Here is a 115,343-nt window from a genome sequence, read left to right as displayed (position 1 = left end):
TCCACAAACTTTTTTTCAAACTATGAGACCGTAAAAGACTTTGCTGTTATGGCAAGTGATATAGCAAGTAGCTACAAAAAAAGTGAGTCCTTAATCAATGACAGTTTTATCAAGATGTATAATTACGAAGTTTTCAAATTATTTCTTTATAAATTTGATAGGCTTAAGAAAAATGATGTATCCAAGCTGGTGATGGAAAGCTTTGATCAAATCCAGGAGAATGTCCATAACAGGCTTAGAATCTCTTTCTATGATGTAAAAAAAGACCATCATTCCGGACCGTGTGTTCCAGGAGTACAACGATTGTTTGTGAATGCTGACGGTGCTCTGTATCCCTGTGAAAGAGTTAGTGAAGCATCTAGTGTAATGAGGATTGGGCATATAGATACAGGCTTTGAATTGGATAATATCCGGAACATACTAAACATTGGAACAATAACGGAGAAAGAATGCAAAGAGTGCTGGGCCTTTAGATATTGCACTTCTTGTGCAATGGCCGCCGATGATATCAGTGAGTTTTCTGCTGCCAAAAAATTAAGTATCTGCAATAAAGTTAAAGAAAACACTGAGAGTTTGTTTAAAGATTATTGCGTACTAAGAGAGTTAGGCTACGACTTTGATAAAGAAAAAGTGTAATGGGGGAGACAATGGTGAAAAAAAGAGCAATTGTTTATCCATATCATGCAGATTTCGGTCCGGTCGTCAGATTCTCCAATTTACTGGGCAACTATGAGCTTGTTTCATTAATGGCACCTTTAGGTTTTGGACTGAATGAAAAAGATGCAGCGTACAGCTATTATGGTGAGGATGTGGGTATAAAAGTTAAAGATTCTTTTTCAGATGATGAATTTGATGTGTTAATGATTTGTGAATTTGAATGCAGTTTTGAAAAAGTGGTGTTCCCGACAATTATCAAAGCCGCAGAGATGGGGAAAGATATTGTTCTGCTTAACAGATGTGCTGATCATGAAGTTGAAATGGTAAAGAAGGTATGCCTGAAAAATAATGTGGAACTCACAAGTTTTTTTGGAATTGACATTGACAGAACGAAAGTAGAACTCGTTGAGAAAATACTGCTGGATATTAATGTTCCGATAATCTGCGTGGCGAGTCTTATGGAAAAATCCAATAAATTTGATGTTCAGCTTAGCCTAAGGGATTATTTCTTGAAAGAAGGGTACAAAGTAAGTCAAATTGGGACAAAATCTTATTGTGAGATTATGGGATTTCATTCTTTTCCTGATTTTATGTTTAATCATAAAGAAGCGGAGATAGATAAAATATTTCTTTTTAATCACTTCTGTAAATATATTGAATTGAACGAACGACCTGATGTAATGATTATCGGAATTCCAGGCGGGACAATGGTATATAATAATCTGTTTACCAATAGATTTGGTATTACTGCATTCGAGGCGGCTAGTGCAATCCATCCGGATGTCGGTATTATGAACTTGACCTATGATGATTTTAATGGAGAGTTTCTCGATAAGATATGTGTGTCAACAAAGCATAAATTAGGTTTTGATATTGATTGTTTTAATATGTCAAATCATAAATTTGATACGGGCAGAAGCAAACAGGATAAAGAATTGAAGTTTTTTACGGTTGATTCTAAGTTGGTTGATGAAAAAATTGCACAAATATCGCTAGAGTCAAAGGTTCCTCTGTTTAATTCGTTAAATGGGACAGACACTTTGAAATTAGCAGAATGCTGTGAAGCTCTATTGTTACAGGAAAATATGCAAATCGTATAAAAGAAGGGTGATATTTATGGATCTGGATCAAGTGCGTGAACAGATAAACGAAATATTATTCGACGTAATGGGAATGGACAAGATCAAGCTTAATGAAAACTACTTCTATGAAGATTTATTGGGCGAGGCGATGCAGTTCTCACCACGGGATTTGTTGGTTCTATTTGTACATATTGAGGAAAAACTAAAAATACAAATTCCGGAAACCGATATATTAAATGGATGCTTCAACAGCCTAGATCGAATTAATAATACAGTTTGCCGCATTCTACAGGAAAAAAGAATAAGGGAGTTGGTTTAAGTTGTTGAATGTAGCTTCACTCAGTAGCCTGAATCGTGCGGGGGCTGCAATGGTAATCCAGAAAAATAAGAGTTCAGAGATTTCATTTCAAGACGCGCTATCGACATCGAGTTCGGAAGCGGTTTTGACGGAATTGGAAAAAAAATTCGACATTAAAATCAACGTTCAAGCCATACCAAAGAACAATGAAGCAGTGAAAAGTGTATACTCTGGTAGTGTTGGCAAAGGGAATGTAACCATTGCTCCAAATATACTGAATCAGTCGGCAACAGATCCACAAATGCAAAAAAGGGTAGAAGCAATTATTCAGGATCATTTTGCTTCCAGCGCTAATGATAAACCCGGTGATGCCAGTGGCGTCATTATACATCCGGATGGAACAGCTACTTTTTGGGTGATTGGTGATTATTTAACACCTGCCGAGCGGGAGAAGATTAATAAAGAAGTAGAGGCAGAAAAAAAAAGAAAGGCGGAGCAGTTAGACTCGTTGAGTAAATTAAGTAGCAGCTCTAGCCTATCACAATTCGGGTTATTTATTGACAACTCCAATAATGGTGAAGAAGATAGCATGTATTTAAATAGTGTGCTACAAGCTAGTCTGGATTCGATGCTGCGGAAAAAGAACCTGTTTAATTAAATGATTAATCACTTTTTTAATCATGACTACCGCCTGGGTCAATGGATTTGTGACCAATGAGGCGGTTTTATTTTTGTCGATCTGTAAAAGGAGATGATGAACATCGAAGCTAAAGTGAAAATTGCCGTGATTGATGATGGTATCAACGAATATTTGCTAGGTGAACCGGTTGTTCAACAGTTGATCTTCAATGAAGATTTCACAATAGACGCTTATACAATAGACAGTCCCGAAAGAATAACTCACGGCACCATCTGCGCAGGCATAATTAAGCACTATTATCCGGAAATCTATATGTATAGCTTGAAGATATTGTCTGATACCTTAAGGGGAAATATCCAGAAGTTGTATAGTGCACTAGAATGGTGCGTTCAAAATGATATCCAAGTTGTAAATATCAGCTTGGGAAGCCATTGCTCAGCGGATTTATTAGAAACGCAGAGAGTTATAAACAAGGTTGCTGGTCAAGGCTTAGTTATTGTAAGTGCCGCAAGTAATCATGATTATATTACATATCCAGCTTCTTTTTCAAACGTTATAGGCGTTAAGAGAGAGGTAAGCAACACGCTGCACGAAGGGGAGTTTTATCTCAATGATAATATCATCGACGGTATAGAATTTACGGCTTTTGCTAGACATCATTTGAATGGTAAAGAGTGCAGCAACTCGAACAGCTTTGCCGCGCCCATGATTACAGCCAAAGTATGTGAACTCATTGGTAAATCTCACCTAACTAACTTGCAGCAAATAAAACTCATGTTGTCGAAAATGGCAAATAACTATAGGGACGATAAACACTTGTTTATTTGCTATGCTGACCCTGATTGGATAAGTGATATATTAGTATGCTATGTGAACGGAAAATGCAAATTGGACAATCGGAATCTTTGCGTTAACATACACGGTGAAATTGTCGTTCCCGCTGAGTCGGCTTATGATGCTGTTGATGCAGCCCTATTGGCTTACAATGAAAATATTGAGACTCTCGTTGTGATCAGCAGAGATCTTTACCCTGATGCTTATGTTGAATTACAGTGGATTGCTTCGAAATACAATAAAAATGTAGTGTTTATTGACAATTACCAAGGAAAAGATATGAACAAGATAGTTAACAATCAGTGTACTAACATTAAGTTATGGCATAGCTTATTCAAAATACACAACATTTACACACTTAACAGCACCCCGTTGCTGATCGAAGAGCCAATGGTTTCTATTTACATCCCTGCTGACACTGACTTTGAAGTTATTCTCTGGTTAAAAGGGCAATTTAAAAATAATAACTATAACAGTTATTTTGCATCGAATCACCCTATCGGAGTTTTATACGGAATAGACTATGTTCCTGAGACAAACTCAGCGCAGACATCTTCCTATTTTTCCTTAATTCTGAATAAGAAATCTTACGATATCGCGATATATGTCTTATATGGCTATGATATTTCGGATAAAATAGAAACGGATATTGAAATAGACATTGAACCATTAAACGGTTACTTTCAAGCAACTTTTGCTGTAAATGGCTTATGCCAGGAACGTATTATCAATATTAAACAGATTGATGAAACCTTTATCGGAGAACTTTATAATTCTATAGTTTATTTACTCTCTTAATGGGGGACAAAAATCATCAAACACTTAGAATACCCTGCATTAATAACTTCTTTGCTAGCCCCTCGTTAGTCGACTTCCGGATTCATCGTATTTACACTACAGTGATATCATCAGCCTTGTATTTACATGAGGATTCGATACACACACTACTCATAGCGAAATTATTATTCCAATGATAGATCCTATTTAAGTTTGACTTACTAAACATCTGGGTAAATGACGGAGTAGCGTTCTTGCTAGTTTTCGACAATTTCCTACTTGTGATTGCGGATAAGCGGAGTGACAAGATTTACAAATAGATTAACGAAGGTATTTTAGGGTAGAATTGTCATCAAGTAGGGTTACATTCTGGGTGGATTTCGACATTCCAGAGAAGCCCCTATTTTTTTGTGTTCTGACACGGCTTCATATCTTGGTGCTCAACAGATATCATACATTGTCGAAATTTTGTCGAATAATATCATATAATGTAGAAAAATAATTGACAGGAAATGAATAGAACTTTAGAATTAGGTAGTAGCGTAATCATTACTATCATATAGAAGCGTACATAGCTTTTAGCAAGAATGATTATAAATGTGACTTCAAGGGAGGATGTACGATGATGAAAGCAACAGGCATAGTAAGAAAAGTGGATGAATTGGGACGTATCGTAATTCCTATTGAACTGCGTAGAACAATGGGAATCGACATAAAAGACCCGCTCGAAATTTTTGTAGACGCTGAAAAGATTATCCTTAGAAAATATGAGCCAACTTGTATCTTCTCCGGAAGCTCAGAAAACCTGATCAATTTCAAAGGTAAAATGGTAAGCAAAGATGTTCTTGATGAACTTATTGCAAGCTTTGATAGAGCATAATCCATATACCACATATGATTCCAAAAAAAAGAACCGGTATTACAAGCACAAGATGTGCCTGTAATACCGGTTCTTTTTTTTATGGTGTACTTTCGAAAGCGGGTTTTATTTAGACTCTAGCACACTTTGGATTTTTTTGATAAAAGCATCATATTGTACGAGGCCTAGCTCCATGCACAACTTCTGGTAGGAAGATAACTTGTAATCTAGCTGGTTCAACTTCTGTTCCAGATCGTCGTACATTGCCTGCTTTTCTATCAATGCTTGCCGAAGCAGATTATCTATGTTCTCTTTGTCCGTCTTTTCCCCAAAATACAGGTGCATAAAAAAGTCAGAACGCAGAACATCTTTTTCGGCTGGTGATTGTAGATAAGCGTGGAACTGATCCAAGCCGGCAGAGGTAATGGTGAATACATTTTTGTCGGGTTTGCCTTCCTGTCGCACAGATTCTTTAGTGATCAGATTCAGCTTTTCCAACTTGCTTAGGGTAGGATAGATCGTGCCATAGCTGGCATCGAAGAAAAATGAGAAGTATTCCTCGAAATGTCGTTTTATCTCGTAACCAGAATGAGGTTTTTCGCTTAAAATCCCCAGAATAACATCTTGTATGTTCATAAATCATTGCCGCTCCTTTCTTTCACTTCCTACCATATCACAACTGCATATCGCTCTCAATTTGAAATGGCATAGCCGGAGTGGCAAACTGTATAATTACGCATTTACTGACACGGGCTCTTGTTCTCGTGAGATCCGAGTTTCTTTACGAAGGAAAGTGACAAGTACGCTTAATACAGCAATTGTTGCCCCAATACAGAGTAAATAGAACATATCTTTCCATACCCCGTTACCCCCGATAACCAGGTCGAGCATACCATTAACTGCATAGTAAGCGGGCGAAAAGGGACCGATCCAGTTATAAAAAGGTGAAAGCACATCGCGTGGAATAGTTGCTCCGGACGCTAACATTTGCATGGAGAGAAGGGCAATATTTAGCCAGCCGCCAGCATCCCCGAGGAGCAGCAGACTAAACTGAGCAAGGATCATACAGGAGAGAATTACCGTGAACTCGAACAGCCACATAAGCAGAAAGCCACGATTAGAGTGGATACCGAGTGAGTTAACCATGATAGTTCCCACTAGTGAGATAAGCACAGCCGTTCCACCCATTATGACAAATCGGGCTGCAAAGCGATTCCATTTACTAAATTGTCCAGACAAGTTGGAGGAAGCTTTATGGAGATTCATCGCGAGTAACATAGCACCGGTAAATGAGGCGGTAACGATCATTAAGGGAACCATAGTTTGTGCAAAATTAGTTGTAGGGTTAATGATTTCGACGTTGGCGGAAATGCGGCTGCTTGCAGCACTTTTGATGATCTCCGCTTGTGCCTGCGGCAGATTCATAGCATCCAAGGTGTGGCTTAGTGCTGAATTACTGCTTTGAGTGTTCATTGCAGCCGTGACTTTAAGTGCTACCGTCTGCATGACATTGCTGACCATCTGCGGATTAGATTCATTTAAGAAGTAGTGGAGTTCAGTCTTTGCAGATGGATTACTGATCTGTCCAGTGAACCCTTGGGGAATATTGATAATCATGCGGATTTCTCTATGCTCAAGTGCTTCTTTTGCATTTTCTAGTTGGAGATCCTGTCTGGTTACGAACTGAAGTGATCCTGCAATCCCATCGACTATAGGCTGGGCATTTGTACCATCCTCATTAACAATAGCAATGGGCAACTGATCTACCCGATCCGTTACATGATCGTACCCTGTAATCCAAATTAAGCTGAAAAAAACTTGGAACAACAGTGCAGTTATAATTCCAATGATGGTAGCAGGCTGCTTGAGGAAGCGTATGATTAATGGATTTGACATGGTTATTTCTCCTTTATATTTCAAGTTGTAATATTACAGATTGAAATATAGCACAACGAAATATAAACTGCAACAGAAAAAGTTAAGAGCATGGACATTACAAAGCGATTTCATATATCATAGGGCTTGTACTGGAAATATCGCACAGATGAATGTCTTACCTGAAGTAGAACAGAATGGGGAGGAACAACAGATGAGTAACGAAGTACAAGGAACGGAACAAAACGTGGTTCATGCGAAACTGAACAAGCCAGAAGCGATTGTATTTGATATGGATGGAACATTGTTCCAGACTGAAAGTCTTTTATTGCCTGCATATCATAAAATGTTCGATATTTTGCGGGAAGAGGGACTATACGTAGGACCTACACCACCAGAAGAACGTATTCTAGGCTGCTTAGGAATGTTGCTGGCAGACATTTGGAAGAATGTTATGCCTGAAGCAGATGAAGCCGTGCACCGCCGGGCGGATGAATTGCTCCTGCAGCTGGAGATTGAAGGGCTTGAAGCCGGAGGCACACTACTGTATCCACAGGTGGTTGAGACACTGACAGCGCTTAAAGAGCGCGGAGTGAAGCTGTTTGTGGCTAGCAACGGGCTGGAGGATTATATTCACAGCATCGTTGTGGTGCATGAGCTTAAGGCGTTGTTCGAAGGCTTGTATAGTGCGGGAGGTCAAGGCACTGCGACTAAGACCGAGCTGCTACGTATTCTTTTGGATAATCATGGTATCAGCAGTGCCTGGATGGTTGGGGATCGTTCTTCTGATGTTCAGGCAGGTAAAGGAAATGGCCAGACCGTAATCGGCTGCGCCTATGCAGGCTTCGGACGTCAGGATGAGCTGAAGGGCTCTGATGTCATTATTACCTCCTTCGACGAATTGGTTGACTTATACGATAACGCAACGATTAGTGAATAAGAACTTACGATGGGGAGTTTGCTTAGCTTACAAGCAAGCGCTTGATCACATAAAAGACAACCTTCTTGAAGAAGGTTGTCTTTTTATTGAAGTCAAAAAGATGGTGCTTCAGTTGAAAGAAATCGGTATCGTCGTCAGGCAGTAAAGATATATACATAAATAAAGGAAGTAATCCGATAAAAAATGGAGAGGGTCTATATATGTTTTGCATGCCTAATATGTAAACCCTTTATGTTAAACTATCGTTCTCTGTGGGTTAAATTACCAATCGGATTCATTTACTTTAAAAGAAGTGACTCAATAAATGGCTCTATGTCAAAAGGTTTAGTCGTTGTTTCGTATCTACCGTATACATGACCGTTTCTATCGATTAAAAACTTCGAAAAATTCCACTTAACCCCATCGCCGGCATATATGTCCGGATACTTTTCCTGCAGAAAATCCTGCATCCATTTACCGCCTGATGTCTCAGTATCGAATCCTTGAAATGGTGCTTGCTGTGTTAGATATTGAAATAAAGGATGGGCAGACGGTCCCCTAACCTCAACTTTCTCAAATAAAGGAAACTTAACTCCAAAGTTGCTCTCACAATATTCATGTACTTCCGAGTTGCTTTCTGGCTCCTTCTCGTTGAATTGGTTACAAGGAAAACCAAGTATTTCAAACCCTTGCTCATGGTGAATTTCGTAAATTTTTTGGAGATCAGGTAATTGGCGAGAATAGCTGCACCTACTGGCAGTGTTCAGAATAAGCAGAACTTTTCCTCGATAAATGGACAATTCAACAGGCTCACCATGAATTGACTTTGCTTGAAAATCATAAATAGACATCAGACTATCCCTCCACGTTATTATTATAAATAACATAATAGCGCTATAGGCGTTTATTGGTCTAATATATAATAGAAATAATATTTATAGTATTAACCTATAACGGGCAACACTCGATCATTAATTACAATAAAAGTATTCCTCCAATATTCCCTTAGTTGTTACCGGTTAGTTTAATAGAAAAGAAGAGCTACCTTATAGGAAGCTCCCCCACTATCGTTTTCCGTTAGTGTAGTCTCTAAAATACAAATTCTTTCTCGTTGTTTTCCCCATCAAGATATCTAACCCTACAGTAATCTTTCCAATTATCCCAATTTGTTATACTGTCAACTTCCACGCGAAATAATTCATTATATGGCATATTCATCGGATTAGAAAAATCATAAAAAACAAGTTCATAAGGACATGCCCAATAGCATCCATCAATCACTATTAATTTTTTTTGTTGAAAATATATTATTTCCCCCCAGCAAAATCCATGACCTTTATATGCCTCTTCAGGAACATAATGTTTGGTTTGTTTATTTGATAAATTAACAATTGAATACCCTTGATAATCTAACCCACCTAAAAGATATTCTATGCCATTTATCTCTAACCAACTGAATAGAAATGTGCCGAAGTTTCTATATATTATGTCGATGGTTTTATGCTCACTATCCGTAATAATTCCTTTTGTATAATTATATCTAATAATACCTTCTACATGGTTATAGTGATGGATTTCAAGTTTAAACTTCCCTGATGGTGAATAAAAAATTTCAGTTTTCTCAGGATTGTAAAATTCATCTTGAAAATAGTACATCATCGTAGCTCTTTCACTGAGAAACTGAGTATCATTAACAATATTCCTCAAAGTTTTTCACCCCGCCTTAGTATTACAAATTGTACCATAATATCGGACATGCTATTACGCTTTTCTGCCTGTTAGCTACGTCGTTCGGTGACGCCAAAAGAAGCGTGTCTCCATTAAGGAGCACGCTTCTTTGTTGACCGGTATGATAATTGCCGCGGCGGTGCTTACTGCTGCTTAGCGTACCATTCGGAAAATTGTTTCTGGTATTCAGCGATATATTTGTCTATTCCCGCTGCTTTTAGTCTGTCCAGCGCTTTGGGGAAGGCGGTGTCATAATCGCTGAAGCCGCTGCCGATCGGAGCGAGGTATTCAGTGAATACGCCGTTCAGCTTCGTTTCTTCATTCTTGACGGGTGTATTGTCAAAGTTGAAGCCGGCACCTTTGGAAATGATAGCTCCATCGTCCCAAGCTTTATATTCTGCAATGAATTCGTCCGGTACCGTGTTATCGAAACGCATGAAGTTTTTGTTCATCAGCAGCCAGTCAGGGATCAGCGAATCAGTGGTTATTTTGGTCAAACGCCCGTTTTCATCCAGCGTATAGTCTGTTCCTTCTATCCCGTAGGCGAACAAGTCGTACAGCTCCTGGTTTTTTTGCAGCAGATTGAAGAACATGACGTAACGTTCAGGGTCTTTAGCTGCGGTGGAGACGAAAAAGGCGGTGCTGTAAGTGCCGCGGCTGATTTTTGGACGGCCGCTGCCGAGGAAATAGTTGACCAGTTTGGCATCAGGCACTGCTTGTGAGATGGTTGCCGCACCTTCGAATGGGCGTGCCGCTGTGCCGGCCCAGAACATCGCTTTACCGGAGTTCCAGTCAGACTGCAGCTGCGGAACATTGGTGGCGGCATATTTCGGAATGATTCCTTTTTCATACCAGCCGTGCATAAGGTTCGCATAACTCTTGAACTCTTCGGTTTCAAACCAGCTAATAATTTTATCATCCTTCACAGACTCATCCAGGGCAATAAAATCATTTTGCCAATAGAGGTTTTTGTCCGTGTAATCATATTGTAGGAGTCTGCGTGCATCGGTGTTGGCGTACCCGATCAGTTCGGGATGAATGGCATGGACCTTATCATAGAACTGCTCTAGTTCCCCCAGTGAAGTGACCTGTGTCATCCCGGCTTCTTCAAGCAAATCCTGTCTGACTAGCGCACTGTAGAATTCCGCAGAATTCGGTTTGTTGCCGACGGGGATCGCATACTGCTTGCCTTCCAGCTGAAAGGCTTTGAAGGAGGCCTCGTCCACATTTTTACTCAAATCAGCTGCTGCATCGGCATACGGAGTGAGGTCGGCATAAAGCCCCTTTGCCACAGATTTTACCATGTAATTGGCATCTGTATAGGTTGCGAAGTCTTCTCCCGTAGACAGCATTAAGTCAGTTTTGCCGCCGCCATATTCGGTCCAAGGAAGAAACTGAAATTCAACCTCAGCATTGATTTCTTTCTTAATAGTGTCGTAGAACGATGTCTTCGCTAGTTCCTTCATCCGGTTGGACTCATCCCCGTACAGCACAATTTTCAATTTGGCAGGAGTCAAGGCGCTGCCGTCATTACTACCGCTATCCGTAGAGGAAGAGGTACCTTCATTTCCAGTCCCAGAACTAGGGGGAGCGCTTTCATTGTTGCCCTGAGCACAGCCACTTACCAAGAACACCGCAGCTAGGAGCAAACTTAACCAACCTTTTTTCTTTTTCATGATGAACCCTCCTGTAATAGAATCATAATGTTTGAGGCATCTATTGCAAAGGCCGTGCTCCCTTAAGTCCCATTGTACATCAAGAAGTAGGGGAGCATAAACCCGGTGCAACCGAACATAATTTGGTATCTTTGCTGGAATTATCCTTTGACCGAACCTACAATAATACCTTTGACAAAAAAACGCTGGAGAAAAGGATATAATATGGCGATTGGCAAAACGGTCAGACAGGTCATTGCCATTTTGGCTGTCTCCAGTGGCGGTGCGATGATAGCTCCACCAACTTGAGCAGCATTGCCGGAAGCCAGGAACTGAATGTTCGCCATCATGTTATACATCAAATATTGGATCGTATAGAGATCCTGATCGGATACCAGCATTAGTGGCAAATAGAAGTCATTCCAGAATTGCAGTGCGTAAAAGAGCGAGATGGTGACCAGTCCGACGCGGCCCAGCGGAATCATAATGCTGAAGAAGATGCGCAGATGTCCGGCACCATCGATTTGCGCAGATTCCACGATTTCATGCGGGATGCTACGGAAATAGTTAGCCATGAGAAACATCAGAAAGACGCTTAGCACATAAGGGATGAACAGACCGATGAGCGTATCGCCCAAATGATAATATTTGGTGCTAAGCAGATACCATGGCAGCGTTCCTCCGCTGAACAGCATTGTAAAATAGGCGAAGAAGGCGAAGAAATTTTTGAGCCGGAAGCTTTTAACGGAAATAACATAAGCGTAAGCGGTGGTCACCAATACGGCCGACACGGTACCCAGCACCGTAACGATCACCGACATGGAATACGCCCGCAGAATCTGCTGTGCCTTCGAGCCAAACAGGAATTCATAGGTTTCAAAGGTAAAGCCTCTGGGCCAGAACGAATAGCCTTCCGCGGCGATTCTGGATTCGGTAGATAATGAGCCGGATACTGCCAGAATAAACGGCGCTAGACAGATTACTGAAAATACGGCAATACAGATGTAAAAGAAAATGAGCAGGCCTTTGTTTTCGGTAGTTTGCATCTTATCAGTCTCCTAAAATAGTTTGCTGTCTTTGTCATACCAGCCGGCTAATTTGTTGGCCACCAGCACCAGGATGAAACCAAAGACGGATTGATAGAGCGTGATGGCTGAAGCAAAGCCGAATTCTCCGGAACGGATGGCTGTGCGGTATACATACACATCGATAATGTCGGTAGTCGGCAGAAGCAACGGATTCAGGAACGTTACCCCCATAATCATACTGAGATCGCCTTTTAGCATGCCCCCGATGCCCAGCAGCGTCATCAGAATGATCGACGGAATCAGCATTGGCACCGTAATTTTGGTGATAATCTGCCATCTGGAGGCACCATCGATTCTTGCAGCTTCATAATAGGAAGTGTCGATGCCTTGCAGCACCGCATAATAGATAATGGCGCCGTAACCAGCGCTTTTCCAGATATTCGCTAGCACGAGAATGATTACGAACAGCCAAGGGCTGGAATACCAGTCAACCTGAGAGAAGCCGAATGTCTGGAGCAACTGGTTCATAATGCCTTTGTCGTAATCCAGCAGGGAGAACAGAATGGCTCCGATAATAATCCAGGAAATAAAATACGGGAAAAACATGACGCTCTGCGTGATTTTGATAAACCATTTGCTGCGCAGCTCATTTAGAATAATGGCGATGGCCACTGAAAAAAACGTGCCGGTTAGCATATACAGCGCATTTAACATCACCGTGTTGCGTGTAGCCCTAAGAGAATCTTCCATACTAGAGAAGAAAAACTCGAAATTAGAGAAGCCGGCCCACGGGCTGCCGAAGATTCCGTCGTTGAAGTTGTAATTTTTAAAGACGAGAATCAGACCACTCATCGGCAGATAAGCAAAAAGAATTAGAATGACGATTCCCGGAAGAGCGAGCAAATAAAGCGAGCTGTCCTTCCTTAGGGATTTACGGAAGCTCTTGGCTTTAGCCGTCCTGATTCCCGGACTTGGCATTCCTTGTGTCTCCGATGTAGCCTCTTGCATCATTAACAGTCCACTCCTTTATACTAGCGTTGTCATTTCCGTCCCTTGTTTAGGAGAACGCTTTACATGAAAATCATAAATCCACCCGGAATGTAAACGCTATCATAATAAACGGAAAAAAGTTAAAAAAAGCGGAAAAGGACGGCTTAAAAAAACGAAAAAAACAGAACTTTTTTGTTTTTTAGGTGCTAAAAAGCCTGATTTAAAGGGAAATCTCATAGTATATGCGACGCGAGGGATTATTCATAGAAAGTCAAAAAGGGGATGTCTCCGGCTATGAAAATGCTGCCGGGACATCCCCTAGTTTCTTACTTTTAGCGGGTCAATCAGGAAGATTCTGTTTCTGCAGAATATGATTCATTCTCCATTTGGAAGGTGTAACCCCATAACGCTTTTTGAACTGGGTTGTAAAATAGGTGCTGCTGTTGTAGCCCACTTTCTCGGCAATTTCCCGGATATCCAAGCCAAGCTCAGTGACTAATAACATCTGCGCCTGCTCCAGACGCAGCAGGTTAACGAAATCGGGAAAGCTGCAGTTTACTTCGTCGGCAATAAGTCTACTGAGATAAGCGGGACTTAGCGATAGCTTGTCAGCAAGGGCATTAAGGGAGAGCCTGGAGTCATCATAATGATCTCTGATATAACAAATGGCTTCACCAGCAATGCTCTTGGTCTGTACAGCACTCATGCTGGCAATGCGCTCGTGGGCGGTATAACAGCTGTCTACAATCCAATTCCATAGCTTGTCATAGCTTTGGATCTGCCAGATATGCTGGTAATTATCTAGAAAGCCGGAATGCTGGACGTCTGCATTAAGCTCAGCCGTGCGACTGAGCTCAAAGACCAGTCTCGATAAAGCGATGGTGGCAGGCTCGACGCGGTAACTGCAGGCTACTGCCAGCAATCTCTCCACTGCCTGCGGAATATGGTTCGAGAGTTCCGTCTGCTTAACGGCTTGCAGTACCGGTTCAAGGGCACTGTCGGGCATTGGGCTGCTGTTCAGATGGATCGTATCATCGGCAAAGATGATATTCTGCTGCACATGAAATTTAATATATTGCAGACTGTCTGCAGCCTCATTGTATTTAGCCCTTAGTAGGTTTAAATCATCCGTCAGCCCGCTGATTCCGAGGACGCAGCAGGATCCGGAAAGCTGCAGCTGAGCCGCGAATTCTTCCCATTTACCGCGGTACAAAGCGTAATCGCCGAAGCTGCCGCTGTGAAGCTCGCTCAGAATCAGCACAGCAGTGCCCTGATGCGGGCGGAAGGATTGAATGGCTGCAAGTTCACAGAAGGCATGTTCAATCTGCTGTATGTTTTCTTCAAAGGTATGCCGGAAGTCGGAGTCTTCAGGTTGATCGGGCTCCAGAGCGGTCAGCACGCATACACAATATGCTCCCCCAGCAGCGGCTATACTCATCAGGGGTGTCCTGCTGTTCTCCGGTGTTCTCTGCGGGGAAAGCAGCCACCGCATCAAGGCGCTATCATCGCTTTCTTTTTTTAGCTGCTCCAGCTTAACGCCAATCTGTTCGAGCTCCTGGCTTACGGTATCGAAATCGCCACCGGTTTTCAGCGCTTCTTCATTGCCAGATAGATGAGCGATATTGCCGAACAGCCGGCCGATTGGCTTATACATCCGCCGCGAGATCAGGTTGGCGGTTATAGATGCGGCGGCAATCAAGGCCAAGCATAGGCCAGTCATCAGATTGCGGGCATTGGAGATATCACGGATGCTATCCTTGTAGGAAGTCTCCGACACAAACCACAGCTTGTCCGCTGCAGAATATACATAGGTAATCAGCTGTGGCTCTGCACCTCCCCTATAGACAAAAGAGCCTCTTTCAGAGGTGGATGACACCACCTGCTTTAACATGCCCTCTTCCAGAGGGATGTCAGATAATGCACTGTGCATGAGCACCGATGCTTTTCCGTCAAGCACAGCGTAACGGGTGGTTTCGCCTTCTTTTTGCGTAAACAGATTATTCTGCAGCTTTCCCAGATTGACGGTCAGCGCTACCGCACCATTATATTCGCTATCCGCAAATGCCCGGTCATTATAGAACACGGTGAGCAGGGTAATGGGGGCACCGTTATTCAAGGTTGCTTCCCACAGAAACGGTGATTCAACAATAATGTTATCCCGCATTCTCGAGAACAGCTCCAGCTTGGATTCAGGGCTTAGCGGAAGGTTTTCGAACATGGCAACAGGCTCATCCACTCCCATGATGTAGGCATTCTCCATATATTGGTTCACAACCAATGCTCCGCGGATTTGGCTTAGGGCACTGTACAACTGGTCGCTCCAGCTGGTATCGCCATTCATCATGAGCGCGTTGATGTTTGGATTCATATAGAAGTCCATAGCGTAATTCTGGACGATCTCTTCATAGTTTGTAAAAACGGTTTCAGTATTCACCAGTACATTTTGGTTCGCCTTGTTGACATTATCTATCGTAATATTCCGGTACCAATAAAAGATCACTACAGCCAGTACTAGAATACAGCAAACTGAAATCGCGGTTAGGCTCATAAAAAAGCGGGAGTACAATTTCTTTCTTTTTCCCAAGCTGCTCACCCCTTCAGGTAAATCCTATTACACCCATTCTAGAGGGAAAGGCTATTCGCTGACAAGGAGTGAAATATGGGCAATATAGCATGAAAGTATAAAAATGAAGAAATAGAACATAGAAAATACAAGAAAGTTAAACTTATACGAACTATAATTGGTGGTGCTTACATTTGAATTGTTTTGAGGAGGATTACTTTTAATGAGAACATTCCGCAATCCAGTGCTGCCGGGATTTTATCCTGACCCTTCCGCTATCCGTGTTGGTGAAGATTATTATCTTGTGACTTCAAGCTTTGAATTTTTCCCAGGCGTTCCTATCTTCCACAGCAAGGATCTGGTCAATTGGCGCCAGCTTGGCCATGTACTGGACCGCCCGTCCCAGCTCAATCTGGATCACTCGATTCCCTCCATGGGCATTTGGGCACCGACGCTCCGCTATCATGAGGGAGTTTTCTATATGATTACTACTTTTATTGACAATGACAAGAACCAGCATAATTTCTATGTAACAACAACCGATCCGGCCGGAGACTGGTCTGACCCTGTATGGCTGGAGGATGCACCCGGCATTGACTCCTCTTTGTTCTTCGATGAAGACGGCAAGGTGTATTATACCGGCAATCGTGTTCCGCCGGAAGGGCAGGATTATCCAAAGCATATGGATATCTGGCTGCAGGAGATTGATCTCAGCCAAGGGAAGCTAATCGGTCCGAAGCATAGTATTTGGCAAGGCGCACTCAAGGTAGCTCATGCGCAAGAGGGACCGCATATTTATAAGATCGGCGCTTGGTATTACGTGCTGATTGCCGAGGGCGGCACCGGGCATACTCATGCGATTACGATTGCCAGAAGCAAGAGTGTGACCGGTCCTTATGAGGGCCATAAAGCCAATCCGATTCTGACGCATCGCCATCTTGGCAGAGCGTATCCTATTGTTAATGTGGGTCATGGAGAGCTAGTGGAGACTCAACATGGTGACTGGTGGATGTTCTGCTTGGCTTCACGAACCAGCGGTGGTTATTACCGCAATCTGGGACGTGAAACCTTCCTGACACCGGTAATCTGGGAGAATGAATGGCCTGTGGTCAATCCCGGCAAAGGAGTGCTGGAATTTGAGACGGAGGCTCCGGATTTGCCGGAGACAAAGTGGCCGGAATTGCCTGCACGCGATGAGTTTATAGGTTATGAGCTGGCACCGATCTGGAATTTCCTGCGGACACCGCGGGGTGAATTCTGGAGTCTCACCGACAAGCCTGGAGTTCTGCGGCTTCGCCTGAAGCCAGAACGGCTCTCGGAGATTGCCAATCCATCTTATATCGGTAGACGCCAGCAGCATTTGAGCTTCAGGGCGGCGACTGATATGACGTTTAGTCCCGCTGCAGAAGGGGAAGTGGCTGGTCTTGTTCTCCTCCAAAATGCGGATCACCACTTCCGTTATGAACTGGGGCTGGAGGCAGGCGAACGTGTATTACAGCTGATTCAGCGGATGGGTGGCAGCGAGCAGCTGCTGGCGTCAGTGCCATATCCACAGGATCAGATACAGCTTAAGGTGGAAGCCAGAGGACAAGAGTATAGCTTCTATTACAGACCTTCTGAAGCCGCCAAGTGGACAGCCTTCTGCGAACGGACGGATGGCAGAGTGCTCAGCACCGATCTGGCCGGAGGATTCACAGGAGCATACCTCGGGATGTACACAAGCTCTCAAGGCGCAAAGAGCGAAAGCTATGCTGATTTCGACTGGTTTAGCTATGAAGGACTTGAGTAATAGGAGGAGGTGAAATTCAATGAGCAGCAATCTTGTAACTAACACGTATCCGATTCCCGAGCTTCCTCAGATTCCCGAACGGACTTTTGCAATCACGGATTATGGGGCAGAAGAGGGGGGATTAACGCTATGTACCTCTGCTATTCAGGCTGCACTGGATGCCTGCGCTGCGGCGGGAGGCGGAAAAGTTGTTATTCCAGCTGGCATCTGGCGCACGGGACCCCTTACTTTGCATAGTCGAATTAATCTGTATGTAGACAAGGGAGCATTGGTGCAGTTTGACCCTGATCATACCTTGTATCCGTTACTTTCTTCCCATTATGAGGGGAATGCCGGCTGGCGCTGTCAGGCTCCGCTCGATGGAGAAGGTTTAAGCGATGTGGCAATAACCGGTGAGGGGATATTCGACGGCAGTGGCGAAGGCTGGCGCCCAGTGAAGCGGTTTAAGATGACCGAGAAGCAATGGGAGCGTTTGATCGAATCTGGAGGAGTGCTTGATCCGCAAGGCGAAGTATGGTGGCCTTCACGGGAAGCTATGGAAGGTGAGGACTTCTGCCGGAAGCTGTGGGACAAGGGAGAAACTAGTATGGAGGCTTATCTGCCTGCTCGTACGTATCTGCGTCCGACGTTGCTAAGCCTGCGCAATTGCCGGCGGGTGCTGCTGGAAGGGCCGACCTTCCAGAATTCACCTGCTTGGTGTCTTCATCCCATTGGTTGCGAACAGATTACCGTACGAAATGTTCAGGTACGTAATCCTTGGTATTCGCAGAACGGGGATGGCCTTGATTTGGAATCCTGCACGCATGCTCTAGTTGAGCACAGCAGCTTTGATGTGGGTGATGACGCCATCTGTCTCAAGTCAGGCAAGGATGAGGAAGGCCGTAGGTTGGGAATGCCCTGCCAATATATTACCATCCGGAATTGCACGGTATATCACGGACATGGAGGCGTTGTAATCGGCAGCGAGATGTCCGGAGGTGTACATGCAGTTCGAGTTAGTGACTGCTTGTTCATCGGCACGGACATCGGCCTGCGGTTCAAAAGCACCCGGGGAAGAGGCGGTGTGGTGGAGGATATTGTAATGGAGAATATCAACATGACCGGCATCATCCACGAGGCTGTATCCTTTCATATGTTCTATGCAGGGGTTGAAGGATCGGAAGGGTATGACGAGCAGTTATTTTCGGTTACAGAGGAAACTCCGCAATTTCGGAAGATTACCCTGAAGAACATTGTGTGCCATGGTGCGGCAACCGCTCTACTGGTTAACGGGCTGCCGGAGATGCCGCTTGCTGATCTAACCATTGAAAAATTCCACGCAGTGAGTGACCGGGGAATTGTGCTGCGGCATGCTACGGGGCTTAAGCTGGATCGTATCCGGTTGCAGACTTCGGAAATGCCGAAGATAACAGCGCATAGATGCAGTCACGTCACGCTCACTAATTCCGAAGATTTGACGATCACAGAGAGATAAAAAAATTCTATGGATGATGGAAATCCGTCTTGAACTTCCGTGGGTGTGACCTTGCTTCTTTTCGGTATTGGAGCGGGGTCAGACCGGTTGATTTTTTGAATGTTTTATTGAAATGGGAAAGATGTTCAAATCCGACAGCGGAGGCGATCTCCTGGATTTTGCCTGTAGATCCGACAAGCAGGCGTTCGGCTTCCCTTACACGGACATGAACGATGTATTCCCGAAAGTGAAAACCCGTCAATCGGTGAAATACCCGGCTCAAGTATGAAGGACTAATGTAAAAATTACTTGCAGTCTCTTCCAGAGTAAGGGTCTCACGGTAGTGATCGCGGATATAGGTGGCTACATCAGTTACTAGATGATGGAGCGGATGTTTCGTCCCTCCAGCTTGTGAGATACTCTCTGAACGCTGAAGGAGAATCATCAGCTCGGCGAATAAAGCGATTACGCTGGTTTCGTAATACGGCCGCTGCAACCGGCATTCTTCCAGCATCCGGTTCATTAGGATTTCCGCTTCGTCCTGCTCGCGCAGGGTCAGCTTGAACAAGCGGTACCCGCGGTCATGAAACCAGATGGCTTCATTCTGCAGGGAAGGCGGTAGAAGAGCAGGATCATAGTTGATCAGAATCCGCTCGAACTCGGCTACTTCCGAGCTTGCTGTGGAATGAAGCTCCCGGCCGGAGATAAGAATAAGCTCACCCTTATGAACCGTAATGACTCGGTCGTCCACAAAGTATACCCGCTCCCCTTGTATCAGATAGTACAGCTCGGCTAAGTCATGGCTGTGGGGACGTGGCATAGCAGTGATGCCTTTACGTTTCATATGTTGGATGCTGTAGCGGTCTTCTTCAATATGATATTTGTGATTGGGGCTAATCAGGCTAGTCATAATTCTCCTCTTCTCTTACGAAGCGTTACGGTTATTATAGAATAAACTCAGGTTGATAGGAAAGGAGCCGCAGATGTTAATTACAGTCTCTAAGAGTGTCGACGAAGGATTCAGTAGTCTACAGGCAGCGTTGGATTCAATTCCACAGGAACACAAGGAAGAAGTGACGATTCGTATCAAACCCGGCATTTACGAGGAAAAAATTACAGTGAAACAGGGAACGCCTCCGGTTCTGCTATTGGGGGAAGACACGAATTCCACCATCATTACCTGGTCAGACAACGCCCATACTTTAGGACCGGACGGAGAGCCGCTTGGCACGTTCAAATCCGGCACCTTGAATGTATTCGCTGAGCATTTCACGGCTGAAAATCTGACCATTCGAAATGCATCAGGTCCCGGCACTGGCCAGGCGGTGGCTGCTTTTGTTGATGCTGGTCATGCTGTATTCCGGCGTGTACGCCTGCTGGGTGATCAGGATACTTTGTATACAGGGCAAGGGAAGCAATATTATAACGAATGCTACATTGAAGGCGATGTGGATTATATTTTTGGCGCGGCTACGGCTTTGTTTGAACGTTGCCGGCTGCATAACAAACGTTCCAGAGGATATATTACAGCCGCATCAACGCCTGAAGACGCATCGTTTGGTTATGTATTCCTCGATTGTGAAATTACTGGCGGTCAAGGTGTAAGTGAAGTGTATCTTGGCAGACCTTGGCGCCCTTATGCACATGTTGCTTTTATCCGCACGGTCATGGACAGTTCGATTATCGGCGAAGGCTGGCATAATTGGGGGCAGCCGGACAGGGAGGAAACTAGCCGCTATGAAGAATATGGCAGCAGTGGACCGGGAGCTAATCCCGAAGCCAGAGCTGCATGGTCGCGGCAGCTGATTCCACAGGAAGCTGCGGAGTATAGGGTGCTGTCCGTGCTTGATGGCTGGCATCCTGAAGGATATTAAGGGAAGGAGCACTTCGGATGGAGCCTCTGGAACAATACATGAAAGAACTATCTGGTTCAGCTCAACGCAACTCGGCTTTCAGCAAAGATATACCCTTTCAGCAATGGCGCGATGAGCTTACCGCAGCATTTACGGAGCGATTAGGTGGCTTTCCAGAAATAGCTGAGGAGCTGCAACCGGTTCTGCTGGAACGTACCGTCTGCTCCGGGTATACCCGTGAACGTATAGAGATAACTACCTATGAAGGGTTGCGCATGCCGCTGTATCTTTTGATCCCGGATCAGCCGTTCTCTACCCCTGCCCCTGCCGTTCTTGCCATTCATGGACATGGCTATGGAAGCCGGGAGATCGTAGGCTTGAATCCGGACGGATCGGATCGGCAGGGAGATCCCGGGCTGCACAAGGACTTCGCTGTTTCACTGGTAAAACAGGGTTTTGTAGTGGCGGCTCCGGAGCTGTTCGGCTTTGGCGACAGACGACTGGAAGAAGACCTAACAAGCGGGGAGCCTGGACGTAATTCCTGCTTCCGCCTGTCATCAGCATTGTTGATGGTTGGGAAGACGATGGCCGGCTACCGTATCTACGAAACCATGCGGGCACTGGATTATTTGCAGACAAGAAAAGAGGTTGAAAGCGAACGGATTGGAATTATGGGTATTTCCGGTGGAGGACTGGTAGCTGGCTTCACAGCTGCACTTGACGAACGAATCGCTTGTGCGGTCGTAAGCGGGTATGCCAATACTTTCGTGGACAGTATTCTGACACGCAATCATTGCCTTGACAATTATATTCCAGGGATTTTGCTGGAAGCGGAGATGCCTGATCTACTGGGCCTCATTGCCCCACGTGGCCTGTTCCTCGAATCGGGAGATGCCGATCATCTGTTTGGCCCGCGCGGAACAAAATCTGCTTTAACCCAGTTGCAGACGATTTACAGGTCGGCGAATCATATCGGACAGGTAGAAGCGGACTTCTTCACCGGAGGTCATGAGATTCATGGTGAACCAGCCTTTGCCTGGCTGCGCAAGCAGCTCACCTGAGCATAAGATTAGACTTCATATGGATGACAAACGAAGGAGGAATAAGGATGTCTATAACTGAAGCAACAACCGTTCGCTTGTCCAGTAAAATTGCGAATACGATTCTTGGAGGGTGCAACAAGCAGGGAGAGCATGAATATGTGCTGGAAAGATGGGCGTATGTTCCGGGCATGTTGCTGATGGCAATGGCCCGGGCGGGTGTTCAGCTCGACCAGCCTGAGTATATCTCCTTTATGGAGCGGCATATGGACACATTTATTGGAGAAGATGGTTCCATCCGTACCTACAGGCTGGAAGAATATAATCTGGACCAGATTAACGAGGGGAAAAACCTGTTCCTGCTATACCAGAAAACCGGAGAAAAACGGTATGCTGAAGCAGCCCATTTGCTGGCCGCACAGCTTATTGGACATCCCCGCACCTCCGAAGGGGGATTCTGGCATAAGAAGGTATACCCTTTCCAGATGTGGCTGGACGGGCTGTACATGGCATCGCCATTCTTAGCGGAATATGGCAAGGTCTTTCAACGACCTGAACTGATTGACGAAGCGGCGCATCAGCTGCTGCTGGTTGAGCGACGGACCCGTGATCCACGGACCGGCCTGCTCTATCATGGCTGGGATGAATCCAAAGAGCAGGAATGGGCTGACTCGTCTACCGGATTGTCCTCTCATTTCTGGAGCCGGGCGATGGGATGGTATGCGATGGCTGTGGTTGATTGCCTGGAGCATTTTCCGCTCACTCATCCGCAGCGGGGGACGATCATTGGCATTTTCCAGCGGATGTGCGGCGCGCTTCTGGAGGTTCAAGACAAGGAGACTGGCCTCTGGTACCAGGTGTTAGATCAAGCGGGGAGAAAAGGCAATTATCTTGAAGCTTCCGGCTCGTGCATGTTTGTTTATGCGATGGCTAAGGGACTAAGATTAGGTTATCTGGAACCCTCTTTTATAGAGGCGATGTTGCAAGGATATGAAGGCATTCTGACGCATTTGACTGAAGAGGATGAACAAGGTGTTCACTTGCACCAGATTTGTCATGGAGCGGGTCTGAGCAAAGACCGTAATGGCTCATACGATTACTATATCTCTGAGGACGTACTGTCGGATGTGCCTATGGGCGTCGCTCCATTGTTATTAGCATCACTTGAAGTGGAACGGTACCAAGCTGAAAAATAACAGAAGCCCAATCATTCCCTAAGAAATGGAATGATTGGGCCTTTTTTTGCTGCCAGATATATATTTATTAGCGTTTCAGCAGATCCTCGCGGATTGGTGTAAAGACATCGAGCAGCGCGGAGTCTGCTTCCAATGCGGTTACACCGTGCTTTGCATCTGGCGGTATGGCAATACTTTGCCCCGCGGTTACCTTATGCTTCTCGCCGTCAATACGAAATTCAAAGCTTCCACGCAGACAGTAGCTCATCTGCTCGTGAGGATGGCTATGCTCATAGCCCTCGGCTCCCTTTTCGAAATGAACCTCCATCATCATCAGACTGGCTGCAGCATTCAAGATACAGCGTTTAACTCCCGGTTCTGCTGGTTCCCATACTCCAAGATTGCTCATGTTCTAATCTTCCTCCTTCTATATAGTTATCGGGGCATGGCGATGTGAATTTTGCCTGCCTCAATTCTTAATTGGGTTGGTTCAGGTTGCCCGGACGTTGACTCAGGTTCTCCGAGAAGCCTAAGCGGTCCGAGACCCGGAACAGTAACAAGGCGTTCCTCCTTGGTGCCGTTGATGGCGGCGATAAACCATTTTCCATCCGTACGGGATATCCTGTACAAGCGTACTCCTTCGACAGCCTCTTCATAATCAAGCTGTTCAAGCTGTAGTGAAGGAGCATCTTCTGTCCGGGGATGAAGCAGAATGACGTAGTCGCTTGTACCACCATAAACACGGAAATGTTGCTGCTCTGCCAGCGGATAATTCCCGGCTACAGCGCCTTCTCCCATTGTAATCACTGGAAGTTCTGGCTCGGCGATATAAGCGCTTAGGTGCTTGCCGTTCAGGCAAGCTGCATCAATGGATTGCTCCATTATACTTGCATCAGTACTGAGTGTATGCAGATTCCAGACGCTGTTCGATGCTCCCTCGATTCGATCCCATATCAAGTAGACGTTAAAGCCTGCTTTAATGAATAAGAAATTCCGCTCATATTCCCTGGCGTTAGCATCTGGAATAAGACTGCTGGCATGATCTAACTCTTCTGAGAAGCGTACTTCCTTGCAAGTGCTTTGCAGTGGCCCATTGGCAAAATTTCCGAATGAATCGGTAAATTGGACAACATTATGAGCTGCGCTGGATACATACCAATGCCGATCCCCGTTATAATAACCTCCCGTTCCAGAATCAAGGGTTACTGGAACACCATCTGCCCAGATGGAGAAGTGCCCTTCATCGTGATGAGCGTGATAAGTCAGCGGTGAAGCCTCGTAGATTGCATAATGCTGAAGGTTCTGTTCTCCGTTGCGGAAGATGACATAACCGATATCGGGATAATGTACGGAGTCGAGTGCAGGCCTTTGTTCTGCTAAATCGGGCTGTGGATATAACAGCGCGACCAGAGGCAGAGGAAATGCGCCACTATCCTCAATCGGTTCTCCGCCGTGCTTCCACGTCCAGAGCATTTCCCCGGCAAGCTGGGGGTCTTCGTCCATATAGAATGGGGCAGCGTATCCAAGCAGGCGAAACCATTGTTCCTGCACATTGGCATCGCCGACCGCTGGTGTAAGCAGGATGGGGGAGCCAGAAGAGCCTCCTTGAATAATATCGGGTACAGTCACTGTGCCGATTAGGAAACGGTACATGCCCTTAACCTTTTTATGCTTGAAATAATCAATGCCCTTCAAACGCTTTAATAGGACGAAGAAGAGAAAATAGCGATGCAATACTGCGCCATGGTAGCGAATATTTTCTGGCCATGCGCCGTCTGAATCCACCACTTCTGCCAGCTGCCAGTTGATGACAGAGAGGGCATGATCAAGATATGCCTCACTTTGTTTTTCATTGGGAAAGAGGAGGGCATATACACCCAGTCCGGTTGCCCGGTCGGCATTCCAATTACTGCGTTTTCCTCCCTTTTCATCTGGGAAGGTCTCCAGATCAAACCGGTAGTAGTGGGTATCCATCATCATGTCTGCGATATACCGGAAATGAGCGAGAAGTTCGGTTTCTTCTCCAGTGAGGAATACACTGCTGCCAGCAATCTGATCGTAGATTACCGAAGCAGCAGCGAGCCCCCTCCCGATATGCACCGCGCCGTAAGTATCATCGTCATGCCAGCCGTCTCTACGGAAAATATCCATGCCTACCCGCATATCGGCAAGCATGTACTGGAGCTTTTGCTTGGCTCGAACCGCAAATTCACTTTCACCCGTGATCATATACATATTGGCGTCCGTTCCCGTAGCCTCCAGCAGGTAGGCCCAATTGGTAAGCGTCGGCCGATTAAAAAGCGGGGAGAGCTGCTCGGTTCCCAACGGCTGCCCCGCAGCATTTAGAAAATGGACCCCGATGCAGATTCCTTCGTCTAGAGGAGCTTCCAGACTGAGTGCTGTCTGCACGCTGTAATGATCACCTTCGTATACAGGTATGGTCTCTCCATAATGAAGGATTGTCAATCCCTTCACTTCCTCATTACTGATGCAGATACATTGCAAATCGTCTGCCAGACTAGCGCCAGATGGAGTCACACCAGATGGCTGAAGACCCTGCTGCCAGCTGGCCAATTTCTCTAGATATACTTTGCTTCCGTTTTCTCGGTCCTGACTCCACCCCAGCATCCCAGATTCTAGACCGCCATTCGCTAGTTCAACCGGCAAGCCAAGCTGCGAATGAGTCAGACGCAAGCCCCCGATGCGTGCCGTGCCCTTTCCCCGAATCTGTACAGAAAGCTTCAGGAAGGCCGTACTGGGAGGGGTTTTAAAAACAAAGGGTTCTACCCGGAACACGCCGAGTTTATGGAGTGGCGCAGCAGCTTCTCGGCTGGCAAATTGTTCAGATAGCTGCCGTTGTCTTTCGTACTCTTGCCGGACCTTGGGAAGCTGTTCGATTCTAAGGCGTATGCCCTCCAGCTCTCCTTCGGTATAACATCCGAAGGGGCGTGTACCGCCACCATATGCTGAAATCATCGGTAGTTCTAACCTCCTTGTAAAGTAGTCATGGTTCGTTTGTGAGCTTTCTCTTAATTTAGTATAAATGTGGCTTTACGAAGGACGGGATAGATAAACAAATGAAGGAAAGGGGACAAAGCAACTGAAAAAGTGAAATTCTCCCCCAAGCGCAGTCGCTTTCTCCCTAACCGTTACGAACGGATAGAATTATCATTAAGGACATAAGCTTAGTCCAATGGACAGGAGGAACAATAAATGAATTTATCAAAACGTCAAATTAACGCCTGGACCTTCGTTGCTCCCAGTTTGATTCTGACGCTGGTTTTTGGAGTATATCCGATCTTTTGGGCTCTGAAGTACATGTTCTATGATTACCAGGGCTTCGGCGAACCCCTGTTTATCGGACTGGAGAATTTCGAGCGCTTATTAAGGGATAAGGAATTCTGGAAGTCAGTGGTCAACACCTTTATCTACGCTGGAGGCAAGCTGCTCATCACCTTGCCATTATCATTTTTACTGGCGGTTGTCCTTAACCGTGCACTAAAAGGGCGGCAGCTGCTAAGAGCGATTTACTTTATGCCGACCGTAATCAGTGCTTCGGTTATGGCCATCGTATTCTACGTTATCTTTAATTCATACAATGGGATGGTTAACCAGCTATTGGTCGGCTCTGGAATTATTTCCGCTCCGATAGATTGGCTAGGGCCGAAATATGCCTTACTAACAGCTATTATGATTGCGATATGGGGGGCTATCGGTAACTATATGCTGCTCTTTATCGCTGGTTTACAGAACATTCCTGAGGATCTCTATGAGGCGGCATCTATAGATGGAGCTGGACCCTTCAGAAAAATGTGGAACATCACCGTTCCCATGCTCGGACCTGTATTGCAAATGATCATTATGCTCGCTATTACCGCCTCCCTAAAAGGCTATGAGAGTATTATGGTGCTTACCGAAGGCGGTCCTTATGGCAAGACGGAAGTTATGTACCTGTACCTGTATAAGCTGTTCTTCCCTGTATCCAGTGGAGGTACAAGCATTCAGCAATTTGGCTACGGTAGTGCGGTTGGTTTTGCCACAGCAGTTATTGTAGGTCTGATTACCTTGGTCTACTTTTATGTATCTAAAAAGCTAAATGATATCTATTAAAAGAGAGGAGAATGAACAGTGAGTACATTACATGCGGAGACGAAGAACACTTCGGTCCAGCCTGTCCGATCCTTCAAGACCCGAGCGGTGCTGTCCCGGACCTTGCTGTGGATTTTTCTACTTATAGTGGCGGCTTTTGCGTTGTTTCCGATTATTCTGGCTTTTTTCGGATCCCTTAAGACCAATCTGGAGTTGACGACAGGAACCACCTTGCTGCCTAAGTCATGGCAGATTGGAAACTACGCGCAGGCTTGGAATTCGGCTAACTTTGCCCGCTTTACATGGAACAGTGTGTTTATCAGTATCTTTACCACCTTAGGCACTCTATTAATTGGAACGATGGCCGCATATGCGGTAGCGAGAGTCGATTTTTATGGGAAACGCATATATGTTGTAATTCAGTCCTGCACGCTGTTCATCTCGATCGGTGCTGTGGTGCTTCGGCCACAATTTGACCTTATGGTAGCGCTTAATCTACAGAAATCGTTATGGGGTGTCATTATTATTCTGATTAGTGCGCATGCCACGGCATTTTTTATGTTGATTGGTTTTGTACGAGCGATTCCGAAGGATCTGGATGAGGCTGCTTTTATTGACGGCTGTAATTTCTATAGCGTATACTTTCGAGTTATCTTACCTCTTCTGACGCCCGCCCTTGGAGTCACGGCGCTCTGGACCTTCCGCGGAGCATGGAACGAATATATTCTGCCGCTGGTTTTTACTATGACACAGCCAAAATTACAGACACTCACCGTAGGATTGGCGGGGCTAAAATATGGTATCGGCGATGCGGCGCAACCTCAATTGATGCTCGCGGGTGCATGTCTGTCCATGTTGCCAATGATTGTTGTCTATATTTTCGCTAATAAATCGTTCATGCAGATGACAGCTGGCTCTGTAAAGGGCTAAATTCGGGGCGGGCTTCGGACAGCTATTCAAGAAGGATGTGAATACATGCTGAAGGCCTGGGTTTATCGTACCTCTTTGAAGAAAAGAATATGGCTATCTTTTACCGCACTGACGGTATTCTGTATTTCAGTCACCGGTTTATTGGCTTACTCCATTGCTTCTCGGGCGATGGAGCGTAACTCTGTCGAGTTAAATCAAAATGTGCTGAATCAGTCAATCAATGTCCTAGACCAGAAGTTAAAGCAAATCATTGTGGCTTCCTCCACGATGATGTTGAGCGAAGCTTATCAGCAGACCATCCGGGATATTAAAGCTCATAATATGGAACGTTTTTTTGCCAATTTTTCTATGCTGCAAGCGCCCTTCACGCAGGTAGAGTTGACGGAAAACTCTATTGAATCTATCTTGATCAGTACGCCAGACGGGGATTTCTACTCTACCAGCAATCAGCGCAGAACCTTGACCCCATTTCTAGAATCTTCGCTGTACCAACGGGTTAAGGAGAAACCTGAATCCAATTGGGTGGAGAGCCATCGGGACGAGCTATTTGCCGGGAAACATCATGTTATTTCTCTAGTCTTGCAGCCGCTTACAGACAATTATGTCCCTGATCTATTTTTGATCGTTAATGTAAAAGAGGACATTCTTGAAGATACTGTAAGTGGAGGCGGGAGTCTTGGCTCCGCGCGTTTTTTACTGATCAATAAAGAGGGAACAAGCGTCTTCGGAGACGGGGAACGCCCGGAATGGTCTCGGGACTCTGTGTTTTTAGACAAACTGAGGGAGGCGGACCGGGGTAATTTTGAATATTCCGCTGGTGACGGGACAATGCTGCTCAGCTATGCCAGTTCAGGGTATGCAAAAGACTGGGTGTTGGTCAGCTACCTGTCCAAAAAGGAACTGCTGCAACCTGTTCGGAGTATTCAATGGCTGGTGTTGATGATCATGGCGGCATGTATCGTCATCGCGCTTTTTCTTGCAAGGTATCTGTCCGCTTTGCTACTGGGACCGCTGCTGAAACTGCAACGGACGATGTCTCGTGTAGAGCAGGAGGATCTCAGTGCTCGCTTCCAGAGTCCTTTCCAGGATGAGATTGGGGAGGCAGGACGCAAATTTAACCAGATGTTAGACCGGATCGGCGAGTTGATTGTTGAAGTCAAGGATACAGAAAAAGAAAAGAGAAAAGCGGAGATCAAGGCGCTTCAGGCGCAGATCGAGCCTCATTTTTTATATAACACATTAAACACGATTTTCTGGAAATGTGAGATGGATGAATATGAGGACGTGAAACAGATGGTCATTTCGCTGTCTGCGCTGTTTCAGCTGGGACTGAACAACGGGCAGGAAATTACGACCTTAGGCAAGGAACTGGAACATGTCCGCCAGTATCTAAACCTTCAGCAGCAATGTTATGAAGGGTTGTTTGACTATACAATTGATGCCGGAGTGGAACTGCTGGAGCTTCCTGTGTTGAAAATTATTATTCAGCCCTTGGTAGAGAACTCTATCCTGCACGGTCTTAAGGAATTAAGGGGAGGGGGAGTGATCCGGATCTCCGTAGAAGTAGCCAAAAATACACTGCTCATCCGGGTTACCGATAACGGAACCGGCATGAATGCGGAGAAACTCAATGCCTGGCTGAAGGAGCCGAACGGCAGTGGAGGGTACGCTCTGTCTAATATATGTAGCCGACTGCAGCTGTACTACGGCAAAGAAGCCGGATTGGTCTTTCGAAGCAGTCCGCGTGTTGAAACCGAAGCTGTTCTATCCATTCCTGTGGAAGGGGGAATAAATCCTGAGCGCCCATTCAATTAAAATATGTATTGTTGATGATATTCCTGCAGTGGTCCGCGGATTGTCGCAGCGGATTCCTTGGGAGGAACATGGGATTGTGATCGCGGCCACCGCGGCAGACGGGGAAGAAGGTCTGGAGCAGATCCGCAAGCATCGTCCTGACATCGTATTGACGGATATCCGAATGCCTTTTAAGGATGGTTTAGAGATGATGCGGAGCCTTCAAGCGGAGCAGCCAGGCATCAAACTGATTTTTTTGACGGGTTATTCTGATTTCACTTATGCCCAGGAAGCTGTTAAGCTGGGTGCCTTTGATCTGATTGTAAAACCGTACACCAAGGTTCAAGTGCTTGAATCCGTGTTGAAGGCCAAGGAAGTGTTGGAACGGGAACGCAGTCAAGCTGAGCAGATGATGGGCATGGAACAAAAGCTGCGCGAGAGCTTACCCTATTTGCGTCAGGAATATATGCGTCTGCTCATCCGTTACGGAACTAGACAGCAGCATTTGAGCCAGCAGTGGGATTTTTACAATATCGAGATGAATAACCATAACTTTTGCGTGATGGTAGCGGAAGTGGATTTTTTTGTGGAACGTACATCAGAACTTACGGTTTCCGAGGTGGAGTTAATCCGCTTTGCCGTACAGAATATTTTGGAAAATACAATATCTGAATACACTCGGGGAATTGTGTTCCGGGAAAATGTGAATCAATTCGTTATTGTGATGAACCCTCTGGCGGAGCCGAATATGGAGCAACTTGCAGAGAAATGCCGGGAAAATGTACATCGGTATACGTACCAGACGGTGTCCATTGGACTGGGTGGAGAGGTAGAAGAGGTAGGGCAGCTTTCTGCTTCCTATGCGCAGGCACTGTCTGCACTTGCAAACACCTTTCTAAATGGTGGGAACAGCGTGTACACCTATGTTGAAGATGCAGTCGTGAATGCCGTGCTACCCAGATACTCATATGACAAGGAGAAAGAATTGCTTTATTGTCTGCGTTCGGCAAATTTGTCCAAAGCAGAGGAGCAGCTGGATAACATTTGGCATGATTGGATTACTGCACCGGCAACGCCTAACCCGTCCATCGTTAAGACACTCTGTCTTGAACTGGCTCATTCTATCCATCGGATTTTTTCGGAAAAAGCAACAGATTCGGAAGTTAAAACTCTGGAAAACAAACTTGCAGACATGAGCAGTGCAGTCTCTTTTGAAGATCTTAGCCGCCAGATTCGGGAATTTTGCCGTTTGGGCTGTACGTATTTGCAACAACGCCAATGCAGTGACGCGCGTATGCTTGTGGATCGGGCCATCACTCATATCAATGGCAATCTGCATCGAAATCTATCCGTCGCCGACTGTGCACGGGAGGTGCATCTTAGTCCTAGCTACTTCTCCAATCTTTTTAAAAAGGAGACGGGGATGACACTCGCCCAATATATTATCGGGAGACGAATGGACAAAGCCAAGGAGCTAGTGCTGGAAGGCATACAGGTTCAGGATATTGCCATCTCTTTGGGCTATGAGGATCGTCCCTATTTTACAGAGCAGTTCAAAAAATACACCGGAATGACGCCGACGGACTTTCGTGCAAAATATACCTTGCCCAAAGTAGAGGGAAACAGTGATTTCGTCTCCCATTGACAGTTGTTTTCTCCTTCACTGATAAAAGGGCAGCGGAATTATAATTTTCTTAAGAAATGAATGCGATTTCAAAAGAAAAGGGAGGCATTTTAGATGAAAAGAAACAAATGGATATTAGCTGGAGTTTCGCTGATGCTGGCTGGCTCGTTGGCCGCCTGTTCATCATCCGAATCTAATACGGAGGTAAGCAGCAGCAATACAAACTCCGAAAAAACAAAATTGGTCTACTGGACCATTGATCGTCACGATTCTGATTTTATTGAACAAAAAATCAGCGAGTATGAAGGTCTTAATCCCAATATTGAGATTGAAATGAAGGTTATGGCAGAGAACTATACCCAGTCGGTGGATATTGCCTTCTCCAGCATGCAGGCGCCTGATATTCTCCGGGTGGATACTTATAACGTGCCAACGTGGGTCAAAAGAGGGTATCTGGAATCTTTTGATAGCTACATTTCACCAGAGATGAAGAGCCGGTTCGAGAACGTACTTATCAACGAGAAAAATACCGTTGACGGCAAAATATATAGCCTTCCCAATATCGGTCAGTTCTGGCGCCTCATCTATAACGTAGATTTGTTCGAGAAGGCTGGCATTACAGAGCCGCCTACCACACTCGCAGAGATGGTCGAGGATGCCAAGAAAATTACGGAAGCGGGAAAAGATATAGGCGCTTACGGCTTCGCGGGTAATTTCAAAAGTACCAGCGGATTTGAGCGTATCGCTTATCCAATAACAACACTTAGCAAGACTAAGGGCACAGAGGGCTTCGACTTCCAGACCGGGCAATTTGATTTTAGCGTATATAAAGAGGTTGCTGAGGCGCTGCGGCAGATTAAAGTGGATGGAAGCATGATGCCAGGATCGGAATCGCTTGATATCGACCCGCTGCGTGCGCAATTTGCTCAAGGCAAGATCGGTATGTATTTCAACCATTCCGTTGAGCCGACGGTCTACAAAACCCAATTCCCAACTGAAATTCGCTGGGCAGCTGCGATTCCTCCAACCATTGACGGGGAGCAGAAGGGTGTCAGCCAAGTTATTGCAGGAAGTTATTTGGCTATGAGCAAGGATTCGAAGCATAAGGAAGAAGCTTGGAAGTTTATTGAATGGATGTACAGTGATGATGTACAGATTGCTTACCAGGAAGCAGGGTATGGGGTTTCGGTTATTCCATCGGTCGCTACTGTTGCTAAGGCACCAGACATTGCAGGGATTGAAGATTTTCTGCCTACAAAGTTAGACGGGATTTATCCAGCGACTCCGATGGTCATTAGTGAAGGACGTCTGGAAGGACTAAAGAAGGTTGATGTCTTCAATAGATATATTTTTGGTGGTGGAGATTTAGATAAAGAGCTTCAGGACTTGAATACTCGCTATAATGCGGCACTTGAAAAAGCCAAAGCCGCAGGTGACACCGATATCGAAGCACAGCCGGACTTCGATGCAGGTTCCCTGCAGGGATCACTGGCCAAATAAATCAAAAAGACGCCCCTTCGGCTTCGTATTAATACGAGCTAGGGGCGTCTTTTTTTGATGACTATTAAGATAACTTTTATTCCTCAGTCGTTTTAGCTGTGCTGGGGGTTCCTTTGTTATTGTAGAGCCACAGCGCGTATTCCAGAGGGCGAATAAGGGCTTTGCGGTATGTGGTTCCGTCACCTGATCTTGCGAACACTTCACGGGCGGGCTTTGGATTAACCTCCAGCACGTAAATTTTCCCTTCGCGATCAATGGCGAGGTCCAATGCAAGCTCACATAAGGCTCCGTAACTTTCTTCCAGGAAGGCTGCGGCATCAAGACCTAACCTCTCGGCAGTCTTCATGACCTTATCGGTTTTATCCTGACTACCCAGCCATTCCTTCAGCAGCGTTTCTGCTCGAACGGCATGACCACCGCCATGAAGATTGGAGGTTACACTCCGCGCTGCACCAACCCGTGCTGCCATACCTGTGAGTTCCCAGACACCTTGCCCATTCTTTTGAACGAGCATCCGGTAATCATGGAAACGTCCGCCCGGCAGACGTAATGGAATCCCCTGTTGGATAAGGAAACGTCCGCCGATGCACCATTGCCGTACGATGGAATCCAGCCGAGTAGAAGAGACTTTACGTGTGGGAATGATTCGGCGATCCTGGCGACGGCCTTGAATATCATATACCCCACGCCCATTCTTCATTCTCTCAATTCTGAGGATGCCACGTCCACCTGTGCCGTTTGCCGGCTTGATATAGACTACTGAATTGGTTTTCAGCATCCGGCGCAGGTCGGCAGAGGACTGATAGAGTAAAGTTTCTGGCATATGTTGCCGGAAACGGCTTTTTTGTGAGAAGGTTTGGTGAATGGTCCATTTGTTGCGCAGTGGACGATTCAGAAATAACAGATGATTGTAGCGTTCTCGGAAACGAAGCAGTTGCTGAAAGCGTGAGCTGCGCTGAATACGGCAACGGTCATAAATCATGTTCGGAAAAGAACGCCATTTGCGTGACCATTTTCCGCTCTTGGGATCAAAGACAAGGGCATGGATCTGCTCTTTACTGGGATGAACATCCATGGGAGTGAATACAAAGACATCCAAGCCAATTCGTTTGCCCTCGACGATCATTCTCCGGTACACGGCCTTTTCTTCAAGCTGCTTGGCTTCGTTAATATATAAAGTAAGAATGCCTAAGACGGGCTCTGGCACAGGAGTTCACCTTCTTGTGGAGAATTAGTAGTGCTGCCGGTATGATGGGGTGACCGGAGCAGTAATGTTGGCTTGCCGGTAGGACCAGTGGTAAGTGTGTCGGCAGCAAGGCCGATATTGAAGCACATCTTTAGGCTAGCTGTATTGTCACAGGCAACACTGCATTGAAGATGCCCGAGGCGTTTCAGCTGGGCAGCCATTAAGGCAGTGCCGGTATGTCTATTCCGGTAGAAGGGGTGCACAGCGACAAGACAGGCTTCTGCACCGAAACCGGATACGAAGCTGACTCCTGCGAGCTGGCGCCCATTCTGACCGCGTACGGTGGCGACAAGCAGCGAGATACCCGGCTCTGACAACTGATCCGGTGTTAAACGGGCCAGTACTTTGCAAGCTTGGTTTGTGATTCGCTTCTCCCCATGCGCTCTTATAAACTCAAGCAGTCCAGCCAGCCGTGATTTCCACTGTTTGGCATTTGTGTCATAGATGGAGGATATCTGCATGCTGTGTCACATCCTTTTAATGATTTCTATTTAAACTGGCGCGCTAAGTGCTGGCCGTAGTGAAAGATTCGCTCTAGGGACAGCTTGCGGATCGCGGGTTCATCAAATTTCATCGGCCGGGAGTTGGCCTCAAAGAACCAGAGTCCCCCGTTCTCATCTACACCCAGATCCATCGACATCTCTCCGAGCATAGAGTCAGAAGCTCTTTCGATTTGTCTAGCGATAAGAAGGGCGGTTGTAGGCACGCTCTTCAGGATCATGGCTGCTCTTTCGGTTCCAAATGTACTTTCCAGCATGCTGGCAGGCTCTTCAATACTACCGCCGCGTGGTACATGTGTCGTTATACTTCGGGCACCGGCGAGGCGTGCGCCTATGCCGGTCACTCCCCAGCCGCCTCTGCTGTTTTTTTGCAGCAGCACCCGCAGATCAAACGGTCTTCCCCGATGAGTCGCCAGTTCAATAGCCTGCTGCACAATATAACGAGAGATTCCTTTTTCTTTTCCGATTCTTGCCCAGAGCCGGTCCATGGAAGCTGCTTTGTACGTCACATTTTTTTTGCCGCTTTGAATTTGAAGCCGGTAAGGCAAAGCGGTATCTGCACGATATTTCAGGCGCATAATTCCTTTTCCTGCTTTGCCGTTCTCTGGTTTAAGGTAGAGGCTGGTATGCTGGTTCAGCATGGCAGTAAGGGTGTTTGCACTGCGTAATCGTCTCGTTTTTGGAACATGCTTTGAGGTGGAGTGCGAACCCCTTAACCATTCGAATAGACTCCATTTATTGAAAAAATATGGATTATATAGCTTAATGCCTGGATGTTCCAGGCATTGAGCTATTTTACGTACCACAGCAGGTTTTTCCTCATCCTCACGGGTGGGAATTCGGTTATAAATGATTTGTGGAAGAGGTACAGGAATGCTGTACCAGATTTTACCGCTGGACGATGGGACATATCCGTTCACCATCCGTTCCTCAAGCTTGAGGTCACGGACAGTGACGACGTAGACAAGAAATCCCATTTCTTTGCCTGTGCGAATAATGTCCCGGAAGTTGCTGCGGTTGCCATTAAATTGCCGTACTTTATCGCTGGTTGTCAGTATGGCAATAACAGGTTTTGTATCTTCCGGATTATGGGTGCTCACATCTCATCCCTCCTGCGGAATTTGCTGAGGTATAGACAATGCTCCAGAATGTGCTCGATGGAAGCTTTGCCCTCAGCGCGCAGGGAAGGGTGACGGAAGATGGAACGACCTGGTTTGGCGTTGGCCTCGAACATCCAGATGTCTTCATCCTGATCAATTCCGAGATCAAAGCCAATTTCACCGAGCAAATGACGATGCTGGACTTCTAGTGATTCTGCCAGCTTGATGGCTGTAGTCTTTGCACGCTGCAGTACTTCGTCAGCTCTTGCGCCGAATACACGTCCGAGTGCTTGCTGAGGTGTAAGCAATGCTCCTCCATTTTTAAGGTGAGTGGTGACACTGCCACGGCCGGCTTTTTTAGCGCCTATGCCGACTACAATCCACTGATTACTGCCGTTTTTATGCATATGGAACCGGAAATCAATCGGGCAGCCATCTATTTCAATGAGACGTATTCCCTGCTGAACTATATAATTTTGCAGATTTTGACCGTGACGCGAACGAAGCATACGCATAAGGGCTTCAAAGGTGGTAAAGCGTAAAAGAACGTTTTTTCCACCGCGGCGGTAGCGGGCAAAATACCCCTTTTTCGGGAGATAGGTAAGCCGATAAATGCCGTGCCCCAGACTTCCCGCAGAAGGTTTATAGTATACAAAATGATGGTGATCCAGCATTTCTCTCATTTTTTCCGTGGACGGATTGCTGTGGGTTTCAGGAACATAACGATTTGCCGCCCCATCATTTTCTAAAAGCTTATAGATATCGGATTTATTGAAAAAGCTCCAGTTAAAGTATGGAATTCTTTTCCGCATAAATCGTTCGCGAAGTTGGTTGATATAGGGTGAGGTCTCAGCTCTCCGACTGGGCAAGCGATTATAGACAACATCAGGCAGAGGGACCATTTTTCGTTCAAACTTACCGCTTGAAGTCAAAAAATATCCATAGACCTGTTCCTGTTGCCAGTTGATGTCACGCGGCATAAAGGCAAATATATAACATTTGTTGCTGCCTTCCCGCAGTAATTGCTTGATGAACCCTGTGCGAGAACCGAAAGGCTGAGACGAGGAAGCAGGACCATCGGACAATATGCCAACTAAAGGTCCTAGCTGCACCTCGTCATTCTGTAGATTGCGTAAATAGACACCGCCTGATTTCGGAACCTTGATAGCGCTTTTTACGCCTGAGGCGAGATATAGGTGATTTCCGGCGCGCTTGATGGGCTTGATCATGGTCGGGGTGGCATCTTTACCGAGCCTTAAGCGTATATTTTTTTTCCCGGTTAACTTCAAGCTTTTCATCAGTGCACCTGATACATATACAACTCTTTGGGGCTGCTTAGTGAAATGCACATTGCAAAAAGTGAGACTCATTTATGAATCCTCCTTAGGAACCATTGTTATCATTCTCCCGTTTGTAACGGAGCTGTCCGTAGATAGGGATGGTATCCGTCGTTGTGTGAGCAGTAGATGGCGCGCATAAGACAGTGGATTCTCGGCGGCGAGCTTAGCAGCCCGGCGGTCGCCCGTCAGCCGGAATACCGTGCGCCCTGGCTTGGAATTTGCTTCTAGTAAATGAATCCGACCGCTCGAATCAATACCGAAATCAAGGCCGAGTTCTCCAAGCCTGCCGCATGCAGCCTCCAGTAGGGGAGGCAAGTATGCAGCTTCTGCAGCAAGCTCACGCATGATGTCTTTTCCACCCTGACCATATTCTGCAAGCAAAAAAGGCAGGGGAGAAACAGCTGTTCCGCCGCCATGCAGGTTCGAAGTCAGCGAACCTTGGTTACCCAGCCGTACGGCCATGCCGGTAAGAGTCCAGCGGCCAAGGCCATTCTTTTGCATCAATACACGCACATCGAACGGTTGCCCCTTACTATTAGTTAGGTGCAGGAAAGGCTGTATAATATAGCGGCGTGAGCCGATAAATTCATGAATCCAGTTCAGTCCTTCAGCCTGTGAGTCGAAAACATATTGAAAGGGTGTATTTGTTCCGTCACGCCCTCGTACTCTCATGCCTCTGTTCTGCAGTATGGCATGTAATGTACGTTTGCCATGGGTGCCGGCCTTGGGCTTTAGAAAGACTCCATATTCTCTTTCAGCAAGCATTGTACTTAACCTGCGGTTACCGGTATAGAGTACAGTTTCCGGCAGTATTGCCGCTGCTCTCCGGTCGCGCTTCAATATCTCATGTACACCCCATTTATCTGGTAAACCTCGAGACCAAGGCAGGGAACGATGAAGAGTAGAGAGAGCAGCGGAAGCTTCTTTTCTTTCTTTCGGACCTTCGTAAAAGCAGCGATTATAGATAATATCTGGCGGAGAAGAAGTGGTATTCCGCCAGCTTCCATCTTTCCAGGTATAACCGGTAATGGAGGACCCGTCTGCCGCTACTCCGTCTGGATGAAATACGAGGACTTTTAGGCTGTATAGAGGAGCTGCCCGGCATAAATGACTGCAAAACTCTGGCTCGGCGATCGGTGGATTCCCGTTGCGGCGGCCTGTCATAATGCCGAGGAACCCCACTTCTGTTTCAGTCATCGTGTCCTCCTTATAAACCGGCCAAGTAGCGGCAATATAAAATCATTTGCTTGACGGACGGTCTTATTTTTTGATCGTTTAACGGTGTATTATCGTTCTTGGAGGGCTTGGAGTTAACCTCTAAGAGCCATATTCGTCCTGATTGATCCAGTGCCAGATCGATTCCGAGCTCTCCGAAATGAGCGGGGATAAAGGTTTCGACCCCTCTTGCAATGGCAAGTGCTGCTCTGGGCAGCTGAAGCTGAACGTTTTCTTTTGCGCCCGGAGGAAGACTGCTCTTGCTAACTGCTTCTTTTACAGTGCTGAGACTGCCACCTCTAGCTAAATTAGACACGAAGTGATTGCTGCCGGCGGTGCGGGCGACAATGGAGGTAACCCCCCATTTTCCGCTGCCATTCTTCTGAACAAGTGCCCGGAAATCTACAGGTCGCCTTCCTAGCTCCATCAAAGGCAATCCCTGCTGAATCTGGTATCGAGTGGTCTTCATTTTGGGAGCGATGGACTGGTACAATTTAGCGAGAGTGGTGTAGCTTTGCTTGCGTGTACCTATGGAGGTAGTAGACAATAGACGGTAACCTCCGCCTTCTTCTTTAGAGATACGAAGTATGCCTTTGCCGAGACTGCCTCGTACAGGTTTCAAAAATACACTTGGGTAATGGCTGCACATCTTCTTCATTACGGCAAAGCCGTTCAACGCATGCGATTCAGGTAAATACCGCTGCAGGGAAGGGTCTTGCGCTAAAGCTTCAAATACCTCTGTCTTGTCAAGAAATTTTTCGTTGAAGAAATGCGTTCCATATCGCGATTTTACATCCGCCAAAAAATGCTGTACGCTAGGTTTATTCTCCACCTTTCGCGTCGTTAACCGATTGTTGATTACATCGGCAATGGGCAGACTCATTTTTCTCCAACCCTCGTTGTATACCCAGCCCTGAATGGAAGAACTGCGTGTTTCCAGCGCTTCCGGGGTAAAGAAATATACATAGGCGCCTTGTGTGTGGCAGGCATTTGTCAATTCCCGGCAGAACATGGTAATGGGTCCAAACAACCTGTCGAGATTATCTGGATGGTCACGACTGACGAGCACGCCGATCAACGGTCCAAGCCGCAAGGTACGGCTTACAGAGCTGTAAGAAACGTTGAGGGTTTGTCGGTGTTTCCATCCGGTCCGCCGCGCCAGTCCTTCGCTTACACGCAGGATGTCGGATTTGGGAGCCGAGATAATGGTAACCTCCTGCCGGAAAGAGCCGAATGCCAGCTGGAGTGTTCCGTGAGACGGGATTTTGAGTCTTTTCATGGATTTTTCGCCAAGCATTATAGCGTTTTCCTGCAGGATGCCCGAGTTGACCGTATGGACCGGGATCTTGAATTGGGACATCGTGGATCTCCTTCCGGTAGGCAGCATGATGCCGGCAATTTGGTAGCTAAGGGTTACATATCATTCATCATATGGAGACAGATGACCCTTGGTGATTGACCTAACCGCTAAAAACCTTGCCCAGTCATTTCATAAGCTCGGCCCAAGAAGCGAAACAAGTATGGAATGAGCGAATATTGGAAACTAAAGCAGCGTGGATTCAGGAAGCAGCTGCTAACAAAACTTAAGCGTAAGTTTCCGAAGTGAGTTTTTAGAGCAGAGTAGATTCAGGAAGCAGCTGTTACAAAACCTAAGCGTAAGCTTCCGAAGTGAGTTTTGCACGAAGACGATAGGAAGTGTACGCTAACAAAACTTTTAGGAGGAATCATAATGAGCATTCACGACAAAGCACATGAACTGGCGAAAGCCATTAAAGAGAGCAGCGAGGTATCGGACATCAGAAATGCCATGAAGGTCGTAGAAACGGATCCTGAAGCGAAAGCGATGCTGGACAATTTCCGCCAAGGTCAGATGGAGCTGCAACAACGGATGATGAGCGGAGAAATGCCTCCACAGGAAGAAATGGAAAAGATGGAGAAGCTGTTCGAGGTGCTTAATTTGAATCTTGGCATTCGTCGTCTGTTCGATGCGGAACGCCGTCTGAGCGTTGTAATCGAGGATGTAAATAAAATTATCACCGAGAGTTTGTCCCAATTGTACGGTGAATAAATTTCAGCAATGAAAATCAAAAGAGGGTGTTCCCGAAGCCGATGGCTCTGGAAGCACCCTCTTTCTTGTGGCTGTGACTATATGGCTAGCCTAAGCTCGACCTCAACCTCAACCTCAACCTCAACCTCAACTAATCTTGTTTACCTTCGACTGCGCAGAGAAGAATACCAGCTGCCAAACCTAAGCGGCGATCAAGCTTGCCTTTTCGATCCTCCGAGAAGTCAGCCATAATTTTGGTGACAAATGGATTGAAATTTTGCTTGAAGGCAGGGATCGTAGTATCATCCATCTCGATATTATATTTCTGCGGAATAATAGCGATGAAGCGGTGCAGTAAAGCCATCGCGGTGCTGTCTTCCTTGATTTTTCCGATTTCCTGATCATGACGGTCAAGAATAATCCATTCATCCTTCAAAATAGATTTGAGACCCTTACGGCGAAAAGCACCAATATGCTCACCGGACTCTGTATCGTGTACATCATAAGTAGCGCTAAAATCGACGACGCTACGGGCTTTTATGCGCAGAAGCTCCTTCTGCATAGATTCATCCGTATAAAGTGCAATGTCTTCTTTAAGCTTGAACGCTTTCATTTGTGAATAGAGCACAAGCTGCTCAGAGCTGTCAAAAATATGAAGTTTCGCACCCATGATCGAAAATACCTTTTTGCGAATTATGTATTCGGTATGATTATAAGCTGCATTCAATTCAAAAACGCCTCCCCTAAATGAAATCATCATCTCATATATAAGCGTCTCTTGCTATATAAATGCTAACCTTTTATACATAATTTTGAAAAGGTTATATTTTTAATGGACTTGTCTCATATTACGGGCCTCATGTTCATAGAGTAGAGATATAGATTCAATCGAATATCCTGTCTACGAAGGAGCTGTTATTAATGAGAAAAAGAAACAAGTTCAAACACGGTGTCTATCTCTTGCTGGCGTTGGCCATGCTTTTGTATGCACTGCCGAAGCTTTCGCTTGCGAATGGACCGAGTTGGGTGTTTGGTTTTGGAGTCGTCTGGTCACTTTTTGCGTTTATGGTCATTGCGGCACATCTGCATTTTATTATCGGGGTTGATGAGGAAAAGACCAAACGTTTGGAAGCTGTGCGAAAAGCAAAGCTGGAGCAATGGCAGACAAAGTGGAATGAAGAAACTAGAGTTTCGCAAAGATAATAGAGTTGGGGTCGATTACTAAAAAAGCTAGATTAGCTTCAGGTCTCTCGAAAAGCACGGCAGTCGTGCAAAGAGAGGCAAAAATGCCTTAGAATGCCGCGCAAATCGTAAAAGTAGCCAAAAGAGAAGTATAAATACCGTAGAATGCCGCGGAAAGCGTAGAAGTAGCTAAAAGAGAAGTATAAATGCCTTAGAATGCCGCGCAAAACACCAAAGTAGCCAAAAGAAAGGTATAAATACCGTAGAATGCCGGGCAAAACGCAAAAGTCGTGAAAAGAGAAGTATAAATACCGTAGAATGCCGGGCAAAACACCAAAGTAGCCAAAAGAAAGGTATAAATACCGTAGAATGCCGGGCAAAACGCAAAAGACGTGAAAAGAGAAGTATAAATACCGTAGAATGCCGCGCAAATCGTAAAAGTAGCCAAAAGAGAGGTATAAATACCGTAGAATGCCGCGCAAAGCGTAAAAGTCACACAAAGAGGCATACAAAAAAGACACACTCATACGAAAAAGCCCACTAGCCTAAGCCAGTGGGCTTTAATATGCCCCCTGTATTGCTTGCAGGGGGTTAAATGTTATTTTCTCATTGGTGAGATCTCTTCCAGCCTTCTTTTCTTCGGCAGATATCCGTTTACCAAGAGCCGCGTAATACCACACTGCAGGAACGAGGACCGCGAGTATAAAAAGAAATTGCATAAGCTCAGCTCCTTTCACGTCGATAGTATAAACTTTTTTCCTGATCGTAGAGAGGATGGACATAATCCTACCATCCTACCATCCTACCATCCTACCATCCTACCATCATCCGACCATCATCCGACCATCCCATCCACGTGTTAAGCAAAAACAATCCGATTACTTTTTACTGACCGAGCATTGAACTTCAAATACATAACTGGCGCTTCCCTGAGGCCATCTTGCATGGATGATATATAGGTGTCTGCCGCTACCTGCTGCGAGTTTTGTCCACGGAAAGGGCTTCGTCTGGTCGTTCCCCACCAGGAAATGAAGCCATAACCTCCATCTCCTTGGGTGCATATGAGAATTCGAGTTCTACCTGATCACCGCTGATGGCTTTGGGATGTACCTTCTGTTTGGAAACCAGCTCATCGTAAGAAGCCATATCCACACATACGCCTTTGCCATTGTCGGTCCAGCAATAAGAGCCTTGAATAGCCTCGAACTGCTCACCGCCAACAGTAACTTGAACGCTTGGGGGCTGTGGGTTAACAGTGTCTTCTGATGAATTCTTATCTTCATTAAAAGTTGATTGAAACAAGTCCAATAGATCCTTTTTGCTGGTATCTGACAGGCGATAGTGGCCCATTTGTCCTGATTTAATGAGTAACCCATTGTTACTTCCGACGATCCAAAAAGAGAATTCATAACTTATGCCATCCTTCATGTTCACAGTGGTTCTGTAATCGCTGGGAGCAATATCTAGTTGTCCTCTATCATATTCAGCAGTAGTTATGGCTTGAACGAAACGTTCAAAGGAGGATGTATCAGAAATAGTCGTCGTTGGCTGTTTTCTTTCAATTAAGTTGATAGAAACTATATTATTTGCATCCAGCTCTATCTGGTCTGCTTGTTTTATTTCGTTTCCCGTATTTCCACAGCTGACCAGTCCTATGAAAAGCAAAGTAAGGGTAAGTAGTAATAAAGCGGTCTTGTTCATATCTTCAATGCTCCTTTACACATTCATTAATTCTCAGACTATAAAAAAGAGGAAAAGGTTGCTAAATAAAGGCAGCGAATTTTTAAGGTCAGCTTAAAACGCATCAGAGATATTCAGTTTCAAAAAATTCGATTTTAAGGTGGTTTTCAAACTTGCTATGTGGCAATACCTACCTTAATCGTAGATTGTGTAAGGAGAGTGAAATTCGAATCCGAAGCTTATGAATCGGTTGTACTGAGCCATTCTATCGTTGTATAATAGGTACAGTATAGTACAGATCGGAGCATGGGGGTGTAACAGTTGGAAGGTCAAGGCGATGCGATTACTAAACACGAGCAACTGCTGCAGCATATTGAAAGTCTTAAGGTAGGTACCAAAATATCTGTTCGCAAGCTCGCCAAAGAAATGTTAGTCAGCGAAGGGACTGCTTACCGTGCAGTGAAGGAAGCTGAGAATCTCGGGATAGTCATCACGAAGGAACGGATTGGTACAGTTCGTGTAGAAAAGAAACCTCGGAACATTTCAGAGCAGCTGACGTTTGGCGATGTAGTTGATATTGTTGAAGGGCATGTGCTTGGCGGGGCAAGTGGACTAAATAAACATCTGCATAAATACGTGATCGGGGCGATGAAGGTCGATGCGATGATCCGTTATATAGACGCTGACAGTCTGTTGATTGTGGGTAACCGTGATGATGTTCACTCTCTGGCGCTGGAGCAGGGTGCAGGGGTTCTGGTGACAGGGGGCTTCGGGACGAGCCGTGAAGTGAAGGCATTGGCAGACGAGCTGGATCTTCCCATTATTTCTTCGAGACATGACACGTTTACCGTCGCTTCAATGATTAACCGTGCTATTTTTGATAGATTGATAAAGAAAAAAATTATGCTGGTAGAGGATATTATCGACAGCAAACCGCGCCTGAATACGTTAAAAATCTCTAGCACCGTCGGCGAGCTACGACAGGTTTCTGAGGAAACTGGAGAGCAGCGCTTTCCCGTTACGGATGAATGGAACCGAGTCATTGGCATTATCGGTCGCCGTGATGTAGAGGAATTGACGGAAGGGCAGATCATTGAAAAAGCGATGATTCGCAGTCCGGTTACGGCTGCACTGCAAACCTCACTAGCCTCCGCGGCCCAGATCATGATGTGGGAAGGCGTGGATTTTCTGCCCATAGTGGACCGTAACCGCAAACTGGTAGGCTCCCTAACCCGTAAAGAAGTGCTGCAAAGCTTACGCGATGTTCGGAACCAACCTCAGCTGGGAGAGACTTTTGATCATCTCATTTGGAATGGTTTTGCGGATGAGCGGGACGAAGAGGGACGATTGTTCTTCCATGGCTTTATTACGCCGCAGATGGCCACGGATCTTGGGACGATTTCTGAAGGAATATTGTCTACGCTTATGACGCTTTCGGCATTTAAAGCAGCTAAGGATATCACAGGAAATGATTATGTACTAGATAATATGTCCACTTATTTTATCCGACCGGTACAGATCGAACACGCGATCATTGTAATGCCGAGACTGCTCGAAATCAGCCGCCGTACCTGTAAGCTTGAGATTGAGATCAGCCACTCGGATACTCTGGTAGCCAAAGCTGTTCTGATGCTGCAATCCATTGATCATGGCTAAAGAATGGTTTGCTAGCTGGATAGCATCCGGTAAATAGGATCGTATACATGCTAAATAGACTGCCCTCATCATTGATTGAGAGGGGAGTCTATTTTATTCTTTTCCTATTCCGTCAGAGCAGCAGCTAGGCTTTTGACTGGTGTTGTTCCTGGCTGCGGCTACGGCTGTAAAAACTATAGCTGCGTAGACCCGAGAAGATGTTGAACGCACCAATCAGCAGAAAGGCAGCTTCAACAATAATATTAACGGTAGAGCCGCGAAACAAAAACATGGATATCAAGGATAGCGTTACGAGCATAGCACCGAGCATCACATTCATGACGGAGCGTTTCAGCCCTTTATCTTGGGGATTTAAGGCACGGCGGGAGGATATGCTGAACACAGCGGCACCGATTACAAAGATCACCAGCAGGATAAACAATAAATACTTGATAAATAAAACCATGGACAGCCAGCTCCTTTATCGTGTCTTGCAGTAGCCAAGAAGTAATTTCCACGTCTGTCCATTATTGTATCACACGATGGCTGTCAGCTGCGCTTAAAAGGACTGATTTCTACCCAGATTTGCAGGACGCCTTCCATGACGAGCATGGTTCGGATTTTGACAGAGTATTCCTTGTCACGCACAATGTATAGCTTGCCATCCAACAGCAGTCTAACCAGTTTACTGTCTGTATCAATATCGAACATGCTGCGGCCGCGCATCGGTTCCAGATCTGAGCCCATTTGGCTTATGATTAATTTTACAGTTACGGGGTCAAGTGGGGTATCTTCTTTGGATTTGCTTTCCTCCGATCGAATTTTGATTTCTCTGATTACGGTTGAGGTATTATTGTATTTTTTGAGTGTCTGAATATCTTTTTGATATTGCTCGATCTGTACACGCAGATCTTGATTATGCAGCCATAATACGTTATATCCTACATGGTAAATAGCATTGTATATGACAGCTCCTACGACGATCCCTAGCATGAATATAGCGGAGATCTGGGTGAATCTGCGAAAACGACTGAATGGTGGAACTCTCACTGGCGTTACCCCCTGCCGCACACCCATTTTACTAGCTCACTGCCCATATGGGCTCCTAGAAAAGCGAAGGCAAGATACATGATTTGTTTGATGGCGGGGGAGAGGTTGCCTCCAATCATGTTGCTTTCAATGACCCGTAAGGGGTCCATAGTACCTCCTACAGCGGCTGCTAGTGCCCATATTTTAATCCGATCTGCCACATCCAGCATCGTTTGCGTCGGCGGTTGCAGGGATACAACGGCGCCGATTCCGCCGAGCATAGCTCCGCCAAGCACGATGCCGAAGGCGATAAAGAAGTCGAGGATAGCTTTGCTCATAAAAATGCTCATACAGGCCCCTTCCCGGACGAGGCATTTACAAGCTTTGCCTGTCCTTATGCTCTTAATCCATTGTATGGGCGGGTCCCCCTTTAATATGATAAAATAGTTTCATCTTATGTTTGATTTTTGCAGTAGAGAGGAAGTGGGGTTATGAGCCCTTTCGTGCATTTGCATGTGCACAGCGAATACAGTTTACTGGACGGGGCGGCGCGCATTACCGATCTCGTGCGCCGGGCCGGCGAATACGGCATGAAGTCGCTGGCGCTTACGGATCATGGAGTGATGTACGGGGCCATCCCCTTTTATAAAGCGTGTAAAGAGAATGGAATCAAGCCGATTATTGGCTGTGAAGCTTATTTAACCGCGGGTTCACGCCGTGAGCGGGGCAGTCGAAAAGATCAACCGATCTACCACTTGATTCTGCTCGTCAAGAATGAAACCGGCTACAAGAACCTGATGAAGCTGATCTCTATCGGCCATCTGGAAGGCCATCATTATAAACCCCGGATCGATATGGAAGTGTTGGCAGCTCATTCAGAGGGGATTATCTGCCTTAGTGCTTGTCTGGGCGGAGAAGTGCCGCAGCATCTGCTGCATGGTCGTGATGAGGAGGCGCGAAAGGCTGCGCTGCGATATAAGGCGATTTTTGGCGAAGATTTCTATCTGGAGCTCCAAGACCACGGGATCTCCGAGCAAAAGAGAGTGAATCCCAAGCTGATCGCCCTTGCCGGGGAATGTGAAATTCCACTTGTGGTGACGAATGATGTCCATTATTTGGCGAAGGAAGATGCTGAGGTTCAGGATGTGCTGATCTGCATCGGAACAGGCAAAACGGTGGATGATGAGGAACGTCTCAAGATCGGAACAGATCAGCTGTTTCTAAAAAGCAGCGAGCAAATGGCGGCATTGTTTCCGCATGTGCCGCAGGCTATCGCCAATACCTTATTGATCGCAGAAAAATGTAATTTGGAGCTTACCTTCGGCAATCATATTCTGCCTGCCTATTCTCCGCTCCCTGAAGGCATGGATTCCGCTGCTTATTTGCGTGAGCTGTGCTGGAAGGGGATGGAGGAACGATATATAGATACACCGCAATGGGCTACACCTGAGCAAAGAGAGACGGCTGAGAAGCGTCTCACCTATGAGCTGGGCGTTATCGAGAGTATGGGCTTCAGCGATTATTTTCTAATTGTGTGGGATTTTATTGCTTATTGTCATCGTCAGGGAATTGCTACGGGACCCGGACGGGGATCTTCCGCGGGTAGTCTCACCGCATACGCTTTGCGAATAACTGACGTGGACCCATTGAAATATAACTTGCTCTTTGAACGTTTTCTAAATCCAGAACGGATCACCATGCCGGATATTGATATCGATTTTAGCGATGAACGGCGTGATGAGGTTATTGGTTATGTAGTGGAGAAATACGGCAAAGAACATGTGGCGCAAATTATTACTTTCGGAACTATGGCTGCACGGGCTGCCGTTCGTGATGTAGGCAGGGTGCTGAACTTGCCTTATAACGAGGTAGACAAAGCTGCCAAGCTTATACCTGGTCAACTAGGGATCAGCCTTGCCAGGGCGCTGGAGAGTACACCAGATCTTAAAGCACTGTATGATAGCAATCCAAAGATTAAAGGGTTGCTGGATATGGCAATGAAGGTGGAGGGCATGCCCCGCCATGCTTCGACACATGCTGCTGGGGTTGTTATCTCGAAGGGTCCGTTGACCGATGCAGTCCCACTTCAGGAAGGTAATGAAAGTACGGCGTTAACCCAATACTCTATGGAGCATTTGGAGAGCGTCGGGCTGTTGAAAATGGATTTTCTGGGTTTGCGCACGTTGTCGATTATCGAACGCTGTATGAATTCGATTAAAGAAATGAGCGGAAGTGTTCCGGATTTCCGTGTCATCCCAGATCATGATCCAGCTACGTATGAAATGCTTGGGGCTGGTGAGACAACAGGGGTCTTCCAGCTGGAGTCGGCGGGCGTTAGACGAGTACTTAAAGATCTGAAGCCTAACGGCTTTGAAGATATTGTATCGGTTCTAGCGCTGTATCGTCCGGGTCCGATGGAATTTATCCCGAAATATATAGCAGGCAAACACGGTGAGATTGAAGTAGAGTATCCACATTCTGATTTGAAGGCTATTTTAGCGGACACCTATGGGATCATTGTGTATCAGGAACAGATCATGCAGATTGCTTCTCTGATGGCGGGCTTCTCGTTAGGAGAAGCGGATCTGCTCCGTCGAGCGGTCTCTAAGAAAAAACGTGAGACTCTGGATAAGGAACGGAGCCATTTTGTTCAAGGCAGCTTGCAGCAGGGGTATAATGAAACGGATGCGAATGCTGTTTATGATATGATCGTGCGCTTTGCCGATTACGGCTTCCCGCGTGCTCATGCCGCGGCTTACGGAGTGTTGGCTTTCCAGACAGCTTATCTCAAGGCACATTATCCGGTGCAGTTTATGGCGTCTATGTTGACCGCTGTAATGGGCACTCACCGCAAGGTAGCGGAGTATGTGCTGGACTGCCGCCGCACGGGCATCGGCGTGTTGCCGCCGGATGTGAACGAGAGCGGCGTATTGTTTACTCCGGTTCCAGGCGAAGGAACCGGAACGGGGCATATCCGCTTTGGACTCGCAGCCATTAAGAACGTCGGCACGCTGGCAGTGGAGAACATTATGGCAGTCCGCAAGGAGCGGCCGTTCGACAGTCTGCTAGATTTCTGTCGACGTGTGGACCTGCGGGTCTGCAATAAGCGGGTAGTGGAATCTTTGCTGCAGGCGGGAGCTTTTGACTGTCTGCCGGGTCACCGCGCCCAGCTGCTGGCTATGCTGGACGAGACGGTTGACGCTGCGCTGAAATGGCGCAAGGAGCGGGATGAACTGCAAATCCAACTGTTCGACGATTTGGTGGAGACACCGAACTGGGAAATCCGCTATCCGGATATCCCTAAGTTCACCATTGGCCAGCAGCTGGAGATGGAACGTGAGCTGCTGGGGTTATATCTTTCGGGCCATCCGCTTGATGATAGCGCGGAACTGCTTGAGGAGCCCGGCATGCAGCGGCTGATGGATCTTGGTGAAGCCGCGGATGAGAGCCAGACGGTTACGGCCGGAATGGTAGTATCCGTTAAGGAAATTACGACGAAGCAAGGAAAATCGATGGCCTTCGTCGAATGGGAAGATCAGATCGAGCGCTGCGAGGTCGTGCTCTTCCCTGAGGTGTGGAAGCGAAGCCGCAGCTTGATTGCCAAGGGCGCGCTGTTGGCCTTGCGCGCTAAGGTGCAGCAGGAAGACGAAGGCTTCAAGCTGCTGGCCGAGGAAGTGGCGCTGCTGTCTGCGGAGGCTCTCCGCGGGCTGTTGCAGCGCCGTAGTGCCGCCACGTCCCGCTCGTACAGCGCGGGACGCTCGGCCTCGGCAGGAGCGCCGCCACGCGGCGCAGCTCCTGCTTCCCGGACCAGCGGTGCCGCCACTGGTCCGGCTGCCAGGCCAGCAGGCGGCACAACGCCGCCTGCAACACCTGCACAGGCCGCGCCAACAACAGCGGCGACCTCAGGCCAGCGTGTCTTTATCAAGATCACGCCGGCCTCAGAGAATGCAGCGTTGCTGTCGCGCCTGAAAGAGCTGCTGCAGAATCATCCCGGTCCAGCTGCGACGCTTCTGTTCTATGAACAGGATCAGAAGCTCCTAGCTCTTAGCGATAATTATCGAATTAAGCCGTCCGAGGAACTTTTCGCGGCGATCGAGGTTATGCTGGGTGCAGGTACGGTAAGAATAAAATAAGAACAATTCTCCCCTTTTCCGCATACATTAGGAAACCACAGGGCACATCCCTGTACGGAAAGGGGAGTCGCAGCATGTCCTATCAAATGGCAGTAGATCTGTTGGAACGCAGAGGTGTATCACTTTCCTCCATTGCTGAAATCGTATATATTTTACAATCGGTTTATTATCCTGGTTTAACCAAGGATGAATGTCTGTCCAGCGTCAAGTCTGTTTTGGGCAAAAGAGAAGTGCAGTATACTTTAATGACAGGTGTTGCTCTTGATGAATTAGCCGAGAAAAAACTGCTTCCACAGCCGCTGCAGGCGGTAATGGAGGCTGATGAATCCCTCTACGGAGCGGACGAGACTCTGGCGCTTGGTATTACGGGGGTATATGGGATGATCGGACTGACAGGTTTTGGGTATTTGGACAAAATAAAGCTTGGAATCATTGGTGAACTGAACGATGATAAAGGTAGGATTCATGTATTCTTGGATGACCTTGTTGCCGGCATTGCTGCCGCCGCTTCCGCCAGAATTGCTCATCGGCATGAAGGGGCAAAAGTATATCCTTTAGGCACGGACAAGGAATAATTGAGCCCCTTTATTTCGTTTGAACAAGTTCCTCAGTCTTGCTTCCTATGCCCTACTCCTGTTGCGGGAAAAAAGAAAACTGTGTTATCATAATTCCATTATACGGGATACGGCTGGGAATTAAGATTGGGGAGGCCTTGCAGGGCATGTGGACGGTAATATATATCGCGCCGACCGCCAGAGTGGCGGATATGATTAAGAGTAAGCTGACAGAAGAAGGTTTTTTGGTAGAATGCCGTCCAATCAATATGTCCAAGCAGCAGTTTGAGATATTGGTTCCTTCAGGTGAGCTGGAGGAAGTACAGGAAGTCCTTAATCTTATTCTGCATCCCTGAGTTTCTTACAAGACAAAAGTCATGACAGCGGCAAGCTGCATAACGCAAATAAACGGCTGAAGAGGTGCGGGTGTGTTCAAAGATTTATTTCAGAAGAAACGGAAGTACGCGACTATTCCTTCAGAACGTCTGGAGCGGAGCGGCGGGCCTGCGGAAGGCGAACGCCCCAAACGTGAAATCCCTGAAGGATTAATGAGCAAATGTAATAAATGCGGAACGATCCAGTATAGTAAGGAATTAGAGAAGAACCTAAAGGTATGTCCTACTTGTGGTCACCACATGCGCCTAAATGCTGTGGAGCGCATTGCGATGACATTAGACCCTGAGGGCTTTATTGAGTTTGACAGTGAAATGTATTCTATCGACCCGCTGAAATTTCCGGGTTACGCTTCCAAAGTGGAGCAACAGCAGCTGAAATCTGGACAAACTGAAGCCGTAATTACGGGTCAGGGTTCCATTGGTGGCCATCCAGTCATCGTAGCTGTGATGAATTTTGAATTTTTCTCAGGCAGTATGGGCTCTGTAGTAGGTGAGAAGATCACCCGTGCGATAGAAGAGGCCACGGAGCAACAGCTTCCACTCCTTATTTTCTCTACTTCAGGTGGAGCGAGAATGCAGGAGAGTATTCTTAGTCTAATGCAAATGGCGAAGACCAGCGCTGCGCTGGCTCGTTTTAACGAGGTTGGAGGTCTTTACATCTCGATAATTACGGATCCTACTACCGGTGGAGTATCTGCGAGTTTTGCCAGCCTTGGTGATATAATTATTGCAGAGCCTGGAGCGGTATTTGGTTTCGCAGGACGTATAGTCATTGAGCAGACCATTCGCCAGAAGCTTCCGGATGATTTCCAGACTGCTGAATTTAATCTTCAGCATGGGTTGCTTGATATGGTCGTGCACCGCAAAGAAATGCGCGCTACATTGACTAAAATTTTGGAGCTGCATGACGTGAAAGGGGGATTTTAGGTTGGCAGGAGAGTTGCCTTTTGAAATGCCTCTGGTAGAAATGCGCAAGAAGATTGCTGAACTGAAACAGTTTGGCGAAGAGAAGGGTATTGATTTTACGGACGAGGTAGCTAGGCTGGAAGAGCGATACCGTGTGCTGGAGGAAGAAATATATTCTAATATCTCTCCTTCGCAAAAAATGCATTTGGCTAGACATCAAGGACGTCCGACTTCCCTTGATCTTATGGGGCAGATCTTCACAGATTTTATTGAGCTCCACGGTGATCGGATGTTTGGGGATGATCTTGCTATTGTAGGCGGCATCGGTAAACTAAATGGGTTGCCGGTTACAGTTATTGGCCAGCAGCGCGGTAAAGACACCAAAGAGAATATTTTACGATTCTTCGGCAGTGCACACCCTGAGGGCTTCCGTAAAGCGCTGCGTCTGATGCAGCAAGCGGACAAGTTCAAACGTCCCATTATTACCTTCGTGGATACGAAAGGTGCATACCCAGGCAACACAGCCGAGGAAAGAGGTCAATCCGAAGCGATTGCCCGTAATTTACGCGAGATGTCTCAGTTTGGTGTCCCTGTAATCTGTGTGGTCATCGGTGAAGGCGGAAGCGGTGGCGCCTTGGCATTGGCGGTTGGCAATAGAGTGCTCATGCTGGAACATGCCATTTATTCGGCGATATCTCCTAACGGAGCGGCCTCTATTCTGTGGAAGGATGCTTCGAAGGCTGATCAAGCGGCAGAAGCCATGAAGATAACGGCTGCTGATCTGCTTGAGATGGAAGTTATAGAAGAGATCGTACCAGAGCCTAAAGGCGGCGCTCATCGGGATTACGAAGCAACGGCAGCGGCGATTAAGGATGCATTATGGCGGCATCTGCAGGAGCTAACCCAGATGAACTCAGTGGAATTGAAGGATGATCGATATCGTAAATTCCGTAAAATTGGTGAGTTTGCAGAGGCTCAGCAGGAACAAATTTTTATTGAAGAAGAAGTGAAGTCAGAAGTGTAAAAGTGCAAAATCATTTGCACTTTAAGACATATAGCTATACTTAGTGGGTCTTTTGGATATAGTGTAAAATATACAATTTATTGGAATTAAAATAATCTCGATCCACTAACGGGATTATTTTAATTTTTTTTATGTTTACAGAAAATTCGACTTAAAGTTACACCTAAAAGTGCCTACAACATTGATTTTGTGTCCGGTTTGCAGTAATATTCATAAGGGCGTACTTAAAGGCACATGTGACAAAGTTCCTATTTTATTAGTTAGCCTTGTAGTAGATTTTGTAGTTGGAAAAAGTGAGACAGAGAGAACGAAAAAACGGAGGAAAACCTAATGCGGAAAAGTAAAATTGTATGTACGATCGGACCTGCGAGTGAATCGTTGGAGAATATCAAAAAATTGATTTTGGCTGGTATGAATGTGGCCCGTCTGAATTTCTCCCACGGCGATTTCGAAGAGCACGGTGCTCGGATCAATACGATCCGTCAAGCATCTAAGGAACTGAACAAAACAGTTGCTATCCTGCTCGATACTAAAGGACCGGAGATTCGCACAGGCAAGCTGGAAGTAGAACCGATTGAACTTGTTCAGGACGAGTACCTGACACTGACTACGGAAGAGATCCTTGGTAATCAAGATCGTATTTCCATCACGTACAGCGAACTTCCTAACGATGTTCAAGTAGGATCCACAATCCTTATTGATGACGGTCTGATTGGTTTGACAGTTGTCGACATTCAAGGTACAGAAATCAAGACCCGTATTGTAAACGGTGGTACGATTAAGAGCAAAAAAGGCGTTAACGTACCAGGGGTAAACATCTCCTTGCCGGGTATTACGGAAAAAGACACCAACGATATTCTTTTTGGTATCGAACAGGACATCGATTTTATCGCCGCTTCCTTCGTTCGCAAAGCTAGCGACGTTCAGGAAATTCGTGAGCTGCTTGAGAAAAACAACGCTTCTCACATCCAAATTATTTCCAAAATCGAAAACCAACAAGGTGTTGACAACCTTGATGAAATTTTAGAAGCTTCTGACGGCCTGATGGTTGCTCGTGGTGACCTTGGTGTTGAAATCCCAGCTGAAGATGTACCTTTGGCTCAAAAATTGATGATTCAAAAATGTAACGTTGCTGGTAAACCAGTTATCACAGCTACACAAATGTTGGATTCCATGCAACGCAACCCACGTCCTACTCGCGCTGAAGCAAGTGACGTAGCAAACGCTATTTTAGATGGAACAGATGCAATCATGCTTTCCGGAGAAACTGCTGCTGGTAAATATCCAGTAGAATCCGTACTTACAATGTCCCGCATTGCTGAGAAAGCGGAATCCGCTCTGAACCACCATGAAATCTTCATGAAACAACAAACTGCACAAGAAACTACAGTTACAGAAGCAATCAGCCAATCCGTTGCAATTTCTGCTTTGGATCTGAACGCTAAGGCTATCATTTCTTCGACAGTAACAGGTCATACTGCACGCGTTGTTTCCAAATACCGTCCTAAAGCACCAATCATTGCCGTTACAACACAAGAAAGAACTATGCGTCAATTGTCCCTCGTTTGGGGCGTAACGCCAGTGTTCGGACAAGTTGCATCTTCCACAGATGAGCTGCTGGAAACAGCAATCAAAGGTGGTAAGGATTCCGGTCTGGTTCAAACTGGTGACCTAGTTGTGATTACTGCAGGAATTCCACTTGGACGTTCTGGTTCCACTAACTTGGTAAAAGTAAGCACAATCGAGTAGTTTTCGACTGGCTTCACCTGTTTAACAGGTTCCATAGAGCTTAATTAAAGGGTTGTCTCAACTGTAGTGTAAATCTACAAGCGAGGCAGCCCTTTTTTCGTGTTTATCAACATATTCGATTGAAGATTATGTTAAATCCATTTATGCTGTTAGTAACAAATCTTGAATGACAGGTTCGAGAATTTTTATTTGGGGTATGTTCGTTTGACAGTAAAAGAATCCCCACGATGGTTTGGACAAGAAGGAACGGCGATAGTAGCGTTATTTTGCACCATGATTCCTCCCATATTTAGGGTAAGCCTCGGACTTTTGCCATTAATTCGACAGCAATAGAAGCAAGTAGGGGAGACGCGCGCCAGCTTTGCGATCGAGCCGTCTACCTCGGGAGCCTCCATAATCCATTCACCAGAGGTTTGTGGTCCGTTGTATCGCTGCAATGTTCGAAAAATCCAATTTCGGCTCAAATTGCGGAGCGTAATCGTCCATTTGTTGCGGCCTACCTTCGTGATGTTAGCTTTTATATGGTCTCCAGGGCTCACTGGAAGGGGAATTACCGTTTCAACATCAGGTAGGATTTCCCACCAAGCGTAATACCGGGCACGACCATTTACGAATTCATGGCCTGTTCCCGTTTGGATCAGGCTGCTGTTCTTGAAACCGTCGATTCCAATCCAAGCAGAGGAATAGGAAGGTTTAGAGGTTGGTTTTACGGAGGGAACGATCCATTCGCCGGCAATGCGGTTAAAGGTCCCCTTTTTTCCAGTGATTGTATACCCGCTCCAGTTTGTTGAAGACCAGCCGAAGCCGGAGCTTTGAAATTTGTTCGCATTAGATTTGTCTTTTAGACATGGATGATTGACCCGAATAGAATTTTGTTTATCATTCAACTTGTCCACCGCCTTTATAGTACTGCTATATTAAATGCGGTGATTACATAGGAAGTACGGGTGTTCTGCTAAAATATAAGAGAGTGCAATGCTTGATTAAGAAGCTGGAGAGGATTTGTAGCTTAAAATGGAAAAATTATCGAAGCTGCGTGGCTTTTATCTGTTTTTAGGATTGGCCGGTGGTTCATTTGGCTCATATCTAACGCTGCTGCTTGTACACAATGGACTTGATAGCGGGCAAATAGGTATACTAATGGCAACAGGCACGCTAATTGCGATCACGATTCAGCCAATATGGGGAATTGTCTCGGATCGGTATAATCAGACACGTTTGGTACTAATCCTAAGTGTGGCGATACCGGCTTTATTAGCGGTCTTTTACCGTTCGGAATATTTTATAGTGTTACTGCTGGTGTATACCCTCTCAACAATCTTTTCCTCAACACAGGCGCCTATAGCCGATTCTTACGCGATTTCAGCGGCGAAGAGGGCTGGGGCTACTTATGGTAGTATAAGGCTTATGATGAGCATTGGAGCGGCAGTGGGAGCCTATTTAGGCGGATTGTATGTATCGTCCTTCTCTGTATCCACGATATGGCTGCCCTTTCTTATGTTTAATCTAATAGCGGTTCTTATTGCATTGACGCTGCCGAAGCAGGCAGAAGAGAATCATATGATGCGGCAATCGTTTTCTCAGGGGGTTAAAAAGCTGCTGGGGAATCGGGTGTTCCTAGCGTTTTTGGGTGGCAGTTTTCTTGTGAACCAGACGATGACTGCTTTTGGAACCTACTTCGTTATCGCGTTTCAGTCGGTTGGAGGTTCAACTCGTTATGCAGGAATTGCGCTTTTTCTCGCATCTGTAACGAACGTGCCCTCCATGCTGTTTGCTTCCAAGGTAATCAAAAAGCTGGGTCGCGAGCGGACGCTGCTCCTTGGTGCACTTATTTATGTCTTGCGGTGGGGCATTCAGGTGGCATTCCCTTATCCATCCGTAATGATTGGAGTGCAGGTACTGCATGGTCTGTCATTCGGGTTCTTTTATATTGCTGCCGTTGAATATGTATCTCAGATCACCTCTAACGAGATGCAGGCGACTGGGCAAAGTGTTTTTAATATGGTGTTCTCGGGTTTTGCCGGTGTTGTTGGCAATTTATTAAATGGATTCTTGCTCAATCAAGGCGGTGTAGAAGTGATGAACCTGTCTTGTATGTTGAGTTCAATCGCAGGAGCGATGCTGCTATTTTATGTCGCCAGAAGCTCCCGAAGCAAACTATCAACGACAAAGCTATCTTCAGACGGGGCCAGGGCATAAAGCTCTCCCTGCTGCCTATGCCGAAAGGAGTATTTATAAATGGAATTACAGCAAGACGGTTTGCGAAGCCGGTGGTATGAATCGACCCTGCGTGTTCGATACCAGGAAAGTGATCAGATGGGCGTTGTGTATCATGCGAATTATTTGAACTGGTTTGAGTCTGGCCGTACGGAGTTGTTACGTCAGCTTGGCTTTACTTATCGTGAGCTTGAGAATCAGGGAGTGCTGCTTCCTGTTACCTCAGCCGATTTGCAATTTAAAAGTCCGGCGCGATATGATGATCTTATCTCCGTGTATGCGCGAATGACTACCTTTTCGGCGTTAAGAGTCGCATTTGAGTATCAGGTGCGGAGGCTCTCGGAAGCAGAAGGTAGGAATTTAGAGGGTTCAGCGGCTACTTTGGGACAATTGCGGTCGATGGACCTCCCCGGGGAACTGCTGGTTACCGGCTCGACAAATCATGTTTGGGTGAATCGAGAATGGAAGCCTGCCAGGCTGGATAGAGCCCTTCCGGAGCTGTTTCACGCGATTAAAGGAGCGCTGCGGGAAGAAAGGGGTTCTGTATGATTAGAAGCAAATGGTTGTGGGCTGCATTATTTATCATTCCTGCCGTGGAATTATTCGGCTTTATCTTTGTAGCAGATCAGCTTGGAGCATTCAAAACGCTGCTGCTTATGTTGACGACCTCGGTTATCGGTTTATTGATGATGCGTTTCGAAGGGAATAAAGTGCTGCAAGACAGCAGAACACATATGCAGGAGGGACGCGTTCCTGGCCGGACGATGCTGGATGGCCTATGCATTTTTTTCGGGGGCTTACTGCTGATCTTACCTGGTTTCGTAACGGATATTGTAGGTTTCTCCTTGGTGTTTCCGTTGACTCGGCCTTTGTATCGTATATTTTTGCTGAAGTGGATTGAGAAAAAGATGAAAAACGGCACCTTCACTTTTTACCGCCGCTAGTCATAATCAAAACAAAAACAGAGCGGATCCCAGTCATTGATAGGGATCCGCTCTGTTTTGCTATTCTAGGAATTGTAGGGTATTGTTTATTATCTTAGTCTTCCGCTGACAATATAGCTGTGTAACGCGTGAAATACACCTGCTCGGTTAAAGGCTACAAGGATAACTAGAATAACGGGACCGATGATCAGCCCAAGCATGCCGAACAGCTGCAAACCTGCAAACATACCGACCAGCATAGCAAGGGGATCAAGCCCAATGCTGCTGGCGAGCACTTTCGGCTCAAGCACTTGGCGGGTTACAAGGATAACGGCATATAGGATAGTAAGTCCGATCCCCAGTGCCAGATTGTCTGTCATGTAAGAGTATAACGCCCAAGGAATCATTACGATTCCAACCCCTAAATAAGGCAGCAAATCTACAAAACCAATCATTAAGCCAATAGCGAAAGCCGATTTTACACCCAAGAGCAGCAACCCGATCACGACAATGACCGCTGTAATGGAGATGAGGATTAGCTGAGCCCGGAGGTAGCCGAAGAGAGCTTTTCGCAGATCCCGCCAGATATCCGATACAGGCTTTAAGAATGGGGCTGGCAGCCAGCTTGTGAGTTTGGCATTATGTCTTTCCCAGCTAGTACTAATAAAAAAGGCAGCGAGAACGACCACGATAAGAATTGTACCCATACTGGGCAGAGCAGAGATCAGCTTTAAGATCACATTCAAAAATCCAGTCACCACTTGCGTAACTGCGTAACCAACTGTTTCTGTTGTTCTGCTGATATTGCTGTCAATGGTGGCGTGATAGTCAGGATTGTCGCGGTAGAACTGATTTATCTGGTTAATGATATTCTGTATGCTTGCATTCTGGCTCAAGGACAGCAGCAGCTCTCTCCATTGGTCCGTATGAAGATTAAAGGTCTGCAGCAGCACGATCAATTCTTTCACTAGCCTTGTAATCATCGCGGTCAGTACTAGCGCGGTTCCGCCTATGTAAAATAGCAGCGAGAGCGACACGGCCAGCCACGCTGGGAGCTTAAGACCTTTAAGAATCAACACTAGTGGATGCATGATATAAGCGAGCAACCAAGCGAGCAGGAGGGGGTATAACAGCGGAAGCAATACATAGATTGCCAGCAGGAGGATAGAGGTAGCCAGAACGACCCACAGGCCGCGCAGCAGTCTTTTTAATGCTAATCGGTCCATACGAAGATCTACACCTCCTTCATTCCTGCGGATGCAGGGGAATAAAAGCTCGTCTTCATATATATTCATAGAACCTATTTAAAGACTAGGAAACGGGATAAATATTGGGCTGAACCGAATGCTATAAACTAAAATCTCAACTGTGAATCAAGGGTTTAGAAGTTTTTTTCTATCTCTGTGATAAAATCATTTGATGCGCTGCAAAGCTTCCACATTGTTCACATAACCGACAAAATCCAGTATGATGAATAAAGATTCGATTACGAAAGTCAGACAACATCCTCGCCGGATATGTCCTTGAACTGCACTCATTAGATTTTTCAATGCTTTAAATTGGAAATGTTTTCATGAAACCGAGAATGCTTTTTATACCTTGTTGGCAAAGGAGAGATATGCTATGACAGCTACCAAAGGCTTGGAAGGTATCGTTGCAACAACTTCATCCATTAGCTCTATTGTGGATGGGGTACTCACTTACCGTGGTTATGATATTGATGATCTCGCAGAAAATGCTACCTTCGAAGAAACCGCTTATTTATTGTGGTTTGGCAGTCTACCAACAACACCAGAGCTGGAAGCGCTCAAACGGGATTTCAGTGCTTTCGCACGGATTCCTGAGCCAGTTATCGAGCAAATGAAGCTCTACCCGAAAGACACCAACACCATGGCAGCATTGCGGACTGCTGTATCAAGCCTTGCTCTCTATGATGAAGCGGCTGACGATATGAGTAGAGAAGCTAACGAGATTAAAGCAGTAAAACTACAGGCACAGCTCCCGACGGTTGTGGCAGCCCTATCGCGTATTCGCAAAGGTCTGGAACCTGTGGCTCCTAAAGAAGGCGTCTCGATTGCCGAGAACTTCCTGTATATGCTATGGGGAAAAGAGCCTGACAGTGTATCTGTTAAAGCGCTTGATACCGCACTTGTGCTTCATGCGGACCATGAGCTGAATGCTTCAACCTTTGCAGGCCGGGTTACGGTTGCAACCTTGTCCGATATTTATTCCGGCGTAACCTCTGCTATCGGTGCACTCAAGGGTCCACTTCACGGTGGGGCGAATGAAGCCGTTATGAAGATGCTTGAAGAGATCGGAAGTTTGGAAGCGGTTGAACCTTATATTCGTAAGAAGCTGGATAACCGTGAGAAGATCATGGGCTTCGGCCATAGAGTATACAAGAATGGTGATCCACGTGCTAAACATCTGATGAAAATGTCACTTGAACTTGGCACAATGAAGAATGATACTACGCTGTATGATATGTCCGTAAATATCGAGGAATTGATTACCGGACAAAAGGGACTTAAACCAAATGTTGATTTCTATTCGGCATCAGTTTATACACAGCTGGGTATTGAACGTGAGCTGTTCACTCCTATCTTTGCAATTAGCCGGACTTCAGGCTGGACTGCGCATATTCTGGAGCAATATACAGATAACCGTATTATCCGGCCACGTGCAGAATACACAGGTATGATTGAACAGAAATACGTTCCAGTAGACGAAAGATAGAAGGGCAGCCTTGCAGGCTGCTCCTAAAGTTTAGTAGAATGAACCCTAGAATATATGCAATAATGCATATTCATACGTAGAGAGTTTTGTTCGAGGCTTGTCCATGAGAAATTAAATCCCACAAAACTTTAGGAGGAATACACTCAAATGTTGAAACTAGAAAAATTCGATCTGCCAACAGAAGGCGAACAAATCACAATTAAAGATGGTAAACTGCAGGTTCCTAATCATCCAATCATTCCTTTTATCGAGGGTGACGGCACAGGCCGTGATATTTGGAAGGCTTCCAAACGCGTACTTGATGCAGCAGTAACTAAAGCTTATGGCGGCACAAAGCAAATCGCTTGGTACGAAGTTTTTGCTGGCGAAAAAGCCTTCAATACATATGGCGAATGGCTGCCAAATGATACATTGGAGGCAATCCGTGAATATTTTGTAGCTATTAAAGGTCCGCTTACGACTCCAATCGGAGGCGGTATTCGTTCATTGAACGTAGCTTTGCGTCAAGAGTTGGATTTGTACGTATGTCTGCGTCCAGTTCGTTATTTCGAAGGGGTTCCTTCTCCTGTTAAACGTCCTGAGCTGGTGGATATGGTTATTTTCCGTGAGAATACGGAGGATATTTATGCAGGGATTGAATATCAAGAAGGTTCTGCTGAAGTGAAGAAAGTCATCGAATTCCTGCAAAAAGAGATGGGAGTTAACAAAATCCGTTTCCCTGAAACTTCTGGTATTGGTATCAAACCAGTATCCTCCGAAGGTTCGAAACGTTTGGTGCGCGCTGCGATTGAATATGCGATCAAACACGGACGCAAGAGCGTAACGCTTGTGCACAAAGGAAACATCATGAAGTTCACTGAAGGTGCCTTCAAAAACTGGGGTTATGAAGTTGCTGAGCAAGAGTTCGGAGATAAGGTCTTCACTTGGAATCAATATGATGTGATTAAAGAACGTGAAGGTGAAGCTGCTGCCAATGCTGCTCAGAAGGATGCTGAAGCTGCAGGCAAAATCATCATCAAGGATGCCATTGCGGATATCGCATTGCAACAAGTTCTGACTCGTCCGACTGATTTTGATGTTATTGCTACCTTGAACCTGAACGGGGACTACCTGTCTGACGCGCTTGCTGCGCAAATCGGCGGTATCGGTATCGCTCCTGGAGCGAACATTAACTATATTTCTGGACATGCGATTTTTGAAGCCACTCATGGCACCGCACCTAAATATGCGGACAAAGATGTTGTGAACCCTGGTTCCGTGATTCTGTCCGGTGTAATGTTGCTGGAGCATCTGGGCTGGCAGGAAGCAGCAGATCTGATTTATAAAGGTATGGAAACAGCTATTAATAACAAGACCGTGACTTATGACTTTGCCCGCCTGATGGAAGGCGCAACTGAACTGAAATGCTCTGCATTTGCCGACGAGATTATTAATCACCTCTAAGAGACTGGCTCAACCAACTGAATATATTGAAGTTTAGCTAATACAAGCTATACCGACACCGTTCTAGGAGGAGAATCCTTGGCAATCAAACGTTATAAAATTACAGTTGTAGGTGCCGGTTTTACTGGTGCTACTACAGCTCTTATGCTTGCTCAAAAGGAGCTTGGTGACGTTGTGCTGCTTGATATCCCACAAATGGAGAACACTACCAAGGGGAAGGCACTAGATATGCTGGAAGCAGGTCCTGTACAGAAATTTGACAGTCAAATTACAGGAACCTCAAGCTATGAAGATGCTGCGGATTCAGATATTGTAATCATCACTGCAGGGATTGCCCGTAAACCTGGAATGAGTCGCGATGATCTCGTGAACACCAATGCAGGTATTGTGAAGTCGGTATGCGAGAACATAAAACGTGTAGCACCAGATTCCATTGTAATCATTCTGAGCAATCCAGTTGACGCTATGACCTATGCAGCATTTAATGCGCTGGGTTTTCCGAAGAGTCGCGTAATTGGACAATCCGGAGTGCTGGATACAGCCCGCTATAACACGTTTATTGCACAAGAGCTGAAGGTATCCGTTGAAGATGTACGTGGTTTCGTATTAGGCGGACATGGCGACGATATGGTACCCCTTGTAAGGTATTCCAGTGTCGGTGGCATTCCAATTGATACATTGATATCTGCGGAGCGTATTGATGAGATTGTGCAACGTACACGTGTGGGTGGCGGAGAGATTGTTAACCTCTTAGGAAATGGTAGTGCTTATTATGCACCAGCGGCTTCTTTAGTTCAGATGGCGGAAGCTATCTTGAAGGACAAAAAACGGATCATTCCGGTTATCGCCTTGCTCGAAGGAGAATATGGCTATGATAACCTGTTCATGGGTGTTCCGGCGTTACTTGGTGCCAATGGTATCGAGAAGATTTTTGAACTGGAGCTTACAGCTGAGGAAAAAGCGGCTTTAGATAAGTCTGCTGAATCCGTGCGTAGCGTAACAGCTGTGCTAACTGTATAGATTGTGACAGAGGTATGAAGAACCCCCCATTTTGTTCACTTAAAATGGGGGTTTCCTTTTCTTCTCAAGCAATAATGGGTATAATTAAATGTAACTATTATCACAGTTAAAATGGAGGAGATATGTTATGGATTGGAACGTTTTGTTTTTCTTACATATGATCGGAACCTTGGCACTTGGCTTCTACCTTGTGCTACCCTTCATCCTAGGACGTGCAGAGAAACTGTCGTCTGGGGCTAAAGAAGGAACGTTAAGTGCAGTAACCGGATTTAATCGTTTTGCGCAGTATGGATTGGTGATCCAACTCCTTACAGGCGGTTACATGATGACCAAAGGTGATTATTCAGTAGCGTGGATGATTATTGTTGTTGTGTTACTGCTAGCGATGTTTGCGCTTGGCGGTATTATGAGCAAGCCTTTGCGTCTTGCAGCAGCTGGAATTCGTGAGAACCGCGACGTTAGCGCAGAGACTGGCAAATTGCGCACACTTAGTGCACTGCTTACGGTGTCATTGCTATTGATGGTATTCTTCATGGTGTTTAACGACATAGTTTAATTTACAGCGAATTATACCCGCCTCCTTAATGGAGAGCGGGTTTTTCGTATGTACCGGTAATTTATCTTCATAAACGTTAATCCCTGATAGGATTAGTATAAGATTTCGGCCGGTAGTTTAAGGGAGAAACACCCGTCCATCGCTTGAATTGTCGGCTGAAGTGGCTCTGGGAAGCAAACCCGAGTTGTTCAGAAATCATCTGTATTTTTAAATCGGTATGAAGCAGTAAATGTTTTGACTTCTTTAATCTTAGGTTAGTTATGTACTGCCTAGGAGATATCTTATACACCTTTGTAAACAACTTATGGCACTGCACCCGACTTAAGCAAAGCTGCTCAGCAATCAAATTAACCGTGAGCTCCGGTAAATGAATATTGGCTGCAATATATTTTTCGATCTGATGAGCAGTTTCCACCTCGTACAAAGAGTTTGCTTGTCTCGCTGTGTTGGAATTCTCTGAATTCGAGAGCTGTACATCAATGAGTTCAGTCAAAATCATCAGAATGATCGCTTGCAAACGAAGCCTTTCTTTTACAAGGATCATTTCTTCAATTTCCTCGGGAAATCCAGTGGATGCCGTCGTGGCGAGAATATTGTTCTTAATAAATTCATCCAAATGTTCCAACTGGTGATTTAATCCCGAACGCTGCATTTGTTGGTTATTCCATTTCTGTACAGCCTGAGATTGAAACCATTCACGAAACTTTAAATCGTCAATATCGAAATGAAAGGAGAGGTAAATATAGTTGCTCAGGCCTGAATTAACTACATAATGACGTAAGCCAGGCGGAATGATTAACCAATCTCCTTTACCAAAGGCGATGGAGCTACCTTCTACATATTGATGGGAGTTGCCATCGTAGCAATACAATAGTTCGAAGATTTTGTGATGATGATCAGGGTATGCCCACCCAGGTTCTGCTACACGATAATGAACACCGATCAGCTGCAGTGTACTTATAATGTTCGGAAAGCTGACTTTGTAAGCGATAGGAGTTCTCCTCCTTAGGATCAATAGGGATGTTCTTAATTATATCAAGGATACCTATACATATGACCGTTTTGCAGTGTGAGCCGTTGATCAATTCCAAGTTTTACGTTACAAAAGGTCAAAAAAAAGAATGAAATCATCATTTGAATCACTTTAGAGAAAAGGGATAATGGAGGAACCTAGGGAAGTACTTCGAGAAACGGAAGGAAGTGTAATGAAGTGAGAAAGCTGTGTAGGGATATACTAATCTTATCTTCTTTACTTATGGCTTCATTGACTCTTACTCACGGTATAACAGAGGCAGCCCTTATTAAAGATGGGGTAGAGGGGCAACCTCCAATCCGAATTGCAAACGCATACAAGCTCAATTTTACAAACCAAGTTAAAACAGGGTATCAATCCGTTAGGTATGATCCTAATCGCGGTGCGCAATTGTATGACTCATCATTAGGTTATGGTTTTGTCCAAGAGACCAACGCTTTACCCGCTAGAGAAGTGCATACCGATTCAATTACATCCGATGGAACAGGTTTTTTCATCACAGAATCTTATTTTTTTGCTGAACCTAAATCTGAAAAGGATAATTATAATAACTACGGCATGGCGTTTCGAATGGATGCTTCTCCTGGAACCTACAACGTATATGTAAAAACGACTTCTGACGCAGAGGATGGGATCGTGTCAGTATCAGGGATGCAGACCAGCCGCTTGTTGAAAAGTGGACATTGGGACGCGGCAAAGCTTGTACCCGTCAAGCATACGGCTGTAGCCAAAGGGAAAGAGTGGACTTATACGTATGTAAACGGCCGTGACCATATAGATATTGAGATTGAACCGAACAAAGTGAACACAGCTGTAGGGATTGAGGAGATCATACTGGAACCGATTTTGCCACAGCATAGAGCAGCTGGAGCTCTTCCGAATTTATTTATACTTGGAGATTCCACGGTCAAGTCCTACACCTTCGACGAAGCGCCAATGAGTGGTTGGGGCCAGATTATTGGCAGTATGTTTAATCAACATAAAGTGAGTGTAACTAACTATTCCATGGGAGGACGCTCGTTTAAAAATGCCTATACAGAAGGTCGACTTAACGACATTTTACTGAGTGGCAGCATTGGGGATTATGTGTTTATTCAATTCGGACACAATGATGAGAGTGCAGATGAGTTCAGACGTTACGGCAGAGGTTCGACTGAGGCAATGTATGAAAACTACCTTAAAGAAGTTTATCTCCCTGCGATCCAAGCCCGGGGCATGATACCAGTACTGGTAACGCCAATGTCCAGAATTAAAGGGAATGCAAGTCCGGGATATATCTATGAGAATTCTTTTAAATCAAGAAAGTTTGTAGATATTCTTAAACGGGTTGCAGATGAATCTGGAGTTACACTTATTGACCTTAACTCGGAAAGTCTGAAATATTATAACGAGATCGGAGGAGAAGCGATAACAGCCCTCTTCATGTCAATTGAAGCCGGAGAAACGCCAGGCAAAACAAATGACGGAAGTTACGCTAACGGGCATCCTTCAAAGAAAATCGATGGGACTCATTTTAAAGAAGCGCTCGCCAAACAATTTTCGCGGATGATTGTTACGGAGCTTGTAGAGAAAGGTGCTACTGGCGATTCTACTGCTGCTTCCATTACTGCTTATCTTAAAGGGAACGTTAAGCATGCGGCACTAACAGGCAACTGGGATAAGGTTTTTCCGGAAATAACTAATGATACGACGACCGGGGAAGCTGCTTATTACCGCAATCAAATTGAAAAATTAATCCAGCTGGGAGTAATGGGCAAAGACCGTCAAGGGAATTTTAAGCCAGATACGGAGATGACAGTTGCTGAATTCACACGCAGTATTTCTAAGTTAATGAAAGTGGAAAGATCAGATCTTGCCTATTATCCGAAAGGTAAGCTGTCACGTGAAACGATGGGTGCTATTCTCTATGATGTTTACCAAGTAAAGTTTGCTAATAAACCTAAGTACATGACTGATTATAACGGCACAGCAGTAGTGCCAGGAGATCCTGGTTATGATTTCAATCTGGATCCAGGAGCTAGAGGAGCGATGTACTATCCACTTGTATCCTGGCAGCAGCTGGTTGATACGGCGGACATTTCTCCTTTTTTAATTTCAAAAGTGAAAAGTGCTTATGAATTAGGGCTTATTAGATCTGAAGTGGGGATTGCTAGAGGCCAAATGGTCAATGGGACAGAACTAGAACCTAAAGCCATAGTGACCCGGGAGAAAGCAGCTAAAGCTCTTTATTTTATGTGGGTACTGGAACATGGAGTGAATGCAGAAAATCATGTTTCTTCTTTGAAATAGTTAGGGTGAACAATTCAAGGCACAGCAGCGATGCTGTGCCTTTTTGTATGCAGTGAAGTCCTCTCCACTTACAGCAGTTTACATCCACGGTTGTTTATTTCTACTTGCATTGTGGTAAGTAAGATTCGTAAAGCGATTTAAGAAAATGACAAACCCAGCGTATAAACGTGCATTGTTGTGCCATCCTAAGATGATCAGTTAACTATCAATTTGCTTAACGAGAGGAGATAGGGAAGATGTCAGGCAATAATAAACAAGCTACAAAAACCTTACCCCCACAGGAGCAGCATCATCAGCCAGGGATTGAGAGTGAAATGACGCCGCTGCCCAAATACGAGCCGGCAAATTATAAAGCAGCAGGTAAACTGCAAGACAAGGCGGCGTTGATTACCGGTGGAGACAGCGGAATTGGGCGTGCAGTTGCTGTGCTTTTTGCTAAAGAAGGTGCTGATGTGGTCATTTCATATCTTAATGAACACTCAGATGCAGAGGAAACTAAACGTCAGGTCGAGCAGGAAGGCCGCAAATGTATCCTAATTCCAGGTGATATCGGTGACGAGAAATTCTGTAAGGATCTTATTAAACAGACGGTAGAGGGCTTAGGAAAGCTTGATATTCTCATCAATAACGCGGCGGAGCAACATCCGCAAGCTAAGATCGAGGATATTACTTCCGAGCAGCTAGAGCGTACTTTCCGTACGAATATATTTGCGATGTTCTATTTAACAAAAGCAGCTATGCCTCATTTAAAAGCAGGATCTACAATTATAAATACAACTTCAATTACCGCTTATCGCGGAAGCCCGCAGCTGCTGGACTATTCATCAACTAAAGGAGCTATCCTGAGTTTCACACGATCTTTGTCCACGAATCTGGCGGAGAAGGGCATACGGGTAAACGGTGTAGCACCAGGTCCAATCTGGACACCGCTAATTCCCTCTACCTTTGATGCGAAGCAGGTTAGCGAGTTTGGAGGCACGCAGCCTATGAAACGGCCTGGACAACCAGAGGAGCTGGCGCCAGCCTATGTATATCTTGCCTCTGACGATTCCAGTTATGTGACTGGACAGGTTATTCATGTAAATGGTGGCGAGGTAGTAAACGGTTAGATTAGTACAGCTAATGTGAATAAATGGGTGTATTTCAATAAAAAAATATGTTACTATAAACCACGTTAGCATTTTAAAATTGTATATTTATGTCACTAGGGGTGCCGATTGGCTGAGACGGAATGGATTTCCGGACCCTTTGAACCTGATCTGGTTAAGACCAGCGTAGGGAAGTGGAGAACGAATTTCTGTTGTCGGGCTATTTGTAGTACCGTCTATATACAGATTCTGACTGCCTTCCTTACGGGGGCAGTTTTTTTGTTTTTTACTGGCCTACAGGGAAGTGAGAGAGAGGAGATCGCGAGTGGTACAAGCTGAGATCCATCTAATATCAGACGGCAAGCAGCTGTTGAGACAATTTGTTGAACTGGCTGTCACGGTGCAGACATGGGTCGATTATATTCACTTAAGAGAGAAGCAATGTCCAGCACGCGAACTGCTCTCTGCGGCACAGGAGCTGTTGGCTGCCGGTATACCCGCTACCAAACTGATAATCAATGACCGGATCGATGTAGCATTGGCAGCTGGTGCCGCGGGTGTTCAGTTGGCTGGGCACAGTGTGAGCCCGCTTACAGCCCGGCGAATTGCACCTCAGCTTTGGCTGGGGAGATCGGTTCATTCTCCGGAAGAAGCGGCGAATGCTTCAGAGCAGGGAGCTGATTATTGCTTGTTTGGCCATGTATTTCCCTCGGCGAGCAAGCTAGGGCTGCCCGCACGTGGGTTAGAGCTGCTTGCAGAAACGGTGAAGACTAGCTCTATTCCTGTAATTGCGATTGGCGGAATTGGTCCCGCTAATGCGGCGCAGATCATTAGGCAAGGCGCGGCAGGAATTGCTGTGATGTCCGGAATTTGCGGAGCGGATGATCCTTATGAGGCCGCCAAAGCTATTCATAAGGCGGTTCATTCATAGCCGGGAGGTAAAAGCATAGGCGAAGGGGGTGATTCAGAATGAGACTGTTGATTAACGGGAAATCCGCAGAGTGTTCTGGTGGTATTCAAACTATAGCTGATTTGATCAGTCTTCCTGAGTGGTCGGGTCGTCTGATGATCATTGAGCTGAATGGAGAAATTGTCAGTAAGGAGAATTATGAAAGTACTGCTCTGAGCGAGGATGATCGTTTGGAACTGGTGCACTTTGTTGGTGGGGGTTGAGATGGAGCGGTATAGAATTTTGAGAAATTTATAAGAACCAAAGGGAGGTAATTTCATGCATGACCCGTTACATATTGGAGGCATCGAATTAACTAGTAGATTATTTATCGGAACCGGAAAATATAGCCGGAATGCTCTGATCCCCGAAGTGATCGCAAGCTCTGGTTCTCAGGTGATTACTGTAGCGCTTCGCCGAGTGGACCCGGAAGGTGGAGCAGAAAATATCATGAACCACATTCCCGGCCACATGACTCTTCTGCCTAATACCTCAGGAGCGCGTACAGCGGAGGAGGCAGTCCGTATTGCGAGATTAGCAAGAGCTGCGGGACTGGGGAACTGGGTGAAGATCGAAGTGATCAATGATCAGAAATACCTGCTTCCAGATAATCTGGAGACCATACGAGCTACAGAGATTCTAGCGGCGGAGGGTTTTGTAGTACTGCCATATATGAGTCCGGACCTTTCGGCTGCTTTACGTCTGAGAGATGCCGGTGCTGCTGCTGTGATGCCGCTTGGTGCGCCGATCGGGACGAATCGCGGCCTGCGCACCAAGGAGCTTGTGCGTATTCTTATTGAAGAAGTGAATTTGCCGATTATTGTAGATGCCGGAATTGGCAAGCCCTCGGAAGCGGCGGAAGCAATGGAGATGGGGGCCGCTGCTGTTCTGCTTAATACGGCTGTCGCAACGGCACGTAATCCGCTCGTCATGGCGGAAGCGTTCCGCGAGGCGATATCCGCTGGCCGCAAAGCTTATTTGGCAGGACTCGGTCCTGTAGAAGAAGTTGCTTTTGCTTCGTCACCGTTGACTGGATTTCTGAACTGAATTTGATAGGTTCACCAAAGGAGGGAGGATTAGCATGAGCTTTTTTGACACACTGGCCCGCTTGGAGCAGTATCCATATGAGCAGCTGTGGAAGGAGTTCCGGGAGGATGACGTTAAGCGGGCGCTTGGAAAAGACAAGCTGAACGAAAATGATTTGCTGGCATTGCTCTCTCCGGCAGCAACGCCGCTGCTAGAGGAGATGGCGCAAGCTGCTCAGCGACTGACCCGTGCACATTTTGGTTATTCGATGCAGCTGTTCACACCGATGTATCTTGCCGATTTTTGTGTGAATCATTGTACCTACTGCAGCTTCAGCTCCATTTATGATTTTCCGCGTAAAAAGCTGTCCTTGGAGGAGGTTCGCAGGGAGGCTGAGAAGATTGCAGCTACAGGTCTGCGGCATATCCTCATTTTGACTGGTGAATCGCGCCGGGAGAATCCTGTCTCATATATTAAGGATTGTGTAGATGTACTCAGGGAATTTTTTTCCTCCGTCAGTATTGAGATAAATCCTCTATCGACTGCAGAATATAAAGAGCTTCTTCAAGCAGGGGTGGATGGACTAACACTATACCAAGAGGTTTACCACCAGGAGACTTACAAAAAGCTGCATGTTAAAGGGCCTAAAAGAAACTACCGGAATCGCCTGGATGCACCTGAACGCGGCTGTCAGGCAGGTTTTCGTTCTGTGAATATTGGTACGTTGCTCGGGATGTACGATTGGCGGCAAGAGGCATTCCAAAGTGCCATGCATGCCCGCTATCTACAGGATCGGTATCCAGATTGCGAGATCAGCCTGTCACCCCCACGGTTTCGGCCTTATTTAGGGGAATTTAACCCAGAGTGCGATGTTACCGATCGATCACTAGTGCAGATTATTTTGGCATACCGGTTATTTTTACCCCGTTCGGGCATTACTTTATCTACAAGAGAGCCTGCCTCTCTACGCGATCATTTAATTCATCTAGGAATAACTAAGATGTCAGCCGGGGTCACTACTGAGGTGGGCGGTCACACTAATGCAGGGGGAACTCCGCAATTCGAAATATCCGATAGCCGCAGTGTGCAGGAGATTACGGAAATGCTATATACGAAGGGTTTGCAGCCGATTTTTAAAGACTGGGATATCCTGACTGAATCAGTAACGTAACGCTTGTATTTTTATTATTAATCACTAAAGGGACCCCTGCGAGATTCATGCGGAGGTCCTTTTTTCTATTGTGTAGATGGTGTTTAGTTTCCGGCAGAGAGCTCATCGAGAGACATTTCGAAGCTCGGTGCCATATGAGTCAGAAAATAATCCACTTCCTGCAGGCCAAGCCCACGAAGTTTTGCTGCTGTCTGCTCCTTCGCGGCGGCAAATTCTCGGTTGCCTGCAGCAACCTCCCATACGCATTTCAAATAAGCATCCAGCCGATCAGCGGCTTTCACATAGCTGTGCAGCAGAATGTCCTCCGAATCGGGAGGGCTGTCTTCCGGTCGTATGAGCTGAGTGTAGATGCTTTTTAGCTCTGATGGAATCATTCCAGTTAAGCGATCAGCCGCAACTTTTTCCATTTCGCGGAAGCTGGTGAGCAAGCGAGGATTGTTGTATTTTACCGGCGTGGCAATGTCGCCTGTGAATACTTCGCTGGCATCATGGAAAAGAGCTATGGTTGCTGCTCGTTCCGCGTTTAATGAACGCCCGAAATGTACATTACCAATGGAACAGAGCATATGTGTGAGCAATGCAACATGAAAAGAATGCTCAGCGACGTTCTCCGGTGCGGTGCTGCGCATCAAGCTCCAGCGCTGAATATACTGAAGACGATATAGATAGGCAGAAAAATGGTAGCTCAATTTTAAAGTAACCCCTTTCATGCGGTGCTAGGTATGATATTATTATACTAATTGTATCAAACTTTAGATAACCTGGAACTGCCGAGAGGAGCTTGAATGAAGATGCAGCATTTTGAAGACAGTATTTATAACCTTATCGTAGAAACTTCCACGAATTTGCCGGGAGATGTACGCCGGGCAGTTGCAAAAGGTCGCGCGCTGGAAGACAGGGCTACCCGGTCCGGTCTTGCTTTAACCACGATTGCACAAAATATCGGAATGGCTGAGCAGCAAGTGTCTCCGATCTGTCAGGATACGGGAATGCCTACATTTATCATTCACACCCCTGTGGGAATCAATCAGATTGAGATGAAAAAAGATATTCATAATGCCATTGTACGAGCGACCAAGAATGGTAAACTTCGTCCCAATTCTGTAGATTCATTAACAGGTGAGAATAGCGGAGATAACTTGGGTGCAGGCACACCAGTCATTCATTTCGAACAATGGGAAGAGGATAAAATAGACGTTAGACTTATTCTGAAGGGTGGAGGCTGCGAGAATAAAAATATTCAATACAGTCTCCCGGCAGAATTAGAAGGACTCGGCAAAGCGGGTCGGGATCTGGACGGAATCCGTAAATGTATTTTACACGCGGTATATCAGGCGCAGGGACAAGGCTGTAGTGCCGGTTTTATTGGCGTGGGTATCGGCGGTGACCGTACGACTGGCTACGAGCTGGCTAAGAAGCAGTTGTTCCGAAAAGTGGAGGATGTTAATCCGATAGAAGACCTTAGCAAGCTGGAAGACTATATTATGGAGAATGCTAACAAGCTTGGAATTGGCACGATGGGTTTTGGTGGTGAGGTATCGCTGCTGGGCTGTAAGATTGGCGTTATGAATCGTCTGCCAGCTAGCTTTTTCGTATCCGTTGCTTATAACTGTTGGGCCTTCCGCCGCCAAGGGGTGCTGGTTGATCCATCAACAGGCAATATAGAGGATTGGTTGTATGAGAGTGGTACAGGGATATCTGTAGATGATGAAGGGGCACATGAATCTGAAGCGGTAATTGCTGAGGGAGCTAACAGCCCAGCCTCTGAGTCGCGGGAAGTACGTCTTACAACGCCGATAAGTGAAGAGGATATCCGTAGTCTGCGTGTTGGAGACGTGGTTATTTTATCCGGTGAAATGCATACAGGCCGTGATGCTTTGCACAAATATTTAATGGATCATGAGTCTCCGGTAGATCTGGAAGGGGCTGTGATTTATCATTGTGGTCCTGTGATGATGAAAGATGAGGAAGGCTGGCATGTAAAAGCTGCGGGCCCAACTACGAGCATTCGTGAAGAGCCTTATCAAGGCGATATCATCAAAAAATTTGGAATCCGTGCAGTCATCGGAAAAGGTGGTATGGGTCCAAAAACGTTAAAAGCCTTACAGGAGCACGGCGGGGTATACCTCAATGCGATTGGTGGAGCCGCCCAGTATTATGCAGAGTGCATCAAGAAGGTCAACGCTGTTGATTTTATGGAATTTGGTATTCCTGAGGCGATGTGGCATCTCGATGTGGAGGGTTTTGCAGCGATTGTGACGATGGATGCTCACGGCAACAGTCTGCATGCGGATGTGGAAAAAGATTCTGCAGCTAAATTGACTCAATTCAAGGAGCCAGTGTTTAAATAAATGGGGTTACAACCGGTGGATAAGTCATGAGGAGGGCAGATTATTCTCTGAATGGCTTTTCCATGGGTTTTAATCAAATTATAAGGATTTATATGTCCAGACTATAAATTATCCTTAAGGAACGCCGAAGGCGTTTTTGCCTGTCTAAAGGAGGACAACGAATGGCACCACATTATATTAGAAATGGGTTTCTTAACGTTACGCCGTATTTTATTGCGGAAGATGCAGACCAATTGATAGATTTTGTTGTGCACTGCTTTGATGCCAAAATTATTGATATGCTGCGAAACGATGAGGGTAGGATTAGGCATGCCGAGGTCAGAATCGGTGATTCCATCATTGAGGTTTCCGAAGCGAATGAAAAGTATTTACCGGTACAGCTTGCCATTCATCTTTATGTAAGAAATGTTGATGAGACCTACCGCAAGTGCCTGAATGCCGGGGCCTCTATTATTGAAGAACCACTGGATAAGTCCTATGGAGAAAGAGGAGCAGGGGTTAGAGACCGTCAGGGTAATCAGTGGTTTCTTGCCACCCGTACAGAATAAACTCATGTGTTTTTACAAAAGTAATACAAAGTAACAGTCCAGAGTTAATCAACTCGGGCTGTTATTTTTATATAATCTACTCTGGGGGGCTTATGTCACGGTCATAGTCGTACTGGTATTTTGGAGAAAATGAAGTTAGGATAAAAGATACAATGATAAAGGGAGAGGCAAATCTCAGATGAAACCGTTTCGCGCTCGTCTTACGTTTATACTTATGGCCTTAATCGGTATTTCCATGATTGGTACTGGATTTACGATGGCGCATCTGTTTAAGAGCTCCCATATAACTGCTCTGGAAGAGAATATGTCCCGGGAAATAAGCTTGCTCTCAGGCACACTGGAATTTGTAGATATGAATTCTTCGAATGCGATCCCGTATTACACTGAACAGGCGGAGCATATTTCTAAACTTTTAGATTCTCGGATAACGTTTATTACAAAGTCGGGTAAAGTAATTGGCGATTCTGAGAAAAACCCCTTGGAAATGGACAACCACTCTAATCGTGAAGAAGAGATAGGGGCTGCGAAAGAGGGAACTGGACGGGCAATCCGTTACAGCGAAACTCTAAAGCATGAGATGTTATATGTGGCTGGAAAGGTAACTTCAGATCAGGGATTTGACGGCTATATTCGGGTCTCAATGGGACTTGATGCTGTAACGCAAGGTCTTAAGCATGCATGGATGATTATGGCTGCAGGTCTAATTATCTTGTTCTTGTCAGCAACGATTGTGAGCTATAAAGTAGCTTCAAGCATGACTTCCCCACTGGAGCAAATCACAAGAGTCGCCCGGCGGATTACCGATCTGGATTATGATGCCAGAGTTCATTTGAAGCGTAAAGATGAAGTTGGACAGCTGGCTACAGCGATTAATGCGATGGCAGACAGTCTTCAAGACCAGCTCAAGACGATTCGTGATAATGAGGATCTGCTGCAAAGCGTGCTGGATAATATGACTGGCGGCATCATAATGATCAATGCTGAAGAAGAGATTGCGCTGCTCAATCGGGCTTCAGAGCGAATGCTTGATGTCAGCAACAGTGAAATGGCGGGTCATTCGTACAAAGAGTTAAAACGGCATTATGAGCTAACCCGTCTGCTTGAAGAAGGGGTATTAAGCCGGGAGCCGATTCATGAAGAGCGAAGTATTTATAACCCAAGAGAGCGAATTGTACGGATGGACGCGGTTCCGATGATCCAGGATGGTACGTACAGAGGTATGCTTTTCCTATTGCAAGAGGTTACGGAAATTCGCCGTTTGGAGCGGATGCGCAGTGAATTTGTCGCTAACGTATCGCATGAACTAAAGACTCCGGTTGCAGCGGTCAAAGGGTTTGCCGAGACCTTACTGGGAGGCGGAGTTAAAGATGAGAAGACGGCGAGATCCTTCCTGCAAATTATATATGATGAGAATGAGCGTTTAAATCGCTTGATTGGAGATATTCTGGAATTATCTAAAATCGAATCTAAACGGGTGCAGCTCGATTGCTCACCGGTTCATATCATTGAATTCTTTGATTCCGTGCTGGGAACCATCAGTAAAGTCGCTGAGAAGAAAAACATTAGTCTTAATGTAGAGGTTCCTGAGGAGCTGTTCATTGAGGCGGATGAGGATAAGCTGCGTCAAATCTTTATGAATCTTTTCTCTAATGCGATTAATTACACACATGAAGGCGGAAACGTAAAGGTCTACGTTAAGAGTCTACTGAAACCAGACGGCTCCGAAAATGTTCAATTTACTGTTAGCGATACGGGTATGGGGATTCCTAAAAAAGATCTGCCGCGTATTTTTGAACGTTTTTACCGTGTGGATAAGGCAAGATCCAGAAGCTCCGGTGGAACGGGATTGGGGCTGTCTATTGTGAAGCATTTGGTAGATATGCACCATGGAGTGATTTCAGTTGAAAGTGATCTGGGAATCGGCAGTTCCTTTGTGATTGAATTGCCTTTGCTGCAGGAAGAAAAGACCGATTAGATTTTTGTAAATTCACTTTTTCAATTTTACACTAAGTTAACATTACGGTGATATGATGGTTTTGTTGCTGTTTTGTAAAAAATCAAACTATATGGAAGACGGGGGAACCTATGGCTCAACGATTGCTTGTCATTGAAGACGAACCGACACTAGCCCGGCTGCTGTCCTATAACTTAACGCAGGAAGGTTACGAGGTGACGGTAGAGGATCATGGAACGGCAGGATATGATCGTGCGACGAGGGAACCTTTTGACTTGATCGTATTGGATCTGATGCTGCCAGGAATGAATGGCATTGACATCCTTGATAAATTGCGTGGACAAGGTATCCGCACACCTATTATCGTATTGACTGCTAAAAATGCTGAAGAAGATGTGGTTAGAGGGCTGAAATCCGGTGCTGATGATTATATAACCAAACCTTTTGGAGTATCCGAATTGCTTGCAAGAGTGAGCGCTGTATTACGGCGGATTTCCGGCCTTGCTGAGGAGGCTCCACAAGAGACACCTATATCTGCTTCAACGATCATTCTGGGACAACTAGAAATCTATCCTGAGCGGTATGAAGTTTCCTTAGGAGGACATAGCATCAACCTTCGACCTAAAGAGTTCGAGGTATTGTTATATTTGGCCCGTAAACCCGGGGTAGTGCTGACAAGAGATGATCTTATGAACGCTGTTTGGGGCTTTGATTATATTGGTGGACAGCGTACAGTTGATGTGCATGTAAGTTCACTCCGTAAAAAGCTTGAGCTAGATCCAGAATCCGTTCATATCGATTCCATTCGAGGTGTAGGTTATAAATTAGTTGTTAACAAAAAGAGAGCTCCGGTCATTTAGCATGACAGGAGTTTTCTTCTTTATCCCGTTCATAAACAAGATTCAGGTGAGATTACACGCCGAATTGTAGGGAATACTATCACGTGGACTAATTCATCTTCACCAATTTTACATTGCGTTAACATTTCTCTCCAACTGTATTTACATTAAAAGCTTATTATGGAGAACGAAGATGATGAGAAGGAGACGTAAATACTAATGAAATCCATCATTGACATAGAGAAACTTGATCTCTACTATGAGTCATTTCACGCACTGAAGAATGTGAATCTGCAAATTCCGGAGAAACAGGTTACTGCTTTTATCGGACCTTCCGGTTGCGGAAAATCCACTCTGTTGCGCACGCTGAATCGTATGAATGATATGATTCCTGGTACACGTATTGAAGGAACTGTAAACATCGGTGGCAAAAATATTTATAGTGACGAGGTAGAGGTAGAAAGCCTGCGTAAACAGGTCGGCATGGTATTCCAACAGCCAAATCCTTTTCCAAAGTCGATTTACGACAATGTAGCTTACGGTCCTCGCCTGCATGGCATTCGTTCAAAGAGCGAACTGGATGAGATTGTAGAGCAAAGTCTGCGTCATTCCGCGCTGTGGGAGGAAGTTAAAGATTTTCTGAAAAAATCTGCCCTTAGCTTGTCCGGCGGACAGCAGCAACGGCTGTGTATTGCCCGAGCTTTGGCAGTTCAGCCGGATATCCTGCTCATGGATGAAGCAACGTCTGCACTGGATCCTGTGTCTACGCTCAAGATAGAGGAGCTTGTACAGGAATTAAGAAGTAAGTATACAATCGTTATGGTTACTCATAACATGCATCAGGCGGCACGTGTATCTGGTCGAACCGTGTTTTTCTTGAATGGTGTAATTGTAGAGGCGGCGGATACAGAGGTGTTGTTCTCGACTCCTAAGGATTCCCGCACCGAAGATTATATTTCTGGACGTTTCGGCTGATACGGGCTACAAGGGCGCTCGTCCTTGGAAATGGCAAGCTGACCATACATTAATGAGGAGGATCGCTCTTACTATGATTCGCAGAAAAGAATTTGATAAAGATTTGGAAGAGCTGCGCAGTCTGCTGCAGCAGATGGGTGAACATGTAATAGATGCTCTTGGTGGAGCAATTGTTGCTTTACAGAATCTTGATACTGTGCGCGCTCAGGAAATCATTAAAGCAGATTTGCAGCTGAATGCCATGGAAGATAAAATCATGGAAATTGGCTCACGGCTAATTATTACGCAGCAGCCTGTAGCAAAAGATTTGCGCCGCATTATCGTTGCTTTCAAAATATCTAGCGATTTGGAACGTATGGGTGACTTGGCTATTGATGTTGCGAAAGCAACTATGCGCATCCATGGACAGCAGCTGATCAAGCCGCTTGTAGACATTCCACGTATGGCGGAAATTGTGACGACCATGATTGATGAGGCTATCCAGTCTTATCTGGATGAGAACACTGATCTGGCTTATAGAATGGCACAAGATGATGATCAGGTCGATCAATTATATGGTTCGATGATCAATGAGCTATATAGTTATATGGTGGCAAAACCGGATTCTGTGTCCCAAGCTATGTTATTAACGCTGGTAGGCCGTTATATTGAACGGATTGCCGATCATGCGACTAACATTGGTGAGAGTGTTGTTTATCTGGTCACAGGCAGCCGTCCGGACTTGAATCAGTAATTTGTACTTACACATCTTTTGTTATATCTTTAGTTAAACTAAGTAGCCGCCCTTTTAAAAGGGCGGCTACTTGTTGTATATCCTTAACATATCAGCTTATCCCACTGTTTAGGTTGGTAAAGCCGTTTCTACTTGTAGAGGGCATATGGTAAGATGTAAGGAGTAAGCATGAAAAGGCGAGGTGCACTATGGACAAGTTGATACTTATAGATGGAAACAATATTATTTACCGTGCTTTTTTTGCGATGCCCCCGCTGACGAATACAGCAGGGCAACAGACAAATGCGGTGTACGGATTTACAACGATGCTGCTTCGATTAATTGAAGAACATAAACCGACACATATGATTGTCGCTTTCGATGCAGGGAAAGTTACTTTTCGGCATGAAGGTTATCAGGATTATAAGGGCGGCCGGCAAAAAACACCGCCCGAGCTCTCCGAGCAGTTCCCATTGCTGAAGGAATTGCTGACTAATTTAGGTGTACCGCAGTTTGAAATTGGCAATTATGAGGCTGATGATATTATTGGCACCATTTCGCGCCAGGCGGATGAAGCGGGACGGCAGGTTATGATCGTGTCGGGAGACAAGGATATGTTGCAGCTGGCCTCTGAGCATACGACCGTTGCTTTAATCCGCAAAGGGGTCACTGAAGTTGAGCTTTATGGGCCGGAACAAATCCGGGAGAAATATGACCTAACCCCAGAGCAGATCATTGATCTTAAAGGGCTGATGGGCGATGCGAGTGACAACATCCCGGGAGTACCCGGCGTAGGTGAGAAGACAGCTTTGAAGCTGCTGCATCAATTTGGATCGGTGGAAGGTGTCTTAGCTGGAACCGGTGAGCTAAAGGGTAAAATGAAAGAAAAACTGGAAACCCATGCGGAAGATGCGGTAATGAGTAAAAAATTAGCGACCATCTATCGCGAAGTGCCGCTTGAGCATTCGTGGGAAGACATGGTCTTTAATGGAATTTTAGCGGATACAGCCGGCCCAGCGCTTGCCAAGCTGGAATTTAAATCACTGTTGGAACGTTTGTCTCTTAGTGCTTATGCTCCTGTTGCCGAGGGAGAGGAAAGTGCTGCTGAAGTAGAAGCAGCTGCACTTGATATTACGATCGTAAGTGAAGAAGAACTTAAGGGGCTAAGTGAAGCCCTGGCTGGCATTTCGGCGCTGCATGTGGAATCGAATGGAGATAATCCGCATCGTGCCGAGGTAATCGGAATAGGATTGTCCTCTCTGGAGCGGCATTACTATGTGCCGTTTGAATTACTGCATAAACCGGCTGCTGCGAAGCTGCGTGATTGGCTAGGAGATGAAAAGGCTCCGAAAAGTGGATATGATCTTCACCGCGCTGATTTGGCTCTACACTGGCAGGGAATTGCTTTTGCAGGTGCAGCCCATGATGTGCAGCTGGCGGCTTATTTGCTTGATCCTACGGAGGCTAATCAGAATCTAAACGATCTCACTGCTAAATACGGCTTGCCGCGGCTCTCTCCTGATGAAGAGGTATTTGGTAAAGGTGCCAAATACAAAATCCCTGAGCTTGAAGTCTTAGGAAATCACGTTGCACGAAAGAGTGCAACGGTTCTTGGAATCGCACAGAAGCAACAGCAGGAGCTGGTGGAGACCGCGATGACAGGGCTATTCGAGGATCTGGAAATGCCTTTGTCACGGATTTTGGCGGATATGGAGAAACAGGGGATTGCAGTCAATGCTGGTGATCTTAAAGAGCTTGGAAAAGAATTCGAGGCGCAAATTTCCAAATTGGTCAGTGAAATATACGAGATTTGTGGCACTGAGTTTAATTTGAACTCACCAAAGCAGCTGGGTGAAATCTTGTTTGTAAAGCTAGGTCTGCCTGTCGTCAAGAAGACGAAGACGGGTTATTCCACGGATGCCGAAGTGCTTGAGAAACTTGCGCCATACCACGATGTGGTGCGTTTGATTTTGCAATATCGCACAATTGCGAAGCTTCAATCTACCTACGTAGAGGGGCTGCTTAAAGAAATTTCCCCGAACACAGGGAAGGTGCATACATTCTACCGGCAGACGATTGCCGCTACAGGACGGCTTAGCAGCCAATTCCCGAACTTGCAGAATATCCCGATTCGTCTAGAGGAAGGACGCAAAATCCGCAAGGTATTCGTTCCGTCCGAACCGGGCTGGTCCATCCTGGCAGCCGACTATTCGCAGATCGAACTGCGTGTGCTTGCGCATATTTCAGGTGATGAGCGGATGAAGGAAGCTTTTCTGCATGATATGGATATTCACACGAAGACAGCGATGGATGTGTTCGGTGTGACCGCGGAACAGGTGGACAGCAATATGCGCCGTGCCGCAAAAGCCGTAAACTTCGGGATCGTCTACGGGATCAGTGATTACGGCCTCTCGCAGAATTTGAATATTCCGCGTAAGGAAGCCGCTCAATTTATTGAGCAGTATTTCGAGGTATATCAGGGTGTGCGCCGCTATATGGACGATATCGTAGTGGAGGCACGGAAGTATGGTTATGTGACCACATTGCTTGAACGTCGCCGTTATCTGCCGGAGATTAATGCGAAGAACTTTAATCTGCGCTCTTTTGCGGAGCGGACAGCAATGAATACACCTATACAGGGAACAGCAGCGGATATTATCAAGCTGGCGATGGTGCATATGGACAAGGCATTATTTGATCGTGGGCTTAAGAGCCGTATGCTGCTTCAAGTACACGATGAGCTTGTATTCGAGGTGCCAGAGGATGAAATGGAGCTTATGAAGACGCTTTTGCCGGAAGTAATGGGTGGAGCACTGAAGTTATCTGTGCCACTTAAGGCAGAGGTCAGCTTTGGAAGTAACTGGTACGAGGCGAAATAGACTCCCTTTAAGGTGTGCATATCAGCTATAATGTAGTTGAGGTGAAGACATCATGCCGGAATTACCGGAAGTAGAGACAGTCAAGAGAACACTTAATGAGTTAGTTAATGGAAAGCAGATAGAGAATGTAACCGTCCGGTTGGCGCGGATTATTCAGCGTCCGGATGATATTCAGGCTTTTGCCCACCTGCTGGCAGGTCATAGCATTGTTAAAGTTGAACGAAGAGGAAAGTTTTTGCGTATTGTTCTGGATGGTCTGGTGCTTGTGTCACACTTGCGGATGGAAGGCCGTTACGGACTTTTTTTAAATGATGACCCACTGGACAAGCATACACATGTGATTTTTCATTTTACGGATGGAACTGAGCTGCGTTACACGGATGTTCGCCAGTTCGGTACGATGCATCTTTTTCAGATGGGAGAAGATCTTCAGCTGCCGCCTTTAAACAAGCTGGGGCAGGAGCCGCTGGAGCCTTCTTTTACACCGGAGAGGTTTAAGCAGATCGTGTCAGGTAAAAGCACCAAAATTAAATCGCTGCTGCTTAATCAGGAATATATCGTCGGCATCGGCAATATTTATGTAGATGAGTCGTTGCACCGTGCGGGCATCCATCCTGAAGACAGCGCCAAATCGCTCACGGACAATCAATTGGACAAGCTGCATCATGCCATTGTAAGCACGCTGGCCGAAGCGGTTAACGCCGGAGGTTCATCTGTTAAGTCATATGTTAATGGCCAAGGTGAGAGCGGTACGTATCAGCAGCAGCTATTGATTTACGGTCGTAAGGATCAGCCGTGTAGTAACTGTGGAACGATGATTGAGAAGACGGTTGTAGGCGGTCGTGGCACGCATTATTGTCCAAATTGCCAGCGCCCGACTGTTAACTGAATTTGTTGAAATAATAAGGTTGGCACCCACTACTTGTCCCGCCCATATACTGTGTGAAGAATGCTTAATAGAGAACGGAAGCTGAAACGATAAACTTTTCAGTTTGCCGGTTCTTCACAGGAGGGATTGCGGGTGCTCAGCCCATTATTTTCACTGCTATTGCTAGCGTTTGCCTTGAGTTTGGACGGTTTTGGTGTAGGAATTACATATGGGCTGCGTAAAATGAAAATACCACTGCTCTCCGTTCTGATTATCTCGCTCTGTTCGGGGGTAGTTATCTGTGTATCGATGCAGGTTGGGGTTTTGCTTGCCAAGGTAGTGTCTCCGAATGCAGCTTCTATGGTTGGTGCGGTTATACTTGTGCTAATGGGGTGCTGGTCACTTGTTCAGATGCTGATGCAAAAAGAGAAAGATGCAGATGGCGGACGTAAAGCTGAAACGGTAGATGAGGGCTCATTTTCCGAGCAGGCTTGGGCAGAGGTAGCTGCTGATTCTGAAGCGGGTACAGAACCTGTTATGAATGATGAACCGTTGAAATCAGCTGTTTTTTCGCTTGAGCTACGCCGTTTGGGGATTGTAGTGCAGATCTTGCGTACCCCGTCTTCTGCGGATATGGATGCCTCAGGAAGCATCTCTTCGATGGAGGCGATGATACTTGGGATTGCGCTCTCTCTGGATGCTTTTGGGGCTGGACTTGGCGCAGCGCTGCTTGGCTTCAATCCGATATGGACATCACTTACAATAGCTTTATTTAGTGGTACATTTCTATTACTGGGTATGAAGACTGGACTTAGATTTGCCGGGAACTACTGGATGAAGCATGCTGCCGCATTACCAGCGTTATTATTAATTGCAATGGGAATACTGAAGCTATTATGAGGTGAGTACATGATTATAGGCTTAACCGGAGGAATCGCATCCGGAAAAAGCACAGTGTCTGCACTGCTTGTGAACAAGGGAGCGAGGCTGGTTGATGCCGATGTGATCGCCAGAGAAGTTATGCTTCCCGGGCATGAAGTGTTGGCTGCTGCTGCTAAGCAATTTGGAAAAGAGATCCTTTTTTCGGATGGAACACTGAATAGGGCCAAATTAGGTGAAATCGTCTTTCAAGATCCGGTGGCCCTGCAAACCTTGAACAATTTGACGCATCCTGCCATCCGGCAGGAAATCAAAAATCGTATGTACAGCATGGAGCAGGAAGAGCCGAAGCGGCTTATTATTGTGGATATTCCGCTTCTTTTTGAATCAGGGCTTGAATCCCTGTTCCATGAGATTGTAGTAGTCTACGTTCCCCGTGAAGTGCAAATTGCTCGATTAATGGAACGTAATAGGCTCTCTTTAGAAGAAGCAGAAGCGCGATTGAATGCACAGATGGATATTGAACAGAAACGTAATAAAGCGGACTACATCATCGACAACAGTGGCGATCTTGCGTACACTGAGCAACAGGTTGCTGTTTTTTGGGACAGGCTGGGTTTATCATGAAATGGTTACGTAAAAAAAGAGTACTGCTTCTGCTATTTGTTGGTTTTACGGCAATATTGTTTCTGAGTACAAACTGGATGTCGTGGTTTTATCCCATCCATTTTAAAGACGAGATTCGCAAGCACAGCATCACTTATGAGATAGACCCGTTTCTTGTAACCGCGATTATTCGTGTAGAAACGAACTTTAAAACTGGACGAGAATCCAAAAAAGGCGCACTAGGGCTGATGCAGCTTATGCCGGATACCGCGAAGTGGGCGCTGGAAAAGGCCAAGCTTCCAAACGTATCTATGGAAGAACTCAAGCATGAGCCTTCGGCTAATATTGAACTGGGTACATGGTATCTTTCAACTTTATCCCGTCAGTTCGAAGGTAAACGTACAGCAATTATCGCAGCTTATAATGCTGGGCCCGGAAAAGTTCAACGCTGGTTGGATGAAGGGATCTGGGATGGGACAGATGCAACCATTAAAGATATTCCCATTGGTGAAACCAGGCATTATGTACAGCGCGTTAATTATTACTATGATCAGTACACGGACATTTACAAAGAATTTTAATTTCTGCCGTGTTATGTATAAAAAGAAGTATTAAACGACTTGTAGGTCGTTTAATACTTCTTCAAAAAGCTTATGTTGGTCAGGTTATTTGTATTGACCTGCCAGTTGTTGTTCTGCCAGGGTTACAAGACGTTTAGTGATGTAACCACCGATCGAACCATTTTCATAAGAAGTTTTATTGCCTTGGTAACCATCTGGGGAAAGCGTGATTCCTAGTTCTTGGGCAACTTCGTATTTAAGTTGTTCCAAGGCACCGCGGGAATTTGGAGCTACAAGGTTATTGGAGTTGTTGCTTTGGCTCATTGCTGTTCACCTCCTCTGTTGGTAACTGTATTATGTGCCGGACTTGCCATTATCATTACAAGAAAAAAACGGTGATTTCTGGAAATAATAAAAAAGCCGTTCAAAAGCCGGATTTATAACATTCCGGGACCAATACCATTATGTAATAGGAAGTGATGAAGCTTATGAAATGCCCTTACTGCGATCACACAAATACTAAAGTGCTGGACTCGCGACCAGCGAATGAAAATAAGTCAATCCGTCGTAGGCGTGAATGTGAGCGTTGCAGCAAACGTTTCACTACTTTTGAAATGATTGAAGAGACGCCACTGATTGTAATTAAAAAAGACGGCAGCCGTGAGGAATTCAGTCGTGATAAAATACTCCGCGGTCTTATCCGTGCTTGTGAGAAACGGCCGGTTTCTGTGGAACGTCTAGAAAAGATCGTGTCCGAGGTTGAGAAATCTTTGCGCGGCATCGCCGTTGCGGAAGTGGAAAGCCAACAGATTGGTGAATTCGTGATGGAGCAGCTCTACCCAGTTGATGAAGTGGCTTACGTTCGTTTTGCGTCCGTATATCGCCAGTTCAAGGATATTAACATGTTCATGAAGGAACTCAAGGGGCTGCTGTCCAAGAGTACGGGAGAATTAGAGGGATTATAGGGTTTTGCCCAGTTAGGGCGTTACAGCCAGTCCTAGGGTCTGCTAGGAGTGCTTCTACTGGTTTGTTTCCTCTAAGTTCTCAGCGGGGAATTTGAGTGGAAAAATGAATTTAAAAAAGTGTTGACATAGAGGGCGATTTTTTATATTATATAGAAGTCGCCTACGACGCTTGAGTTTATCGGAACAACTCAATTACGACCAAACTAAAATTTAAAAATGTGTGATTACATACATCTGAAATTTCAGTTTGGGGCCATAGCTCAGCTGGGAGAGCGCATCGCTGGCAGCGCTATCGGCAAAATCCCGCAAATTACTCCGTTATTTGTACGGTGACTGTAACGTTGACTATGCGGTGACATACGCAGATATGCGCTCCAAGAAAACGATGATATGCGTTATACAATCGGCTCTTTTCCGTAATAATACGGGAGGGGTTTTTTAGTTTGAGCGGAGATAAAAGTAAAGGTCGCGCGAGGAAAAGCGATAGGACATCCGATCGCCTACGCTACTCACTCGACTACTTATTTGATTACTATTACCAGGCGAAGAAGTCGGAGGGGCGCGCAGTTAATACGCTCAAGACTTACGAGCAAAACTACGCGAGCTTTTGCGAATTCTTGGACATGCGTAAGATCGTTCGCGATATTCGTAATGTTACGGTAGAGACAGGGCGCGAGTATATTATATGGTTGCGCGATGAAAAGACGCGATTTAGCGATAATTGTAACGTACCGGATTCCGTTCGGACGGTCGGATTATTGCCGAAAGCTATAAACACGCGCGTTAAGAATTTAAAAACGATGTTTAAGTTTCTCCACGAAGAGGACGTTATCGACTCCGATCCTTTTATGTATTTAAAGAACGTGCAGGATATCGGACGTGAAATTGACGTTCTTGCAGCGGATGAATTGCGCGCACTATTGAATGCGCCGAACCAACGCAAGTATAGTGACTTCCGCGATTATGTTGTGCTTAACCTGTTAATCGACGGAATGCTGCGCATAGATGAAGCGTTGAGTTTACGTAAAGAAGACGTTGATTTAACAGCATGTTACGCGTCATTACGTAGAGAGGTAACGAAGACACGCAAGCCGCGCATCGTTCCTATTACGAAGCGGACGGCGAAGTTGATCGCGGAGTTGATACGTGAGACTACGGAGTTTGATAGCGAGCATATCTTTCTTACGAACTATGGTGAGCGGATGCAGCCGAACCATTTCCGACATCAATTGAAGAAATACGCCGATCGTGCGGGCATAAAGAAACGGGTATATCCGCATTTACTTCGGCACTCTGGCGCTACGCTATTCCTTGAGGAAGGCGGATCAGAGCGTCATCTGCAGGTTATACTTGGACATGCTGACGGACGAATGACGAATCACTATACGCATTTATCGGATAAGAACGTTAAAAAGAATCACGATGAATTTTCGCCAATTAACGCCGTTATCGGTAAGTCCGAGCGGCCTCGTAAAATAATACGCTAGACATAACGTCGATCTCTTCGAAGGTCGGCGTTTTTTTTTATTTTACGGAGATGGTGCGGGAGCCTTAAGTCATTGCGGATATCTACGTATAAGGCACACGGGAATTATTTTACGCAAAAGTGTGCGGTATTAATTCGGGTGTCGGCTTTATTAGTGTAAGCGGAAGAGAGCGTACAAATGGCGCGAAGTAAACGGTTATTTTTTGTACTATTTCACACAAACTCTAACCCTAGCACACCTCACATCCGCATCCTTCACGATCAAATAACGCTGCAAATCGCCGCCTTACGTATCACCGTTAAATCACCGTGAAATTAGCGGTTGAGATATGCGGGAGTGATAAGTCTACCCTCACGCTATCAAAACGCCTAAATCAACGGTGATTCTACGGAAGATTGACGGAGGGCGAGCGGAGGGTACGGATAGGATCGCGGCGGCGGGGCGCATCGGACGTGTTTTATCTTTTATATTTTAAGATCGGCGCAGTTAACTATGTGTAATACAAGGCTTAATCCGCGCTATTCCTGATATATCGGGACGGATTGCCTTTTATCCGGTCCGAATTACTTATGAACGTAAGTGAATAAGTAATTTAAAAGCTTTTAAGATCTTAAAGTCTTTAAAAGATTTAATAAAATAACACAAGCTACCCGCGATGTCAATAACTTATTTATTCGCCGTACGCTTAACACTCAATCCGCGCATAAAATTTGTACTATTTCACACACGGAGGTATCAACGCTCATGAACGCTAGATTTCCCGATAACCCGTTACTCGGTCCGCTATCACGCGCCGACTTCATTACCGATAATTTGCCGCTAGTCGATACGGTCGTCAATCGCCATTTTCGCTCGCAGTGCGCCACTACACGAACGCCACTAGCGGACGCAATCAGCGAAGGTTCAATCGGTCTCATTAACGCTTACGACCGCTATAACGATTCGGCTGTACCGTTCGGCGCATTCGCTTTTCCGCACATATACGGTGAGATCGCAAACGCGCTATCCCGGCGGCCGACTACCGGCATTAAGATACCGGAGTGGTTATATCCGCTTATTAAACAGATAAACGCCGCAGGTTTAACGGACGAGCAGCCGGAGGTTGTAGCGCAGGAACTCAGCATTACCGCAGATAAAGCGCGCCAGGCTCTCCGTTGTATACGGATTAAGTCTACGGATGCGCTGCCGGAAAAGGATACACGGGGCCATTCGGACGACTATACGTACCTTGACGCGGACACTTTCCTCGCGAGGTTAAAGCCGCAGCCTAAGCAGATCATCCGCATGTTGATGGCGGACTATTCGCAATCAGAAGTCGGTCGTGCGCTAGGCATGTCGCGCCAATCCGTTCGAGCAACGGTATTACGTGTCCGCGAGAATTACGAACGCTACGAAAAAATAAGCGCCTAGGCGCGCAGTATAACGAAGGAGATGCCGCTATGAAATTCCGCAAGAAACCCGTACTCGTCGACGCAGTCCAGTATACGCCGGGCCTCGAAGACGGCTACGCATGTTACGCGATTGACGGAGGCTTACGCGACAGCCGATTCGTCGGCTATCACGATAAATCAACGCACATACCGTTACCATTCCGCAAAGTTCCCGCGATTAAGACGCTCGAAGGATTCCACGAAATCAGCGCGGATGATTGGATTATTACCGGAGTTGCCGGCGAGCGCTACCCGTGTAAGGCAGAGATATTTGCGCAGACATACGAAGCAGCTGACGGACCGCCACACGAAGACGAAGCGCACGAAAAGATACGCGAGGCTTACGAGAGTAGCGCGGGCTTAGCGGACGACCCGTTTGATTCTTACGCGGGGTTTATTAACGGAGTGGATTACGTATTAGAAGCGCTCGGCATAAAAATCGAAGGAGTGAACGCTAATGAGCGAAGTTAAACCGGTAACAATTCCGCGTGAGGTGGCGGACGCAATTGAAGGGCTACGCTTGCGCATGTACACAAACGATATGTTAGCGTTGCTTGCTTTCCGCGAAAACGGAAGGATAGGGCGTTGGACGGACGACGCGCAGGCAATTCGGGATTATGCACAAGTAAACGTAGACGACTTCATGACTGCACTCGTATTCGGATATGAGCGTGAGCTTGAGCCGGAGGAAGCGGTCGTCGTCCTTTACGAAGGTTTGCGTGAGTCCGAACGTATCGCGAACGGAATGTATGGTGGAGACCCGTACCAGTACGCTTTCGCTGCCCGGACTGTACAGCGAGTGCTTAACGCGCTCCGTATCGTAATCCCCGGAATTAACGACGAAAAAGGAGGCGCAGCCTAATGTTAAACGCACAGCTCACGCCAGATTACGCAATCCAATCGGACGCCACCGCTCAGAACTTCGTCATCAAACGTCGCCGCATCGTAGACCCTACGCAGGCTCCCGGATATAAACCCGTTGAAGGCGCGGAACCGCCAGCTAAACGCGAGGTATGGGACGACGTGGCGTATTATCCGGTTAACGCCGGAGGTCTACGTGCGGCGCTCGATTACGTACGCTTCAAGGCGGCAGTCAGCGCAGACACGGCGTCGCTTGCGGAGTTTATGGCGGCGCTACGTACGGAGACATTTGCGATAGAGGCGACGTTAGCTTCGCAGATTCCGTACTGGCCGGACGTTACTGTTACGAAAGGAGGTGCAGCGTAATGAAATTTACGTGCGATAAGTGCGGAGAGGTGTTCGCGTATGAAGATGAGGTGAGCCGCTACGATATTAACGGGAACCCATCCGGGGATATCGAGCTGAACGCGCAGAATCCGAATAATTGGGTTACGACATTGTGCGGAGAATGTGACGTGTAAATAGCGATTCTAGCCGTGAAATTAGCGCGGATACAGCTGCGTGAGTGTTAGCGGAAGGGCAGCGTTTAAATCGCTTTATTTCCGCCGTAAATCAGCCGTAGAGTCGGCGCTGATCGGCGGAGAGGGCGTTAATATAACGATAAGGGAGCGGATAAGATGACGCAACAAACGATTGACGCGGCGCTATTCGAGATTCAGCGCAGCGTATCCGAAAGCAGCGGCGGAGGTAAATTCGACGTTCACTATAAAGCCGGCAAGGGAGCGCTAGTCGTTCCGGCTGGGGCCGCGCTGGTTCCGGACAACGCCGTACTCGAGGTGCCGGACGCCCACGTTCAAATGTACGCGGCAATGGCGGAGTTCGCACGGGGAGGTGTAGCGTAATGAATCGCGATGAGATTATCGCAAAGTGGGCGGGGATGACTGCGCGGGAAAGAGACGCATGGATTGCGGAGGTTGTGTTCGGATGGGAATGGCGGGAGCCTGACGGCGAGGACGTGGGCTGGTATGAACGCCTGAACAACGCACCATTCTATGACCGTGTATTTACGGGAAGGAGGCGCGGTTGGTCGCCGAGTACGTATATCTCCGCGGCGTGGGCGGTGTTTGAACTCCTGCGGAAAGACTGGCTGCCGGGAATTCAGGATTGCGCTATGTTCGGATACCGCGTCGACTTACAAAGTGATTATGAGTACCGAGAGGACATCGGAGGTGTGGTCGCAAAAACAGCGCCGGAGGCGATATGTCTCGCGGCTCTAATCGCAAAATTAACGGAGGTGTCCGCTGATGTGGCCGTTTAAGCACAAGCCCGCGCACGAACACGAGTGGCGGCTGGACGATATGTTTATGAAACCGGGAAGAATTGACCCGCGTCTTCACGCCTTCTTCGTGATACAATGCACAACTTGCGATAAACAGCGCACGCTCACCGAGGATGACTTCACGAATTTCCGCCAGTATTTCAACGTTAAGTTACCGGAGGTGTCCGCCGATGAGTCTGCGTAAATTTCCCGTAACTGCGCCGGACGGGACGGAGTATCGCGTTAAGATCGAAGACATATACGGAGACGGCGATATCCGCGCGCTTCTACACGTTAAGCGTAAACATTTCGGATTCCGTAAGATTACTGGTTACTGGTTTGAGCGGGGTAAGCTGGCGGACATAACGGAGGACGGAGTTATTGACTACGTGGCGCTCGCCCAACGATTCATAGGCGAGTACTACGCGGGGCTTGCGTACGGTGCAGAACGTGCCCATTTGCGCGCTGATAAAGAGCTGCGTAAACAGGCAGCAGTCGAACGGTTTAACGCGTGGGACGGGAAGCTGTGATTATAGAGATCACGCTATTTCTATTTTACCTAGTAGCTTCGTTGGTTTGTTATTTTGTTGGTGGAATTGTAATGATGGACGCGCTATCTAAACTGAAATTTACTATTGCGATTGTCGGTTTGGGCGTTATGTTGACGCCTACGCTAATACTCGCGTCGATCGGAGGATAATGCTATGAGGAAAGCCGAGTTACTCGCGGAACAATCCCGCCTACTAACGATAGCTAACGAACTATCACGTAAACATTGGGGCGTGGATTATACGGGAACGCTGACGTTGGTAACGTACAACTGGCGCAGTCAATGGGCGGCGTTCCACTACCGCAAGTCGGATAAGACCATGCAGGAAATACGTATGTCTACGGTAGTTAACGCAGAGCGACCGTTTGAGGACGTGCTAGGATCGCTATTACACGAGTTAGTACATTGGCGTTTGTATACGCTAGGGCTTCCGTGTTCCGATACAGACGACGAGTTTATCGCGGAATGTCTACGTGTAGGAGCGCCAATATCCGGCTCAACGAGCGCGAGGAAGGCGTACGAGCGGTATTTACAAGCGGAGAAGGAGGCAGCGTAAGTGAAGACGGTTAACGATATTATCGAACACTATCGCGGGGAGAAGCCCGCAGATACTAAAGACGAGGAGGTGGGCGGATTTGAAGATGTGCGGGGATGCTTGTATTGCCGCGTGTGATTACTGCGTGTTCTTTCATCGCTATATCGACGGCGACGGAGTCTTTAACAATCCGGACAATGACGGACGATGCTTGCGGACTTATGAAGAGATCGAGAGTTGCGCGGGATACTGCGAAGAGTTTGTATGCGTAGGATACGAGGAGGTGAACGCGGATGACTCCACGCAAGAAAGCGCAGCCTAAAACGAAGATCACCGCCGACCAACGTAAAGACTGGCGCAATCTACCTCTCGCGGATTGGAATACGTTGACCTGCCACACGATGATTATCGAATTGAACGCGGAGAAGTTCGGTGTGGAGAAATACGTACCGATGCGCGGCTGGCAGTTCGAGCAAGGCGTCCTCAAGCGCTCATTAGGGGAATACGGTGCGCCAGCCTTACGCGAGACAATCGAACGTGCCTTCGCGGAACACCACATAACAGCGCAGTATCCGCAGTTGACGGCGGGATTTTTGATAACGTACATGTTACCAAGAATAATGCCGCAAGTCCTGGCGGAAAGGGCAAAGACGCAGCAACGTAAGGAACGGACGGAGCAAGCGGTAGTAAATGGCGGGATGACTGCGGAGGAGATTGCGGATTTTTTGTAAGACGTAGTTCATTATTTACGATTCGCGTCGTATAGTTATACGTACGTTACATAAAGGAGGAACGTTATGTCACACAATGCTCATTCTAAAAACTGCATACTCGCCGCATCTTGTACGCTCGCCGACACCGCCAAGTGTAGCGCACGCTGTCCGTCCTTTATCGCTATGATGGGCTATAACGGACTCGGCGGTCGCGTAGGAGCTGCGAACGTACCTGCGGATTATAAAGGCGTCACGCTCGCCAATTCGCCAGCACGCGCAGGCCAGGAAGCAGCGTATAAACTGGCGGAGTCGTACGTGCAGACTTTCTCGCGGCAATTCGGTGACAATGCGCAGAGGGGGCGTATAAAGTCGCTCTATCTCTATAGCGAATCGCCCGGCACTGGTAAGACTACGCTGGCCTCTGCGTTAATACATGAATGGGTCATACGCCACTATATCGGAAGCATCCAGCGGAACGGGCAACCGCTGGAACGTCCGGCATACTTTTGTGACGTAAACGCATGGCAGACGCTATTCCTCGGATTCAATCGGGCGCATGTACCGTCCGCGACTGCCGAACCGCTAGCTGCCGAATACTATACGATCGAACACCGCACAAAGACGGCTCCATTCGCAGTCCTCGACGATATTGGCGTCCGGTCAGCATCCGAAGCTTTCCGTGCGGACTTGCATAGCGTCATTAATCATCGTGTGGCGAACGGATTGCCGACGGTGTACACGAGTAACGTGATGCTCGCGGATCTGGCGCAAGTGTTCGACGCGAGGTTGGCTGACCGCATACGCGAGCAGTGCGTAGAGATACGATTTGTCGGCGAGAGTAAGCGAGGTCTGCGCAAAACGGCGTAAATAGGCGTTAAGATGCGATTTCGGGAGAACGTATGGTATAGCGTAATAATCGCGGCTATATTCGACAAATTGCGCTATGATAACGCACTGAGAATACATTAACGTACTTAATTATTTCCTAATGCCGTCCAATAATTTATAAATAATCCCAACTATGTCGAATGAATATCGTCTTATATGGGAGTTGGGTGTTAGGTTAAGCGAGAGTAAAATAGGAGGTGTACCTATGGCGGCGCACGGTCAGCAATTACTATCTAAGATCGTAGACACCGGCGATGTCCAGGCGATAACACGACTCGGCATTAAGCGAACAGACTACGCCACGGAAGGCGAACAGCGCGCGCATGACTTCGTTGTTAAGTACGTGGCAGATAACGGCGGAGTAGCGCCATCGCTATCGACTTTCGTAGCGGAGTTTCCGGACGAGGTGTGCGCATATATACCGGGCGTTACGGACTCATTCGATTATTTAGCGCGAGAGTTAAAGGATGCGGCGGGCAAACGTGCGACAGCGAAGCTTCTAAGTGATCCGAATATGCAACGCGATTTCGACACGAAGACAACGGAAGAGTTTGTCGCATCATTGACGAAACAGCTCGAACGGATTAAACTGGAAACACGAACAAACATTCGTATATTAACAGACGTTTCCAGCGAGACGGAAAAGTTTCTAGCGGAGTATAGAGCGCGGAAAGCCGGTACGTCATTTCGTATCTGGCGCAGTAAATTCGCATCTATTAACGATCAAATTGGCGGTTATTTCTCCGGCAACACTTATGCGTGGTATGCGCGATCCGGCCGCGGTAAATCCGTTCTTGTAATGGAGGACGGCGCGATCGAAGCTGCGTTTCAGGGCGCAACTGTTCTCGTATGGGCGTTAGAGATGTCGGAGTTCGAGTGGATGGCGCGGGCTTACTCGTCAATCAGCGCACGTAACGGACTATTTAATGCGAACATCGACGGAGTGGATTACGCGGCAGGCTTCGAAAATAAGGCGCTACTAATGGGGCGCTTAACGGATGAGTTCGAAACGCAGTTTGAAACGTTCCTCCGTACGCTGAACGAATTGATTCCGGGGCGCATTATACTCCGCGCTGCAGATAGCGAAGGCTTTACAGAGCGCGGGATTACGCAATTAGAGGCGGACATCCGCGAAACAGAGGCGGACGTAGTCGTAGTCGATCCGATATATCTCATGGATTACGAGGCGAATACGTCACGGGTAGCCGGCGGAGATGTAGCGGCGACCTCCGTTAAGCTTAAGCGCCTGGCTGGGCAGACGAAGACCGTAATTCATCTCGTAACACAAGCGGAGGAAGACGCGTCAGAAAAGGGCGAGGATGGAGTACGCGAGCTGCGGCCACCAAAACGTGCGGAGCTTAAGAAGTCGAAAGCGATCCTTGAGGATGCCGCGAACATTTTCGGAATAGATACGCTGGCACACGAAGGGCGCGGAGTAATCGAACTCGGCAAAGGGCGTAATGGCGGCGAGGATACGCGCGTTGAGATCGTATATCTACCGAATTGGGGCATCGTGCAGGAGACGGATTTAGCGGGTGAAGCTGCGCATTTTGTTGCGTAATCTTGTTGTTTAATATAAATTAAACACGTATTGACATAGTTAAACTTCGGTTGTAATATTAAGGCATGCTTAAGAGAGAGAGGTTTACGCACATGCTTACATTCCCTAATATTATGACAAAGTTTAGAGAAGAATCCGGACTAACTTTGCGCGAGTTATCCGCCATTGTCAATATAAGCGCGGGACAGTTGTCGAATTACGAGAGAGGGACCAGTCGGCCAAAGAAGGAAGCAGTGATTGCGATAGCTAAAGCAATAGGGATTCCGACAGACACTGCTCTACTTGCATCTGGTTACTCTCCAATGTACTACAGTCAGGGAGATACTGAAGTAATGCAAATTGCAGAAGAAACAGCTATTTACTTTGGAGCACTAACTGTCTATAGTCGAGTATCTCCTCTTATAGAGAAAGTGGTTAACGGTGAAGACATGCAGGATTTAAAAATATCCATCCTAGATGCTAACGCAGATGCAAACCTACCTCCTTATTTGGCGGCAGCTTTAGCAAAAGCAGATGTAGCTATGAAACTGCTTGAGGATGCAGCTTTCGAGATTACGAAAGCTCGTAACGATGCTTTTCACCGCTGAGCTTTTGGAGTTAGTTATTATGCTTTAAGGAGGTGAATAAATGAACGCAATCAATCACGAACTGTTCCTTTCCGCTATCGAACGCTATCCCTGGCGCAATCTCCTTTACGCACGCGGCCGCTTGATCGCATCTTCACCGTTTGGCTCGCGTGCGGATAATACGCCATCTTTCTCGGTCGTTATAGACCCGGATGACGAAGCGTTCGGCTGCTGGAATGATGCTGGTGCGATTGATCCGGAGTGGGCGCGTGGAAGCCCGTTGAAGCTTTACAGCTTCCTGCGCAACATTACGCTGCGGGAAGCGTTTGAAGAGTTAACGGTTGCCGACGCGGACGAGCGCCCAACGCTACGTATCCGACTGAACGCGCCCGAACCGCAAGCTGCCATACGTAAGCCGATCGATATGTCCCCGTACATACAACGAGATATTCCGTACTTAACTAATCGAGGAATAGCGCCAGTTATACAGCGGCTTTACAGATGCGGCTACGACGTTGCGAAGAATGCGGTAGTTATGCCGTGGACAAGCCCGATCGGAACGTTCCTTAACGCGAAGTGGCGGTCAACTTACGGTAAACAATTCTGGTATGCGCGCGGAGGGGCTCCGGTCAAATCGATGATATACGGAATAGATATCGCTTATCGACGGAATATCAAACGCGCGGTCATCGGTGAGGCTGAGATCGACGCAATGACGGCGAGTACTGCGGGTACGTTCGGACTAGCGGTCGGAGGTAGCGAGTTTACCGAGGAAAAGGCGAATCTACTGCGCCGCAGCCCGATCGAGGAACTATTGATTGCGGGAGACAACGATGCCGCCGGAGAAAGGCTGCGGTGGGAGATCGAAAAAAAGATGCGCGGGTACGTGCGATTATACAACGTAGAGATTCCGAATAGCGCGAAGGATTTTAATGCGGCGGGGATTGCGGCAACTAGAGAAGCATGCGAGGCAGCAAAACGGATAGATGCGATTCGCGTGCGTTTGTGTACGTAGTTTGTCGTCAAATTTGACGACTTTTTGTCGGTACGAACGAAATTAATCGTCCGTTGCCTTAACGGGAGCTTCTTCCCATTCGTACAAGTCGTACGGGGAGTCAAGACCGAGAACTTCCGCAATCGTCCGCGCTTTGTCGAGGCCCATAACGCCCACACGTTTCCGGTCGTTTATCCAGTGACCGATTTGCGAACGGGAGTATCCGGTCCTGCGGCTAAGCTCAGCCTGCGATAGTTTACGATCTTTGAGTAGCGCCCGAAGTCGGCATTCACCGACAACGTACATTATAGCGCCTCCGATACTTTGCGAAATGATAACTTAATTATTCTAACATATTTTTCTTGTAAAAGTGTGCGGGGCATTTGAGCATGTCGACTTTATCTATGTAAGGCAGACAAGCATTGAAATTATAAAATATCATGTAGGGAGTTGTTGAGTATTGAACTTTGAAAAACTGAATAGGTTAGCCGCCGTCCATTTGGTAGATAGAACGGATGCCACTTTTTCCGAGATGTATGAAGAGGCAATCACGTTATTCCGCCGAATGAATCGTAACCGAATCGTCTTTTCCCGTATGGGTGATAACAACGATGCGGACGAATTACTAGATTCCGTTATCCTTAAGGTGATCGCCAAATCACCGGATAATTTCGGAGCATTATTACTAACAGCGCTTAACGCCGCACAGCTTGATTATTTCAAGGCTGAGCAGCGTCGACGTAAACGTTTCGAACTCAGCGTAGATACTGAGGCGCCAAACTCAGATGTACGCGACGAAGATACGGACGTTGAACTAACGGTAATTCAGCGAGTTGTACGCAAAAAAAGAACCGACCAGTTGGAGCTGATCGATTCTCTCACTCGGTCCGCCAAGACCGATACCACGACGACCACAATCGTCGAAGCATATTTGTTCGCGCCGCTAGACGCAAAGCCCACGGAGATCGCAAGATCACTTGGGATACACCATGAGACAGTTAAACGTAAGCTTCGCAGACTTGCTCGCCGTTACGACGCCAATCGCTTCGGTGATGTCCGCGAATACTTAGCCGTTTAAATGATTTTCGGAACGGGCTATCGGGCATGATGTCCGTTCCAGTATTAATTATATCACAAAAATTTAAAGATATTCCGGTGGTATTAGTTACCTTATGTATAGGATTTCCTAAATATATCCATTCAATACTTCACGTTTTCAATATTACGCAAAAAATTTGCGGTTGTCAACGCTTATTTAACCGCGCCCACTTTTAATAACCGGAGGTTAACGCCATGAATCGTATAAAAAACGCTTCTACTATAAATACACGCAATCCCCACGTTTCAAACAGATTAGTCGATCGCATCTATAACGGAGGCTTCGAAAACTACGAAGATACAGCGGATTATATCGATATCCGTAACGTTATGAAGGGGCGTGTCATCGCATGAGTGTCGCGATTGATCCGCAAGCCGGTACGCATTTTATCGGAAAAATCTTCGTTAGTCCTCACGCTTGCGACCGCGCAGTCGAGCATTTCGGCATTGACCGCTCAAAGGCGCCCATGTACGTAATGGATATGCTGCGTAAGGCTACGTTAGTTTCACCGCTAGTCGTCGATGAGGACGGAAAGCCTGCGCGTATGTTCGCTTATCGCCGGATTGCATTTCTCGTACATCCGACGGAAGCCACGGTATTCACGTTATATCCGCAGCATAAAGCGTCCGAATCGTTGCGTAGTCCGATTGAGCGGATTATTCAACGGGCGGTTAGCGCAGCGGAGCGCAAAGAAAAACGCGAGTTAAAACGAATTAGCGTCCGTAAGGCGGAGTTATCCGTAGAACGTGCGCAGCTAGATCTCCGCCGGGCCAAGTCGGAATCCCCACGTGTAGTTGCGGAAATGACCGCGAAAATAGCCGGAATTGATGCGGAAGCGACGCGCCTGGAACGTGAACTATTGGAGATTCAGCGTGAGAAAACGACGCTAATGAAAAGCGGTGTAGCCTACGTCTGACGATGAGCTGCGCGTATATCCTACGCCAGCAACGCGGTATTAACGGCCGATAACAACGATACAAGCGTGTTAGTGCCGCGTTGCGGACGTAGGAATCTATAGTCCGAAATAAACCGAAAAGGAACGTGATCGAATGTCGATGTTTACGAAGGTAGGCGCAGAGGCAGCGGCGGCAGGTAACAACGAAGGGGGCGCGAAGGAGAGTCCGATTACTTCGTTTAAATCCGGAACAACGCTTAAGGTTGGCGTTAAGTCGATTAACGACGTGGCGGAGTACTACGGATACAGCATCTTCAAAAAAGTTAACACGTTCGTTCCGAAGAATCCCGCAACACGTAATGCTCGCGGCTATATCGACGCTAATCCGACCGTATGGGATCAAGCGGCTGCGCTCCTTTATAAAGAGGCGGACACAGCGAAGAATGCCGGCGCCAGTGAGGACGCGGTTAAGAAGATTACGGATGAAGCGTATTTGTATCGCGGTAAGAAACGTTTCCTTCGCGCATTCTTCGACCTAGCGAGCGGGAAGGACGTAGTAGTTGATCTGAGTCCGAAGCAAGAGGAAACGCTCAAGGCGGTTATCAAGAAATACGAGAAGAAGCTCGGAACAATCGCGTTCGAACTCGCGAAGACTGGATCGAGCACAAACGCAGTAGTCGCGCTGTCTCCGATCATTGACATGGACGAAGACCTGACGCCAGAAGAACGTGCTAATTTCGCTAAGCTCGGGGCGGCTCCGTTTGAACTCGCGGATTTCGAAACGTGCTTATACGTAGCAGATGACGCCGAGCAAACGAAGAATCTCGTAGTCGCGGGATTTGATATCGGACGACTCGGATTGTCTATCGGAGCGAGCGCGGGAACTAGTACGCAGACTCCGCCGCCAGCCGACGACGGGCCGATCGATATCGATGAATCTGATTTACCTTTCTAAAGTCCTAAGGAGGTGTTAGGTTGTATAACTCGGTAGACTATTCCCTCCCAGGAGAGACGTGGAAGGCAATTCCTGGGTACGAGGGGGTATATGAAGCCTCTGACTTAGGGCGTGTGCGGAGTGTTGACGGAAAAGTAACCAACTCCGTCCGTTGCGGCCGTAGGAGATGGAAGGGAAGAATCCTCAAGACGAGGGGCAACAACTACGGTACTGGTCATAGAGTGTCGCTTTGGAGAGATAAAGTCAGCCATGATCATTTAGTCGCCAGGCTTGTTGGGCTTACCTTTCTAGGTATTCCTGATGATCCAAAAATGACGATTAATCACATCGACGGAAATAGGTTTAACAACTGCGTATCAAACCTTGAGTGGTTGAGCCTTGCGGATAATATTAGGCACGCTTTCTCAACCGGTCTGATGTCCTCAGCACAAAAGACCAAATTAATGACAAACGATAACGTTTACGAATTTGACTCGTTGTCAAAAGCCTCAGCCTTTATTGGCAGAAACCCCGGCTATATCTCTTCTTGCTTAAGTAGAGGTGTGCCAATCAGAGATGAAAACGGTGAGGTTGTAGAGAAGGTTGCCTAAATTAGAGAGGACGTGGTTCAGACGGCCCACCAAACTGAAATAACGGGACGCTATTCCGAGATGATTGCGCAAGTCGCGCTATTAGCTAACGGATGGATTCCGCACGAAAGCCGCACAAAGGAATCGTACGATATCCTCGCCACGAATCCGGAGAATGGGCGCGCGGAGAAGATCCAGTGTAAGACGATACGCAGACGGACGGACCGAGGTAATGATTTCGTAATCTATGCGCGGAAAGGCGATGCAACTACGTATGATCTCGCTGATGCGGATTGGTTTATCGGAGTGCTCGCGGATGACGGCGAAGTACCGCGCGTGTTCCTCCTGGAAAATACGTGTCAATCGGAATATTGGTCGGTAGAATCACGCCTTGCTGCGAATGGCTGGCGGGAGCTATCTATCGCGTTAGACCGCACGTTGCAAGCCGCAGCCTAAACGTACTAAAAGCGCATTGCGGGGCGGAGGTAAAGGCGCTAATATTGCGCGGATACAGTCCCAACGAAGGAGACCCGTATAAATGACGAAATTAAACGTAGTAATTCCGGCTGTAAACGTAATGGTAGGCGAAACCACTTACCGCAAGGTTGACCGTAAGGCGCAGGCGGGCGATATCGTTAAAGTCACAGGCGGAGGGTTCCCGGATGTTGAAACGGGCGCTTTCTATACGGTTGAGTCGGGACTGTCTCGCGGATACTCCGTTGACTCAATCGTAGATGACGACGGAGTTTTCCGGTGGGGCGCGTTATCACGCGGAGCATATTGGGAAGTCTACGAAGCGGTCACGCCAGTAAGCTCCGCAATCCCCGCCGAGGCTACCGCTGTAATCACGTTCGATGGCGCACAATACCGTAAAGTCGACCGATCAGCTCGCGAAGGTGACGTTATCATCCTACGCTCGGCACCGTTTGAAGAGTACGACATTACGCAGGGAACTCCGTACGAAGTAACTCGCGTTGACTCTTCGGATGATCCGCATATTAAGGACGACGAAGGTGGCGATTACGATACGTGTGACGACGTGTTCGACGTGTACGAAAAGGTAAGCGCAGAGACAACGGTACGCGGTGTGCAATATCTCGAGGTTAAACGCCAAGCCCGCGCCGGTGAGACGATTAAGATGATGGACGATGACGGAGCCGACGGATGGGCGGAAGGTGATACGTTTATTGTCGCGAAGATTGACTCGGATGGCGACGCGGTATTCAAGGATAACGACGGAGATACGCGCTATAAGGATACGGATTACTACGTCGTACTCGAACCGATAAACGCGCAAGCTAAAGCGGAACCTGAACGTTTGTCGGTCGGAGATTACGCGAAGGTAGTTAATCCGAAGGCATACCGCGAACACAGACGCGGACAAATCGTTGAGATTTTCGAAGACGTACACGATAGACAGCCGTTCAAAGCGCGCAGTCTGACCGATGGCGGCGATAATTGGTACTGTGAGCACGAGCTTACACTCGCAACCGCCGAAGAAGTACGCGCTGCTCAAGCGAAAGCCCAGCGCGTAGCTCAACGTAAAATCGCAATCGGTCCGTTTGCTGACGGAGGCTTTGCACAGATCGTCAACGCCGACAAGGGTAACGCCAGTCCTACCGCTATCCACCACCCGAGTGCTTACGTTAAGGTAACGGTGGAGCCCGCCGGCCGCGTGAGAGCGCTCAAGCTGCTGGATACTGACGGAGGTTGCGTCGGATACTGCAACGCGGACGCCCTGCGTCAGATTACGGTGGCTGAGTATGACGCGGCGGTTGCGCCTGAACCGAAGTTTAGCGTAGGCGACACCGTTAAGCTCACAGTTGCCGCCGGGGAGAAACCGTGCTACGGATGGGGCTCCGTCAGCAACGGAGATACCGGAAAAGTTACGAAGGTATTTGGCGCCTCACTTCGCGTAGACTTTCCTAAGCAGCGCGGTTGGGACGCTAAGTCGAGTGAACTTACGAAGCTGTCCGTCGAAGAAGCGACCGCCATCGAGAAGGAAGCGCAGGAAATCGCGAAGTGGGAAGCAATCGGACGTAAGGTCGGCGAATTGAAATCGGGCGATTTCGTTAAAGTAGAGCGTACCTGCAGCGCGCCGCTGAATGTTGGCGAAGTGTTGAGCGTTATCAGCGACTCAAGCGTTAGCTCCGCAAGAGTGACCGGAGGATGGCGCGTAGTGGCAACGCTAATTGTACCGGTCGAACAACGCTTCGATACGGCAGAGAGCGCAGCACAATCAGCTTAAATAACGAAAGGAGTGAGCGGATATAGACGTTAAATTAACGCTTAATCTACGCAGTCCGACTGCAGCCGAAGCGCCGGAAGACGTAAGTGAGCGCATAGCCAGCGCGACCAAACGTAAGAAGGCGGCGGAGGAAACGATAGAGGACGCTTGGATTCGCATATTAGCGCTAAAGAATACGGATGCCGACCGCGAAAAGTTAATCGCGGTAAAAGACGCAATGGATACGGGTGTGACGGGCAGACACCCGTCCAGCGTCGGCAAACGTTTCAGCAAGGCGGAGGCAATGCGGATTTACGAGGACCTGCGCGTTTCAATCCGCGAAGAGAGATTACACAGCATGGTCGCGAAGACTCCAGCGAATTATTTCCTCATCGATAACGAACGGTTACTTGCGCGGCTCAACGACAGGCTGCGCAAGGAAACGGTAGTAGCGGTCGATACGGAAACTACGGGAGTTGACGTTTACACCGACGTGATTGTCGGGATCTCGCTAACGTTGCCTTCCGTAAGTATTCCGCCATTACGGGAACGCGGTATGCACGTTTATATTCCGGTTAGTCACGATGAAGGCGAACAATTATCGCGAGATTGCGTACTGCAGGAATTACGATGGTTCCTTTATAGCGCGGATATCGGCAAGGTTCTCCATAACGCCATATTCGATATAGCGATGTTCAGGCGGCACGGTTCGGATCTGCGCGGAGTTACGTGGGATACGATGGTTGCGATGCACTTACTTAACGAAAACGAACCGTCGTTCCGTCTGAAAGACCTCGCGCCTAAATATCTTGGAGTGGAGTCGGATACATTCGCGGAGCTATTCGGAAAGACTCCGTTCAATGAGATGACACTAGACATTGCGCTGGCATATGCCGCCAAGGATACCGATCTAACTTGGCGCTTGTACCAATTCCAGCGTAGTCACTTCGCTACATTACCGACGGTACTCGAATACTACCGAACGGTTGAGGTGCCGCTGCTCTACGTAATCGTAGACTTGGAGGCTAACGGCTATATCATCGACTTGGATTTCGCAAAGGAATACGGTGAACAACTGAGCGCTCGCGCCAAAGAGCTGCGTACGAAGCTTATCGAAGTCCTGGCGAAACATCACGAAGGGGACGGTGATCTTAACCTTAATTCTACGCCGCAGATGAAGGCGGTTCTCTCGAAAGAAATCGGCCGCGATATTCCGAATATGGACGCTAAGAAGACGCTCAAGCCTATGGGCCGTGAGTTCGAAGTAATCGCGGACTTACTCGAATACCGCAAGATAACGAAGCTCAGCGGAACGTACATCGACGCGCTGCCGACGAAACAGAATCCGACGACTAAGCGCTGGCACTCGCGGTTTAATCCGATGGGAACCGTTACCGGGCGCTTTAGCTCCGGCAAGGACGAAGATGCCGCGGATTCCAATCAATTTAACGTTCAGAATCAGCCGGAGGAAGCGCGCAAGATGTTCCTAGCGCCAGAAGGTAAGGTCCTGGTGTCGGCGGACTTTAAGGCGCAAGAGATCCGCTGCACCGCTTATTTATCGGGCGAACCCGTCCTAATCGAAGCGTTCGAAAAGGGCATCGATCCGTACGCTAACATGGCGAGCATGTACTACAAGCGCCCGTACCACGAAGTTAATAAGCTGCCGAACGGGGAAGATACGCCGGAACGCAAAGCGATGAAGGTCGTATGGCTGGCGACATTGTACGGGATGAGCGACTTTTCACTCGCGGAGATGCTCAAGCTAAAGAAACCGGAAGCGACCGCGTTCAAAGAAGAGCTGTTCGGTGGGATGCCGAAATTATCCGCCTGGCTCAAGGCTAACGAGGAGCACGTCGCCAAGTACGGTTTCGTATGGGCGGATAAGCAGCAACGTAAACGGCGCTTGCCCGACGGAACACTTAAGCGTAAGGAGATTCCGTATGGTAAGTGGAATGATCCGAAGTACGAAGAGTGGCGCAAGCACAACGGAAAGATTAACCGGGCTATGCGCCAGGGTACGAATGCTCGCGTTCAGGGGAGTTCCGCCGTTCAAACGAAAGTAACGATGATTAAAGCGCACGAAGCGTGTGAGGAACGCGAAGGCTGGGCGCTGTGGGGAACGATTCATGACGAATTGGTGTTCGAGATTCCGGAGGAATTTACGCGGGAGGACATCGCCGTTATTGAGCGCATTATGACGCAGTCGTATTCGTGGGGCAACGTAGCCAACGGAACGGATATCGCGATTATGCTGCGCTGGGGTAAAGGCGTAACGCCAGACGAATGGTTCAAAAATAAGGAGGCTGCGTAATTATGGCGATATCACAAGCGAAGAAACTCGAACTTATCACGAAGCACGCGAAGAAGTTTACGGTTAAGCCGGGTGGAGGCACTCCCGTACTAGAGGGCGTACGTTACCTCGATGATGGATCCGTAGTCGCAACGGATCGCCACACGTTACTAAGGATAGGCGGCGCGCATAACTTTGCGGAGGCATTTACGTCTCACGCTAAGACCGGCGCGCCCGTTGACGGTCAATATCCGGACACATCGCGCATTATACCGATAGAACTGCCGACGCAAATTACGCTTATAGAAACGATTAAACGTACGGACCTAAAGGACGTGATTGCCCGCACGAAAGTTGCGCTTGAGGCCGCGAAGCTATCCGGAGGAAAGACGTATACGGCGCGGCTAACCCTCGTAGGCGCTGACGTAAGATTGTCCGCGAATAACGATGAGTTGCCGTTTAGATTCTCGGCCGGAATTAGTGCCGATACTTACGGACCGGACGCCGAGGTGTCGTTTAACGCGGAATACATGCTTAACGCGCTGAACGTGTTCAAGGACGCGGGTTCGCAGCGTGTGATTATCGGAATTACCGGCGCGGTATCTCCGATCGTCCTACGCGATGAGGAGAATGCGATTGACGTAATAGTGCTACCGTATCGGACGGCGTCATGAGGGAACGCGATACCACAACGTTCTCCTGTCCGCAGTGCTGCCGTAAGATCCACGTACTTGCGGACGAATACGCAGATCACGGCTGCCCTTGCGGATGGGAAATACCGCAAAATAACGAAGGAGATGACGCAGAATGACTAGTGCCAAAAAATCGAAGGTAATCGCGGAAGTAGATAGCGCCATTGAACGGCTCGCTCGTGTGCTCACGCGTATTGATAGCGGCGACTACGGATTCTCGGAGGCGGGCGATTGGTTGCATAACTGCGGTGACGACATTGTAGGCGCGTTGGAATCTGCGCTTGAATACGTAAAGGAGGCTGCGTAAGAATGGCGGACAAGGCGCAAGTCGAAGCGAAGATAGCGCATGCAATCGAGGAGGCTGAGTCTCATCCGGACAACGGCGCAGAAGAGGCGCTTAGATATGCGGTAGAATCGATTAAGCAGCACTTTGATATTCCGTGTATGTACGAATATTGCGGAGGCTTCGATAGTCCCGGCTACGACATCGACTGTTACGCGATCGCCTACGTAACCAAAGCGGGCGAACTCGGGATCTACACGTATACGCACGAAACATACTAAGGAGGCGGTCATAATTACACAATCAATCGCTAATCAAATCGCACAGCACTTCACGGATTATCTCAACGCCTGGCATTCCGCGCCCGAAGTGTACGACGACGCACTCGACGCGCAGATTCACGCAATGTACGCCGCTGTCCTCACGGATAAATCGCGCAAGGTATGGCCGCCGCGTAATGCCCCGTATTTCTCTCCGTCGGCCGCCGGTTCATGTCCGCGTTCACTCTACGAAAAGGCGCTCGGCGCGAAGAAGGACGTAGAGGTAAAGCCGGCGCATCAAGGACGATGGACAAGACTCGGAACGCAGGTCGGCGATATGATACAGCGCGATATTTTATTCGCGGAGAAACACTACGGGCAACAACCGCGCTTTGTATTCGAACGGAACTCGTACGGCGAGCCGATGTTCGAACAGTTTGCGCCAGGACTTACGCAGATAACGCACAACGGCGCTGTCTTTGCGCTATACGGATTCTGCGACGGGTTGATGCTATACCGGACGGATGACGGCGAAGTCTTACGCGTCGGTCTCGAAATTAAATCGAAGCAAACTACATCAGCCAAAACGTCCGAATACTCGACGCGAAACGGTCCGGACGAAAAGCACGTTAAGCAAACGGTATGTTACTCGCAAATGTACAGCGTCGATTACTACGTAATCCTCTACGTTAATTGCGCGAAAAAGGCGTGGGAAATGAGCGCAGAGGACATCGCGAAGACTCCGGACATTAAGGCGTACGGCCTGTATATTACGGACGAGATGCGCGCAGAGGTATTCGATGGATTCGCGGACATCGTACTCGCGGTCAGTGCGAAGATACCGCCGCCCCTTGATATCGAAAACTTTACGTTCAACAATTTCAAGCGTGCATGTGCGTTGTCATTAACGGAGGATGAGATCGCGGTCATTGAGCGGAAAGTAAGCGCGATATCACGATCGAGTCTGCCGGATTGGAAAAAGCGAGGACCTATCGAAGCGCTCACGGAGATTCAGCGGATACGGTACGAGGAAGAAGCGAAGGAGGCCGCCTAATTTGCAGACACCGCAATCATACGTAATCGAATCCATACGCAATCTCGACGGAAGTGCGCACGAACGCGGGACCCGACGCAAAGGCCAGCGCGTAGAGATCTTACGCTGCGGGGTCGGCGCGCCTATGCTCGTATGTTACCGCGATGATGGTAATAAGATCCTGCGGACGTCTGCGGTGGAGAACGTTCTATACACGGATGGCGCCGGTGAAGTCGTAGTTTATACGAAAAATAGCGAGTACACATTCGTAAAGGAGGCGGCGTAATGAGCGAAGCAGTCGTGCGTGAGTTTATCGTTTTCGGGGCGCTAGGTCTTCTATCGGAACATCTTAAGCGAGTGTCGGGCGGTGAGGTAATCGCAGATATTCCCCGAGAAGCAAATGCGGTGTTCGACGGATTGCGCGACATTGGCTTCGCTGTGAAATGGTCGGAGTTTGCGCCGATTTTATCCGATATGCTGGCGGATTCTTGCGTCAATGTGCGCGAACTGATAGAAGCGGAAGGAGGCGGTAGCGATCGTAGCAAAGACGAAGACGACGCAGAGCAAGCCGCCTAACTTCCGTGTTCTTGGACTCGACTTATCGCTAAGTCCCGGAATCGCTGCGGTAGAAGTCCGGGGACGCACGCCTTATCTTATCGCATGTGATTCCGTAGCGACTTCGACCGCCGATACGGACGCCGTACGCAACTATACGGTCGAAACGTTTGTCGGTCACTTCGTTCGGGAGCATCGCCCGTTCGATATCGTTGTCCGCGAAGACTTTACGTCCGGACGGAATAAGCGCGCGACTCAGACGATATTTAGCGCATGGGCAGCGGCGGACAAAGCGCTCGCGGCGTACGGCTATTATGCGGAGGATTTGAAGCCAGCGCTCGCCCCGACGTCAGTTAAGAAATACGTAACCGGCAACGGGAAAGCGGAGAAAGACGCAGTAGCGCAAGGCGTGCGGAGATATTTACGATTAGATCCCGCGTTTAAATTTCGGACGGGCTACGATGATAGCGACGCATGTGCGGTTTGCCTAGCGTACTTATTACGCGAAAATCTAATCGATGAAATCGGAGGGGTTGCGGCATGAGGGAATACGTAGGTTATTCACACGTTTCGGATTATACTCCAGAGTTTGCAGAAAAAGCCAACACATCGATAAGGCACTGGGCCGATCTGGGATATGACGTAGAGATACATTACGCACAGTCGACGGAACCTTGCGGACGCGTATTATTCTCCGTCATGGTTACAGCATGGACCGCGCAAACATGACGCGCGAACCTGACCGCCTAACCACGCAACTTGAACGCGCCCAGCTCGTTGAGATCGCGGAACTCGAACGTGCGGTCGAAGTGTTTAGCGGACTGGCGGCGAAGTATGAACGGAAACTGGCGGAGGCTCAGCGCCGCCTTAAACGGAGTGTTAGCGATTAATTTCGCCGACTCTCCGTTTTTTTTCATTAAAAGTGTGCGAAGTGTGGAGCGGCGGCACCATACGTTATGTAAGGCGCGGACGACGAAAAAAGTTTCCGTAAAAGTGTGCGGGACTTCCGAGCACGTCGGCTTTATCTATGTAAGGCGCAGATGCCGCGCAATATAAACGAGGAGGCGGTTCAGTAATGACAACGCAACAATATCGCGAAGTTAAACGTAAGGCAGCGGTGGGGGAACGAATTAAGGTAGTAAACGCGTGGGCTACTGGCGGTCTCTATGAGAACGGCGATGTGTTTACTGTAACGGAAACACACGCTGAACATGAAGGCGCAGTAATCGGAGTAGCGGAACGCCTAAGCGCGGTGGGCATCGTAGTAGGCGAATACGTAGTCCTCGAACCCGTCACGGAGTCTATCGCACCGTCACCGCTCTCTGCCGATCCCCTTTACGCAGCCTTCCGTCAGTTCGTCGCGGACAACGCCGCCGAGATTCGCGCAATTCTGCCGCAACTTGAAGCGCCGGGTATCAGCGCAGGAGGAATCGTAGACTCACCGTTCACTGTTGCGGACTCCGGCGCAGTTATCGCACGCACTCCGAAATTGAACCGCGCACAGGTTATCGCAAAGGCGACCGCTGACGTTGCGGAGTTGAAACGCTTTGGTCTAAGCACGTTCGCGAACCTACCGAAGGAGTCTCCGCTATTCGGAATGTACTACGCAGTCGAGTTCCACGTTAACCGTGATAAACGCGCGGTGACGGCGCTCGTTAAACGCGGAGGTGCGTTGTTCGCTAAGTTCACCGCAAAGTGTTCGCCAGCCGACGTATTCCACGCAGAAATCGGCAAAGCGATCGCGCTACGTAAGGCGCTTGGGCTGACGGTGCCGACCGAATATACGGACGCGCCGCAACCGGATAAACCGCAAGTAGGTGCGGTAGTTCAGCGCAGACAGCATCCGTACGACAACGGAATCCGCAAGCTAACACGTAAGCATGAAACGTCGCCTAACGGGTTTTGGTATGACAACGGTAAATGGGACTACGCTAGCACCTTCGACGTAATCGACGACACCGACGTTGACTATAGCGCTGTGGTTACGGAAGGAGTTGCCGCCTAATGGACGTGCTGAATACGTATGGTGGCGTTGTTGATTACAGCGTCGGCTCGATTGTTTACGGAAGCTTCGTATTCCTAGTATTTGCGGGCATATCCGTAATCGGCTGGCGTATGGGAGAACGCTTGTGGCCTACGATTTTCGCAATCTTATCGCTATTAGGCGCATTGTTAATCGTACTAAGCGTGCTAAAGCCGGACTACATTCCGATCACACACGAAGTCACACTCCGTCCGGGCGGCGTTATCGATGCGCGTAAATACGATATCATCGAACAGCGCGGCGCAATATTCGTAATTGAAGAACGGGAGGTATCTGCGGAATGATGCGGATTATATACGGAATTGCAGCGCTCTGCTGGGCCGTTCTGCTCGTCGGATATTGGGCGGGCTATTACACACCTGACTCCGTTGATATCTCGCTTGGGCTAATCGCAGTAACATTAATACTGGCGAAAGGGGCGGTAGAATGAACGCTAAATTAGCGGCAATGATTGCGGCGCTTGGCTCATACGCAGTAACACTGTCCGACTCCGGATTTGAAATCCCGGAAGTACTGGACGCGGAGATTGACGAGTTGCTCGCGACTGCAGACGAGTTTGCAACGAGCATATCTGACGCTGAATCTGACGCCATTCTCCTCGCTCAGCTAACGGAAATGCTTGACGCGATCAAAGCGGAGCTGTCACCGCCAGAACCGATGATAGCGAAGGAACTATACGTACTGGCTCACATTGATCCTAACGGAATTGTTACGGGATACCCGAAAGGTGGCGGAAGCAGCACGAAGCCTTCGATTAAAGCGCACGATTCGCTATCCTCCGCTAAGAGAAGTCGCGGTCATTGCGGCGGAACAATCATGCGGATAACAGCGATGGAGCCCGTGGAATGATGGCGCAACGAAAAGCGCAGCGCATCATCGACCGCCCGCAAGACGAAATCATGGCGGACAGAAAGCGTAAGCGTACGGAGTTACTCGATAGACTACGGAGGGGTGAGCGGATGGGTGAAATTACATTTACGGAGTATCAAGCGGCGGCCGAACGTACGGCTAACAGCCAAACGGTGAGCACCGACGAACAACGCTTCGCTAACTTCGGAATGGGACTTAGCGGAGAGGCCGGCGAAGTAACGGACTTACTCAAGAAAGTCGTATTTCATGGACACACGCTTGATGCCGCTGAACTCGAAAAGGAACTCGGCGATGTCCTATGGTATGTGGCGGCGCTGGCTAATACGGCCGGATTATCGCTCGCTGGCATCGCGGAGAAGAACGTAGCTAAACTACGCGCTCGTTACCCGGAAGGCTTCGATGTGGTCCGCAGTATTAAACGGGAGGTGACCGCTGAGTGAACAACGATATCTACGTAATCCTTATTGACGGGAAGCCTTATCGGAAGGACAGCGCAATCCGGACGTATAAAACTCGCGGACGAGCGGAGAAAGAGGCACGCGATCTCAGACCGTACCGGTGGTATAGCGATGCTAAAGTCGCGGTCGGCGTATTCACCGCGGAACAACTTACGGAAGTGACCATCGAACCGCCCGTTAATCCGCCGATTCCTTACGCACCATTCACGGAGGTGACCGCTGAGTGAAACGTATTAACTTCGAATTCATCGCGGTATGGTCTGTCGTAATTATCGGATGCTTAGCGTTTTGGTACGGACTATTCGAAATATTAACGTAAAGGAGGCGGATTAATGAGCGAACCGCACGCAGCAACAGTAACCCCGTTCCCATGCGTACAGAACGAAATCGCCGCCGCATTCGACGCATTAGCAGCGCAGGCACGCGCTGGCCTAATAACCGGAGCCATGTTCGCAGTTAGCGGACCTAACGCCGATCCTCACGCAATTATGACGGGATGGCACGGCGTTGATATAGCGGAGCGTTCCGTAATGCTGACGCATATGCAATTCGATTTAATCGCGGGATTTATCGACGAGAATTACGGGGATGAGCAATAAATAGCGCATGTCTTACGGAGTTAACGGGCAAAGCTCCGTCAGCACATGCGCAAGAACCCGCCGCGCCAACGGTGGAGCACATAAATTAAACGATAAGGGAGACGGTTATTAATGGAGAAAACTACGAAGTATTTACGGTGTCACACGGGAAATATCGATATTACGGTAGGGAAGCGCTATGAGGTCGTAGATACTGCGGATTGTCTTGGCAACGAATGTTACGTAATTATTGATGACGCAAGCGACCGCAATCACTGGCCGATCGAAATCGACGCAGAAGGCGAAAGTTATCGCGACTGGTTCACGTTAGAAACGGATGCCGACAGCGCTGGCATTACGCTCCTCCCCGACGAATCGCTCGGCGGTGTCCTACGTGAATATCGCGAGGTTAAGCGGAAGGCGGACGTAGGTGAAACGGTGAAGGTCGTCGCATCGGATAGCGCAGATAACGGAGTTGTCGGTAGTATCGGTGTATGTACACGTAATGACCAGTTTTGCGACGAGTCGATTGATACGACGATGACGCACGATGAGGACGGATTCATTGACGTTGTTCGCGCGGAATACGTTGTCCTCGAACCTACGGAAATCCTCGTAATCAATAACGAGCGCTTCCGCATGGTCGACCGTAAGGCTGTGGTAGGCGATCGCGTAATTATGACAGCGGGTAATTGCGCATTTAGCGTGGGGCAGGTAATCACCGTGCATGGAGATGCGCGGATTAAGGATGGCGGTATCTCATACATCGACGGAGAGTTTGGAACATATCCCGATGGAAAATACGCCTTACTCGAACCGCTAACTTCCGCTGACTCAACGTTATTATCCGCGCTACCCCTCGCCGACCAATACGCGGAGAACATTACGGTGCTCACACGTAAGATTGCGCAATTAGAAAAGCGCAATACCGCGCTTGAGAGCCGCATCCTCGCGCTCGAAACGGACAGCTCGCCGTCTTACGTTAAAGTCGCGTCCGGTCCCGTTGATAACACGCTGCCGACGTTCAGTAAAGCGCCTAAGTCCGCGCAGCAAATCCGCGACGAAATCGTTGAGCGTGCAAAGGCTGACATTAGCAATCCGCACAAATTCGCCGGGACTCCGATTGCGCGCGAAGAATTACGCTTCTGGCCTCGCGGGTCTGGTATCGTGACACATACGGTCGAATATGTCGTGAGTTCGGATAAACGGACGGTAGTAGCGCTCGTTATCGAGACGTACGGTGGGCGTAAGATTGTTGCGCGTGGTATCGCGAAATGTGCGCCAGGCGAAACGTTCAACGCGCATATCGGACGAGCTATCGCGTTATATAGAGCGCTGGGCCTCGAAGTGCCAACGGAGTATCTAACGTGTCCACAGCCGGAGGAAGTGCGCGTCGGTGACGTTGTTCTTTGGACGAATAGTTATGACGCAGCAGATACGCAAGTATTCACGATTGCTTCCGTTCTGTCCGAAGGCTACCGGTTTGTTGGCGGAGAGTGGGACGGATTCGAGACAGTACGCGTTATTGATGACTCACGTGAGGACGATGGCATTTCCGCTGCTTCCTCCGCGCTGAAAGGAGCTGCGTAATATGAAGCGCCCGGTCAACGAAGTAATCGCGATGCTCAATGCGCTACCGCTCGACGCGGAGATCGACGTGCTAAACGTATGGACGAACGGACGTAAAATCCGCCGGCTCTGCGGTCAAGACGAAGATAGCGTATGGCATCCCGCGAATAAGTTCCGCAAGATGACCGCAATATTAATTCCGGAGGTGAGCGCAGAATGACGTTACCTAATATCGGTCTCATCGGCAAGCTCCGTTCAGGAAAGTCCGCTGCTGGCGATTACCTTGCGTCCAAATACGGATATACGCAGTTCGCGTTCGGCGACGAACTCAAACGCTATGCTCACGAATTGTTCGGAGAGCCTGCGCCGGGAACGAAGCCGCGCGAACTGTATCAATGGTTCGGACAGGCGGTGCGGGAACGCGATCCGGACGTATGGGTGCGGAAATGTTTCGAACGAATTACGTGGTTCAATTACGTCTACGCGCTGGCGGTTCCTGCGCGACCCGTAGTCATCACAGATGTCCGTCAGCCTAACGAATTTACCGCGCTCCAATCCGCCGGCTACGTCCTCCTCCGCGTTGAAGCACCGGACGGCATCCGTATCGAACGCGCCGTCAACTCGGGGGACGTCTTCGACTATACGGACCTTGCGCACGGAACGGAAACGGCGCTCGACGGATACGCTGCGGACTTTACCGTTACGAATAACGGGACGCTCGCGGAGTTGTACGCGCAGATTGACGAGATTATGCGCTACTTGGGCGGTGACTGGCCGGAATGAACAACGATGATTACCGCGCAGGCTACGAGGCCGGCTATATGTACGGACGGATTGACGCGATTAAGGCGGTCCCCTACGACGATCGGACTCCGCTGGCGAAACGTGAGAATACGGAGGTGACGGCGGATGGACCTGGACCGCTTCCAGCCGCCGACTGAGCCGCGCGTCTCCGCTAACTGCGCATGGTGTAACGGAGAGATTTACGTAGGCGATGCGGTAACTATATTTGCGGATGGCGAGCGCACACATGACGGAGAATGCGAAGAAGCGCACATGGCGGCGGAACTCGGGCAAGTACGGACGATTGCGGGCTAATATTCGCAAATTTCAACGTTTGAATAATTCATAACAGCGGAGACTCGCGGTTTCGTTCATATAAGACGCGTCCGCGTCTCTAGCGCCAGTCTCCGCAAAATCACGTATAAAGGGGCGGGTGGCTTCGGCAGTTAAAGAGGAATTAGTGGAGATAACCGTGACCTCCAGAAATGTTAAGCACTATGAATCTTATGGGTACGTGGTGCCGAGAAGGCAAACGCGAGATGGCTACAGTTTTGAGATGGGACAAAAGATTCTCGTTATGTCATCCCACCTCACTCCAGGCAGTCACACTAAGGTAGTGAAGGTGTGTGACATCTGCGGTAAGGAGACTCCGAACAGGAACTTCAAGGATGTCCTGCAGTCGCGGAAAGACGGAATTGATAGGTGTAAGATTTGCGGATCGTCCATCAAATCGAGAATGGTTGCAGCAGAAAGGGCTCAAAGAGGAAACAACTTGGAGCGGCTATTCCCCGAACTTGCAAGAGAGTGGGATTTTGAGAGTAACAACGGGCTTGTCCCGTCCCAGATTACTCCGGGAAGCCACTTTAAAGCCTCCTGGATTGGAGCTGAGTGCGGTCATACGTGGGTTTCAAGTGTATACTGCCGCACGGCAGGCACCGGGTGTCCGTTTTGTCGGGTATCAAGAGGAGAGCGTAAGGTTCGCAGGCAGCTAGAGCGGCTTAAGCTTACTTTTGAGGAGCAGAAGTCCTTTGAAGGCCTTACGGGAGTTAAGGGAAACCCTCTTTTATTCGACTTTGCCATTGTTAGGGAGGGTGAGACTGTTTGTCTGATTGAATACGACGGAGAGCAGCATTTCCGCCCAGTGGACTTTGCAGGTCTGAGCAAGGACCTTGCGTCGAGAAGGTTTGTTGCTCTAAAGGAACACGACAGGAGAAAAGACGAGTGGTGTAAAAAGAGGGGAATACCGATAGTCAGAATTAGTTACTGGGGTATGGATTCGATCCCGCTAATCATATACGCAATAGCCATTAATTTAACTAACAAGGAGGCTGCCTAATGGGAGCATCGAAGGTAGATATTGAGAAAGAGAGTCGCGTCTACAAGGTGCGGTATGCTCTGAACGACTCGACGGGTGTAAAAAAGCTTCTCCGTGATCGGCATCACGTAGGCGTTGCGAGATTCTCCGGAAATACTGCAGCTTCCGATATTCTCATTGACATGCATAGTGCGATTAGCAGCGCCGGCCTAACGGATAAGCAGACGGAGGCCATTGCGTGGGTTTATGGCGCTGACCTGACACAAAAGGACGCGGCCGAGATTATGGGGATCGCGCGATCAACGCTGGTTGAATCCGTAGATTCAGCGGCGGAGAAGATCGCGGCCGTTTACCACAAGTGGGATTACGGAGAAATAGACGTAGAGTATCCGCTAGATGACGAAACCACGGAAGAGGAGGCGGCTTAATATATGACGGAAAATAACGCAATTAACGTAGTTTTATGCGGGGATAGCACGGAGGTACTGCGC

At 47.4% G+C, this 115,343-nt stretch carries 125 protein-coding genes and 1 riboswitch (2 of these 126 only partly in view); of the genes, 96 read left to right on the top strand and 29 right to left on the bottom strand.

Going from position 1 to position 115,343, the window contains the following annotated elements:
- From ccpM to MKY63_RS01375, 6 genes are all read left to right on the top strand, one after another.
- Positions 1–636 carry the 3' end of a Cys-rich peptide radical SAM maturase CcpM gene (gene ccpM, locus MKY63_RS01400; RefSeq protein WP_217904434.1) on the top strand. It extends 822 nt beyond the left edge of the window, so only the last 636 of its 1,458 coding nucleotides appear in the window; the start codon falls outside the window, past its left edge; it ends in the stop codon at positions 634–636.
- An 11-nt stretch (positions 637–647) separates the two neighbouring features.
- A complete protein-coding gene (locus tag MKY63_RS01395) occupies positions 648–1,757 on the top strand; it encodes a TIGR04066 family peptide maturation system protein (protein WP_036684025.1) in 1,110 nt (369 codons plus the stop codon).
- Between the two features lie 16 nt (positions 1,758–1,773).
- A complete protein-coding gene (locus MKY63_RS01390) occupies positions 1,774–2,058 on the top strand; it encodes a hypothetical protein (protein ID WP_036684022.1) in 285 nt (94 codons plus the stop codon).
- Position 2,059: 1 nt separating this feature from the next.
- The gene (locus MKY63_RS01385) at positions 2,060–2,695 is read left to right on the top strand and encodes a DUF6033 family protein (RefSeq protein WP_036684019.1); all 636 of its coding nucleotides are present in this window, start codon (positions 2,060–2,062) and stop codon (positions 2,693–2,695) included.
- A gap of 93 nt (positions 2,696–2,788) precedes the next feature.
- Positions 2,789–4,309 (top strand): S8 family serine peptidase, encoded by a 1,521-nt coding sequence (locus tag MKY63_RS01380; protein ID WP_080742448.1) that lies wholly within the window; start codon positions 2,789–2,791, stop codon positions 4,307–4,309.
- 601 nt (positions 4,310–4,910) lie between these two features.
- A complete protein-coding gene (locus MKY63_RS01375) occupies positions 4,911–5,168 on the top strand; it encodes an AbrB/MazE/SpoVT family DNA-binding domain-containing protein (protein WP_036684015.1) in 258 nt (85 codons plus the stop codon).
- A 105-nt stretch (positions 5,169–5,273) separates the two neighbouring features.
- Here MKY63_RS01375 and MKY63_RS01370 read toward each other — a convergent pair whose 3' ends face one another.
- Together MKY63_RS01370 and MKY63_RS01365 are read right to left on the bottom strand one after the other, a co-directional pair.
- Positions 5,274–5,783 carry a PadR family transcriptional regulator gene (locus tag MKY63_RS01370; RefSeq protein WP_339811293.1) on the bottom strand — a complete coding sequence of 170 codons (510 nt, stop codon included), beginning with the start codon at positions 5,781–5,783 and terminating at the stop codon, positions 5,274–5,276.
- A gap of 96 nt (positions 5,784–5,879) precedes the next feature.
- On the bottom strand, positions 5,880–7,043 hold the full coding sequence (locus tag MKY63_RS01365) for an ABC transporter permease (protein ID WP_051491309.1): 1,164 nt from the start codon (positions 7,041–7,043) through the stop codon (positions 5,880–5,882).
- Positions 7,044–7,236: 193 nt separating this feature from the next.
- Here MKY63_RS01365 and MKY63_RS01360 point away from each other — a divergent pair, with 193 nt between their 5' ends.
- Positions 7,237–7,962 carry an HAD hydrolase-like protein gene (locus MKY63_RS01360; RefSeq protein WP_051491308.1) on the top strand — a complete coding sequence of 242 codons (726 nt, stop codon included), beginning with the start codon at positions 7,237–7,239 and terminating at the stop codon, positions 7,960–7,962.
- Positions 7,963–8,240: 278 nt separating this feature from the next.
- Here the strand turns inward: MKY63_RS01360 and MKY63_RS01355 are convergent, their stop codons facing one another.
- The 6 genes from MKY63_RS01355 to MKY63_RS01330 form a co-directional block, all read right to left on the bottom strand.
- Complete coding sequence (locus MKY63_RS01355; RefSeq protein ID WP_076099986.1) at positions 8,241–8,792, bottom strand: glutathione peroxidase; 552 nt, start codon at positions 8,790–8,792, stop codon at positions 8,241–8,243.
- Positions 8,793–9,030: 238 nt separating this feature from the next.
- Entirely contained in the window at positions 9,031–9,648 is a 618-nt protein-coding gene (locus tag MKY63_RS01350) for a hypothetical protein (RefSeq protein ID WP_094902492.1), read from the bottom strand.
- A 164-nt stretch (positions 9,649–9,812) separates the two neighbouring features.
- A complete protein-coding gene (locus MKY63_RS01345) occupies positions 9,813–11,345 on the bottom strand; it encodes a DUF3502 domain-containing protein (RefSeq protein ID WP_076099988.1) in 1,533 nt (510 codons plus the stop codon).
- Positions 11,346–11,485: 140 nt separating this feature from the next.
- Positions 11,486–12,370, bottom strand: a complete 885-nt coding sequence (locus MKY63_RS01340) for a carbohydrate ABC transporter permease (RefSeq protein ID WP_038569639.1) — start codon at positions 12,368–12,370, stop codon at positions 11,486–11,488.
- A 12-nt stretch (positions 12,371–12,382) separates the two neighbouring features.
- Positions 12,383–13,363 (bottom strand): ABC transporter permease subunit, encoded by a 981-nt coding sequence (locus MKY63_RS01335; protein ID WP_051491306.1) that lies wholly within the window; start codon positions 13,361–13,363, stop codon positions 12,383–12,385.
- Between the two features lie 319 nt (positions 13,364–13,682).
- The gene (locus MKY63_RS01330; RefSeq protein ID WP_076099990.1) at positions 13,683–15,926 is read right to left on the bottom strand and encodes a helix-turn-helix domain-containing protein; all 2,244 of its coding nucleotides are present in this window, start codon (positions 15,924–15,926) and stop codon (positions 13,683–13,685) included.
- A gap of 202 nt (positions 15,927–16,128) precedes the next feature.
- On the opposite strand from MKY63_RS01330, the gene MKY63_RS01325 reads away from it, so the two are divergent.
- Positions 16,129–17,694, top strand: coding sequence for a glycoside hydrolase family 43 protein (locus MKY63_RS01325; RefSeq protein WP_076099992.1), 1,566 nt, complete (start codon positions 16,129–16,131; stop codon positions 17,692–17,694).
- A gap of 19 nt (positions 17,695–17,713) precedes the next feature.
- Complete coding sequence (locus MKY63_RS01320; RefSeq protein ID WP_076099993.1) at positions 17,714–19,168, top strand: glycoside hydrolase family 28 protein; 1,455 nt, start codon at positions 17,714–17,716, stop codon at positions 19,166–19,168.
- A 7-nt stretch (positions 19,169–19,175) separates the two neighbouring features.
- Here MKY63_RS01320 and MKY63_RS01315 read toward each other — a convergent pair whose 3' ends face one another.
- Positions 19,176–20,057, bottom strand: coding sequence for an AraC family transcriptional regulator (locus MKY63_RS01315; protein ID WP_339811284.1), 882 nt, complete (start codon positions 20,055–20,057; stop codon positions 19,176–19,178).
- A gap of 73 nt (positions 20,058–20,130) precedes the next feature.
- Between MKY63_RS01315 and MKY63_RS01310 the strand changes: the two genes are divergently transcribed.
- Genes MKY63_RS01310 through MKY63_RS01300 form a run of 3 tightly spaced genes read left to right on the top strand, consistent with a single transcriptional unit; the run spans position 20,131 to position 23,236 of the window.
- Positions 20,131–21,021 carry a pectinesterase family protein gene (locus MKY63_RS01310; protein WP_036683998.1) on the top strand — a complete coding sequence of 297 codons (891 nt, stop codon included), beginning with the start codon at positions 20,131–20,133 and terminating at the stop codon, positions 21,019–21,021.
- A 17-nt stretch (positions 21,022–21,038) separates the two neighbouring features.
- Positions 21,039–22,061 (top strand): alpha/beta hydrolase family protein, encoded by a 1,023-nt coding sequence (locus MKY63_RS01305; protein ID WP_036683996.1) that lies wholly within the window; start codon positions 21,039–21,041, stop codon positions 22,059–22,061.
- A 47-nt stretch (positions 22,062–22,108) separates the two neighbouring features.
- Entirely contained in the window at positions 22,109–23,236 is a 1,128-nt protein-coding gene (locus MKY63_RS01300) for a glycoside hydrolase family 88 protein (RefSeq protein ID WP_036683994.1), read from the top strand.
- A gap of 67 nt (positions 23,237–23,303) precedes the next feature.
- Here MKY63_RS01300 and MKY63_RS01295 read toward each other — a convergent pair whose 3' ends face one another.
- Both MKY63_RS01295 and MKY63_RS01290 read right to left on the bottom strand, forming a co-directional pair.
- Positions 23,304–23,624 (bottom strand): cupin domain-containing protein, encoded by a 321-nt coding sequence (locus MKY63_RS01295; RefSeq protein ID WP_036683993.1) that lies wholly within the window; start codon positions 23,622–23,624, stop codon positions 23,304–23,306.
- Between the two features lie 26 nt (positions 23,625–23,650).
- A complete protein-coding gene (locus MKY63_RS01290) occupies positions 23,651–26,191 on the bottom strand; it encodes a heparinase II/III family protein (protein WP_036683991.1) in 2,541 nt (846 codons plus the stop codon).
- Between the two features lie 237 nt (positions 26,192–26,428).
- Here MKY63_RS01290 and MKY63_RS01285 point away from each other — a divergent pair, with 237 nt between their 5' ends.
- From MKY63_RS01285 to MKY63_RS01265, 5 genes are all read left to right on the top strand, one after another.
- Positions 26,429–27,325, top strand: a complete 897-nt coding sequence (locus MKY63_RS01285) for a sugar ABC transporter permease (protein WP_036683990.1) — start codon at positions 26,429–26,431, stop codon at positions 27,323–27,325.
- 87 nt (positions 27,326–27,412) lie between these two features.
- Positions 27,413–28,234: a carbohydrate ABC transporter permease gene (locus MKY63_RS01280; RefSeq protein ID WP_232061512.1), complete on the top strand. Its 822-nt coding sequence runs from the start codon at positions 27,413–27,415 to the stop codon at positions 28,232–28,234.
- 45 nt (positions 28,235–28,279) lie between these two features.
- Positions 28,280–30,049, top strand: coding sequence for a sensor histidine kinase (locus MKY63_RS01275; RefSeq protein ID WP_036683988.1), 1,770 nt, complete (start codon positions 28,280–28,282; stop codon positions 30,047–30,049).
- Between the two features lie 28 nt (positions 30,050–30,077).
- Positions 30,078–31,673, top strand: coding sequence for a helix-turn-helix domain-containing protein (locus MKY63_RS01270; RefSeq protein WP_081386969.1), 1,596 nt, complete (start codon positions 30,078–30,080; stop codon positions 31,671–31,673).
- A 93-nt stretch (positions 31,674–31,766) separates the two neighbouring features.
- Positions 31,767–33,152: a sugar ABC transporter substrate-binding protein gene (locus tag MKY63_RS01265; RefSeq protein ID WP_036683984.1), complete on the top strand. Its 1,386-nt coding sequence runs from the start codon at positions 31,767–31,769 to the stop codon at positions 33,150–33,152.
- Positions 33,153–33,228: 76 nt separating this feature from the next.
- Here MKY63_RS01265 and MKY63_RS01260 read toward each other — a convergent pair whose 3' ends face one another.
- Genes MKY63_RS01260 through MKY63_RS01235 form a run of 6 tightly spaced genes read right to left on the bottom strand, consistent with a single transcriptional unit; the run spans position 33,229 to position 39,913 of the window.
- Positions 33,229–34,359, bottom strand: a complete 1,131-nt coding sequence (locus MKY63_RS01260) for a YheC/YheD family protein (protein WP_036683982.1) — start codon at positions 34,357–34,359, stop codon at positions 33,229–33,231.
- Positions 34,341–34,859 (bottom strand): GNAT family N-acetyltransferase, encoded by a 519-nt coding sequence (locus MKY63_RS01255; protein ID WP_036683981.1) that lies wholly within the window; start codon positions 34,857–34,859, stop codon positions 34,341–34,343. The genes MKY63_RS01260 and MKY63_RS01255 overlap by 19 nt, the downstream gene beginning before the upstream one ends.
- Before the next feature lie 26 nt (positions 34,860–34,885).
- A complete protein-coding gene (locus tag MKY63_RS01250) occupies positions 34,886–35,998 on the bottom strand; it encodes a YheC/YheD family protein (protein WP_036683979.1) in 1,113 nt (370 codons plus the stop codon).
- Positions 35,995–37,368, bottom strand: a complete 1,374-nt coding sequence (locus MKY63_RS01245; protein ID WP_036683976.1) for a YheC/YheD family protein — start codon at positions 37,366–37,368, stop codon at positions 35,995–35,997. Before MKY63_RS01245 ends, MKY63_RS01250 begins: the two co-directional genes overlap by 4 nt.
- Positions 37,369–38,535: a YheC/YheD family protein gene (locus MKY63_RS01240; RefSeq protein WP_051491304.1), complete on the bottom strand. Its 1,167-nt coding sequence runs from the start codon at positions 38,533–38,535 to the stop codon at positions 37,369–37,371.
- 10 nt (positions 38,536–38,545) lie between these two features.
- Entirely contained in the window at positions 38,546–39,913 is a 1,368-nt protein-coding gene (locus tag MKY63_RS01235; RefSeq protein ID WP_036683975.1) for a YheC/YheD family protein, read from the bottom strand.
- A 369-nt stretch (positions 39,914–40,282) separates the two neighbouring features.
- On the opposite strand from MKY63_RS01235, the gene MKY63_RS01230 reads away from it, so the two are divergent.
- Positions 40,283–40,621, top strand: a complete 339-nt coding sequence (locus MKY63_RS01230) for a YlbF family regulator (protein WP_036683973.1) — start codon at positions 40,283–40,285, stop codon at positions 40,619–40,621.
- 130 nt (positions 40,622–40,751) lie between these two features.
- Here MKY63_RS01230 and MKY63_RS01225 read toward each other — a convergent pair whose 3' ends face one another.
- Positions 40,752–41,327 (bottom strand): hypothetical protein, encoded by a 576-nt coding sequence (locus MKY63_RS01225; RefSeq protein WP_326046392.1) that lies wholly within the window; start codon positions 41,325–41,327, stop codon positions 40,752–40,754.
- Positions 41,328–41,521: 194 nt separating this feature from the next.
- Here MKY63_RS01225 and MKY63_RS01220 point away from each other — a divergent pair, with 194 nt between their 5' ends.
- Complete coding sequence (locus tag MKY63_RS01220) at positions 41,522–41,803, top strand: hypothetical protein (RefSeq protein WP_036683968.1); 282 nt, start codon at positions 41,522–41,524, stop codon at positions 41,801–41,803.
- Positions 41,804–42,342: 539 nt separating this feature from the next.
- Here MKY63_RS01220 and MKY63_RS01215 read toward each other — a convergent pair.
- Complete coding sequence (locus tag MKY63_RS01215; protein ID WP_076140868.1) at positions 42,343–42,564, bottom strand: hypothetical protein; 222 nt, start codon at positions 42,562–42,564, stop codon at positions 42,343–42,345.
- 187 nt (positions 42,565–42,751) lie between these two features.
- Positions 42,752–43,483 carry a hypothetical protein gene (locus MKY63_RS01210; protein WP_038569661.1) on the bottom strand — a complete coding sequence of 244 codons (732 nt, stop codon included), beginning with the start codon at positions 43,481–43,483 and terminating at the stop codon, positions 42,752–42,754.
- Positions 43,484–43,783: 300 nt separating this feature from the next.
- On the opposite strand from MKY63_RS01210, the gene MKY63_RS01205 reads away from it, so the two are divergent.
- Positions 43,784–45,118 carry a DRTGG domain-containing protein gene (locus MKY63_RS01205; RefSeq protein ID WP_036678878.1) on the top strand — a complete coding sequence of 445 codons (1,335 nt, stop codon included), beginning with the start codon at positions 43,784–43,786 and terminating at the stop codon, positions 45,116–45,118.
- Between the two features lie 124 nt (positions 45,119–45,242).
- Here the strand turns inward: MKY63_RS01205 and MKY63_RS01200 are convergent, their stop codons facing one another.
- The 3 genes from MKY63_RS01200 to MKY63_RS01190 form a co-directional block, all read right to left on the bottom strand.
- Positions 45,243–45,563 carry a YtpI family protein gene (locus tag MKY63_RS01200; protein WP_036678880.1) on the bottom strand — a complete coding sequence of 107 codons (321 nt, stop codon included), beginning with the start codon at positions 45,561–45,563 and terminating at the stop codon, positions 45,243–45,245.
- An 83-nt stretch (positions 45,564–45,646) separates the two neighbouring features.
- Positions 45,647–46,147 (bottom strand): DUF4044 domain-containing protein, encoded by a 501-nt coding sequence (locus tag MKY63_RS01195; RefSeq protein WP_038569663.1) that lies wholly within the window; start codon positions 46,145–46,147, stop codon positions 45,647–45,649.
- Positions 46,148–46,152: 5 nt separating this feature from the next.
- Positions 46,153–46,476 (bottom strand): YtrH family sporulation protein, encoded by a 324-nt coding sequence (locus MKY63_RS01190; RefSeq protein WP_036678886.1) that lies wholly within the window; start codon positions 46,474–46,476, stop codon positions 46,153–46,155.
- Between the two features lie 141 nt (positions 46,477–46,617).
- Between MKY63_RS01190 and MKY63_RS01185 the strand changes: the two genes are divergently transcribed.
- From MKY63_RS01185 to pyk, 6 genes are all read left to right on the top strand, one after another.
- Positions 46,618–50,259: a DNA polymerase III subunit alpha gene (locus MKY63_RS01185; protein WP_076224780.1), complete on the top strand. Its 3,642-nt coding sequence runs from the start codon at positions 46,618–46,620 to the stop codon at positions 50,257–50,259.
- A gap of 74 nt (positions 50,260–50,333) precedes the next feature.
- A complete protein-coding gene (locus tag MKY63_RS01180; protein WP_036678892.1) occupies positions 50,334–50,834 on the top strand; it encodes a phosphatidylglycerophosphatase A in 501 nt (166 codons plus the stop codon).
- A 146-nt stretch (positions 50,835–50,980) separates the two neighbouring features.
- Entirely contained in the window at positions 50,981–51,169 is a 189-nt protein-coding gene (locus MKY63_RS01175; protein ID WP_036678895.1) for a hypothetical protein, read from the top strand.
- A gap of 72 nt (positions 51,170–51,241) precedes the next feature.
- Positions 51,242–52,135, top strand: coding sequence for an acetyl-CoA carboxylase, carboxyltransferase subunit beta (gene accD / locus MKY63_RS01170; protein WP_036678897.1), 894 nt, complete (start codon positions 51,242–51,244; stop codon positions 52,133–52,135).
- A 1-nt stretch (position 52,136) separates the two neighbouring features.
- Positions 52,137–53,138: an acetyl-CoA carboxylase carboxyltransferase subunit alpha gene (locus MKY63_RS01165; RefSeq protein ID WP_036678900.1), complete on the top strand. Its 1,002-nt coding sequence runs from the start codon at positions 52,137–52,139 to the stop codon at positions 53,136–53,138.
- A 330-nt stretch (positions 53,139–53,468) separates the two neighbouring features.
- The gene (gene pyk, locus MKY63_RS01160; RefSeq protein ID WP_038569666.1) at positions 53,469–54,887 is read left to right on the top strand and encodes a pyruvate kinase; all 1,419 of its coding nucleotides are present in this window, start codon (positions 53,469–53,471) and stop codon (positions 54,885–54,887) included.
- A gap of 185 nt (positions 54,888–55,072) precedes the next feature.
- On the opposite strand, the gene MKY63_RS01155 is transcribed toward pyk, so the two are convergent.
- A complete protein-coding gene (locus tag MKY63_RS01155; RefSeq protein ID WP_244886450.1) occupies positions 55,073–55,774 on the bottom strand; it encodes a G1 family glutamic endopeptidase in 702 nt (233 codons plus the stop codon).
- Positions 55,775–55,901: 127 nt separating this feature from the next.
- Here MKY63_RS01155 and MKY63_RS01150 point away from each other — a divergent pair, with 127 nt between their 5' ends.
- Genes MKY63_RS01150 through MKY63_RS01140 form a run of 3 tightly spaced genes read left to right on the top strand, consistent with a single transcriptional unit; the run spans position 55,902 to position 58,048 of the window.
- Positions 55,902–57,086, top strand: coding sequence for an MFS transporter (locus MKY63_RS01150; RefSeq protein ID WP_036678905.1), 1,185 nt, complete (start codon positions 55,902–55,904; stop codon positions 57,084–57,086).
- Positions 57,087–57,125: 39 nt separating this feature from the next.
- Complete coding sequence (locus tag MKY63_RS01145) at positions 57,126–57,653, top strand: thioesterase family protein (protein ID WP_038569667.1); 528 nt, start codon at positions 57,126–57,128, stop codon at positions 57,651–57,653.
- The gene (locus MKY63_RS01140; protein WP_036678910.1) at positions 57,650–58,048 is read left to right on the top strand and encodes an FxsA family protein; all 399 of its coding nucleotides are present in this window, start codon (positions 57,650–57,652) and stop codon (positions 58,046–58,048) included. Before MKY63_RS01145 ends, MKY63_RS01140 begins: the two co-directional genes overlap by 4 nt.
- Positions 58,049–58,137: 89 nt before the next feature.
- Here the strand turns inward: MKY63_RS01140 and ytvI are convergent, their stop codons facing one another.
- A complete protein-coding gene (ytvI, locus tag MKY63_RS01135) occupies positions 58,138–59,253 on the bottom strand; it encodes a sporulation integral membrane protein YtvI (protein WP_076100097.1) in 1,116 nt (371 codons plus the stop codon).
- 397 nt (positions 59,254–59,650) lie between these two features.
- On the opposite strand from ytvI, the gene citZ reads away from it, so the two are divergent.
- From citZ to MKY63_RS01115, 4 genes are all read left to right on the top strand, one after another.
- Complete coding sequence (citZ, locus tag MKY63_RS01130) at positions 59,651–60,763, top strand: citrate synthase (protein WP_036678915.1); 1,113 nt, start codon at positions 59,651–59,653, stop codon at positions 60,761–60,763.
- Positions 60,764–60,910: 147 nt separating this feature from the next.
- A complete protein-coding gene (gene icd, locus MKY63_RS01125) occupies positions 60,911–62,206 on the top strand; it encodes an NADP-dependent isocitrate dehydrogenase (protein WP_036678918.1) in 1,296 nt (431 codons plus the stop codon).
- 78 nt (positions 62,207–62,284) lie between these two features.
- A complete protein-coding gene (gene mdh / locus MKY63_RS01120) occupies positions 62,285–63,226 on the top strand; it encodes a malate dehydrogenase (protein WP_076100099.1) in 942 nt (313 codons plus the stop codon).
- A gap of 127 nt (positions 63,227–63,353) precedes the next feature.
- A complete protein-coding gene (locus MKY63_RS01115; RefSeq protein WP_036678923.1) occupies positions 63,354–63,782 on the top strand; it encodes a hypothetical protein in 429 nt (142 codons plus the stop codon).
- A 76-nt stretch (positions 63,783–63,858) separates the two neighbouring features.
- Here MKY63_RS01115 and MKY63_RS01110 read toward each other — a convergent pair whose 3' ends face one another.
- Positions 63,859–64,797: an AraC family transcriptional regulator gene (locus MKY63_RS01110; protein ID WP_076100100.1), complete on the bottom strand. Its 939-nt coding sequence runs from the start codon at positions 64,795–64,797 to the stop codon at positions 63,859–63,861.
- A gap of 195 nt (positions 64,798–64,992) precedes the next feature.
- Here MKY63_RS01110 and MKY63_RS01105 point away from each other — a divergent pair, with 195 nt between their 5' ends.
- The 6 genes from MKY63_RS01105 (at position 64,993) to thiH (ending at position 71,338) form a co-directional block, all read left to right on the top strand.
- Entirely contained in the window at positions 64,993–67,104 is a 2,112-nt protein-coding gene (locus MKY63_RS01105; RefSeq protein WP_076100102.1) for a GDSL-type esterase/lipase family protein, read from the top strand.
- Between the two features lie 236 nt (positions 67,105–67,340).
- Complete coding sequence (locus MKY63_RS01100; RefSeq protein ID WP_038569678.1) at positions 67,341–68,213, top strand: SDR family oxidoreductase; 873 nt, start codon at positions 67,341–67,343, stop codon at positions 68,211–68,213.
- Between the two features lie 87 nt (positions 68,214–68,300).
- Positions 68,301–68,402: riboswitch (TPP riboswitch) on the top strand.
- Between the two features lie 115 nt (positions 68,403–68,517).
- Positions 68,518–69,123, top strand: a complete 606-nt coding sequence (locus MKY63_RS01095; protein ID WP_339811260.1) for a thiamine phosphate synthase — start codon at positions 68,518–68,520, stop codon at positions 69,121–69,123.
- Between the two features lie 38 nt (positions 69,124–69,161).
- On the top strand, positions 69,162–69,365 hold the full coding sequence (gene thiS / locus MKY63_RS01090; protein WP_076100105.1) for a sulfur carrier protein ThiS: 204 nt from the start codon (positions 69,162–69,164) through the stop codon (positions 69,363–69,365).
- Between the two features lie 55 nt (positions 69,366–69,420).
- A complete protein-coding gene (locus MKY63_RS01085) occupies positions 69,421–70,188 on the top strand; it encodes a thiazole synthase (protein WP_076100107.1) in 768 nt (255 codons plus the stop codon).
- Positions 70,189–70,222: 34 nt separating this feature from the next.
- Entirely contained in the window at positions 70,223–71,338 is a 1,116-nt protein-coding gene (thiH, locus tag MKY63_RS01080; protein WP_036678944.1) for a 2-iminoacetate synthase ThiH, read from the top strand.
- Between the two features lie 83 nt (positions 71,339–71,421).
- On the opposite strand, the gene yfbR is transcribed toward thiH, so the two are convergent.
- Entirely contained in the window at positions 71,422–72,027 is a 606-nt protein-coding gene (gene yfbR, locus MKY63_RS01075) for a 5'-deoxynucleotidase (RefSeq protein WP_094901415.1), read from the bottom strand.
- Between the two features lie 102 nt (positions 72,028–72,129).
- On the opposite strand from yfbR, the gene MKY63_RS01070 reads away from it, so the two are divergent.
- The 11 genes from MKY63_RS01070 (at position 72,130) to MKY63_RS01020 (ending at position 84,530) form a co-directional block, all read left to right on the top strand.
- A complete protein-coding gene (locus MKY63_RS01070; RefSeq protein WP_036679119.1) occupies positions 72,130–73,689 on the top strand; it encodes a fumarate hydratase in 1,560 nt (519 codons plus the stop codon).
- Between the two features lie 161 nt (positions 73,690–73,850).
- The gene (locus MKY63_RS01065) at positions 73,851–74,237 is read left to right on the top strand and encodes a VOC family protein (RefSeq protein ID WP_063829788.1); all 387 of its coding nucleotides are present in this window, start codon (positions 73,851–73,853) and stop codon (positions 74,235–74,237) included.
- A gap of 178 nt (positions 74,238–74,415) precedes the next feature.
- Positions 74,416–76,212 carry an ATP-binding protein gene (locus tag MKY63_RS01060; protein ID WP_036678948.1) on the top strand — a complete coding sequence of 599 codons (1,797 nt, stop codon included), beginning with the start codon at positions 74,416–74,418 and terminating at the stop codon, positions 76,210–76,212.
- Positions 76,213–76,322: 110 nt separating this feature from the next.
- Positions 76,323–77,051, top strand: coding sequence for a response regulator transcription factor (locus tag MKY63_RS01055; RefSeq protein ID WP_036678951.1), 729 nt, complete (start codon positions 76,323–76,325; stop codon positions 77,049–77,051).
- 198 nt (positions 77,052–77,249) lie between these two features.
- Positions 77,250–78,005, top strand: coding sequence for a phosphate ABC transporter ATP-binding protein PstB (gene pstB, locus MKY63_RS01050; RefSeq protein ID WP_036678954.1), 756 nt, complete (start codon positions 77,250–77,252; stop codon positions 78,003–78,005).
- A gap of 73 nt (positions 78,006–78,078) precedes the next feature.
- On the top strand, positions 78,079–78,738 hold the full coding sequence (gene phoU, locus MKY63_RS01045) for a phosphate signaling complex protein PhoU (protein WP_036678957.1): 660 nt from the start codon (positions 78,079–78,081) through the stop codon (positions 78,736–78,738).
- A 188-nt stretch (positions 78,739–78,926) separates the two neighbouring features.
- Positions 78,927–81,596, top strand: coding sequence for a DNA polymerase I (gene polA, locus MKY63_RS01040; RefSeq protein WP_036678960.1), 2,670 nt, complete (start codon positions 78,927–78,929; stop codon positions 81,594–81,596).
- Between the two features lie 52 nt (positions 81,597–81,648).
- On the top strand, positions 81,649–82,485 hold the full coding sequence (gene mutM, locus MKY63_RS01035; RefSeq protein ID WP_339811250.1) for a DNA-formamidopyrimidine glycosylase: 837 nt from the start codon (positions 81,649–81,651) through the stop codon (positions 82,483–82,485).
- A gap of 132 nt (positions 82,486–82,617) precedes the next feature.
- On the top strand, positions 82,618–83,364 hold the full coding sequence (locus MKY63_RS01030; RefSeq protein WP_036678965.1) for a manganese efflux pump: 747 nt from the start codon (positions 82,618–82,620) through the stop codon (positions 83,362–83,364).
- A gap of 9 nt (positions 83,365–83,373) precedes the next feature.
- On the top strand, positions 83,374–83,970 hold the full coding sequence (gene coaE / locus MKY63_RS01025; RefSeq protein WP_339811248.1) for a dephospho-CoA kinase: 597 nt from the start codon (positions 83,374–83,376) through the stop codon (positions 83,968–83,970).
- The gene (locus MKY63_RS01020; protein WP_036678971.1) at positions 83,967–84,530 is read left to right on the top strand and encodes a lytic transglycosylase domain-containing protein; all 564 of its coding nucleotides are present in this window, start codon (positions 83,967–83,969) and stop codon (positions 84,528–84,530) included. The genes coaE and MKY63_RS01020 overlap by 4 nt, the downstream gene beginning before the upstream one ends.
- 84 nt (positions 84,531–84,614) lie before the next feature.
- Here MKY63_RS01020 and MKY63_RS01015 read toward each other — a convergent pair whose 3' ends face one another.
- Entirely contained in the window at positions 84,615–84,833 is a 219-nt protein-coding gene (locus MKY63_RS01015) for an alpha/beta-type small acid-soluble spore protein (RefSeq protein ID WP_036678974.1), read from the bottom strand.
- A gap of 164 nt (positions 84,834–84,997) precedes the next feature.
- Here MKY63_RS01015 and nrdR point away from each other — a divergent pair, with 164 nt between their 5' ends.
- The 18 genes from nrdR (at position 84,998) to MKY63_RS00925 (ending at position 96,398) form a co-directional block, all read left to right on the top strand.
- Entirely contained in the window at positions 84,998–85,474 is a 477-nt protein-coding gene (gene nrdR / locus MKY63_RS01010; RefSeq protein WP_036678976.1) for a transcriptional regulator NrdR, read from the top strand.
- A 443-nt stretch (positions 85,475–85,917) separates the two neighbouring features.
- Positions 85,918–86,961, top strand: a complete 1,044-nt coding sequence (locus MKY63_RS01005; RefSeq protein WP_339811246.1) for a tyrosine-type recombinase/integrase — start codon at positions 85,918–85,920, stop codon at positions 86,959–86,961.
- 744 nt (positions 86,962–87,705) lie between these two features.
- Entirely contained in the window at positions 87,706–88,371 is a 666-nt protein-coding gene (locus MKY63_RS01000) for a sigma-70 family RNA polymerase sigma factor (protein ID WP_076297505.1), read from the top strand.
- A 29-nt stretch (positions 88,372–88,400) separates the two neighbouring features.
- Positions 88,401–88,862, top strand: coding sequence for a hypothetical protein (locus MKY63_RS00995; protein WP_218832621.1), 462 nt, complete (start codon positions 88,401–88,403; stop codon positions 88,860–88,862).
- Complete coding sequence (locus MKY63_RS00990; protein WP_339811242.1) at positions 88,849–89,253, top strand: hypothetical protein; 405 nt, start codon at positions 88,849–88,851, stop codon at positions 89,251–89,253. Before MKY63_RS00995 ends, MKY63_RS00990 begins: the two co-directional genes overlap by 14 nt.
- A complete protein-coding gene (locus tag MKY63_RS00985) occupies positions 89,253–89,618 on the top strand; it encodes a hypothetical protein (RefSeq protein ID WP_094878009.1) in 366 nt (121 codons plus the stop codon). Before MKY63_RS00990 ends, MKY63_RS00985 begins: the two co-directional genes overlap by 1 nt.
- Positions 89,618–89,773, top strand: coding sequence for a hypothetical protein (locus tag MKY63_RS00980; protein ID WP_339811237.1), 156 nt, complete (start codon positions 89,618–89,620; stop codon positions 89,771–89,773). Before MKY63_RS00985 ends, MKY63_RS00980 begins: the two co-directional genes overlap by 1 nt.
- Before the next feature lie 156 nt (positions 89,774–89,929).
- Positions 89,930–90,154, top strand: coding sequence for a hypothetical protein (locus MKY63_RS00975; RefSeq protein ID WP_339811235.1), 225 nt, complete (start codon positions 89,930–89,932; stop codon positions 90,152–90,154).
- A complete protein-coding gene (locus tag MKY63_RS00970; RefSeq protein ID WP_339811233.1) occupies positions 90,154–90,570 on the top strand; it encodes a hypothetical protein in 417 nt (138 codons plus the stop codon). Before MKY63_RS00975 ends, MKY63_RS00970 begins: the two co-directional genes overlap by 1 nt.
- A complete protein-coding gene (locus tag MKY63_RS00965) occupies positions 90,557–90,775 on the top strand; it encodes a hypothetical protein (protein ID WP_076297499.1) in 219 nt (72 codons plus the stop codon). Before MKY63_RS00970 ends, MKY63_RS00965 begins: the two co-directional genes overlap by 14 nt.
- Positions 90,762–91,100, top strand: coding sequence for a hypothetical protein (locus MKY63_RS00960; RefSeq protein WP_076297498.1), 339 nt, complete (start codon positions 90,762–90,764; stop codon positions 91,098–91,100). The genes MKY63_RS00965 and MKY63_RS00960 overlap by 14 nt, the downstream gene beginning before the upstream one ends.
- The gene (locus MKY63_RS00955; RefSeq protein ID WP_339811229.1) at positions 91,097–91,270 is read left to right on the top strand and encodes a hypothetical protein; all 174 of its coding nucleotides are present in this window, start codon (positions 91,097–91,099) and stop codon (positions 91,268–91,270) included. Before MKY63_RS00960 ends, MKY63_RS00955 begins: the two co-directional genes overlap by 4 nt.
- A 4-nt stretch (positions 91,271–91,274) precedes the next feature.
- Positions 91,275–91,676, top strand: coding sequence for a hypothetical protein (locus MKY63_RS00950; protein ID WP_076297497.1), 402 nt, complete (start codon positions 91,275–91,277; stop codon positions 91,674–91,676).
- A gap of 272 nt (positions 91,677–91,948) precedes the next feature.
- Positions 91,949–92,386: a hypothetical protein gene (locus MKY63_RS00945; RefSeq protein ID WP_339811227.1), complete on the top strand. Its 438-nt coding sequence runs from the start codon at positions 91,949–91,951 to the stop codon at positions 92,384–92,386.
- Between the two features lie 66 nt (positions 92,387–92,452).
- Positions 92,453–93,235 (top strand): DNA replication protein, encoded by a 783-nt coding sequence (locus MKY63_RS00940; RefSeq protein ID WP_339811225.1) that lies wholly within the window; start codon positions 92,453–92,455, stop codon positions 93,233–93,235.
- A 427-nt stretch (positions 93,236–93,662) separates the two neighbouring features.
- Positions 93,663–94,817 (top strand): DnaB-like helicase C-terminal domain-containing protein, encoded by a 1,155-nt coding sequence (locus MKY63_RS00935; protein ID WP_339811223.1) that lies wholly within the window; start codon positions 93,663–93,665, stop codon positions 94,815–94,817.
- A gap of 92 nt (positions 94,818–94,909) precedes the next feature.
- On the top strand, positions 94,910–95,404 hold the full coding sequence (locus tag MKY63_RS00930) for a helix-turn-helix transcriptional regulator (RefSeq protein WP_036679012.1): 495 nt from the start codon (positions 94,910–94,912) through the stop codon (positions 95,402–95,404).
- 40 nt (positions 95,405–95,444) lie between these two features.
- Positions 95,445–96,398: a toprim domain-containing protein gene (locus tag MKY63_RS00925; protein ID WP_339811221.1), complete on the top strand. Its 954-nt coding sequence runs from the start codon at positions 95,445–95,447 to the stop codon at positions 96,396–96,398.
- 42 nt (positions 96,399–96,440) lie between these two features.
- On the opposite strand, the gene MKY63_RS00920 is transcribed toward MKY63_RS00925, so the two are convergent.
- Positions 96,441–96,683, bottom strand: coding sequence for a helix-turn-helix transcriptional regulator (locus tag MKY63_RS00920; RefSeq protein WP_076104050.1), 243 nt, complete (start codon positions 96,681–96,683; stop codon positions 96,441–96,443).
- 154 nt (positions 96,684–96,837) lie between these two features.
- Between MKY63_RS00920 and MKY63_RS00915 the strand changes: the two genes are divergently transcribed.
- From MKY63_RS00915 to MKY63_RS00780, 28 genes are all read left to right on the top strand, one after another.
- On the top strand, positions 96,838–97,455 hold the full coding sequence (locus MKY63_RS00915; protein WP_339811219.1) for a hypothetical protein: 618 nt from the start codon (positions 96,838–96,840) through the stop codon (positions 97,453–97,455).
- 215 nt (positions 97,456–97,670) lie between these two features.
- A complete protein-coding gene (locus MKY63_RS00910) occupies positions 97,671–97,829 on the top strand; it encodes a hypothetical protein (RefSeq protein ID WP_339811217.1) in 159 nt (52 codons plus the stop codon).
- Positions 97,826–98,392 (top strand): hypothetical protein, encoded by a 567-nt coding sequence (locus MKY63_RS00905; RefSeq protein ID WP_339811215.1) that lies wholly within the window; start codon positions 97,826–97,828, stop codon positions 98,390–98,392. The genes MKY63_RS00910 and MKY63_RS00905 overlap by 4 nt, the downstream gene beginning before the upstream one ends.
- A gap of 133 nt (positions 98,393–98,525) precedes the next feature.
- The gene (locus MKY63_RS00900) at positions 98,526–99,326 is read left to right on the top strand and encodes a hypothetical protein (protein ID WP_339811213.1); all 801 of its coding nucleotides are present in this window, start codon (positions 98,526–98,528) and stop codon (positions 99,324–99,326) included.
- Positions 99,327–99,346: 20 nt separating this feature from the next.
- Positions 99,347–99,916: an NUMOD4 domain-containing protein gene (locus tag MKY63_RS00895; protein ID WP_339811210.1), complete on the top strand. Its 570-nt coding sequence runs from the start codon at positions 99,347–99,349 to the stop codon at positions 99,914–99,916.
- 60 nt (positions 99,917–99,976) lie between these two features.
- Entirely contained in the window at positions 99,977–100,351 is a 375-nt protein-coding gene (locus MKY63_RS00890) for a hypothetical protein (RefSeq protein ID WP_339811208.1), read from the top strand.
- A gap of 82 nt (positions 100,352–100,433) precedes the next feature.
- Positions 100,434–102,143, top strand: a complete 1,710-nt coding sequence (locus tag MKY63_RS00885; RefSeq protein WP_339811207.1) for a hypothetical protein — start codon at positions 100,434–100,436, stop codon at positions 102,141–102,143.
- Positions 102,144–102,426: 283 nt separating this feature from the next.
- Positions 102,427–104,433: a DNA polymerase gene (locus MKY63_RS00880; RefSeq protein ID WP_339811204.1), complete on the top strand. Its 2,007-nt coding sequence runs from the start codon at positions 102,427–102,429 to the stop codon at positions 104,431–104,433.
- Positions 104,434–104,747: 314 nt separating this feature from the next.
- On the top strand, positions 104,748–105,086 hold the full coding sequence (locus MKY63_RS00875) for a hypothetical protein (RefSeq protein WP_339811201.1): 339 nt from the start codon (positions 104,748–104,750) through the stop codon (positions 105,084–105,086).
- A 133-nt stretch (positions 105,087–105,219) separates the two neighbouring features.
- Positions 105,220–105,411, top strand: a complete 192-nt coding sequence (locus MKY63_RS00870) for a hypothetical protein (protein WP_339811199.1) — start codon at positions 105,220–105,222, stop codon at positions 105,409–105,411.
- Positions 105,412–105,413: 2 nt separating this feature from the next.
- Positions 105,414–105,668 carry a hypothetical protein gene (locus MKY63_RS00865; protein ID WP_076297480.1) on the top strand — a complete coding sequence of 85 codons (255 nt, stop codon included), beginning with the start codon at positions 105,414–105,416 and terminating at the stop codon, positions 105,666–105,668.
- Positions 105,669–105,756: 88 nt separating this feature from the next.
- Positions 105,757–106,701 carry a hypothetical protein gene (locus MKY63_RS00860; RefSeq protein WP_339811197.1) on the top strand — a complete coding sequence of 315 codons (945 nt, stop codon included), beginning with the start codon at positions 105,757–105,759 and terminating at the stop codon, positions 106,699–106,701.
- Between the two features lies 1 nt (position 106,702).
- Positions 106,703–106,966: a hypothetical protein gene (locus MKY63_RS00855; protein ID WP_339811195.1), complete on the top strand. Its 264-nt coding sequence runs from the start codon at positions 106,703–106,705 to the stop codon at positions 106,964–106,966.
- Positions 106,966–107,256, top strand: coding sequence for a hypothetical protein (locus MKY63_RS00850; protein ID WP_339811193.1), 291 nt, complete (start codon positions 106,966–106,968; stop codon positions 107,254–107,256). Before MKY63_RS00855 ends, MKY63_RS00850 begins: the two co-directional genes overlap by 1 nt.
- Positions 107,257–107,775: 519 nt before the next feature.
- Entirely contained in the window at positions 107,776–107,964 is a 189-nt protein-coding gene (locus MKY63_RS00845) for a hypothetical protein (RefSeq protein ID WP_094878033.1), read from the top strand.
- Positions 107,965–108,310: 346 nt separating this feature from the next.
- Positions 108,311–109,240 carry a hypothetical protein gene (locus MKY63_RS00840; protein WP_339811188.1) on the top strand — a complete coding sequence of 310 codons (930 nt, stop codon included), beginning with the start codon at positions 108,311–108,313 and terminating at the stop codon, positions 109,238–109,240.
- The gene (locus MKY63_RS00835) at positions 109,240–109,563 is read left to right on the top strand and encodes a hypothetical protein (protein ID WP_339811185.1); all 324 of its coding nucleotides are present in this window, start codon (positions 109,240–109,242) and stop codon (positions 109,561–109,563) included. Before MKY63_RS00840 ends, MKY63_RS00835 begins: the two co-directional genes overlap by 1 nt.
- On the top strand, positions 109,560–109,709 hold the full coding sequence (locus MKY63_RS00830) for a hypothetical protein (protein WP_339811182.1): 150 nt from the start codon (positions 109,560–109,562) through the stop codon (positions 109,707–109,709). The genes MKY63_RS00835 and MKY63_RS00830 overlap by 4 nt, the downstream gene beginning before the upstream one ends.
- Entirely contained in the window at positions 109,706–110,128 is a 423-nt protein-coding gene (locus tag MKY63_RS00825) for a hypothetical protein (RefSeq protein WP_339811180.1), read from the top strand. The genes MKY63_RS00830 and MKY63_RS00825 overlap by 4 nt, the downstream gene beginning before the upstream one ends.
- Before the next feature lie 119 nt (positions 110,129–110,247).
- Positions 110,248–110,589: a nucleoside triphosphate pyrophosphohydrolase family protein gene (locus MKY63_RS00820; RefSeq protein ID WP_339813412.1), complete on the top strand. Its 342-nt coding sequence runs from the start codon at positions 110,248–110,250 to the stop codon at positions 110,587–110,589.
- Entirely contained in the window at positions 110,586–110,834 is a 249-nt protein-coding gene (locus tag MKY63_RS00815; RefSeq protein ID WP_339811178.1) for a hypothetical protein, read from the top strand. The genes MKY63_RS00820 and MKY63_RS00815 overlap by 4 nt, the downstream gene beginning before the upstream one ends.
- Before the next feature lie 105 nt (positions 110,835–110,939).
- A complete protein-coding gene (locus MKY63_RS00810; RefSeq protein ID WP_339811176.1) occupies positions 110,940–111,206 on the top strand; it encodes a hypothetical protein in 267 nt (88 codons plus the stop codon).
- 111 nt (positions 111,207–111,317) lie between these two features.
- Positions 111,318–112,775 carry a hypothetical protein gene (locus tag MKY63_RS00805; RefSeq protein ID WP_339811174.1) on the top strand — a complete coding sequence of 486 codons (1,458 nt, stop codon included), beginning with the start codon at positions 111,318–111,320 and terminating at the stop codon, positions 112,773–112,775.
- Position 112,776: 1 nt separating this feature from the next.
- Complete coding sequence (locus tag MKY63_RS00800) at positions 112,777–112,974, top strand: hypothetical protein (RefSeq protein WP_339811172.1); 198 nt, start codon at positions 112,777–112,779, stop codon at positions 112,972–112,974.
- Positions 112,971–113,537, top strand: coding sequence for an adenylate kinase (locus MKY63_RS00795; protein WP_339811169.1), 567 nt, complete (start codon positions 112,971–112,973; stop codon positions 113,535–113,537). Before MKY63_RS00800 ends, MKY63_RS00795 begins: the two co-directional genes overlap by 4 nt.
- 460 nt (positions 113,538–113,997) lie before the next feature.
- Positions 113,998–114,873 (top strand): zinc-ribbon domain-containing protein, encoded by an 876-nt coding sequence (locus MKY63_RS00790; protein ID WP_339811167.1) that lies wholly within the window; start codon positions 113,998–114,000, stop codon positions 114,871–114,873.
- Positions 114,873–115,280 (top strand): DUF134 domain-containing protein, encoded by a 408-nt coding sequence (locus MKY63_RS00785; protein ID WP_339811165.1) that lies wholly within the window; start codon positions 114,873–114,875, stop codon positions 115,278–115,280. Before MKY63_RS00790 ends, MKY63_RS00785 begins: the two co-directional genes overlap by 1 nt.
- 3 nt (positions 115,281–115,283) lie before the next feature.
- Positions 115,284–115,343, top strand: the 5' end (the start) of a protein-coding gene (locus tag MKY63_RS00780; protein ID WP_339811162.1) for a site-specific DNA-methyltransferase. The gene runs 1,146 nt beyond the window's last position; the window shows 60 of its 1,206 coding nt (coding positions 1–60); its start codon is at positions 115,284–115,286; its stop codon lies off the right edge, out of view.

The organism is Paenibacillus sp. FSL R7-0189 (assembly GCF_037969925.1).
GTDB classification, from domain to species: Bacteria; Bacillota; Bacilli; order Paenibacillales; family Paenibacillaceae; genus Paenibacillus_AQ; species Paenibacillus_AQ odorifer.
The sequence above is the reverse complement of the archived record's forward strand: the minus strand, read 5'-3'. Positions and strand labels throughout refer to the sequence as shown.

What these genes read in the sequence shown, in the direction of transcription:
- MKY63_RS01060 (WP_036678948.1), top strand. Translation starts at nt 74,416, where the DNA reads ATGAAACCGTTTCGCGCTCGTCTTACGTTTATACTTATGGCCTTAATC.
- MKY63_RS01210 (WP_038569661.1), bottom strand. Translation starts at nt 43,483, where the DNA reads ATGAACAAGACCGCTTTATTACTACTTACCCTTACTTTGCTTTTCATA.
- MKY63_RS01190 (WP_036678886.1), bottom strand. Translation starts at nt 46,476, where the DNA reads ATGAGCATTTTTATGAGCAAAGCTATCCTCGACTTCTTTATCGCCTTC.
- MKY63_RS00995 (WP_218832621.1), top strand. Translation starts at nt 88,401, where the DNA reads ATGAAATTCCGCAAGAAACCCGTACTCGTCGACGCAGTCCAGTATACG.
- MKY63_RS00805 (WP_339811174.1), top strand. Translation starts at nt 111,318, where the DNA reads ATGGAGAAAACTACGAAGTATTTACGGTGTCACACGGGAAATATCGAT.
- MKY63_RS01360 (WP_051491308.1), top strand. Translation starts at nt 7,237, where the DNA reads ATGAGTAACGAAGTACAAGGAACGGAACAAAACGTGGTTCATGCGAAA.
- MKY63_RS00795 (WP_339811169.1), top strand. Translation starts at nt 112,971, where the DNA reads ATGACGTTACCTAATATCGGTCTCATCGGCAAGCTCCGTTCAGGAAAG.
- MKY63_RS01365 (WP_051491309.1), bottom strand. Translation starts at nt 7,043, where the DNA reads ATGTCAAATCCATTAATCATACGCTTCCTCAAGCAGCCTGCTACCATC.
- MKY63_RS01185 (WP_076224780.1), top strand. Translation starts at nt 46,618, where the DNA reads ATGAGCCCTTTCGTGCATTTGCATGTGCACAGCGAATACAGTTTACTG.
- MKY63_RS01000 (WP_076297505.1), top strand. Translation starts at nt 87,706, where the DNA reads ATGAACGCTAGATTTCCCGATAACCCGTTACTCGGTCCGCTATCACGC.
- MKY63_RS01230 (WP_036683973.1), top strand. Translation starts at nt 40,283, where the DNA reads ATGAGCATTCACGACAAAGCACATGAACTGGCGAAAGCCATTAAAGAG.
- MKY63_RS01150 (WP_036678905.1), top strand. Translation starts at nt 55,902, where the DNA reads ATGGAAAAATTATCGAAGCTGCGTGGCTTTTATCTGTTTTTAGGATTG.
- MKY63_RS01275 (WP_036683988.1), top strand. Translation starts at nt 28,280, where the DNA reads ATGCTGAAGGCCTGGGTTTATCGTACCTCTTTGAAGAAAAGAATATGG.
- MKY63_RS01345 (WP_076099988.1), bottom strand. Translation starts at nt 11,345, where the DNA reads ATGAAAAAGAAAAAAGGTTGGTTAAGTTTGCTCCTAGCTGCGGTGTTC.
- MKY63_RS00900 (WP_339811213.1), top strand. Translation starts at nt 98,526, where the DNA reads ATGTCGATGTTTACGAAGGTAGGCGCAGAGGCAGCGGCGGCAGGTAAC.
- MKY63_RS01380 (WP_080742448.1), top strand. Translation starts at nt 2,789, where the DNA reads ATGATGAACATCGAAGCTAAAGTGAAAATTGCCGTGATTGATGATGGT.
- polA (WP_036678960.1), top strand. Translation starts at nt 78,927, where the DNA reads ATGGACAAGTTGATACTTATAGATGGAAACAATATTATTTACCGTGCT.
- pyk (WP_038569666.1), top strand. Translation starts at nt 53,469, where the DNA reads ATGCGGAAAAGTAAAATTGTATGTACGATCGGACCTGCGAGTGAATCG.
- MKY63_RS01315 (WP_339811284.1), bottom strand. Translation starts at nt 20,057, where the DNA reads ATGACTAGCCTGATTAGCCCCAATCACAAATATCATATTGAAGAAGAC.
- MKY63_RS00785 (WP_339811165.1), top strand. Translation starts at nt 114,873, where the DNA reads ATGGGAGCATCGAAGGTAGATATTGAGAAAGAGAGTCGCGTCTACAAG.
- MKY63_RS01145 (WP_038569667.1), top strand. Translation starts at nt 57,126, where the DNA reads ATGGAATTACAGCAAGACGGTTTGCGAAGCCGGTGGTATGAATCGACC.
- MKY63_RS01265 (WP_036683984.1), top strand. Translation starts at nt 31,767, where the DNA reads ATGAAAAGAAACAAATGGATATTAGCTGGAGTTTCGCTGATGCTGGCT.
- MKY63_RS00945 (WP_339811227.1), top strand. Translation starts at nt 91,949, where the DNA reads ATGACTCCACGCAAGAAAGCGCAGCCTAAAACGAAGATCACCGCCGAC.
- MKY63_RS01355 (WP_076099986.1), bottom strand. Translation starts at nt 8,792, where the DNA reads ATGTCTATTTATGATTTTCAAGCAAAGTCAATTCATGGTGAGCCTGTT.
- MKY63_RS01335 (WP_051491306.1), bottom strand. Translation starts at nt 13,363, where the DNA reads ATGATGCAAGAGGCTACATCGGAGACACAAGGAATGCCAAGTCCGGGA.
- MKY63_RS01370 (WP_339811293.1), bottom strand. Translation starts at nt 5,783, where the DNA reads ATGAACATACAAGATGTTATTCTGGGGATTTTAAGCGAAAAACCTCAT.
- ytvI (WP_076100097.1), bottom strand. Translation starts at nt 59,253, where the DNA reads ATGGACCGATTAGCATTAAAAAGACTGCTGCGCGGCCTGTGGGTCGTT.
- icd (WP_036678918.1), top strand. Translation starts at nt 60,911, where the DNA reads ATGTTGAAACTAGAAAAATTCGATCTGCCAACAGAAGGCGAACAAATC.
- MKY63_RS01180 (WP_036678892.1), top strand. Translation starts at nt 50,334, where the DNA reads ATGTCCTATCAAATGGCAGTAGATCTGTTGGAACGCAGAGGTGTATCA.
- MKY63_RS01070 (WP_036679119.1), top strand. Translation starts at nt 72,130, where the DNA reads ATGCAGCATTTTGAAGACAGTATTTATAACCTTATCGTAGAAACTTCC.
- citZ (WP_036678915.1), top strand. Translation starts at nt 59,651, where the DNA reads ATGACAGCTACCAAAGGCTTGGAAGGTATCGTTGCAACAACTTCATCC.
- MKY63_RS00825 (WP_339811180.1), top strand. Translation starts at nt 109,706, where the DNA reads ATGAACGCTAAATTAGCGGCAATGATTGCGGCGCTTGGCTCATACGCA.
- nrdR (WP_036678976.1), top strand. Translation starts at nt 84,998, where the DNA reads ATGAAATGCCCTTACTGCGATCACACAAATACTAAAGTGCTGGACTCG.
- MKY63_RS00980 (WP_339811237.1), top strand. Translation starts at nt 89,618, where the DNA reads ATGAAATTTACGTGCGATAAGTGCGGAGAGGTGTTCGCGTATGAAGAT.
- MKY63_RS00950 (WP_076297497.1), top strand. Translation starts at nt 91,275, where the DNA reads ATGAGGAAAGCCGAGTTACTCGCGGAACAATCCCGCCTACTAACGATA.
- MKY63_RS00920 (WP_076104050.1), bottom strand. Translation starts at nt 96,683, where the DNA reads ATGTACGTTGTCGGTGAATGCCGACTTCGGGCGCTACTCAAAGATCGT.
- MKY63_RS01300 (WP_036683994.1), top strand. Translation starts at nt 22,109, where the DNA reads ATGTCTATAACTGAAGCAACAACCGTTCGCTTGTCCAGTAAAATTGCG.
- MKY63_RS00880 (WP_339811204.1), top strand. Translation starts at nt 102,427, where the DNA reads ATGCGGATTTACGAGGACCTGCGCGTTTCAATCCGCGAAGAGAGATTA.
- MKY63_RS01310 (WP_036683998.1), top strand. Translation starts at nt 20,131, where the DNA reads ATGTTAATTACAGTCTCTAAGAGTGTCGACGAAGGATTCAGTAGTCTA.
- MKY63_RS01290 (WP_036683991.1), bottom strand. Translation starts at nt 26,191, where the DNA reads ATGATTTCAGCATATGGTGGCGGTACACGCCCCTTCGGATGTTATACC.
- MKY63_RS01115 (WP_036678923.1), top strand. Translation starts at nt 63,354, where the DNA reads ATGGATTGGAACGTTTTGTTTTTCTTACATATGATCGGAACCTTGGCA.
- MKY63_RS00850 (WP_339811193.1), top strand. Translation starts at nt 106,966, where the DNA reads ATGAGCGAAGCAGTCGTGCGTGAGTTTATCGTTTTCGGGGCGCTAGGT.
- phoU (WP_036678957.1), top strand. Translation starts at nt 78,079, where the DNA reads ATGATTCGCAGAAAAGAATTTGATAAAGATTTGGAAGAGCTGCGCAGT.
- MKY63_RS00925 (WP_339811221.1), top strand. Translation starts at nt 95,445, where the DNA reads ATGAACGCAATCAATCACGAACTGTTCCTTTCCGCTATCGAACGCTAT.
- MKY63_RS00890 (WP_339811208.1), top strand. Translation starts at nt 99,977, where the DNA reads ATGATTGCGCAAGTCGCGCTATTAGCTAACGGATGGATTCCGCACGAA.
- MKY63_RS01200 (WP_036678880.1), bottom strand. Translation starts at nt 45,563, where the DNA reads ATGGTTTTATTTATCAAGTATTTATTGTTTATCCTGCTGGTGATCTTT.
- mutM (WP_339811250.1), top strand. Translation starts at nt 81,649, where the DNA reads ATGCCGGAATTACCGGAAGTAGAGACAGTCAAGAGAACACTTAATGAG.
- MKY63_RS01085 (WP_076100107.1), top strand. Translation starts at nt 69,421, where the DNA reads ATGCATGACCCGTTACATATTGGAGGCATCGAATTAACTAGTAGATTA.
- MKY63_RS01235 (WP_036683975.1), bottom strand. Translation starts at nt 39,913, where the DNA reads ATGTCCCAATTCAAGATCCCGGTCCATACGGTCAACTCGGGCATCCTG.
- MKY63_RS01305 (WP_036683996.1), top strand. Translation starts at nt 21,039, where the DNA reads ATGGAGCCTCTGGAACAATACATGAAAGAACTATCTGGTTCAGCTCAA.
- MKY63_RS00975 (WP_339811235.1), top strand. Translation starts at nt 89,930, where the DNA reads ATGACGCAACAAACGATTGACGCGGCGCTATTCGAGATTCAGCGCAGC.
- MKY63_RS01375 (WP_036684015.1), top strand. Translation starts at nt 4,911, where the DNA reads ATGATGAAAGCAACAGGCATAGTAAGAAAAGTGGATGAATTGGGACGT.
- MKY63_RS00990 (WP_339811242.1), top strand. Translation starts at nt 88,849, where the DNA reads ATGAGCGAAGTTAAACCGGTAACAATTCCGCGTGAGGTGGCGGACGCA.
- MKY63_RS00800 (WP_339811172.1), top strand. Translation starts at nt 112,777, where the DNA reads ATGAAGCGCCCGGTCAACGAAGTAATCGCGATGCTCAATGCGCTACCG.
- MKY63_RS00870 (WP_339811199.1), top strand. Translation starts at nt 105,220, where the DNA reads ATGACTAGTGCCAAAAAATCGAAGGTAATCGCGGAAGTAGATAGCGCC.
- MKY63_RS00965 (WP_076297499.1), top strand. Translation starts at nt 90,557, where the DNA reads ATGTGGCCGTTTAAGCACAAGCCCGCGCACGAACACGAGTGGCGGCTG.
- MKY63_RS00885 (WP_339811207.1), top strand. Translation starts at nt 100,434, where the DNA reads ATGACGAAATTAAACGTAGTAATTCCGGCTGTAAACGTAATGGTAGGC.
- MKY63_RS01340 (WP_038569639.1), bottom strand. Translation starts at nt 12,370, where the DNA reads ATGCAAACTACCGAAAACAAAGGCCTGCTCATTTTCTTTTACATCTGT.
- MKY63_RS01390 (WP_036684022.1), top strand. Translation starts at nt 1,774, where the DNA reads ATGGATCTGGATCAAGTGCGTGAACAGATAAACGAAATATTATTCGAC.
- MKY63_RS00960 (WP_076297498.1), top strand. Translation starts at nt 90,762, where the DNA reads ATGAGTCTGCGTAAATTTCCCGTAACTGCGCCGGACGGGACGGAGTAT.
- MKY63_RS01020 (WP_036678971.1), top strand. Translation starts at nt 83,967, where the DNA reads ATGAAATGGTTACGTAAAAAAAGAGTACTGCTTCTGCTATTTGTTGGT.
- MKY63_RS00830 (WP_339811182.1), top strand. Translation starts at nt 109,560, where the DNA reads ATGATGCGGATTATATACGGAATTGCAGCGCTCTGCTGGGCCGTTCTG.
- coaE (WP_339811248.1), top strand. Translation starts at nt 83,374, where the DNA reads ATGATTATAGGCTTAACCGGAGGAATCGCATCCGGAAAAAGCACAGTG.
- MKY63_RS01395 (WP_036684025.1), top strand. Translation starts at nt 648, where the DNA reads ATGGTGAAAAAAAGAGCAATTGTTTATCCATATCATGCAGATTTCGGT.
- MKY63_RS00910 (WP_339811217.1), top strand. Translation starts at nt 97,671, where the DNA reads ATGAATCGTATAAAAAACGCTTCTACTATAAATACACGCAATCCCCAC.
- MKY63_RS00865 (WP_076297480.1), top strand. Translation starts at nt 105,414, where the DNA reads ATGGCGGACAAGGCGCAAGTCGAAGCGAAGATAGCGCATGCAATCGAG.
- MKY63_RS01175 (WP_036678895.1), top strand. Translation starts at nt 50,981, where the DNA reads ATGTGGACGGTAATATATATCGCGCCGACCGCCAGAGTGGCGGATATG.
- MKY63_RS01325 (WP_076099992.1), top strand. Translation starts at nt 16,129, where the DNA reads ATGAGAACATTCCGCAATCCAGTGCTGCCGGGATTTTATCCTGACCCT.
- MKY63_RS00930 (WP_036679012.1), top strand. Translation starts at nt 94,910, where the DNA reads ATGCTTACATTCCCTAATATTATGACAAAGTTTAGAGAAGAATCCGGA.
- MKY63_RS00810 (WP_339811176.1), top strand. Translation starts at nt 110,940, where the DNA reads ATGAGCGAACCGCACGCAGCAACAGTAACCCCGTTCCCATGCGTACAG.
- MKY63_RS01295 (WP_036683993.1), bottom strand. Translation starts at nt 23,624, where the DNA reads ATGAGCAATCTTGGAGTATGGGAACCAGCAGAACCGGGAGTTAAACGC.
- MKY63_RS00970 (WP_339811233.1), top strand. Translation starts at nt 90,154, where the DNA reads ATGAATCGCGATGAGATTATCGCAAAGTGGGCGGGGATGACTGCGCGG.
- MKY63_RS01100 (WP_038569678.1), top strand. Translation starts at nt 67,341, where the DNA reads ATGTCAGGCAATAATAAACAAGCTACAAAAACCTTACCCCCACAGGAG.
- thiS (WP_076100105.1), top strand. Translation starts at nt 69,162, where the DNA reads ATGAGACTGTTGATTAACGGGAAATCCGCAGAGTGTTCTGGTGGTATT.
- MKY63_RS00905 (WP_339811215.1), top strand. Translation starts at nt 97,826, where the DNA reads ATGAGTGTCGCGATTGATCCGCAAGCCGGTACGCATTTTATCGGAAAA.
- MKY63_RS01065 (WP_063829788.1), top strand. Translation starts at nt 73,851, where the DNA reads ATGGCACCACATTATATTAGAAATGGGTTTCTTAACGTTACGCCGTAT.
- MKY63_RS00840 (WP_339811188.1), top strand. Translation starts at nt 108,311, where the DNA reads ATGACAACGCAACAATATCGCGAAGTTAAACGTAAGGCAGCGGTGGGG.
- MKY63_RS00835 (WP_339811185.1), top strand. Translation starts at nt 109,240, where the DNA reads ATGGACGTGCTGAATACGTATGGTGGCGTTGTTGATTACAGCGTCGGC.
- MKY63_RS00985 (WP_094878009.1), top strand. Translation starts at nt 89,253, where the DNA reads ATGTTAAACGCACAGCTCACGCCAGATTACGCAATCCAATCGGACGCC.
- MKY63_RS01220 (WP_036683968.1), top strand. Translation starts at nt 41,522, where the DNA reads ATGAGAAAAAGAAACAAGTTCAAACACGGTGTCTATCTCTTGCTGGCG.
- MKY63_RS01015 (WP_036678974.1), bottom strand. Translation starts at nt 84,833, where the DNA reads ATGAGCCAAAGCAACAACTCCAATAACCTTGTAGCTCCAAATTCCCGC.
- MKY63_RS01240 (WP_051491304.1), bottom strand. Translation starts at nt 38,535, where the DNA reads ATGACTGAAACAGAAGTGGGGTTCCTCGGCATTATGACAGGCCGCCGC.
- MKY63_RS01255 (WP_036683981.1), bottom strand. Translation starts at nt 34,859, where the DNA reads ATGCAGATATCCTCCATCTATGACACAAATGCCAAACAGTGGAAATCA.
- thiH (WP_036678944.1), top strand. Translation starts at nt 70,223, where the DNA reads ATGAGCTTTTTTGACACACTGGCCCGCTTGGAGCAGTATCCATATGAG.
- MKY63_RS01245 (WP_036683976.1), bottom strand. Translation starts at nt 37,368, where the DNA reads ATGAGTCTCACTTTTTGCAATGTGCATTTCACTAAGCAGCCCCAAAGA.
- MKY63_RS01215 (WP_076140868.1), bottom strand. Translation starts at nt 42,564, where the DNA reads ATGTCCATCCTCTCTACGATCAGGAAAAAAGTTTATACTATCGACGTG.
- MKY63_RS01055 (WP_036678951.1), top strand. Translation starts at nt 76,323, where the DNA reads ATGGCTCAACGATTGCTTGTCATTGAAGACGAACCGACACTAGCCCGG.
- MKY63_RS00845 (WP_094878033.1), top strand. Translation starts at nt 107,776, where the DNA reads ATGAGGGAATACGTAGGTTATTCACACGTTTCGGATTATACTCCAGAG.
- MKY63_RS01320 (WP_076099993.1), top strand. Translation starts at nt 17,714, where the DNA reads ATGAGCAGCAATCTTGTAACTAACACGTATCCGATTCCCGAGCTTCCT.
- MKY63_RS00940 (WP_339811225.1), top strand. Translation starts at nt 92,453, where the DNA reads ATGTCACACAATGCTCATTCTAAAAACTGCATACTCGCCGCATCTTGT.
- MKY63_RS01140 (WP_036678910.1), top strand. Translation starts at nt 57,650, where the DNA reads ATGATTAGAAGCAAATGGTTGTGGGCTGCATTATTTATCATTCCTGCC.
- MKY63_RS01285 (WP_036683990.1), top strand. Translation starts at nt 26,429, where the DNA reads ATGAATTTATCAAAACGTCAAATTAACGCCTGGACCTTCGTTGCTCCC.
- pstB (WP_036678954.1), top strand. Translation starts at nt 77,250, where the DNA reads ATGAAATCCATCATTGACATAGAGAAACTTGATCTCTACTATGAGTCA.